The sequence below is a fragment of the Streptomyces sp. NPDC042100 genome (genome assembly GCF_055582325.1).
The window spans coordinates 1-112282 of sequence record NZ_JBVJDK010000007.1 but is presented as its reverse complement, the minus strand read 5'-3'; the positions used below and the strand labels follow the sequence as shown (position 1 = coordinate 112282).

Below are 112282 nucleotides of genomic sequence, written 5' to 3'. Positions count from 1 at the left end.
CCGCTGCGGCTGCTGCGGGCGGTGCGGGGCCTCGAACTGCGGGAGCTGCCGGGCGCGGAGGAGTGCTGCGGCTTCGGCGGGACCTTCGCGCTGAAGAACCCGGACGTGTCGGCCGCGATGGGCGCGGACAAGGTGCGTGCCGCCGAGTCCACCGGCGCCGAGGTGCTGTGCGCGGGCGACAACTCCTGCCTGACGCACCTGGGCGGCACGATGGCCCGGCTGCGGACGCGCCTTCGGCCGGTCCACCTCGCGGAGATCCTGGCGAGCACCGAAGCGGAGCCCCTGGCGTGACCGGCACCTTCGTCGGGATGCCGGCGTTCCCCGAGGCGGCCCGGGCGGCCGTGCGCGACGAGCGGCTGCGGGGCAATCTGCGGCACGCCACCCACACCATCCGGGCCAAGCGGGCCGCCGCCGTGGCGGAGGTGTCCGACTGGGCGGAGCTGCGCGAGGCGGGGCGGCGGGTCAAGGACCACACCCTGGGCCATCTCGACCGCTATCTGGAGAAGTTGGAGGCGGCGGTCACCGCGGCGGGCGGCACGGTCCACTGGGCGGCGGACGCGGCGGAGGCCAACCGGATCGTCACGGAGCTGGTGCTGGCGACCGGCGAGAAGGAGGTCGTCAAGGTCAAGTCGATGGCCACCCAGGAGATCGGCCTCAACGAGGCCCTGGAGGCGGCGGGCATCCGGGCCTACGAGACGGATCTGGCCGAGCTCATCGTGCAGTTGGGCCGGGACCGGCCCTCGCACATCCTGGTGCCCGCGATCCACCGCAACCGGACCGAGATCCGGGATACGTTCCGCTCCGAGATGAAGGAATGGGGCCGCCCGGCCCCGGCGGACCTCGGCGACTCCCCCGCCGAGCTGGCCGAGGCCGCCCGGCTGCACCTGCGGGAGAAGTTCCTGCGTGCCAAGGTCGGCGTGTCGGGCGCCAACTTCATGGTCGCGGAGACCGGCACGCTGGTCGTCGTCGAGTCCGAGGGCAACGGCCGGATGTGCCTGACCCTGCCGGAGACGCTGATCTCCGTCGTCGGCATCGAGAAGACGATCCCGACCTGGCGGGACCTGGAGGTCTTCCTCCAGACGCTGCCGCGCTCCTCGACCGCCGAGCGGATGAACCCGTACACCTCGATGTGGACCGGCACGGCCGGCGACGACGGCCCGAGGACCTTCCATCTGGTGCTGCTCGACAACGGGCGCACCGACACCCTCGCCGACGAGGTGGGCCGGCAGGCGCTGCGCTGCATCCGCTGCTCGGCCTGCCTCAACGTCTGCCCGGTGTACGAGCGGGCCGGCGGCCACGCGTACGGCTCGGTCTACCCGGGGCCGATCGGCGCGATCCTCAGCCCCCAGCTGCGCGGTACGGGCAGCGCCGTGGACGCCTCGCTGCCCTTCGCCTCCTCGCTGTGCGGGGCCTGTTACGAGGTCTGCCCGGTCGCCATCGACATCCCCGAGGTCCTGGTCCATCTGCGCGAGCGGGTGGTCCGGGGCGGTCCCGCGGTCCGCGAGGGGAACACGGTGGTGCTCCGCCCGGCGAAGGGGCGCGCCGCCGAGCGGGCGGCGATGCGCGCGGCCCGCTGGGCGTTCGGGCGGCCGGGCGTGCTGCGCACCGGGCAGCGGCTCGCGGCCCGCACCCGGCGGCTGCATCCGCGCACGCTGCCCGGCCCCGGCCGGGCCTGGACCGCGTCGCGGGAGCTGCCGGTCGTGCCGCCGGAACCGTTCCGGGACTGGTGGGAGCGGACCGGCGGCGGCCGGACCGGGACCGGCCCCGCGCGGGCCGGGGAGGAGTCGGAGTGAGCGGCAGGGAGCGGGTCCTGGGCCGGGTGCGGCGCGCCCTCGCGGGACTCCCAGAGGACTCCGTACCGTACGAGGAGGCCGTCGGGCGCGGCTATCTGCGGCGGCACGGCGAGCTGGACCCGGCGCGGACGGCGGACCTGCTCGCGGAGAACCTGGCCGACTACCGGGCGCTGGTGCACCGCTGCTCCGCCGACGCGCTGTCCGCGCTCATCGCGGGGCTGCTGGCGGCGCGGGGCGCGCGCACGGTGCTGGTGCCGGACGGCCTCGATCCGGGGTGGCTCGCCGGGAGCTCGGCCCGGCGGATCGCGGACCGGGCGGAGAGCACCCCGGCGGAGCTCGACCGGGTGGACAGCGTGGTCACCGGCTGCGCCCTGGCGATCGCGGAGACCGGGACGCTGGTGCTGGACGGCTCCGCGGGCCAGGGCCGGCGCCGCGTCACCCTCGTCCCCGACCACCACGTCTGCGTGGTGCGGGTCCCCGACCAGGTGGTGGCCTCGGTGCCGCTGGCGCTGGAGCGGCTGGATCCGGTCCGCCCGCTGACCTGGATCTCGGGCCCGTCGGCGACCAGCGACATCGAACTGGACCGGGTGGAGGGCGTGCACGGCCCTCGCACCCTGGAGGTCGTACTGGTCGAGGGCAAGGGCGAGGGCAGGGTCGAGGACGAGAGCAAGGTCAAGGTCGAGGTCGACGAGGACGAGGCGGACTCTTTCCCCTTCGGGTGACGGCTCACGCATCCGGTGGACGATTCCACTCATCCGGGTGTGCAGTGACGTTCCTTCACCGAATGCGCCCCGGGGGCGCCCGGAGAATGAGCCGACCGCCGGGGTGCGCCCGGCGCGCACTCCCCCCGACACCCGGAACAGAGGCGTATCCGCATGACCACCCCCCATGCCCTCGACCGCGTACGCGTCGTCTTCGAGCTCTTCGACGCCGACGGGAACGGGCACATCGAGCCCGAGGACTTCGCGCTGATGGGCAGCCGGACCGTCGCGGCGGTCCCGACGGCGGGCGACGCCGCCACCGCGCGGCTGCTCGACGCCTTCCAGCGCTACTGGAAGACGCTGGAGACCGAGCTGGACACCGACGGCGACGGACGGGTCAGCTTCGAGGAGTTCCAGGCCGTCGTGCTCTCCCCGGAGCGCTTCGACTCCACCGTCGACGAGTTCGCCGAGGCGCTCGCCGACATGGGCGACCCGGACGGCGACGGCTACGTCGACCGGCCCGAGTTCCTCGCCCTGATGACCGCCATCGGCTTCGACGAGGCCAACATCGAGGCCCTGTTCGACGCCTTCGAGCCCGTCGAGGGCGACCGCATCCCCGTCGCCACCTGGGCCGACGGCATCCGGGACTACTACCGGCCCGAGAAGGCCGGCATCCCCGGCGACCGCCTGACCGACGCCTCGGACCGCTGATGCCCGCCGCCCCGGCGACCGCCCCCACGGTCGGCCTCGCGGTCGGCCGGGGCACCGGCGCCGAACTCGCCGAGGTCTTCGAACGCGTCCTCGGCGCCCTCACCGCCGCGCTCCCGCACGGCGTCCGGATCGCACGCTCCCCGCGCGTCTACCACTCGTACGTCTCCCTCCGCGACGGCCACGACGTCGAGCGCATCCGCGAGCTGACGGCCGAGGACGCCGACCACTACGAGCGCTTCTGCCGCGCGCTGGCCGCGTCCGGCACCCCGGCCGTCTTCCGCACCGCGATCAACGCCCAGTCCCTCTACCTGGTCCGGCGCAGACTGCGGGCCGTCAAGGTGGACCTGCTCAGCGAGGGGACGAGCTCCCTGCTGCTCGTCCGCGACCAGGCCCAGGGCTTCTACACCGGCGAGAACCGGCACTCCCCGGGCGAGGTGGTCCGCACCCTCACCTTCAGCCGGGAGGTCACCGAGGCGGTCGTCCGGCACGCCCTGGAGCGGGCCCGCCGGGAGTGGCCGGACGGGGACGTCGGACGGATCGTCATGGCGTACAAGTTCCACCTCCTCGACGGCGCCTTCGACACCTGGGTCGCCGAGCTCGCGGACCGGCTCGGGGTGCGGATCGAGGTCTTCCAGCCCGACACCGTCAACCGCAACCTGCTGGCCCACGGGCTGCCCGGGCGCACCCTGCTCATCGCCGGGAACGAGTGGGCCGACATCATGCACGTGATGCTGCTCGACCGGTTCGGCTCCGCCCGGCAGGAGAACCGGTGCACGGAGAACGTCTGCCTCGACCCCGGGGCGGCCGGCCTCGTCGAGTACCAGACCGTGCACGGCTCCGCCGACGACCTCGCCGGGCGCGACCTGGTCAACCCGGTGGCGACGGTCCGGGCCGCGGCCCTCGTCGCCGAGCGCCACTGCGGCGTCCCCGGCGCCGTCGCGGCGGTCGAACGGGCCCTCGCCGCGCTGGACGAGCAGGGCGTCGGCACGCCCGACCTCGGCGGCCGGCACACCACCACCGGCGTCGTCGACGCGCTGCTCGACGCCGTCGGGACACACCGGCCCGCCGCCCTGGTCGGTGAGCCGTGACGGTCCCCCCGGCCCCCACGGGCACGGCCCTGGTCGTCGTGGACCTGCAGAACGACTTCTGCGCCACCCCGGTGGCCCGGGCCCGCTTCAGCGGCTCCCCCGCCGACCTGGACACAGCCGTCACCGGCACCGTACGGGCCGTGGCGGCGGCCCGGCGGCGGGGCGTGGAGGTCGTCTTCGTGCGCTTCCTCGGCGACCCCGCCTTCCAGGGCGAGAGCTGGCGCTCCCGCGACCGGCGGCTCGGCAAGGAGCCCAAGTGCCTGGAGGGCTCGTACGGCGCCGAGTTCACCGGCGTCGACCCGGCGCCCGGGGAACGCGTCTTCACCAAGCGCGCCTGCTTCGACGCCTTCCTCGCCGAGGGCTTCGGCGCGCACCTGGCCGCCCGGGGCGTCGGGCACCTCGTGCTCGCCGGGCTGTTCGCCGACGTGTGCGTGGACTCCACCGCCCGCACCGCCTTCCAGCGGGGCCTCCACCTCACCGTCCTGACCGAGTGCACCACCTCGCTCCACCTGCCGTACGACTCCGTCCTCCGCTTCATGCGGGCGGTCTACGGCGCCCGGACCACCACCGCCGACGACGCGGACGCCTGGACCGCGCCGCCGCCCCTGCCCGCGGCCGGGGGCGGGGGCGATGCCGGGACCGAGGCCGTGTCTCCGCCCGAGGCCGTGTCTCCGCCCGGGGCCGGGGCCGAACGGGCGGCGGCCGGATGACCGCCGCCGCCCGGACCGGCGCCCTCGTCGGCGGACCCGCCGCCGGCGTCAAGGGACCGGACTCCGGCGTCTCGGCGGGCGTGGGCCGCACCGCGCTCCTGGTGGCGGCGGCCCGCGCCATCGAGACCCACCGCCCCGACAGCCTCGCCCGGGACCCGCTCGCCGAACACTTCGTGCGCGCCGCGCCCGTCTCGGCCGACTGGCCGGTCCACCCCGACCAGGTGCCCGGCGGGACCGCCGACCCGCTCTGGGGCCGCCTCGGCCGCTACTTCGGTCTGCGCACCCGCGTCCTCGACGACCACCTGCTCGCCTCCGCGCGCGCCGGGGCACGCCAGGTGGTGCTGCTCGGCGCGGGTCTGGACTCCCGTGCGTACCGGCTTCCCTGGCCGCCCGGCGGCACCGTCCACGAGCTCGACACGGCCGGGGTGCTGGACTTCAAGCGGGAGGTGCTCGACCGCGTCGGCGCCGCCCCGACGGCGGAGCGCCGACCGCTCGCCGTCGACCTGCGGGAGGACTGGGAGCGGGTCCTGCTCGCCGACGGCTTCTCGCCCGGCCTGCGGACCGCCTGGCTCGCCGAGGGCCTGCTGCTCTATCTGCCCGCCGAGGCCGAACGGCGGCTCGTCGCCACCGTGGACCGGCTGAGCGCGCCCGGCAGCACCCTCGCGTACGAGATCAAGGAGATCGCCGAGCCGGCCGCCGTACGCCGCAACCCCGTGTACACGGCGGCCCGGGAGCGGCTCGGCATCGACCTGATCGCGCTCTTCGACACCCGCCCCCGGCCCGACTCGGCCGGGGAACTCGCCCGGCGGGGCTGGCGGGTGCGGGTGCGCGGCCCGTACGAGTTCACCGCCCTGCACGGGCGCGGGCCCCGCCCGGAGCCGGACGACGCCCTCGCGGTCAACCGCTGGGTCTTCGCGACGGCCACCGGCCACCGCCCCGCCCGCCCCGGCGGGAGCTGACCGCTCCCGCCCCCACGCCGCCGGTGCCCGCCCGCCCGCCGATCGGGCGGGCCCCGGTCCGACCCGGTCGGGGGAACCTGCCTCCCCTGCCGTGGCGCGGCCCCGCCGGGGTGGTACGTCGTCGGTCATGCAGCCAGCCGCACCGCCCACGGTCGCCCCGTTCCTCCGCACGGCCGCCGCCTACGCGTGGCGGCTGCTGGTCGTCGGCGCGCTCGTCTACGTCCTGTTCGCCCTGCTCGGGCGCTTCCACGAGGTCGCGGTGGCGGTCTTCCTCGGCCTGGTGGTCACCGCCCTGCTGCGCCCGGTCGCCGATCTCCTCGCGCGCCGGCTGCCCCGCGGGCTCGCCGTGGCGGTGACCCTGCTCGGCGGGATCGCGCTGGTCCTGGGCGTGCTGGCACTGGTCGGCGAGGCGGTCGCCGGCGAGAGCTCGACGCTGGTGCGGGAGTTCCGGGACGGCGTCGAGCGGATCGAGCAGTGGCTGCGCCGGCCGCCGCTCCGGCTGAACCCCCGGGCGCTCACGGACGTCCAGTCCAAGATCGGCGAGTTCCTGTCGAGCCACCGCTCCGCCCTGGTCAGCCAGGCGGTGAGCGGGGCGCACCAGGTGGTGGCGGTGCTGACCACGCTGGCGCTCGCGCTGTTCTGCTCGGTGTTCTTCATCCACTCGGGCGACCGGCACTGGAAGTGGTTCCGGGAGCAGTTGCCGCAGTCCGCGCGCGGCCGGGTGGGCATCGGCGGGCGGGCCGCCTGGCGCACGTTCACCGGCTACACCCACGGGATCGTGCTGGTGGCGGCGACCAACGCGGTCCTGGTCGGGATCGCCCTGTGGCTCCTCGGCGTACCGCTGGCGGTGCCGCTGGCCCTGCTGGAGTTCGGCGCCGCGTTCATCCCGCTGATCGGCTCGCCGGTGGCGCTCGCGGTCGCGGCGGTGGTGGCCCTGGCGACGAAGGGCCCGTGGATCGCGATGGTGGTGATCGCCCTGATCGTGGTCATCGGCCAGATCGAGGGCCACCTCCTGCACCCCCTGGTGATGAGCTGGGCCGTCCGTCTGCACCCCCTGGTCGTCGCCGTCTCGGTGGTGGCGGGCTCGATCGCGGCGGGCATCCTGGGCGCGGTGGTGGCGGTGCCGCTGGTGTCGGTGGTGTGGTCGGTCCACACGGCGCTCCGGGATGCGCGCGGGAGGTCCGAGGGAGCCGAGAGATCGGGGGGATCGGAGGGGCCTGAGCCATTCGAGGGGGCCGAGGGATCCGGGAGCGGCCCGGAGCCGGCCTAGGAACGCGGTCCCGCGCAGGGCAGTCCGGCGCCGAGCCGTCCGCCGCCTCGCGCGGCGGGGCGGGCCGAGCCCCCCGTCAGGCGGCGGCTCCGCGCCCCGAGGTGGCCAGGCTCAGGACGTTCGCGCCCACGACCGCGCCGATGGCCGCCCCGTCGATCCAGCCCAGGCCCTGGCCGAGGCCGATCCAGCCGACCAGCGCCGCGAGGACCGGGTTGACGCTCATGAAGAGCCCGAACGCGGCGGGCGGCACGTGCCGCAGGGTGAAGAGGTCCGCCAGGTAGGGCACGGCCGAGGCGAGGACCCCGGCGGCGACCGCGTAGCCGAGCGAGGCGGCCGTCGGCGGGTGGCGCAGCACCACGTACAGCCCGACCGGCAGGAACGTCACGGCCGACAGCAGCGCCGCCGCCGCGCTCCCCTGGGCGCCGGGGATGCGGCGGCCGACCGTGCGGTTGAGCAGGATGTACGAGGCCCAGCACACCGCCCCGAGCAGCCCGGCCGCCATCCCGACGTAGTCGGTGGAGGGCTGCGGGCGCATCAGGGCGACGACACCAGCCGCCGCCACGACGGCGCAGACCGCGTCGATCCGGCGGCGGGTGGCGGCCAGCGCGATGGCGAGCGGGCCGAGGAACTCCAGGGTCACGCCGAGGCCGAGGCCGACCCGGTCGATGGCGGTGTAGAGGGACAGGTTCATGGTGCCGAAGACGACCGCGAGCAGCACGACCGGCCGCCACTGGTGCCGGGTGAAGCCGCGCAGCGCGGGCCGTCCGACGGCCAGCAGCACGGCGGCGGCCACGTACTGGCGGACCGCGACGACGCCGACGGGCCCGAGGACGGGGAAGGCCAGGGAGCCGGTCGCGGCACCGATCTGGTTCGACAGACCGCTGCCGAGCATGGCGGCGACACCGGCGGCGGAGGTGCGGGCCCCGGGCCCGGTGGGGAACGCCGACGCGGCTTCGGCGGCAGGAGCGGAGGACATGAGGCGATGGTCCGCGTCCGGCCTCCTTGCGCAAAATGCATGATCGCGTCAGATCTATACGCTGGGCGCATGGATGCGGACGGCGGTGGCGGAGGCAAAGGTGGTGCGGACGGCACGCGTGGTGCGGACGGCACGCGTGGTGCGGACGGTGCGGGCCTGGAGCTGCGGCAGCTCCGCTGCCTCGTCGCGATCGTCGACGAGGGCACCTTCACCGACGCGGCGTTCACGCTCGGCGTCTCGCAGGCCGCCGTCTCCCGCACCCTGGCGTCGCTCGAACGGGTTCTCGGCGTGCGCCTGTTGCGCCGCACCTCGCGCTCGGTGACGCCGACGGCGCACGGGATACGGGTGCTGGCCCACGCCCGCCGGGTGCTCGCGGAGGCGGACGAGCTGGTCCGGGAGGCCGCGTCCGGGCAGCGGGTGCTGCGCGTCGGCTACGCCTGGTCGGCTCTCGGCCGGCACACCCCGGCGTTCCAGCGCCGGTGGGCGGCGGCGCACCCGGGGACCGAGCTGCACCTGGTGCGGGTGAACACGGCGACGGCGGGGCTCGCGGAGGGCACCGCCGACCTCGCGGTGCTGCGCCGGCCGCTGGAGGACCGGCGCTTCGACGCGGCGATCGTGGGCCTTGAGCGGCGGCTGTGCGTGATGGCGGCGGACGACCCGCTGGCCCGGCGGCGTTCGGTGCGGCTGGCCGACCTCAGCGGCCACACCCTGCTGATCGACCGGCGGACCGGCACCACGACGCCGGAGCTGTGGCCGCCGGACGCGCGGCCCGCGACGGAGGAGACGTACGACGTGGACGACTGGCTCACGGCGATCTCCACGGGCCGACGGATCGGGATGAGCGCGGAGGCGACCGCGGACCAGTACCGCCGCCCGGGGGTGGTCTACCGCCCGGTGCGGGACGCCGAGCCGGTCGCGGTGCGGCTGGCCTGGTGGCGGGACGATCCGCATCCCGCCGCCCCGGCCGTGGTCGAGTTGCTCACCGCCCTCTACCGGGCGGTGTGAGCGCGCGCCGCCACGCCCCCCACGACCAGCGCCGTGCCGCCGACGACGACCCGGGGGCCGGGGCCCGGGCCGTCGAGGACGGTGGCCGTGATCCGGGCGGGGCTGCCGAGCGCGTCGCCCATGTCGACGGCGATGTCCCTGAGGCCGCGCCCGGCCAGGTGGCCGGCGAGGCAGGCGGTTCCGTTGGCGTTGGCGATGTCCTCGGGGACGCCGATGGAGGGGGCGAACAGGCGGGCGGCGAGGGCGCCCGAGGGCTCCGGCGGGGAGTGGACGTAGGCGCCGAGGAGGCCGAACCGGTCGCAGAGTTCGCGCAGCCGGTCCTGGTCGGGCCTGAGCGCGGCGAGGGCGGCGCGCGAGACGACGGGCACCAGGATCCGCTCCCGGCCGGCACCCGCCACCCGCGGGCCCGGGCCGGCCTCGTCGGGCGCGAGGCCGAGGGCGGCCGGGATCAGGGCGCGTTCGGCGGCGGTGGGCGGGCGCAGGATGAGGGGCCCGGGGTCGAACAGGCCGGTGCCTCGGTCGCCTTCGGCGCGGGCCCGGCCGGTGAGGGTGCCGTGCGCGGTGCGCAGGGTGGCGCGGTAGAGCCGTCCCGGGGCGGTGCGCGAGGCGAGCAGGACGAGGGCGGCGACGGTGCCGTGGCCGCAGCCGGGGAGCTCGCCCGCAGCGGTGAAGTAGCGGACGTCCAGGGTGGGTTCGAGCCCGTCGCCGGGAGCCTGGCGGACGTACACGGCGTGCGAGACGCCGAGTCGGGCGGGCAGCAGGCGACGGTCCTCGTCGTCCATGCCGTCCATGCCGTCCATGCCGTGCGTGCCGTGCACCGGGCGGCCCGTCTCCAGGACGACGGCGGTGGGGCTGCCGCCGGTGCCGTCGCGGAGGCAGGCGCGGACGACGGTGACGTCGGGGCCGTCAGACGGCACGGGCGGTCCGCAGCCGGGCGATGGCGTCGGCCCCGTAGCCCAGCTCCGTCAGGATCGGCCCGGTGTGCTCGCCGACGCCCGGCACGGCTCCCATCCGGGCCTCGACGCCGTCGAGATCGGCCGGCGGGAGCAGCGCGGGCACCAGGGCGCCGCCGGGCAGCGGCACGTCGCGCCAGCGGTCCCGGGCGGTGAGCACGGGGTGGTCGAGGAAGGCGGCGATGTCGTTGACCCCGGCGTTGGCGACGCCCGCCCGGTCGAGGAGCTCGCCCGCGGTCGCCGCGTCGAGTTCGGCGAACCGGGCGGCGACGAGGGCGTCGAGGGGCTCGCGGTGGGCGACCCGCAGCGCGCCGGTGGCGAACCGGGGGTCGTCGACGAGCTCCGGGCGGCCCAGGAACCGCTCACACAGGGCGGCCCATTCGCGCTCGTTCTGCACGGAGAACAGCACGTCCTTGCCGTCGGCGGCGGTGAAGGCGCCGTACGGGGCGATGGTGGCGTGCCGGGTTCCGACGCGCGGCGGCTGGGCGCCGCCGTAGCGGGTGTAGTAGGCGGGCTGGCCCATCCATTCGGCCAGCGCCTCGAACAGAGAGACCTCGACGGCGCGCGCGACGCCGGTGGTGGCGCGGGTGAACAGGGCGGTGAGGATGCCGCTGTAGGCGTACATCCCGGCGGCGATGTCGGCGACGGACACCCCGGCGCGGGCGGCGCCGTGCTCGTTGCCGGTGAGCGAGACGAGGCCGGTCTGGCACTGCACGAGCAGGTCGTAGGCCTTGCGGTCGGCCCAGGGGCCGGTGGTGCCGTAGCCGGAGACGGTGCAGGCGATGAGGGAGGGGAAGCGCTCGGCGAGCGCCCGCGCGCCGAGGCCGAGGCGCTCGGCGGCACCGGGCGCGAGGTTCTGCACGAAGACGTCGGCGCCCGCCAGCAGGCGTTCCAGGACCTCGCGGCCCGCCTCGCTCTTCAGGTCGAGGGTGAGGGACTCCTTGGAGCGGTTGAGCCACACGAAGTAGCTCGACTCGCCGTGCACGGTGGTGTCGTAGCGGCGGGCGAAGTCCCCCTCGCCGGGCCGCTCGACCTTGATCACCCGGGCCCCGAGGTCGGCCAGCTGGCGGGTCGCGAAGGGCGCGGCCACGGCCTGTTCGAGGCTGACGACGGTGATGCCGGCGAGCGGGAGCGCGTCGGGGCGAGCGGTCATGGAACGGCCTCCTGGTGGTGCGGTCCTGGCGCAGCCATGACATTACGGGGTGGGTGCGGGCGCCTCCGCGGGGTAGGCGCTGCCCGTGGCGTCGCAGCGCAGGTCCCAGGTGCCGGCCGTGTCCGGTTCGTGGACCCGGACCAGGACCTTGGTCTGGTCGAGGTCTGCGGCCTTGGCGGCGGTGCAGGCGAGCTGGCTCACGGCGGCCTGCTCCAGGCGCTCGACGGCGACCGGGAGGTGCAGGTCCACGGTGCCGGGGGCGGCGCGGACCGCCGTGACCTCGCCCTTCATCGGCGGCACGAGGGTGACCAGGCCCCGCTCCCGCTCGGCCGCCGTGGGCCCTTCCAGGAGCAGGTCGACGGCCTCCTGGGGGCCGACCGGCGCGCTCGCGGTCCGGGCCGCGTAGCGCAGCCCGTAGGGGCCGACGAACAGCAGCCGCGCGTCGCGGCTCGCCGTGCCGGGCCGGTTGGCGCCGACGGCGGGCGCCCCGGCCGGCTCCGGCCCGGTGGTCGGGATGCCGCAGCCGGTGAGCAGCACGGCGAGCGGGCCGAGCAGCCCGAACAGGGCGCGGGGGGCGGGGAGTCGGCGGCGCGGCCCCGGGCCCGTGCGGGCGCGGCGGCGGCTCATGTCCGGGTCTCCGCGCCGCGCGGGGGCAGGGTCACGGTGAACACCGCGCCGCCCTCGGGGGCGTTGGCGGCCGTGAGGGTGCCGCCGTGGAGCCGGACGTTCTCGCGGGCGATGGCCAGCCCGAGCCCGCTGCCCTCGGAGCGGGTCCGGGCCGAGTCCGCCTTGTAGAAGCGGTCGAAGACGTGCGGCAGCACGTCCTCGGGGATGCCGGGCCCGTGGTCGGCGACCTCGATGACGAGCCGCCCGCCGTCGGGGGCGGTCCACGCCCGCACCGCGACGGGGACGCCGCCGTGCCGCAGGGCGTTGCCGACCAGGTTGGCGAGGACCACGTCCAGACGCCGGGGGTCGAGCACCGCCCGCAGCCCCTCGGGCACGTCGACGGTGACCTGGCCCGGTGTCCAGCCGCGCAGTCGCACGGTCTTGTGGACGGCCTCGGCGAGGTCCACCTCGTCGGGGTGGAGGGCGGCGGCGCCCGCGTCGAAGCGGGAGACCTCCATCAGGTCCTCCACCATCCGGGCCAGTTTGCGGGTCTCGTCGCTGATGAGCAGGACCGCCTCCGCGGTGTCGGGGTCGAGCCGCCCGGAGGCGGCGTCCTCGTCGAGGACCTCGGTCACCGCGCTCATCGCGGCGAGCGGGGTGCGCAGTTCGTGGGAGACGTCGGCGGCGAAGCGACGGGCGCCCGCCTCCAGCCGCCGCAGTTCGGCGTCGTCGCGCTGAAGCGCCTCGGCCATGGTGTTGAAGGTGCGGCCCAGATCGGCCAGTTCGTCGCCGCCGGTGGCGTCGAGGCGGGTGTCGAGGGCGCCTCGGGCGATCCGCTCGGCGGCCCCGCGCAGCTCGCGCACCGGGCGCAGCACCCGGCGGGCGGCGAGCAGCGCCGGGACGACGGCGAGCACCAGGGCGGGCACCGCGCCCGCCTGCGCGGCGGTGACCAGCGCGGCGATGTCGGCGCGCTGCTCGTCGAGCGCGAAGGAGGTGTAGACGGTGAGCCCGGACGGGTCGCCCGGGCGGCCGGCGGAGCCGGGGGCGAACAGGACGGGCATCCCGACCGCGAGCCAGGGCCGCCCGTAGCGCTCGTACCGCTGGTACACCGCCTCGCCGTCGGCCGCGACCGAGGCCCGCAGTCCCGCCGGGAGCTCCGGGGCGTCCGGCTCGCCCGCGACCGGCGGCCCGTCGCGGTACGCGGCCTGGGCGTGCCAGCCGCGCGAGGCACCCGCCCGGTCGAGCTGGAGCACGACGTTGCGCAGGTCCTGGGTGGTGGGCGGGAGGGGTACGTCGGGGGCGAGCGAGCCGGCCTGGGCGCGCAGGTCGCGCACGGCGGCCTCCTGGGCCCGGTCGAGGATGGCGGCGCGGGCCTGCCGGAAGGTGAGCAAGGCGGTGATCAGGGCGCTGAGGGCGGACACGGCGAGGAAGGCGATGACGAGCCGGGACCGCAGCCCGGGCCGGTGCCGGGGGCGGCGGCCGGGGCGGGCGGCGTCGCCGGTCCCGGGGCCGGCCGCGTCGCGGGGGGCCGCCGCGTCGCGGGGGGCGGCCGCGTCGCGGGGGACTGCCGTGCCAGGGGGGACCGCCGCGTCAGGCCGACCCGCCGCGTCAGGGGTGCTCACAGCGGGCCGAACCGGTAGCCGAAGCCGCGCACGGTCTGCACGTACACCGGGTGGCGCGGGTCGTCCTCGACCTTGGCGCGCAGCCGCATCACGCAGGCGTCGACGAGCCGGGCGTCGCCGTAGAAGCTGTGCTCCCAGACCTGTTCGAGGAGCTGCTGGCGGCTGAAGACCTGGCCGGGGGTGGCGCTGAGGAAGAGCAGGAGCTTCAGCTCGGAGGGGGCGAGGACGAGTTCGGTGCCGTTCTTGGCGACCAGCAGCGCGGCCCGGTCGACGGTCAGCGCGCCGTGCGTCTCCGGGCCGCCGGCCGGGCCGCCGCCGGTCCCGGCGGGCGTGCCGTCCGGCCCGGCCGGCGGATGCGGGACGACCCGGCGCAGCACGGCCCGCATCCGGGCCTCCAGGACCTCGCCGCTGGCCGGCTTGACCACGTAGTCGTCGGCCCCGGCCTCCAGACCGACGACCATGTCGATGTCGTCGCCGCGCGCGGAGAGGATGATGATCGGGACCTGCCGGGTCTCCCGGATCCGCCGGCACACCTCCAGGCCGCTCATGCCCGGCAGCATCAGGTCGAGCAGGACCAGCTCGGGCTGCGAGCGTTCCAGGGCGAGCAGTCCGGTCTCGCCGCTGGCGGCGGTCTCGATCTCGTGGCCGCGGCGGCGCAGCGCGAGGGTGACCCCCTTCCGTACGGCGGGATCGTCCTCGATCAGCAGGACTCGTGTCATGGCTCCGGTGGCTCCGCTTTCCTCTCCGCGATCTTTCCGGGCCCATCGTGCACCCGAAAGGGACCGGAATTCTTGAACAGTGTGCTCGACGCGGATGACGAACCCTTTCGCGTCGTGTGAGCAAACGATGACGGCCGCTTTCCCGGGCATTCCGGCGTGTTTGCGTCGAGGGCATGAACGAAGAAACCGAATGCCCGGAGAAGACGAAGCCGAAGACCATCACGGCGAGGTACGGCCGCGACCGCACCCGGCTCCTCGCCGCGGTGGCGCTCGCCGGGGCGGCGCTGGCGGCGGTCGCGCTGCTGCCGGGCCGGGACGGCGGCGCCGCGCAGGCGCCCGACGGCGGGGCCGCGCGGGCCGGCGGGGCGCACGCCCCGGCCGGTCCGGAGGCGCCCGGCGAGCTGGACGCCCTGCCCGAGCCGACGGTGGACATGGCGATCGTCCGCGACTCCGAGGACGAGGGGAAGACGGTCAACCTGACCCTGGACGACGGCCCCGACCCGCGCTGGACCCCCAAGGCGCTGGAGCTGCTGGCGAAGCACAAGGCCAAGGCCGTGTTCTGCATGACCGGCCCGAACGCCGCCGCCCACCCCGACCTGGTCAAGAAGGTCGTCGCCGCCGGACACCGGCTGTGCGACCACTCGATCAGCCACGACACCGCGATGGACAAGAAGCCGGTCGACTACCAGCGCAAGGAGATCCTGGACGCCAAGGCCATGATCGACACAGCCTCGGGCGGCGAACGGGTCTGGTACTACCGCGCCCCCGGCGGCGCCTTCACCCCGGAGAGCCGGCGGATCGCCGCCTCGGAGGGAATGCGCAATCTCGGCTGGAACGTCGATCCCAGCGATTACGAGCGGCCCGGCACCGAGCGGATCGTACGGGCCGTCAAGAGCCAGCTCGCCAAGGGACCGACGGTGCTGCTGCACGACGGCGGCGGAAATCGCGCGCAGACGATGGAGGCGCTGGAGCAGTTGCTGCCGTGGTTCGAGGAACAGGGCTATTCCTTCAGCTTCCCGAAGGCCGGCTGAGACCGGCCGGCCGGCCGCCCTCACCCCTCCTCCCCGCTCCCCGCTCCCTTCCGGTTCCCTCCCTTCCACGCTCCGAAGGAGTCCCGTGCGTTCCCTTCCTCCCCCGGCGCCCATACAGCCGGGCGCCCGTCTGCTCGGCGTCGACGTGCTGCGCGCGCTCGCCGTCCTCGGCATGGTCTGGGCCCACTTCGTCCTGACCGGCTGGCTCTCCCCCGCCGCCCCCGGCACACCGCCGGACGCCACGCTGCTGTGGATCAACGGGCTGCTCGGCACCCGCTCGCGGGAGGTCTTCTTCCTGCTCGCCGGTGTCTCGCTCGCCCTGATGACCGGCGGGCACCGCCCCCGCACCGGCCCCGACCGGCGCACCGACACCCGCAGGGTCCTGGTCCGGTCCGGGCTGCTCCTGCTGTGCGGCCTCGCGCTCGGCTCGTTCGGCTTCGGCGACGTGCAGATCCTGCACTTCTACGCGCTGTGGCTGCTGCTCCTGCTGCCGCTGGCCCGGCTGCGGGTGCCGGTCCTGCTCGGGCTCGCCGGGGTGCTCGCCGTGGCCGCGCCGGTCTTCAAGGTCGCCGCCGAACGGGCGGGCGGCTGGGGCTTCGTCCCCGACCCGATGGATCCCGCGTTCCTGGAACTGCACCACGGCTTCGCCCTCTTCGCGCACCCGGCCGACTGGTGGCCGACCGCCCAGAACGTCCTCTTCGGTCTCGGCGGCGGCTCCCAGGACACCGTGTCCGTCCTGCCGTTCCTCGTCCTGGGGCTGGCACTGGGCCGGCTGGACCTGCGCTCCGGGGCGATCCGCCTGCGGCTGCTCGCCGCCGGGAGCGCCACGGCCGTGGCCGCCGTGCTGGCCGGGCTCGTCGCCATGTACCCGCTGGGCGCCGCGGCGGCCGTACGGGCCTACCGGGAGCCGCCGCTGCCCGCGCTCCCCTCCGACGTGCCGCCCCCGCCACCGCTGGTGCCCTGGCAGCAGCTCGTGACGCTCGGCCACCCGGGCCCCGCCGAGAAGGTCCTCAGCGTCACCGAGGGCGTGATGATGCTCGGGCTCATCGCCGCGCTCCTCGGCGGGCTGCTGATCCTGCTGGACCGGCAGCCGTGGCGGGTGCCGCTCCGCCCGCTCGCCGCCTTCGGCGGCATGGCGCTGACCTGGTACGTGGGCCACTTCCTGGTCCTGAAGGCGCTGCCCGTGGCGACGGCCGGCCCCGGTCTGCCCGGCGGCCGGTCGCTGCTGGCCTTCCTGGTCTTCACGGTCCTCGCCCTCGCCGCCTCGGTGCTCTGGCGCCGCCGGCTGCGCCGCGGCCCCCTGGAGTGGCTGATGCACACCGTGACCACCCGGGCCGTGCCCCGGCGTACCCCGGCCCGGCACGCGCCGGCCGGCTCCGGGCGCGGGTCGGTCAGCGTATGACGGCCCCGGCGAGGGCGTGCAGCCGCAGGGCCAGCTGTATCTCCAGGGCGCGGGCCGGGCTCTGCCAGTCGGGGCCGAGCAGCCGGCCGATCCGCTCGATCCGCTGGGCCACCGTGTTCACGTGGACGTGGAGCTCGTCCTTCGTACGGGCCGGACTCATCCCGCACGCGAAGTACGCCTCCATGGTGCGCACCAGCTCGGTGCCCCGGCGCCGGTCGTAGCCGACGACCTGGCCGATGGTGCGCTCCACGAAGCCCTCGATGTCGCGGGCGTCGGCGAGCAGCAGGCCGAGGAAGCCGAGATCCTCGGCGGCGGCCCCCTCGCCCTGGCGGCGCAGCAGCCGCAGCGCGTCCACGCAGCGGCGGGCCTCCTCGTACGCCGGGGCGACCCGCTCGGGGTGGGCGAGGGGGGCGGTGAGCGGGGCGGAGGCGCCGACTGTGACCGGCTCGTGGAGGGCGCCGCCGAGCTGTCGCGCGGCCTGCCGGGCGAGCTCGGCGGCGGTCTCGCCGGGCCCGAGGGGCAGCAACAGGACCGTGCCGCCGTCCCGGGCGGAGGCCAGGCCGTGCCGGGTGGCGGCCAGGTGCGAGGCGGCCGAGCGCAGCCGCTGGCGGTCGGCGCTCTCCCGTCCGCCGGGGTCCGGTTCGGCCCCGGCGCCGGCCCGGTCGATGCGGGCGGCGAGCACCACGTGGGGCGCGTCGCTGTCGGTGCGCAGCCGGGCGGCCCGCTCGCGCAGCAGCCGCCGGTCGCGGTCGGGGGCGTCGAGGAGGTCGTCGAGGAGGTCGCCCCGGAGCCGCTGCTCGGCCTCGCCCGCGGAGCGCCGGGCGAGCAGCAGCAGCGAGGTGACCAGGGCGGCCCGCTCCAGGGTGCGCAGGTCGACGGGGTCGATGTGGGGGCTGTCGCGCAGGACGAGGGCGCCGAAGCTCTCGCCCCCGGCGGAGACGGCGGCGATCCAGTCGTCGCCCGCGCGGCTCGCGTGACCCTCGGCGACCCGGCCGGGTCCCGGCGGCTCCTCGGTGAACTCGACGGTGCCGCCGAGGACTTCGGAGACGGCGGCGGCCACGTCGTGCACCCCACCGCCGCGCAGGACGAGCTCGGTGAGCCGGTCGTGGACCTCGGAGGCCCGCTCGATGACGCCGCTGTGCTCGCGGATGATGTCGTTGGCCCGCTCCAGCTCCGCGAGGGCGGAGCGGGTCTCGGCGAGCAGGTGGGCGGTGTCGATGGCGACGGCGGCGTGGGCGGCGAAGGAGCCGAGCAGGGCGACCTGTCCGCGCTCGAAGACCCTGGCCCTGCGGTCGGCGGCGAAGAGGACGCCGATGACCTGGCTGCCGAGGGTGAGGGGCACGCCGAGGATCGCGACCAGGCCCTCGTCCCCGACGGCGCCGTCGATGGGCTCGGTGTGCTGGAACCGGGCGTCGTGGAAGTAGTCCTCGGTGACGTAGGGCCGGGCGGTCTGGGCGACGAGTCCGCCGAGCCCCTCCCCCATGCCGAGCCGGAGCTGCTGGAAGCGGGCCGAGACGGAGCCCTCGGTGACGCGCATGTAGGTGTCGCCTCGGGCCGGGTCGTTGAGGCTGAGGTAGGCGACCTCGGTGCCGAGGAGGGAACGGGCCCGCTGGACGATGGCGCGCAGCACGTCGTCGAGGTCGCGCAGGCCCGCGAGGTCGTTGGCGGTCTCGAAGAGCGCGGACAGCTCGGCCTCGCGGCGCCGCCGGCCCTCCAGCTCGGCCCGGACCCGCAGCGCGAGCTGCTTGGCCTGGTCGAGCCGGGCCAGCTCCTCGGGGCCCGCGCCGCTCGCCCGGGCGAGCAGGGCGGGCCGGTCGTACGCCTCGGTGGCGGCGCCGCGGGCGAGGAGCTCCAGGTAGACGGCCTGTTCGTGGGTCATGGTCACAGGGATACCTGCCGTACGGGGGCTCGCACCAGCCCTGTGGACAACTGCGCGGCGTCGCCTGTGGACAACCGGCGCCCGGCGCGGGCGGCGTTCAGTGGGCGGTCCAGCCCCCGTCCAGGACCAGCGAGGTGCCGGTGACGAACGAGGCCTGCGGGGCGCAGAGGTAGAGCACGGCCTCCGCGACCTCCTCGGGTTCGATGAGCCGCTTGAGGGCGGAGTCCTTCAGGAGCACGTCGGCGACGACCCGTTCGGCGGGGATGCCGTGGGCGGCGGCCTGGTCCGCGATCTGGCGCTCGACCAGCGGGGTGCGGACGTAGCCGGGGTTGACGCAGTTGGAGGTGACGCCGTGCGGGGCGCCTTCGAGGGCGGCGGTCTTGGACAGGCCCTCCAGCCCGTGCTTGGCGGCCACGTACGCCGACTTGTAGGGCGAGGCGCGCAGCCCGTGGACGGAGGAGACGTTCACGATCCGGCCCCAGCCGCGCGCGTACATGCCCGGCAGCGCGCCCCTGATCAGCCGGAACGGCGCCTCCAGCATCACGGTGAGGACGGTGTGGAAGACGTCCGGGGGGAACTCCTCGATGGGGCGGACGAGCTGGAGTCCGGCGTTGTTCACGAGGATGTCGGCGCCGTCCGCCGCGGCCTCGGCGGCGTCGAGGTCGGTGAGGTCGAGGAGTCGCGGTTCGAGCGCGCCGGGCAGGCCCCGGGCTGCTCCCGCCAGCGCGTCGAGTCCTTCGGCCGCCCGGTCGACGGCTCTGACCCGGGCCCCGGCGGCGGCGAGCCGCAGCGCGCAGGCCCGGCCGATGCCGCCGGCGGCGCCGGTGACGAGCGCGGTGCGCCCGGAGAGGTCGAGGGAGACGGCCCCGGGCACGGGCCCGGGCGCGGGGGCCTGGGCCGGTACGGGACCTGGTGTGGTGGGGGCGCTCATGCTCCGCACCCTATGAACGGCCCCACCGCCGACCGATGTGTCTTCCACCCATAGTTCAGCCCAGGGGGGTGGTGTCGAACCATGTGGGTTCGTCGGCGAGCGCCTGCTCGATCCGGAAGTAGGAGAAGCGCTTCATCTCGGGCAGCCGGTCGGTCTCGAACCAGCCGACCTCCAGCGACTCGTCGTCGTTGACCCGGGCCTCCCCGCCGACGGCGCGGCAGCGGAAGGACACGTCCATGAACTGGCAGCGGTCGCCGTTGGGGTAGACGACCGGCTTGCGCAGGGTCTGGACGAGCACGATCCGCTCGGTCACGCAGTGCACGCCGGTCTCCTCGTACACCTCGCGGACCGCGCAGGCGGCGGGCTGCTCGCCGGGCTCGACGATGCCGCCGATCACGGCCCACATCCCGGTGTCGGCCCGGCGGCCGAGCAGCACCCGTCCCCGGTCGTCGAAGACGACCGCGCTCACGCCCGGCAGGAACAGCAGCTGGTGGCCTGCGGAGGCCCGGATGTCACGGATGAAGTCAGGGGTGCCCATGGCCCGACCCTAGATCATCTTCCGGACCCGGGCCGGACTCCGGCCGAGCCCTGAACAGCCCCCGGCCGAGCCCTGGCCGGACCCCGGCCCGGTCAGGCCCCGGCGCCCTTCGCGGCCCGCCGGGCCCGCCAGGAGCGGGCCGCCGACCAGCCGAGACCGGCCGCGGCGAGGGCGGCGAGCAGCGCCTCGGGCAGGGTGCCCATCCGGGTCGCGGGGGTCAGCGAGGAGCGCAGCGGCACCTTCTCGACCAGCACGTCCGGCGTGAACATCCGGGTCTGCGCGACGATCTCGCCGTCGGGGCGGATGACCGCGCTGACCCCGCTGGTGACGGGCACCACGACGCTGCGGCTGTGCTCGACGGCCCGCACCCGGGACATCGCCAGTTGCTGGTAGGTCATCTCGCTGCGGCCGAAGGTGGCGTTGTTGCTGGGGACCGTGATCAGCTGCGCCCCGTGCGTCACGGTGTCGCGCACCGCCCAGTCGAACGCCGCCTCGTAGCAGGTGGCGAGGCCGACCTTGGTACCGGCGAGGTCGAACACGCCGACCTTGGTGCCGGGGCCGAAGTCGCGGCGGACCCGGTCGACGTTGCTGTTGAAGAGGCGGACGAAGGACCGCATCGGGATGTACTCGCCGAAGGGCTGCACATGCCGCTTGTCGTACTCGGCGGCCGGTCCGCGCCCCGGCGCCCACTCGATGAGGGTGTTGCGGAGCTTGCCGGTCTCCGGCGCGATGACGGCGCCGATGACGGTGGGCGCGCCGATCGCCCGTACCGCCTGGTCGATCACCTCGTACGCGTCGGGGTTGGCGTACGGGTCGATGTCGGAGGAGTTCTCCGGCCACAGCACGAAGTCGGGCTGCGGCTCGCGGCCCGCCTTCACCTCGGCGGCGAGCTCCTTGGTGCGGTTGGCGTGGTTGTCGAGCACCGCGCGGCGCTGGGAGTTGAAGTCCAGGCCGAGCCGGGGCACGTTGCCCTGGACGGCGGCGACGGTCGCGGTGCCGTCCTCGGCGGAGTCGTCCACGAGCGGCAGCGCGGCGAGCGCGCCGGTGACGGGGACGAGCACGGCGAGCGCGGCGGCGACGAGCGCGCCCCGCGCCCCGGGCACGGCCCGCCCGCCGGAGGGCCGCGCGGCACGCGCGTCGGAGGCCGGCCGGGTCCCGGCGGCCCCGTCCGTCTCCCCGGCCCCGTCCGTCCGGTCCGCGCCGGCGGCCCCGGCCGCCCCTTGCGTTCCGTCCGCCGGTTCCGTTGCCTCCGCCCCTTCCGCCCCGGCGCGGCGCCGCTCCAGCAGCAGCCGGAGCAGCTCGTACAGACCGAAGCCGCACAGGGCGACGGCGAAGCCGAGGACCGGGGTGCCGCCGACGGCGGCGAGGGGCAGGAAGACTCCGTCGGCCTGACCGAAGGCGATCTTGCCCCAGGGGAAGCCGCCGAACGGCGCCCGCGCGCGGGCGGCCTCGCCGAGGATCCAGACCCCGGCGGCGAAGACCGGCCAGGCGGGCAGCCGGGAGACGGCGGCGACGCCGAGGCCCACGGCGGCGACGAACAGCGCCTCGACACCGGCGAGCGCGAGCCACGGCCCGGGGCCGACCTCCTCGCCGGTCCACACCAGCAGCGGGAGCAGGAAGCCGAGCCCGGCCAGGTACCCGAGGCCGAAGCCCGCGCGCAGCCGCCGGCCGCGCAGGGTCCAGCCGAGGAGCGCGAAGGCGGGCAACGCGAGCCACCACAAGGGCCGCGGCGGGAAGCTCAGGAACAGCAGCAGTCCGGACAGGACGGCCGCGCCGGGCCGCCGCAGCCGTCGCAGCACCCGGCCGCGTCGCGCGACGGGAGCGGGTTCGGGCAGGTCGACGGGGGTCATGGTGGCGCTCACCTGCCGGAGTGTAACCCCGGCCCTTGTGCCTCCCGCCGGGGCGGGCTGGTCACACGGGGGTCGGCGGGGGCGTGCGCCGGAGCAGGGCGCGGATGGCGCGGACGGCGGCCTCCGCGTCGTCCACGGTGACGGTGAAGGTGCGCCCGTCGCCGAGGCGCAGCACCAGCCCCTCGCCGCGCCGGACGACGACGGCCGTGCCCTTCTCGGGGCGCCAGCGGTAGCCCCAGCCGCCCCACTGGCGCGGGGTGACGGAGGGCTCGAAGTCGGCGTCGACCACGTGGGAGAGCGGGATGCGGCGGCGCGGCAGGCCCATGTGGCCGCAGCGCACCTCCATGGCGTCGTCGTCGACGCGGACCGCGACGTGGACGAAGGCGAGAGTGCCGAAGAGCACCAGGACGCCCGCCGCGACGCAGCCGATCACGGCCATGAGCAGCGGGGCGATGCCGGAGGTCCAGGGGGACTCGACGGCGAGCGTGATGCCGAGCGCCATGCAGGCGGCCCCGGCCACGGCCGGCAGCCACTGGAGGCGGTTGGTGGCCCGGCCGGTCCAGACGGCGGGCGCGGGTCCGGTGGGACCCCGGTGCGAGGAGTGCTCCCTCATGGTGACAGCCTATGCGCGTTCCGTGGCGCGGGCCCCCGGGCCGGGGCGTCCGGGGGAAGGGCCCCGCCCGCGGTGACCCACGCGGCCGGGACGGGTTCAGCGCACGGCGGCCGCGGCGCCGAGGAGGCGCCCCTGCGGGTAGGCGAGCGCGGGTGCGGGCAGGGCGCCGGAGCGGCCGCTCAGGAGCACGGTCAGGGTGCCCGTCGCGGGGGCGTCGGGGTCGGCCTCGGCGCCGATCCGGCGGAAGGCCTGGGCGGCGACGGCGTCGGCGGAGCCGTGCAGCACGACGGGCGGCAGCGGCGAGCCCTCCGGGCGCGCCAGGGCGGCCAGGATCTGCTCGGCGACCAGCTCGTAGTGGGTGCAGCCGAGCACGACGGCGCGGACGTCCCGGGGGGTGAGCGCGGCCGCGGCGGCGACGGCACGCCGTACGCCCTCGGCGTCGTCGTGCTCGACGGCGTCGGCGAGGCCGGGGCAGGGCACCTCGGTGACGTCGGCGCCGTCGGCGAAGTCGTGGATGAGCCCGCGCTGGTAGGGGCTGCCGGTGGTGGCGGGGGTCGCCCAGATGGCGACCTCGCCGCCGCCGACGGCGGCGGGCTTGATGGCGGGCACGGTGCCGATGACGGGGATGCGGGGCTCCAGCGCGGCGCGGATCGCGGGCAGCGCGTGGACGGTCGCGGTGTTGCAGCCGATGATCAGCGCGTCGGGCCCGTGGGCGGCGGCGGCGCGGGCCACGGCGAGGGCGCGCCCGGTGAGGTCCTCGGTGCTGCGCGGGCCCCAGGGCATCCCGTCGGGGTCGCTGGAGATCACCAGGTCCGCGTCGGGCCGCAGCCGGCGCACCACGGCCGCCGCCGGGAGGAGGCCGATTCCGGAGTCCATGAGCGCGATCTTCACCCGGTCACCCTAGCCGACCACCCTTGCATCCCCGGCGATCTGGGGCAGACTGCGGCGAATGAGCCCGCTTGCCTGGATCGCGATCGCCTCCCTGGCCGTCTGGGCCTGGCTGCTCCTCGGCCAGGGATTCTTCTGGCGCACGGACCAGCGCCTTCCGGTGCCCGCGCGCCCGCCCGAGGTGTGGCCGCGGGTGGTGGCCGTGGTGCCGGCCCGGGACGAGGCGGAGGTGCTGCCGCTGAGCCTTCCCTCGCTGCTGGCCCAGGACTATCCGGGGCCGGCGGAGGTGATCCTGGTGGACGACGGGAGCTCCGACGGGACCGGGCGGCTGGCGAGGGAGCTGGCCGCGTGCCAGGAGGGGCTGCCGCTGACGGTGGTGTCGCCGGGCGAGCCGGAGCCGGGCTGGACGGGGAAGCTGTGGGCGCTGCGGCACGGGACGGCGCTGGCGCAGGCGCGCGGGCCGGAGTTCCTGCTGCTGACGGACGCGGACATCGCGCACGAGCCGGACAGCCTGCGGCTGCTGGTGACGGCGGCCACCGGGCACGATCTGGACCTGGTGTCGCAGATGGCGCGCCTGCGGGCGGTCAGCCCGTGGGAGCGGCTGATCGTCCCGGCCTTCGTCTACTTCTTCTGCCAGCTGTATCCGTTCCGCTGGATCAACCGGCGCCGCCCGCTGGCGACGGCGGCGGCGGGCGGCTGCGTGCTGCTGCGGACGGAGACGGCGAAGCGGGCGGGGGTGCCGGAGGCGATCCGTCAGGCGGTCATCGACGACGTGTCGCTGGCCCGCGCGGTGCGGGGCGTGGGCGGGCGGATCTGGCTGGGGCTCGCGGAGCGGGTGGACAGCGTCCGGCCGTATCCGGGGCTCGGCGAGCTGTGGCGGATGGTGGCGCGCAGCGCGTACTCCCAGCTGCGGCACAGTCCGCCGCTGCTCGCGGGGACGGTGGCGGGGCTCGCGCTGGTCTATCTGGTGCCGCCGGCGGCCCTGGTGGCGGGGCTGCTGTCGGAGGACGCCCCGGCGGCGTGGGCGGGCGCGGCGGCATGGGCGGTGATGGCCGGGACCTACGTGCCGATGCTGCGCTACTACGGGCAGCCGCCGTGGGCGGCGGCGCTGCTGCCGTTCACGGCGTTCCTCTACGCGCTGATGACGGTGGATTCCGCGGTGAGGCACTACCGGGGGCGGGGCGCGGCCTGGAAGGGGCGGACGTACGCCGGGGCGCGGAAATCCGCGCCGCAGCGCGCATTTCCCGACACGCGGAGTAATGACGGAACGCCGCCGCAACACGGGCGTCATTAATCGCGCGCGAAGAACGGCGTCCGCCATCCCGGAACCGCTTTGTCGCCGCCGGTTTTCTTTACGTCAACCTGACACCCGACCAGCCGGTAACCCCTCCCGAGCTCGGTGTTTACAAGATCCATACGGCAACGCGCGTCCGTTTTTGTCACGTTCGATCGCATTGGCGGTCGGCGGCCTCTCGGAACCCGTCAATCAACCCTCTTTCCGGGCTCCCCATAGGGCACATCGTGGGCTTACCTTATGAGCCATGACCTCCCCGCGCTCCCCCTACGGAGGCGGTTACCACACCGCGCCGTCGTTCCCCGACACCCCGATCTACGACTCCCTCGTCGCAGAGCGGGGCACGCCTCAGATCGCCCCGATCCGAGTGCCCTCCGCGTACGACACCGGCAGCGGCTTCTCCGGAAGCAGCGGCTACCTGCCGGCGCTGCCCGCCGCCCTCCCCGCCCTCCCGGCGGCCCCCTCCCCGCAGCAGACCCCGTCGTACGGCGGTCACGGCGGCGCGTACGGCTACGCCCAGCCCACGCCCCAGATGGCCCCCGTGCCACTGCAGCACGCCCCCGCCCCGTACGTCCCGCAGCAGCCCGTCACCCCGCGCGGCTACCCGGGTCCGCAGGCGCCGCAGCAGCCGCGCCCGGCGACCGGCGGGTACGAGGCGATGCGTCCGGCGGCCCCCCGCCCGATGCCCACGCCCGCCGTGTACGAGGACCCGTACAACCGCCCGTACCAGGGCCGCGGATACTGACCTCGGCAGCGGGCGGGGCGGCTGGCAGGATGGCCGCATGCCGATTCCTGTCTTGCGTTCCGTCCACGTCCACCCGGTCAAGGCACTGCGCGGGTTCTCGCCCGCGCGGGCGGAGGTCGAGCCCTGGGGACTGGCGGGCGACCGCCGCTGGACCGTGGTGGACACCGCGGGCAAGGTCGTGACCCAACGCCAGCACGCGCGGCTGGCGTTGGCGGCGGCCGGGCTGCTGCCCGACGGCGGCGTCACGCTGTCCGCGCCCGGCCTCGACCCGCTCACGGTCGAGGTCCCCGACGCCCGCCCGGGCACGCCCACGATCACGGTGGAGATCTTCGGCACCCTGGTGGAGGCGGTCGCGGCCGACCCGGCGGCCGACGCCTGGTTCAGCGCCTACCTGGACAGCGACGTGCGCCTCGTCCACATGGACGACCCGGCCCGGCGGCGGCCCGTCGACCCGGACTTCGCGCTGCCCGGCGAGACCGTCAGCTTCGCCGACGGCTTCCCGCTGCTCGCCGCCACCACCTCCTCGCTCGACGCCCTCAACTCGCTGATCGCCCAGGGCGACCACGCCGACGAGGGCCCGCTGCCGATGAACCGCTTCCGGCCGAACGTCGTCATCGACGGCACCGCCCCCTGGGCCGAGGACGGCTGGCGCCGCCTCGCGATCGGCGAGGTCACCTTCCGCGTCGCCAAGTCCTGCGGCCGCTGCGTGGTCACCACCACCGACCAGGAGACCGCCGAGCGCGGCAAGGAGCCGCTGCGCACCCTGGCCCGGCACCGCAGGGACGGCAGCCGGCTGATCTTCGGGCAGAACCTGGTCCCCGAGCACCGGGGCGTCATCAAGGCGGGCGACCCGGTCGAGATCCTGGACTGACCGCCCGGCACACCCCTCCCCGCAGCCGCCCCGCGCGCCCCTTTCCCGTTCACCCGTCCGTGCTCGACAGGCGCGGAACCATCCGCCGGGGCACACTCGTTGGAAGGACGGACAACGAGGGGGTGCGGAGCGTGCGTGCAGCCATCGGACTCTGGCGCTGGCGGCGCAATCCCCTGCGCCGGACCACGGACCTGGTCGAGGCCTGGCTCGCCTTCACGGCGGTCGTGCTGCTGTGCCTCGTGGTGCCCGGGGCGGGCGTCCTGTCGGGGCTCTCGGCGAACGCCTCGCTCCAGCGCGCGGTCCGCTCGCAGTACCAGGAGCGGGTGCCGACCGTCGCCCGGGTGGTCCGGATCGCCCCGCGGGACTCCCGGGAGCGCGACGCGGAGGCGGCGGGCGAGCAGCGGCTGAGACCCGCCGTGGTGGCCGACTGGACCGCCCCCGACGGCAGCTCGCGCACCGGCACCGTCAGCACGGTCCGGCAAGCGGCCCGCCCCGGCGACTCCTTCCCCCTGTGGACCGACCGGACCGGCCGGCCCGTGCCGCCGCCGATGCACCCGGAGACCGCCCGGGCGCACGCCCTCATCGCGGGCCTCACCGTGGCGCTCCTCGCGGGCCTCCTCGTGGAGACGGCCAGGCGGCTCGCCGTACACCGCCTGGTACGACGGCGGTACGCGCGTCTGGACCGCGCCTGGGCCCAGGCCGGTCCCGACTGGGGCCGGACGGGGACGGGCAGCTGACCCGGCCGCCCCGCGCCGCCGCGCGCGCTACGGTGGGGCATCGGAGCAGCGTCGGCGCACGAGGCGGGGGCAGAACACACCCATGGCACAGGGCACGGTCCAGGTGACGCACACCGGCACGTCGCGGTGGCGGCGCCGCACGGGCGAGTACGCCTCCCTCGCCGCCGCCCTGGAGGCCGCGGGCGACGGCGACGTCCTCACCGTCGCCCCCGGCACCTACCGGGAGAACCTCGTGGTCCAGCGGGCCGTCACCCTGCGGGGCGGCGACGGCGGCCCGGTCCGGATCGCGCCCGCCGACGGGGTGCCGCTCACCGTGCGCGCCTCGGCCACCCTGCGGGACCTGCACATCGAGGGGCAGGACGCGGCGGCGCCCGCGCTGCTCGTCGAGGACGGCACCCCGGAGCTGCTCGACCTGCGGATCAGCACCCGCTCCGCGGCCGGCGTCGAGGTGCGCGGCGCGGCCCGCCCCACCGTCCGCCGCTGCACCGTCGACAATCCGGCGGGCGTCGGCATCGCCGTGCTCGACGGGGCGGGCGGCGTCTTCGAGGAGTGCGAGGTCGTCGCCGCCGGCCAGTCCGGGATCTCCGTGCGCGGCGGCGCCCACCCCCGCTTCGAGCGCTGCCGGGTGCACCACGCCTCCGGCGCCGGCATCGCCGTCAACGGCGAGGGCAGCGGCCTGGAGGCGCTCGGCTGCGAGGTGTACGAGATCAAGGGCACCGGCCTGCAGATCGCCTCCCGCGCCACCGCGCACCTCAGTGACTCCCGGGTGCACCGCACCTCCGCCGACGGCATCACCCTCGACACGGACGCGGTGCTCACCCTCTCCGACTGCGACATCCACGACATCCCCGAGAACGCCGTGGACCTGCGCTCGCGCTCCGTCCTCACGCTGACCCGCTCGACCGTGCGCCGCTTCGGGCGCAACGGCCTGTCGGTGTGGGACCCCGGGACCCGGGTGGACGCCAACCAGTGCGAGATCCACGACAGCACGGGCGACTACCCGGCGGTCTGGGTCAGCGACGGGGCCACCGCCGTGCTCGACTCCTGCCGGGTGCACGACGTGCCCGACGCCCTGTTCGTCCTCGACCGGGGCTCGCGCGCCGACGTCGTCGACAGCGATCTGTCGCAGGTGCGCAACACCGCCGTGTCGGTCAGCGACGGGGCCACCGCCCAGCTCGACGACTGCCGGATCCGGGAGGCCTCCACCGGCGCCTGGTTCCGGGACCACGGCAGCGGCGGCACGCTGGCCGGCTGCACGATCGACGCCGTGCAGACCGGGGTCATCGTCACCAAGGGCGCCGACCCGACCATCGAGCGCTGCACGGTCACCTCCCCCGCCGAGGCCGGGTTCTATGTCTCGGCCGAGGGCCGCGGCTCCTTCGTGGCCTGCCGGGTCACCGGCAGCGAGGGCTACGGCTTCCACGTCATGGACGGCTGCCGGACCACCCTGCGCAAGTGCCGTACGGAGCGCTGCGCGCGCGGGGGCTACGAGTTCCCCGAGGAGGGGCCGGCCGTCGAGGAGTGCACCAGCGACGAGAGCCAGCTCCGCTCCACCGCGCCCGCCGACGCCGGCGGCCTGCTCACCGCGACCCGGACCGGCGGACTGCTCGGCACCGTCCCGCCGTCCCGCCTCTCCCCCGCGCCCGGCACGCCGAACACCCCCGTCGCCCCCGGCACTTCGGGCGCCCCGGCCGCCCCCGGCGCGGGCCCGCCCGACCCGGTCGAGGCCCGCGCCTCGCACGAGGTCCTCGGCGAACTGGACGCGCTGGTCGGCCTGGACAGCGTCAAGCACGAGGTCCGCACCCTCACCAACATGATCGAGGTGGGCCGCCGGCGTCAGGAGGCGGGCCTCAAGGTGGTGTCCGCCCGCCGCCACCTCGTCTTCACCGGCAACCCCGGCACCGGCAAGACCACCGTGGCCCGCCTGTACGGCGAGATCCTCGCCTCGCTCGGCGTCCTCGACCGCGGACACCTCGTCGAGGTGTCCCGGGTGGACCTGGTCGGCGAGCACATCGGCTCCACCGCCATCCGCACCCAGGAGGCCTTCGACCGGGCCCGGGGCGGCGTGCTCTTCGTCGACGAGGCGTACGCCCTCTCCCCCGAGGACTCGGGGCGGGACTTCGGCCGCGAGGCCATCGACACGCTGGTCAAGCTGATGGAGGACCACCGGGACGCGGTCGTGGTCATCGTCGCCGGGTACACGGCCGAGATGGAGCGTTTCCTCAGCGTCAACCCCGGTGTGGCCAGCCGCTTCTCACGGACCATCACCTTCTCCGACTACGTGCCGCCGGAGCTGCTGCGGATCGTCCAGCAGCAGGCCGAGGACCACGAGTACCGGCTGGCCCCGGGCAGCGCGGAGGCCCTGCTCGCCTACTTCACGGCGCTGCCGAAGGGCCCCACCTTCGGCAACGGCCGCACCGCCCGCCAGACCTTCGAGTCGATGGTCGAGCGGCACGCGGGCCGGGTCGCCGCGCTCGCCGAGCCGAGCACCGACGAGCTGACCCTGCTCTACCCGGAGGACCTGCCCGAACTCCCCTGAGGGGAGGCCGCGTCGGCCCGCTGGCGCGGCAGCGCGGGCGGCAGCCGGTCGAGCAGCGCGGCCCGCGCCTCGGCGAAGCCGGGATCGGCCTGGTAGTCGGAGTGGCCCAGGATCGGTTCGGGCAGCGGGTGCTCGCGGGTCCGCCCGTACGCCACGGGGTCGCGCAGCACCGGCCGGTCCACGGCCGGGCGGCCGTCCTCCTCGGGGACCCGCACCGGCCCGCCGATCGGGTCGGTCGCCCGGTACAGGTTGCTCCAGCAGTGCACCGTGCGGTGCAGTCCGCGCAGCGCCTCGGGCCCGAAGTAGGCGGGGAACCAGCGCCCGTAGAGGCGCTCCAGCGGCGAGCCGTAGGTCAGCAGGGCGACCCGGCCGCGCGTGGCGGGCGGGAGCTGCCAGACGGCCGCGGCGGCGAGCACGCTGCCCTGGGAGTGCCCGGAGATGACGAGCCGGCCGCCGGTGCGGCGGGTCCAGGAGCTCATCCGCCAGGTGAGGTCGGGCACGGCCCGCTCCGCGTAGCAGGGCGGGGCGAAGGGGTGGGCGGCGCGCGGCCAGAAGGTGCCGACGTCCCACAGGATGCCGATCGTGCGCCGCGCGGAGGGGTCCTTGTAGGCGCGGCGGCCCCAGGTGACGAACAGCAGGAAGCCGAAGCCGATCATCCAGGAGCCCAGCGCCTGCGCGGCGGTCGCGGCCGAGGCGACCGCCGGATGGGCGCCGTCGAAGGCCCGGCCCGGCACGTTCCCGCTGGCCCAGGCGCCGCCCACGGACACGGCGCCGAGCAGCAGGGTGGCGCCGGAGATCACGCCGAGGAGTCCCGGGGCGGAGTCGGTGAGGGCGGCGCGGGCGCGCCCGGCGGCGATCTGCCCGGTGCGCACGGGGTCGGGGTCCTCGGCGGCGTAGTCGGCCTCGACGGCCGTGCGCAGGGTCCGCGAGGCGAGCGCGGTGCGGGCGGCGAGGACGGCGCCGGGGACGAGCAGCAGCAGGAGCAGCACGGGGATCACGGACGCCTGCCAGCTGAGCAGGACGGGCGGTCCGGTGATCAGCCCGCCGCCGGCGCCGGGGGTGCCGGGGCCGTCGAGCCAGTCGGCGACGCGCTGGGCGATCCCGCCGGACATCACCCCGCCGAGCGCGCAGGCCAGCATGGCGACGGCGGGGCCGCCGAGCCCGTACAGGGCCGTTCGGGGGGCGCTGCGCGGGCGGCACAGCAACAGGGCGACGACGGCGAGGGCGACGACGAGCCCGCCCTGGACGAGGGTGACGGTGCCGAACACGACGTCGCCGGGCAGCGTGCCGCCGGAGGTCCAGCCGGGCCGGGACCAGCCGGTGTGCAGGGCGGTGGCGGCGAGCGCCAGCAGCGCGGTGGCGGGCAGCCAGGAGACCAGGGCCCGCTCGATCCGCAGGTCCAGCCGGTTCTCGCTGCGGCCCCGGCGGCAGACCACGACCAGGACGGTGCCGGCGAGGATCAGCAGGGCGGCGCGCACCACCAGGCCGAGCGCGCCGGCGGGGCCGTCGGGGGTGTCGTACCGGGCGGTGGCCTGGGCGAGGACGGCGGCCACGGTGAGGAAGCCGGCGGCGGTGTGCGCGGCGCGCAGCCGGGCGACGAGCCGGCGCCCGTACCAGAAGCCGGGGCGGCCGAGGGCGGGCCGCAGGGTGACGGGGGTGGCGCCGTCGGCGGCCTCGGTGTCGGAGGCGGGCGGCACGGCCGGGCCCGGGTCGGTCTCGTAGCCGGTGGGCGGGCGCTGGGCCTCGTACGCGCTCCAGGTGCGGTTGGACAGGTACCAGAGCAGCCCGACGAGAGCGGTGGGGACGACGGCGGCGAGGGCGAGCCGGCGGCCGGGCTGGGACCACCAGCCGCCGCGCTCGGCGGAGAGGAAGCCGAGCCAGGAGCGCTGCCCGGCGCAGGGGCCGGAGCCGGCGCACTGCCAGGCCGTCAGGTCCAGGGCGACCTCGCAGGCGGCGGCGGTCAGCAGCACGGTGAGGGTGAGCGCGACGAGCCGGACGAGGACCCCGTAGAGGCGGACCAGGCGGGCCCGGCCCGGGGCGGGCGGGCGCATCCAGTGGGCGAGGTTGGCGACCATGAACGGCAGGAGCAGCAGCCACAGCGCGCGGGCCCCGTTGCCGGAGGTGAGGTTGGACCAGCAGTAGGCCTCGGGGACGGGGCGGTCGGCGTAGCGCTCGGGGTGGTCCTCGGCGTCGAGGTCGTCCCTGCGGCGGTACATCGCGGCCGTCCGGTCGCCGGTGACGCGCGCGGTGCGCGGGTCGTCCAGCATGTCGGCCGCGGTGGCCCCGCCCACACCGTGGACGAGCAGTTCGAGCGCCGCACCCCCGTGCTTCGGGTCGGGTGTGGCAGGGGACACTTCGGTGACTCGCTCTCTGAGTGGGAGGATTCGACGGCAGCAGCAGGATCGCGGACGGCCGGGCCTCTCGGCGCGGCCCTCCCGGATTCCGTCACCCGTTCTCCTCATTCCCCTTTTCCGGACCCCTCTCTCCTTCTCCCCCGTCCTCGTCTTCGCCCTTCTCTTCCTTCTCTTTCTTCCTGTCCCTCTGTTTTCATCCCTCTCTCCCCGTTCCCTACGGAAAGGACCGGCCCCGGCGGTGACTGACAATCAGAACCTCCTCGCGGAGCAGCGGCGCGCCCTGATTCTCGACGAGGTGCGGCGGCGCGGCGGCGTCCGGGTCAACGAGCTGACCCGCCGCCTCAACGTCTCCGACATGACGGTCCGCCGGGACCTGGACGCGCTGGCCCGGCAGGGCGTGGTGGCGAAGGTGCACGGCGGGGCGGTGCCGGTGGCCGACGCGAGCAGCCATGAGCCGGGCTTCGAGGCGAAGTCGGCGCTGGAGCTCGGGGCGAAGGAGGAGATCGCACGGACGGCGGCGGCGATGGTCCGGCCCGGGACGGCGATCGCCCTGTCGGGGGGCACGACCACGTACGCGCTGGCCCGGCAGCTGCTGGACGTGCCGGACCTGACGGTGGTGACCAACTCGGTGCGGGTCGCGGACGTCTTCCACGAGGCGCAGCAGGCGGGTGCCGGCGGGGAGGCGCGGCCGGGGGCGGCGACGGTGGTGCTGACCGGTGGGGTGCGCACGCCCTCGGACGCGCTGGTGGGGCCGGTGGCCGACCAGGCCATCCGCTCGCTGCACTTCGACGCGCTGTTCCTGGGGGTGCACGGCATCTCGGTGGAGGCGGGGCTCTCGACGCCGAATCTGGCCGAGGCGGAGACCAACCGGCGGCTCATGCGGGCGGCGCGCCGGGTGGTGGTGGTCGCGGACCACACCAAGTGGGGGACGGTGGGGCTGAGTTCGTTCGCGACGCTGGACGAGGTGGACACCCTGGTGACGGACCGGGGGCTGTCGTCCGAAGAGCGCGAGGAGATGGCGGAGCGGCTGCCGGGGCTCGTGGTGGCGGGCGAGGAGCCGGAGTGAGCCGGTTCCGGGTCGAGCGGGCCACGGCGCTGGCGCCCGCCGAGGTGTGGCGGCGGCTGACGGACTGGCCGGCGCACGGGGCGCAGGTGCCGCTGACACGGACGACGGTGCTGACCCCCGGGCCGGGCGGGGTGGGCACCCGGTTCACGGCCAGGACCGGGCTGGGGCGCTTCGGCTTCGACGACCCGATGGAGGTCGTGGTCTTCGAGCCGCCCGCCCCGGGCCGTACCGGCGTGTGCCGGCTGGTGAAGCGGGGGCGGGTGGTGCGGGGCACGGCCTCGTTCGAGGTGCTGGAGACGGCGGCGGGCAGCCGGGTGGTGTGGACGGAGGAGCTGAGCGTACGCGGGGTCCCGCGCGCCTTCGATCCCGTGCTGGCCCAGGCGGGCCGGGTGCTGTTCGGGCGGGCGCTGGACGGACTGCTGCGGAACTGACACCTTGTCAGCTACGGTGGGGGCCGCACGGATCCGGTCGCCCGCCCCCTCCGGATCGCCCCCATTTGCCCGACGGGAGGTACGGCCCATGGCACGCCGACTCAGGCCGGTGGAGCTCGACTTCGCCGCGTCCGCCCCGCTGCGCCTGGTGTTCACCGCCACGGTCGCCGCCCCGCCGGCGGCGGTCTACCGCTCGCTGGCGGTGGAGGTGGCCAGCACCCCCGCGTGGTTCTCCGCCGTCGCCTCGGCCACGCCGACCGACGGCGGCGCCGGCCGGACGGTCCGGCTGCGGGGCGGGGTGGTCTTCCACGAGACGATCCTCGCGACCGACCCCGCCGCTCGCTACGCCTACCGGATCGACGAGACCAACGTCCCCGGCCCCTCCGCCCTCCTGGAGGAGTGGGTGCTCTCCCCCACGGCGGACGGCACGCACGTGCGCTGGACCATGGCCGTCGACGGCAACGGCGCCTGCCGGCTGGCGATGCGGCTGGCCCGGCCGGGCGTCGGGAAGTCCTTCAGGGACGCGATGCGCGGCCTGGAGCGGCGGCTCACTCCGGCCAGACACCCGTCGCCAGGAAGCGCTCGATAGTCGCCGCGTACGGGGCGATGTCGAGGCCCTGTTCGGCGAGCCAGGCGTCCGAGTAGTACTTGTCGAGGTAGCGCTCGCCCGGGTCGCAGATCAGGGTGACAACGCTGCCGGTGCGCTTCTCCGCGACCATCTCGGCGATGATCTTGAACGCGCTCCACAGGCCGGTGCCCGTGGAGCCGCCGGCCTTGCGCCCTATCGCCGCCTCCAGGGCGCGCACGGCGGCGACGCTCGCCGCGTCGGGCACCTTCATCATCCGGTCGATGGCGCCGGGCACGAAGCTGGGCTCCATCCGGGGCCGCCCGATGCCCTCGATCCGCGAGCCGCAGTCGGCGCTGGCGTCGGGGTCGTGGTGGGTCCAGCCGTCGAAGAAACAGGAGTTCTCCGGGTCGGCGACGCAGACCCGGGTGTCGTGCTGCATGTAGTGCACGTAGCGGGCGATGGTGGCCGAGGTGCCGCCGGTGCCGGCCGTGGCGACGATCCAGGCGGGCTCGGGGTACCGCTCCAGCCTGAGCTGCTGGTAGATCGATTCGGCGATGTTGTTGTTGCCGCGCCAGTCGGTGGCCCGCTCGGCGTAGGTGAACTGGTCCATGTAGTGCCCGCCGGTGCGCTCGGCGAGCGCGGCGGCCTCGTCGTACATCGTGCGCGAGTCGTCGACGAAGTGGCACTGCCCGCCGTGGAACTCGATCAGGCGGCACTTCTCGGGGCTGGTGGTGCGCGGCATGACGGCGATGAACGGGACGCCGATCAGCTTGGCGAAGTACGCCTCGGAGACGGCGGTCGAGCCGCTGGACGCCTCGATGACCGGGGCGCCCGGGCGGATCCAGCCGTTGCACAGGCCGTAGAGGAAGAGCGAGCGGGCCAGCCGGTGCTTGAGGCTCCCGGTGGGGTGGGTCGACTCGTCCTTCAGGTAGAGGTCGATGCCCCAGCTCTCGGGCAGCGGGAAGCGCAGCAGATGGGTGTCGGCCGAGCGGTTCGCGTCGGCGTGCACCTTGCGCACGGCCTCCTTGAGCCAGGAGCGGTAGCCGGGGTCGCTGCGGTCCACGTCGATGGTGGTGGCGGCGTTGCGCGCGATGTCGTCGGTGCTGGTCATGGGCGCCTCTCCTCGTGCGGGTGGGCAACGTGCCCCACTGACCGACAATACCGCTCTCACCTGGGCAAACGTTCGCTTTGAGGGTCCATAGGAGTGCCTTGCAGACGCCTGCGCGAGGAGGTGTCAGGCGGCCGTGCCGGGGGCCCGCTGGTGCCGGGGACGGCGGCCCGGCACACTGGGAGCGGAGTGCCTGCGCGAAGGGGGCGGAGCGAGATGGCGGAGCCCGAGTTCACGGCCACGGGAGTACGGATCGACCGCTGGCCCAGGTCGCTGACCCGCGCGGGCGAGGTCCGCGTCGAGGACGGCCGGCTGTCGCTGCTGACCAGCTACGGGAGCGAGATCGACAGCGCGCCGGTGGACACGGTCCGGGCGGGCCGGCCCTGGTTCGCGAAGTCCGACGAGGCGGTCGCGACGGTGAACGGCACGCGCTACCGGATCTCCGGGATGTCGGCCTCCGGGCGGCTCCTGGAAGTCCTCGGGAAGGCCGACCCCCGCCCGGGGCCGCGCGCCTGACCCGATCCCGATCCGGCCCGATCCGATCCCGATCCAGCCCGGACCGGCCCTCGCCCTCGCCCTCGCCACTGATCCGCCGCCGATCCGCCGCTGACCTGCGGCGAGTCGCCGCGAGTTGCGGCCCCGTCACCACTGGTTCAGGCTGGAACCACCTCACCGAGGGTTTACCGGCGGTGACGCTGCGAGCCGGCCCACCGTTCTGCCACACCGCATGACAGATCCGAATCTCCGTCTTCTTCCGGACCTCATTTCGGGGAGTCGCAGCCGTGATCAGCGAGCCCAGCAGGTACTGCACGGTGGAGCTCCAGGCCCTGCCGTCGCGGATCGGTCAAGTCCGCAGAATCGTTTCGGCGCAGTTGCGCCACTGGCAGCTCGACGCCTTGGTCGATCTCGCCGAGCTCGGTGTCACCGAGCTCCTGACCAATGTCCACCGGCACGCCCAGCCCGACAAGACGTGCACCGTCGAGGTCGAGCTGCTGCTCGACCGGCTCACCGTCTCGGTCCGGGACCATGATCCGAGGATCCCGGACGTGACCGAACCCCCGGACGTGGACGCCGAGTTCGCGACCTCGGGCCGCGGCCTCGCCATCATCGAGGCGATGAGCGAGAGCTGGGGCGTCCGCCCCCAGGGGGCCTCGGGCAAGGTCGTCTGGTTCACCCTCCAGGCCCCGCCGTCCCCGCTCGCGGCCACCCCGCGCTCCCACGTGGTCTACGGGGCGACGACGACGGGGCCCTTGCAGTCGCCGGCGCTGGTGCGCTGAGCCGGGCCCGTGGCGGCGGGCCCGGCTCGGCCGCCCCCGTCACTCCGTGGCGATCGCCCGCAGCACGTCCAGGCGGGCGGCCCGGCGGGCCGGGCGCCAGGCCGCCGTGACACCGGCGGCGAGCCCGACCGCGGCGACCGCCGCGAGCCGCGCCGGTGGCAGGGCGAGCACGAAGGAGCCGTCGTCCGCGCCGCCCGAGGCACGCACCAGCACCCAGCCGAGGAAGCCGCCGAGGAGCAGCCCGCCCGCCGTGCCAAACGCGGCGATCAGGACCGACTCCCAGCGGACCGTCGCCCGCAGCTGTGCGCGGGTCTGGCCGACGGCCCGCAGCAGGCCCAGCTCCCGGGTCCGCTCGTGGACGGCGAGCGTGAGCGTGTTCGCGATCCCGAGCAGGGCGATCAGCACCGCCAGCGCGAGCAGCGCGTAGACCAGCGTCAGCATCATGTCGACGCCGGCCGCCGAACTCTCCGCGTACGCCGCCCTGGTCCCCACCTCCGGGCCGCCGAAGCGCGCCGCGACCCGCTCCACCGCCGCCTTGCCCGCCTCCACCGTGACCCCGTCCCGGAACGTGACGGCCACCAGCCGGTCCGCGTCCTGGGCGCGGTGCGGTGCCCAGGCGGCGCGGCTGAGGACGTAGTCGCCGGCCAGGTCCGCGCGCTCGTACACGGCCCGTACCGTGAAGGCCGCCCGGGTGCCGTCCGCGAAGGCGAGTTCGGCCGTGCGGCCGGGCGCCAGCCCGTACCGCTCCGCCTCCGCCGACGCCACCGCGAGCCCGTCCGTACCGAGTCCGGCCAGGGAGCCCCGTACCGCCCCCAGGTCGAAGGCGCGGGCCAGCCCCGCCGGGTCGGCGACGGTCAGGGCCCGGCCCCGGCCGTCCACCTCCGCGACGCCCCGGCCCAGTCCCACCGCGCTCTCGACCTCGGGCAGCGCCGCGATCGCGGGCGCGAGCCGGGGGCTCAGACCGCTGCCGCCCGCGCCGAAGGACGGGGCGCCGACGGCGACGTCCCCGGCGAAGGAGCGGGAGACGGTCCGGTCCATGGTCGCCTTCAGCGAGGCCCCGAAGACGGTGAAGAGCGCGACCACGGCCACCCCGGTCATCAGCGCCGTCGCCGTGGCGGCCGTGCGCCGGGGGCTGCGCAGCGCGTTGCGCCGCGCGAGCCGGTGGTCGACGCCGCGCAGCGGGGCGCCCAGGAGCCGTATCGCGAGCGGGGCGGCCGGCGGGCCGAGGACCACGAAGGCGGCGAGGGCGAGCACCGCCCCGGCCCCCGCGAGCCACAGCGACGGCGTCCCCAGCACCCCGGCCACGGACAGGCCCACGGCCAGGGCCAGGAGCCCGGCGCCCGTCGCGGTCCGGGCGCGGGAGGCCCCGGAGGCGTCCACCGCGGTCTCGCGCAGCGCGGCGAGCGGCGCGGTGCGCCCGGCGCGCACGGCGGGCAGCAGCGCGGAACCGGCGCAGACGGCGATCCCGACGCCGAACGGGAGCGCGAGGGAGCCCGTCTCCACCACCAGCGCGCCGGCCGGGAAGGGGAAGCCGAGGGCCGGGAACAGCGCCTGGAGCCCGGCCGCGACGCCGATCCCGGCGAGCAGTCCGGTGCCGGAGGCGAGCACGGCGACGGCGAGCGCCTCGGCGAGCGTCATCGTGACGACCTGGCGGCGCCCGGCGCCCAGCGCGCGCAGCAGCGCGTTCTCGCGGGTCCGCTGGGTGACGACGATCGCGAAGGTGTTGTGGATGGTGAACACCGAGACGAGCAGCGCCACTCCGCTGAACACCAGCAGGAGGGTGGTGAACAGGTCCAGGAAGCGGCCGGAGACCGAGGCGTTGCTCTCCTCGGCCGCCTGCTGCCCCGTCACCGCCTCGGTGCCCGCCGGGAGTACGGCTTCCAGCGCGTCGACGAGCGCGCGCCGCGAGGTGCCGGGACCGGCCCGCACGAGGATGTCGGTGGCCTGGCCGGGCTTCGGGGTGAGGTACTTCTCGGCGTCCGCGCGGGTCAGACCGGTGTAGGTGACCTGCCCCATGCCGTCGGCGCCGCCGAAGGTGGCGAGGCCGACGACCGTCACCCGCAGCGGTTCGGGGGTGCGCAGCACGGTGGTGGAGCCGAGCCGCAGCCCGCCCGCCTCCGCCGCGCCTCGGTTGACGACGGCCTCCCCGGCGCGCTCCGGGGCGCGTCCGGCGACCAGGGCGTACGGGTTGAGCCCGGGGTCCGGGATCCAGTAGCCGGCGAGGGTGGGCGGCCCCTTCCCGCCGACCGGGCGGCCGTCGGCGCCGACGAGCTGTCCGGCCCCCTCGATGCGGGGGACGGCGGCGGCGACCCCGGGGACCCGGGCCAGCCGTTCGGCGAGCGCGGCGTCGAGGGGCCGCCGGGTGCCCTGTGCCTCCCCGGCGACGGTCACCACGCCCGTACCCCGCACGACGGCGTCGGTGCCCCGGTTGGCGTCGGCGAACAGGGTGCCGAAGCTCGCGCGCAGGGTGTCGCCCATGACCAGGGTGCCGGTGAGGAAGCCGACGCCGAGCAGCACGGCGGCGAAGGTGCCGAGGAAGCGGCGCCTGCGGGCGCGCAGCGAGGCGAGGCCCAGGCGCAGGGTGGTGGCGGCGCTCATCGCGGCGCTCCCGTCGGCGCGTGGGGGTCGAGGGACTTCATCCGGTCCAGGACCCGCGCGGGCGTGGGGGCGGGCATCCGGTCGACGAGCCGCCCGTCGGCGAGGAAGACGACCTCGTCGGCGTGGGCGGCGGCCACCGGGTCGTGGGTGACCATCACGACCGTGCGGCCGGTGCGCCGGACGGTGTCGCCGAGCAGCCGCAGCACCTCCTCGCCGGCGCGGGAGTCGAGGTTGCCGGTGGGTTCGTCGGCGAAGACGACGTCCGGGTCCCCGGCGAAGGCGCGGGCGACGGCGACCCGCTGCTGCTGCCCGCCGGAGAGCTCGCCGGGCCGGTGGCGCAGCCGGTCGCGGAGGCCGACCGCGTCGACGAGGGCGTCGAGCCGGGCCCGGTCGGGGGCGCGGCCCGCGAGGTCGAGGGGCAGGGTGATGTTCTCGGCGACGGTGAGGGTCGGCAGCAGGTTGAACGCCTGGAAGACGAAGCCGATCCGCTCCCGGCGCAGCAGCGTCAGCCGCCGGTCGTCGAGGGCGGACAGCTCGGTGTCGCCGATCAGGGCGGTGCCGGAGGTGAGCGTGTCGAGCCCGGCGGCGCAGTGCATCAGGGTGGACTTGCCGGAGCCGGAGGGCCCCATGATGGCGGTGAAGCGGCCGGCCGGGAAGTCGACGCTCACCCCGTCCAGGGCCCTGACCTCGGTGTCCCCGCGTCCGTAGACCTTGACGGCGTCGACGACGCGGGCGGCGGCGGGCGGGGTGGGGGCGGGCGCGGCGGCGGGCGTGGCGCTCATGAGCGGCGCCCCTTCTCCCCGGCGGAGCGCCCGAACTGCTCCTCCAGGACGGTCAGCCGACGCCAGTACTCGTCCTCGTCGATCTCACCGGCCGCGAAGCGGTGCCCCAGCAGCGCGATGGGCGAACGCTCGTCGACACGTGGGCCCCAGGGGCCTCGGCGGCGGCGCGGGCCGAAGCGGCGCAGGACGGTGACGACGGTGACGATCACCGCCGCCCAGACGAGCGGGAAGAAGAGGACCCAGGGGCCGGGTCCCGCGTGGGCGAGGGTGTTCATGGTGCTCAGCTCCTCGGGTGGTCGATGCTTCGAGACTCACCCGCGGGACCCCTCCGGGTCGTCGTGCGGCCGGCGGCTCCTCCGGTACGCCACGGGGAGTACCGGAGTCCGCGACGGCTGCTCCCGGACGAGAGGCCGGGAGCGGTACGGGCCAGGAGCGGTACGGGCCGGGAGCGGTACGGCCCAGGAGCGGTACGGGCCGGTCTCAGTCGACCGGCACCAGCGTCAGATACGCGATCCCGAGCAGCCCCCGGTAGCCGAGCCAGGCCGAACGCTGCCGGTCCACCCGGGCGCGGAGCGCGGCGGCCTCCGGGTGGCGCGGGTGGCGGGCGAGCCAGAGTTCGGCGTCGTGGCGGTAGCCGGACTCGAAGGCGTCCCACTCCTCCTCGCTCGCCGTCTCGGTCCACAGCGGCCGGAAGCCCGCGTCGATCGCGAGGGCGACGAGCCCGGCGAGGGACGGGTGGTCGTCGGCGCGGGCGCCGGGCCACATCGTGGCGAGCTCCGCGTCGGTGGGGGTGCGCTGCCAGTACCCCTCCCCCAGCACGACCCGCCCGCCCGGCCGCACCAGGCGCCGCAACTCCCGCAGCACGACGCCGAGATCGTACGTGCCCTCCTCGCACAGGGCCTGTCCCGAGCCGAGGCACAGCACCGCGTCGGCGGGCCCGTGCGCGGTGCCGCGCGCGGACTCCTCGACGTACCGGACCCGCTCGGACAGCCCGCGCAGGGCGGCGCGTTCGCGGCCGAGCGCCAGGTCGGCGCCGTCGATGTCGATGCCGGTCCCGGTGGCGCCGGGCGCGGCCTCCAGGACCCGCAGCATCAACTCGCCCTGGCCGCAGCCGATGTCGAGCACGCGGGCGGGGCCGCCCGCCGCGACCCGGGCGACGAGCCCTCGGGCCCGGTCCTCGGAGAGCGGTCCGTGGAAGGTGAGGCCGCTGCCGAGGCGCGGCGGAAGGTGTTCGGTCATGGGGCGCGACCCTATGCGCCCGGCCCGGCGACGACCAGCGCTTTTCCGGGGGCCCGGGCACGGGCGGCGGGCGGGACGTGAGAGGGGCCGGGGGTGACGGCGACGACGAGCGACCTGGACCGGGCCGTGGCCGACGCCTCGGCCCCCGCGTGGACGACCCGGGTGCGGGCCGGGCGCGATCTGGCCCCGTACGCCGGACTGCCCCGGGCGGCGCGGGCGCTGCTCGCCCTGCTGCTGGACCCCGAGGACACGGCCGTGACGCGCGCGACGGCGGAGGCCCTGACCCGGGCGGGCACGACCGACGCCCTGCGGCTCGTCGCCCGCGCGGCCGGCACGGCGGACGCCCAGCGGGCCGACTGGCTGGCGACGGGCGTGCACGACGCCCTCCCGGACACGGACACCGCGCTCACGCCCGCGCTCGCGCTCGCCGGACGGTGGGCGGAGCTGGCCCGCGACCCGGACGAGGGGGTCCGCCGGGGAGCCGGGCTCTTGGCGGCACGACCGGCCGGCTGACGCGTCGCGGATCAGCGGGACCATCGAGGAACCGGTGGGCCGGAAGCCCGCCTCGGCCCCGCCCGCGAGCCGGCTCGCCACCCCGTCCGGTACGCCCGTCCGGTACGCCCGTCCGGTACGCCCGTCCGGCGATCGTGGCAGACCCGCCGGACACCGCCCCACCGTCTCTCCGGGCCCGCGCGGCCCGCCGGGGCCCGGAGAAGGTGTGCCGGCGCTACTCCCCCGCCGCCCCGCCGAGCGCCGTCAACGGGTCGTCCAGGACCGGCTGCCAGGCGAGTTCGGCGGCGCCGACCAGGCTGTTGTGGTCCAGGGTCGCGGGGAGGATCGGGACGCCGCCGCTGCGGCCCCAGAGGCTGCGGTCGGCGACGACGGCGCGGAGGCGGCCGGGGTCGGCGTTGAGGAGTTCGCGGTGCAGGCCGCCGAGGATGATCCGGTCCGGGTTCAGGATGTTCACCAGGCCCGCGAGCCCGAGCCCGAGCCGGTCGATCAGCTCCTCCGTCGCGACCCGGACCCCGGGGTCGTCGCGCTGGTCGCGCAGCAGCTCACGGGCCTGCTGGAGCAGGGAGACCTCGGGCCCGGGGGCGCGGCCGGCGGCGGTGAGGAAGGCGAGCGGGTCGGTCTCGACGTCGAGGCAGCCGCGCGAGCCGCAGTGGCAGGGGCGGCCCTCCGGGTTGACGGTGAGGTGGCCGACCTCCAGCGCGAGGCCCGAACTCCCGGTGTGCAGACGTCCGTCGAGGACGAGGGCGCCGCCGACGCCCCGGTGGCCGGTCGCCACGCACAGCAGGTCCTTCGCGCCGCGCCCGGCGCCGTGGCGGTGCTCGGCGAGGGCGGCGAGGTTGACGTCGTTGCCGGTGAAGGCGGGGCCCTCGATCCCGGCGGCCCGCACCCGCTCGGCGAAGATCTCCCGGACCGGCGCCCCGGCGGGCCAGGCGAGGTGGAGCGGGTTGAGGGCGGTGCCCTCCGGCTCGGCGACGGCGGAGGGCGCGGCGAGCCCCGCGCCGACGCAGCGGCGGCCGGTCTCGCGGAGCAGCCCGGCGCCCGCCTCGACGACCGCGCCGAGGACCTGCGCGGGGTCGGCGGAGACGGTGACGCAGCCGGGGGCGGTGGCCACCAGGGTGCCGCCGAGGCCGACCAGGGCGGCGCGGAAGCCGTCGGCGTGGACCTGCGCGGCGAGGGCGACGGGGCCCTTCTCGTCGATGGACAGGCGGTGCGAGGGGCGCCCCTGCGAACCGGCGGCGGCGCCCGGGTTGGAGTCGACCCGGATCAGGCCCAGGGCCTCCAGCTCGGCGGCGACGGCTCCGGCGGTGGCGCGGGTCACGCCGAGCTCGGCGGTGAGCACCGCCCGGGTCGGCGCCCGGCCCGTGTGCACCAGCTCCAGCGCGGGGCCGAGCGCGCCTCGCCCCCTGTCCAGCCGTGTCCGCGTGGTCGTCGTCGCCTTGCCGTTCATGGGGGCGAGTCTCCCATGATCGGTCCGCCGATCGGTCCGCGCCGGGCTCCGGACGGCCTCCCCGTGGCCGGGTCTCGCCGCCCCCGGCGCGTCGCGGCACGCCGGGACGGCCCGCCGCGCGCCCGGGAACGGCCGGGCCGGCGCGGCCCGCGCGGGGCGCCGCCCACCCGTCTTGAAACCGGAGCCCGGTGCCCCCTATCCTGAGTTTGTGCCGCTACTAAACAAAGTACGGACGGCCGTATCGGGGGACTCCGGCGGAGACACCGCCCCCCTCCCCCTGTCCCGCCTCCGCTCCGCCCTCACCCTGTTCTTCGCCCTCGACGGCTTCCTCTTCGCCGGCTGGGTGGTCCGCATCCCGGCCATCAAGCAGCAGACCGGCGCCACCGCCGGAGACCTCGGCCTCGCGCTGCTCGGCGTGTCCGCGGGCGCCGTCGTCACCATGACGCTCACCGGGCGGCTCTGCCGCCGCTACGGCAGCCACACCGTGACCGTCGTCACCGCCGTCCTGCTCTCGCTCTCCCTGGCCCTGCCGCCGCTGACCCGCAGCCCGCTCGCCCTCGGCCTCGTGCTGCTGCTGTTCGGCGCCGCGTACGGCGGGATCAACGTGGCCATGAACAGCGCCGCCGTCGACCTCGTCGCCGCGCTCCGCAGGCCCGTCATGCCGAGCTTCCACGCCGCCTACAGCCTCGGCGGCATGGTCGGCGCCGGGCTCGGCGGGCTCGTCGCCGCCGGGCTCTCGCCCACCGCGCACCTGCTCGCCCTGACCGTCGCCGGACTGCTCCTGACGGCCGCCGCCGGCCCCGTACTCCTGCGGCACCCCTCCCCCGCGCCGCCCGAGCGCCTGCCCGCCCGGCCCGCCGCCGGCCCCACCGCCGAGCGCCCCTCCGCCGGGGCCCGCCGGGCCGTCCTGGTGTTCGGCGTGATCGCGCTCTGCACGGCGTACGGGGAAGGGGCGCTCGCCGACTGGGGCGCCCTGCACCTCTCGCAGGACCTGGGCGCGCACCCCGGCGTCGCCGCGGCCGGCTACTCGCTGTTCGCCCTCACCATGACGGCCGGGCGGCTGTCCGGCACCGCCCTGCTCGAACGGCTCGGCCAGACCCGCACCCTGGTCGCCGGCGGGCTCACCGCCGCCGCGGGCATGATGCTCGGCGCGCTCGCCCCGACGGTCTGGGCGGCGCTGCTCGGCTTCGCCGTCACCGGGCTCGGCCTCGCCAACATCTTCCCCGTCGCCGTCGCCCGCGCGGGCGCCCTCGCGGGCCCGAGCGGGGTCGCCACCGCCTCCACCCTCGGCTACGGCGGGATGCTGCTGGGCCCGCCGTCCATCGGCTTCCTCGCCGAGTGGTCCTCCCTGCCGGTGGCCCTCACCACCGTCGCCGTCCTCGCCGCGGGCGCCGCCGTCATGGGCTACGTCACCCGCGACCCGAGGGCCGACAAGGCGAGTTGAGCGAACGGCACGGGTGCGGGCGGGCCCGGCTCGGGACCGTCCGGCCGGGCCGCCAAATCCGGCCCGGCCCACCGCCCCGCCGGGCCATAATCCGCCCCATGGACACCCTGAGCACCGACACCCACATCGACTCGCTCGACGCGGCGGGCACGGCCCTCCTGGCCGCCGCCGCGACGGCCGGCACCGACGCCGAGGTCCCGAGCTGTCCGGACTGGCGGGTCCGCGACCTGCTGCGGCACACCAGCATGGTGCACCGCTGGGCCACCGACCTCGTGACCACCGGCGACCCCGCCTTCCGCCCCCAGATCACGGAGCCGACGCGGGAGCTGGACGGCGACGCGCTCCTCGCGTACGCCCGCGAGAGCCACACGAGGCTCGTCGGGGCGCTGCGCGCCGCCCCCGACGACCTGGACTGCTGGACCTTCCTGCCCGGCCTGTCGCCGCGCGCCTTCTGGGCCCGGCGGCAGAACCACGAGACCACCGTGCACCGCGCCGACGCCGAGTCCGCGCTGGCCGAGGGGCCGGGGCCGGTCGACCCGCTCGTCGCCGCCGACGGCATCGACGAGCTGCTGAGCGGCTTCCACGCCCGCGACCGCAGCCGGGTCCGCACCGACCGGCCGCGTACCCTGCGGGTCCGCACCACCGACGGCGACGCCGCGTGGACCGTGCACCTGTCCGAGGCACCCCCGCGCACCGAGCGGGGCGCCGAAGGCCCCGCCGACTGCGAACTGAGCGGACCCGCGCCGGTCCTGTACCTCGCGCTGTGGAACCGGCTCCCGCAGGACGCGGTCACCGTCACCGGCGACCCGGCCCTCGCGCGGCTGTGGCGGGAGAACTCCGGGATCTGAACGCGGCGGGCGCGGCGCCCCGGTCCGCGCCGGGGCCCGAGCGAGGGTCCGCATCGGGGTGCACGCCGGGTCCGCGCCCCGGCCCGCGCCCGGGCGGCGCCCGCCCCCGCCCGCCCCCGCCCCAGCCTCCGCCCCGCCCTCAGCCGAGCCAGCCCGGCCGGACCAGCCCCGACTCGTAGGCGAGGACGACGAGCTGGGCCCGGTCGCGGGCGCCGAGCTTCACCATCGTGCGGCTCACGTGCGTCTTGGCGGTGAGCGGGCTGACCACCAGCCGGCGGGCGATCTCGTCGTTGGACAGGCCGATGCCGACCAGGGCCATCACCTCCCGCTCGCGCTCGGTGAGCCCGTCCAGGCCCGCGACGCGCTCCGGCGCCTTGGACCGCGCGGCGAACTCCTCGATGAGCCGCCGCGTCACCCCGGGCGACAGCAGCGCGTCGCCGTCGACCACGGCGCGCACCGCCCGCAGCAGTTCCTCCGGTTCGGTGTCCTTGACGAGGAAGCCGGAGGCGCCGGAGCGGATGGCCTCGAAGACGTACTCGTCGAGCTCGAAGGTGGTCAGCATGACCACCCTGACGGCGCCGAGCTCCGTATCGCCGGTGATCAGGCGGGTGGCGGCGAGCCCGTCCCGGTGCGGCATCCGGATGTCCATCAGGACCACGTCCGGCCGCAGTTCGCGCACCCGGGCGACGGCCTCCTCGCCGTCGGCGGCCTCACCGGCCACCTCGATGTCGGGCTGCGCGTCCAGCAGGGCGCGGAAGCCCGCGCGGACGAGCGACTGGTCGTCGGCGAGCACGACGCGGATCACGAGGACTCCTCGGGACGTACGGGGAGGGTGGCGCGCACCCGGAAACCTCCGTCGGGCCGGGTGCCCGCCTCGATGGTGCCACCGAGCGCGGCGGCCCGCTCCCGCATCCCGGCCAGCCCGTTGCCGCTGCCGCCCGCGTCGCCGCCGGTGGCCGGGCCCGCGTCGTCGACCCGTACGGTCAGCGCGTCCGGCCCGTAGCCGAGGACGAGTTCGGCGGTGCGCGAGCCGGAGTGGCGCACCACGTTGGTCAGCGCCTCCTGGGCGATCCGGAAGGCGGCGAGCTCGGTGCCGGGCGGCAGGCGCCGGCGCCGCCCCTCCACCCGGCTGGTCACGGCGAGCCCGGCGGCGGCCGCCTGCTCGACGAGCTCGGGCAGCCGGTCGAGACCGGGGGCGGGGGCACGGGGCGCGTCGCCGGGGGCGCGCAGGGTGTCGAGCACCTGCCGCACCTCGCCGAGCGCCTCCTTGCTCGCCGCCTTGATGGCGGTGAGGGCGGTACGGGCCTGGGCGGGGTCCGCGTCGAGCAGGGCGAGTCCGACACCGGCCTGGACGTTGATGACGGACAGCGAGTGGGCGAGGACGTCGTGGAGTTCGCGGGCGATCCGCAGGCGTTCCTCGTCGGCCCGGCGGCGCTCGGCGGCGGCCCGTTCGGCACGCTCCTTCGCCCACTGCTCGCGCCGCACCCGGGCGAGTTCGGCGGCGGCGAGGATCGCGACGGCGAAGGCGGCGACGGGGAGTTCCTGCCCCCAGGGCGCGGGGCCGTCGCCCGGGGGCGGCAGCCACCGGTAGAGCCAGTGCGCGAGGAGCAGGTGCCCGGCCCAGAGCAGGCCGAGGGCCCACCAGGCGGCGTGGCGGTGCCCGTGCACGACGGCGGCGAAGCAGGCGACGGCCACGGCGGCGAAGACCGGGCCGTACGCGTAACCGGCGGCCAGGTAGCCGAGGGTGGCCGCCGCCACGCCGAACACGACCGGGACCGGGTGGCGGTGCCGTACCAGGAGCGGGGCGCAGGCGAGCAGGAGCAGCGCCCGGCCGAGCGGGTCGAGGGCGAGCCGGTCGGGCTGGTTGCGGGCCGCGAAGCCGGTGCCGACCAGCACGAAGACCGTGATCAGGAGCGTCGAGCGCCAGGCGGCGGCCCCGCCGTGTTCCCGGGCGGCCCACCGCCACGGGCGCGGCCACGGCGGGCCGCCGTGGCCGGGGGTGCTCGTCGGGTGCGCGTCCATGGCGCCACGCTAGACGCCCGGGGGGCGGCGGGACGTCCGCCGGGCGGGGTGGTCACCCGTACTCCCCGGGGAGTACAGGCGGACGGGCTTCCCCGCCTCGGGTCAGAGGGCGGGCAGCAGGCCGACCTCGCGGCCGAGGCGCTCGGCGGAGGCGGCGAAGAAGGCGTCCCGGTCCTCGACGACGTTGTGGAACTGGCCGAACAGCTCGAACGACACCAGCCCGAAGAGCTCGGCCCAGGCCGCGACGAGGGCGATGGCGAGGGCGGGCGGCAGGTCGGGGGCCAGGTCGGCGGCGAGCCGCTCGGCCTCGGGGCGCAGCGCGCCTGGCAGCGGGGGCAGGGCGACGCCCCGGCCCCGGTGGGCGCCCCGGGCGAGCCCGATGAGGACCAGGCCGACGCGGGCGGCGGGGCCGATGGTGTCCTGGGGCGCGGTGTAGCCGGGGACCGGGGAGCCGTAGATGAGCGCGTACTCGTGGGGGTGGGCGAGGGCCCAGGCCCGGACGGCGCGGCAGACGGCGGTCCAGCGGGCGAGGTGGTCGTCGGGCGCGATGGCCTCGGCGGCGGCGTCGGCCCCCTCGGCGGCGGCGCCGACGGCGTCGTACGCGTCGACGATCAGCGCGGTCAGGAGGTCGTCGCGGCTCGGGAAGTAGCGGTAGAGCGCCGAGGACACCATGCCGAGCTCGCGGGCGACGGCGCGCAGGGAGAGCTTGGCGGCGCCCTCGGCGGCGAGCTGGGTCCGGGCCTCGTCCTTGATGGCGGCGGTGATCTCGACGCGGGCGCGGGCGCGGGCTCCTTGAACGGTGGTCATGGAGAGCAGTCTGCCATGAATCAGAGCACCGCACCGAAACGAGAGCAGTGCTCTTGCATGAGAGCACCGATCAAGGCACACTGAAGTCAAGCGAGAGCAGTGCTCACAAAACAGAGCAGCGCTCCAACGCGATCGTCGTCCCTCACTCCCCAGGAGCCCCCGATGACCACGCCCCAGCCGTACTACTTCCAGGGCGGCCCGCTCGCCATCCGCCTCAACAGCGTCATCGGCTGGCTGGCCCGCCACGGCATCAGCCTCGCCGGCTCGGCCGAGCTCAGCGTCCGGGGCCGCAAGAGCGGCGAGATGCAGCGCATCCCCGTCAACCCGTACGAGCACGAGGACGGCCGCTACCTGGTCTCGGCGCGCGGCCACTCCCAGTGGGTCCGCAACATGCGGGCGGCCGGCGGCGGCGAGCTCCGGGTGGGCCGGAAGGTCCGCCCCTTCACCGCCGTCGAGGTGCCGGACACCGAGAAGCCCGAGGTGCTGCGCGGCTATCTGCGCCGCTGGGGCTGGCAGGTCAGCCAGTTCTTCCAGGGCGTGACCGCCGACTCGACCGACGAGGAGCTGGCCGCCGTCGCCGCCGACCACCCGGTCTTCCGCATCACCGTCACGGCGTGAGGCCGATACGCCACGAGGGCGGCACGGATCCGCTCCGTACCGCCCTCGTGTCACGCTCCGTCACGGCGGGGCCGGCCGGAGCCGCCCGGCCGTCCGTCAGGCCCCCTCGGGACCCCGCCCGCCGTCGGCGGCACGCCCCTCGGGCGCGCCCTCCGCCGTCTCGGTACGCTCCACGACGTCCGGCGCGACCACGACGGCGTCCGCCTCATCCGCCGCGCCCGGCGCGACCACCGCGTCCGCACCGTCCGGCGCGACCACACCGACCGCCGCGCCAGCCGCCTCCGTCACGTCCGACGCCGCCTCCGACGCCGCCGCGTCCTTGCGGGAGACGCCCCGGCCCGCCGGGCCGACGCCCGCGTCCGTGTCCATGCGCCGGTCCAGCAGGTCGATCGCGCGCCGCGCGAAGCCGTTGCCCCGGACCAGACCGCCCAGGGTGGCCGCGCCGCGCGTGATGTCGGCGAACGCGTTCCACGCGGGGCGGAAGCCGGTGATGGTCGCGTGCAGCAGCCCCGGGCGGCGCTCGAACAGCGCCAGCATCCGGCGGCCCACGGCCATCTCGACGCCCAGGCCCGCCTTGATGGCGAAGGCGTAGTTCAGCGCCTGCCGGCGCGCGTCCACCGCGTCGCCCGCCTCGGCGACCCGGACCGCCCACTCGCCGGCGAGCCGGCCGGAGCGCAGCGCGAAGGAGATGCCCTCGCGGGTCCACGGCTCCAGCAGACCGGCCGCGTCGCCGCAGACCAGCACCCGGCCCCGGGAGAGCGGCGAGTCGTCCGTGCGGCAGCGGGTCAGATGCCCGGAGGAGACGGCCGGTTCGAAGCCCGCCAGGCCCAGGCGGGCCACGAAGTCCTCCAGATAGCGCTTGGTGGCCGCGCCCTCGCCGCGCGCCGAGATGACGCCGACGGTCAGGGTGTCGCCCTTGGGGAAGACCCAGCCGTAACTCCCGGGCAGCGGACCCCAGTCGATGAGGACGCGCCCCTTCCAGTCCTCGGCCACCGAGGCCGGGACGGGGATCTCCGCCTCCAGGCCCAGGTCGACCTGGCCCAGCTTCACGCCGACGTGCGCCCCTATCCGGCTGGCGCTTCCGTCGGCGCCGACGACGGCGCGCGCGAGGACGGTCTCGCCGTCCGCGAGGACCACGGCGACCGTGCGCCGGTCGGGCACGGCCGGGCCGTGCTGCTCGACGCGGCTGACGGTGGCTCCGGTGCGCAGCTCGGCGCCCGCCTTCTGCGCGTGCTCGACCAGCTGGGCGTCGAACTCGGGCCGGTTGATGAGACCGAACAGCATCCGGCGCGAGCGGCGGGTGCGGGCGAAGCGCCCGTTGTGCGAGAACGTGACGGCCTTGACCCGGTCCTGGAGGGGCAGTTCGAAGCCGGGGGGCAGGGCGTCGCGCGAGGGGCCGATGATGCCCCCGCCGCAGGTCTTGTAGCGCGGGAGCTCGGCCTTCTCCAGGAGCAGCACCCGGCGCCCCGCGACGGCCGCCGCGTACGCCGCCGAGGCTCCGGCGGGGCCGGCACCCACGACGACCACGTCCCAGACCATGGCCGGACCCCCGTCCGGACCCGCCGATCCCGCCGATCCCGCCGAGGCCGTGCCCGACTCCGCCGCTCCGGCGTCTGCGTTCTCGCTGCTCACGATGTGCTTCTGCTCCCGATCCGACCGGTGGTTCCTGCTGTGCACGCATCCTACGGCGCGGTAGCCACGCGCCATCGCGCCGCCCCGCGCCGACCCGCGCCGTAGGATCGGCCATACGTTCGCCGTACAACCGATACGCGGCGACGCGTCCACACCGTCACAACGTCGCACCCACCAGGAGCGTGCCCATGACCGCGAATCCGATCGCCGAGACCGTCGCATCCCTGATGCCCCGCGCCAAGGCGGAGCTGACGGAGCTGGTGGCCTTCCAGTCGGTAGCGGACGAGGCCGTCGCCCCGCGCAGCGAGTGCGAGGGCGCCGCGAACTGGGTGGCGGACGCGCTGCGCGCCGAGGGCTTCCAGGACGTGGCGCTGCTCGACACCCCCGACGGCACCCAGTCGGTGTACGGCCTGCTGCCCGGCCCGGACGGCGCCCCGACCGTCCTCCTCTACGCGCACTACGACGTGCAGCCGATGCTGGTCGAGGCGGACTGGGTGACCCCGCCGTTCGAGCTCACCGAGCGCGCCGACGGGCGCTGGTACGGGCGCGGCGCGGCCGACTGCAAGGGCGGGTTCATCATGCACCTGCTCGCGCTGCGCGCCCTGAAGGCGAACGGCGGCGTCCCGGTCACGGTCAAGGTGATCGTGGAGGGCTCGGAGGAGCAGGGCACCGGCGGTCTGGAGCGGTACGCGGAGGCGCACCCGGAGCTGCTCACCTCGGACGCCATCGTCATCGGTGACGCGGGCAACTTCCGGGTCGGCCTGCCGACCGTGACGGCGACCCTGCGCGGCATGACGATGATCCGGGTGACCATCGACACCCTCCAGGGCAACCTGCACTCGGGCCAGTTCGGCGGTGCGGCGCCGGACGCGCTCGCCGCGCTCATCCGCGTACTGGACTCGCTGCGCGACGGGACGGGTGCGACGGTCATCGACGGGCTGCCGGCCGACGCGGTGTGGGAGGGCCTGCAGTACCCGGAGGCCGACTTCCGCAAGGACGCCAAGGTGCTGGACGGGGTGGACCTGCCGGGCGTCGGCACGGTCGCGGACCGGATCTGGGCGCGCCCGGCGGTGACCGTGATCGGCATCGACGCGCACCCCGTCGCCGGGGCCACGCCGTCGATCCCGTCGACCGCCCGCGCGCAGATCAGCCTGCGGGTGCCGCCGGGCCAGGACGCGGCGAAGGCGACGGAGCTGCTGTACGCGCACATCGAGAAGCACACGCCGTGGAACGCGCGCGTGAAGCTGGAGCAGGTCGGCCAGGGCCAGGCCTTCCAGGCGGACACGTCGAGCCCGGCGTACACCTCGATGGCCGAGGCGATGCGGCTCGCGTACCCGGGCGAGGAGATGCAGGCGGCCGGCATGGGCGGCTCGATCCCGCTGTGCAACACGCTGGCGGCGCTGTACCCGGAGTCGGAGATCCTGCTGATCGGCCTGAGCGAGCCGGAGGCGCAGATCCACGCGGTGAACGAGTCGGTGTCCCCGCGGGAGCTGGAGCGCCTGTCGGTGGCCGAGGCGCACTTCCTGCTGAACTACGCCGCGTCCAAGCGGGGTTGATCCCGGCCCCGTCGCGAGGGTGACGCTCTGGGCGTAACTCGCCCAGAGCGTACTCGCGCGCCCCGGACGGGCGGGGCCGCTTACGTTCGGCCCATGACTCTTCCCGATCACGCACCCCACTCCCCCGACCCCGTCGGCCCGTCCGGCCTCGTCGAACTCGTCGAGGTCACCTCCCGCCTGTCCATGCTGCGGCTTCCCGTCGGGCAGGCGTACGTGTGGCGGGACGACACCGGCCTGACCCTCGTCGACGCCGGCTGGGCGGGCGCGGCGGACGCGATCGAGACGGCTCTGCGCGGCGCGGGCCTGGATCCCGCGCGGATCCGCCGGATCGTGCTGACGCACTGCCACCGCGACCATGTGGGGGCGGCGCGGGAGCTCGCCGACCGGTACGGCTGCGAGATCCTGGCGCACACCTTGGACGCCCCGGTGATCCGGGGCGAACTCCCGGTCCCCGAGCCGGATCTGCTCGACTGGGAGCGGCCGCTGTACGCGCACGGGCTGACCGTCCCGGAGGCCCCGCCGACCAAGGTCGACCGGGAGCTCGTGGACGGCGAGGTGCTGGACTTCGGCGACGGGGCCGTGGTGCTGCACACTCCGGGCCACACCCCCGGTTCCCTCGCGGTCCATCTCCCGCGCCACGGGGTGCTGTTGACGGGCGACACGGTGGCGACCGTGCAGGGCGTGACCTTCGGCGTCTTTCACGTGGACCGGGCGCTGGCCATGGAGTCGATGCGGCGGCTGGCGGAGCTGGAGCCCTCGGTGCTGTGCTGCGGCCACGGCGAGCCGGTGACCGAGGACACGGCGGAGAGGCTGCGCGGGGCGCTGGCCTGACCGGTCCCTTCCCCGGGCGGGGCGGGCGTCAGCCGACCGGGTCGCCCGCCTCCAGGTTGAGGACGGTGCCGCGCTCGCGGGCGCGCAGCGCCCAGCGCAGGCGCCGGTAGCGGACCGGGGGCAGCAGGTCGGCCGCCTCCTCCTCGGTGACGAACCGCCAGGCGCGCAGCTCGGCGCCGGGCAGCAGCAGCCGTCCGGCCTCGGCGGCGGGCAGCCGGCCGCCGTCGAACAGCAGCCGCAGGCCCCCGTAGCCGGGCGGCTGGGGCCGTTCCCAGTCGACGAGCAGCAGCCGGGGTACGGCGTCGAGTTCGAGCCCGATCTCCTCGGCGACCTCGCGCATCCCCGCGCGGGCGGGCGGCTCGCCGGGCTCGACGACGCCGCCGGGGAACTCCCAGCCCGGCTTGTAGGTGGGGTCGACGAGGAGGAAACGGTCCTGCTCGTCGAAGAGCAGCACACCCGCCGCCAGGGTCTCGCCGGTGGGTTCCGGGGTCTGGACGATGCCGCAGGGCCCGGCGAGCCCGGCGGCGACGGCGTCGGCGACGGCCCGCGCCGTCTCGGCCGGGGTGCGCCCGCCGTTGTCGACGGCGTAGGCGTCCTCGCCGAGCCAGCCGCCGAGTGCGGTGCGGTACGGCTCGATGTGGGCGTGGCACCAGCGGCGGGCCCGCGTCCCGGGGTCGCCGGTCCCCTCGTCACGGGCGTCGATCCGCGCCCGCAGGATCGTTTCATCCACGGTGAGCACCACATGCCGGACCTCGATCCGGCGGGCGGCGAGCGCGCCGAAGATCTCGTCCCGGTACTCCTGCCTCAGCAGCGTCATCGGCACCACGAGCACCCCGCCCACCTCGGCGAGCAACGCGGCGGCGGTGTCCACGACCAGCCGGCGCCAGATCGCCAGGTCCTGGAAGTCGTCGACCTCCGCGAGGCGTTTCTGCGGCAGCAGCAGACCGAGCCCGCCGCCGACGACCTCGGGGTCGTACAGGGTGCTGTTCGGGATCAGCTCGACCAGTTCGCGCGCGGTGCTGGTCTTGCCCGCCCCGAACGCACCGTTGATCCAGACGATCACTCATACTCCAGGAGGGGATGGCCGCTGAACAGCGACGTTACCGGACGAGCGGGACTGCCTGGGAGAGGCATGGGAAAAGCAGGCATCCACGACCCGGCCCCCACCACCTCCTTCTCCCACACCCCCTGGAGATACCCAACTATCCGCTCCTCCATCATGAGGGTCACCTCACTGTAGGCACCCTCCGCCCTCGGGCTGACGGCCGAGCCGCGTCCGCCTCGCCGGAGGAGCCTCCTCAGGCTCCTCCGGCGAGGCGGAACGAGGTGTCACGGGGTGTCACGGGGTGCGGACGGCCTTCTTCCCGTACAGCTTCTCCGTGAACGCCGAGATGTACGAACTACGGTCCTCGCCGTTCAGGTTGTAGGTCAGGAAGGTGCCGTACCCCTCGTCCATCGTCTGCTGCGCCAGCTCCGCGGCGCGCTCCTGGCCGGTGTCCTTGAAGCTGACCGCCGCCGGCGAGAGGCGCGACTTCGGGAGGTCGATGCGCGGCACGTTCCACTGGCCGTAGTACGGATTCCAGGCGTAGTCGAACTTCGAGGTGATGTCGGTGCCGCCGTACGACAGGCTCTTGGCGGACGGGCCGATGTTGTACAGCGTGATGAGCTTGTCCGGCATGTTCTCGCGGAGGGCCGTGACCAGGTGGACGAACGAGCTGGCGTTCGGCTGACCGGTGCCGTTCACGCCGTACTCGGCGTACTCGTCGTCGAAGTCGATGCCGTCCAGCCCGTACTTCTCGACGGTGTCGGACAGCTCCTTGGCGAAGGCCGAAGCGGCCTTCTGGTCCGGGAAGTTGGCGAAGCCGGCACCCTGATGGTTGCCGAGGACGGACAGCGTGACCTTGATGCCCTTGTCCTGGAGCGGGCGAATCTGGGTCGCGGCGTTGTCGAGCACGCTCTTCACCCGGTCGTTGAACGACAGATAGGCGGCCTTCTTCTGGGTGTCGTAGTTGATGTTCGCGGCGAAGATGACCGCGATGTCGAAGACGTTGCCGCCGCCGTTCTCCAGCCGGTACTTCCCGACGTTCAGCATGCTGTCGTCGTTGACCTCGACGTACGCGACCGAAACCGGTCCCTCCTTCTTCCCGTCCCCGGCCTTCGGACTCGCCGCGACGGCGTTGGCGGCCGTCGTGCCGCTCGCGAACAACGCGGCGGCCAGGACTGCGAACAGGGCGGTGCGCGTACCGCCTCGCCCGGTCGTGAACCTCATTGGTGCGCCTTTCCTCACAGGGGAAATTCCACGGGTCTACTCAGGGCCATGCGCCGGACAACATCTCGCATGCCCGGTTTGTGACACTGCCACGTCTATGACCCGTCACGAAAGGGGCGTTGGGAACTAATCGCATTTAGCTGCGCTCGGGCACCGGCGCACGCGACCGCCTGGACGACCCTCCGCGCACCGGGGAGGACGGCCCGTCGTTCGCCACCTCATGACGGACCGTCAACGGTCTCGGGCTGTGCCGGTCAGGACCACGAGGCGGCCACAGGCCGGCGAGCCGCGCGGTGTGGGCGGCGCGGCCTCGCGGCGTCAGTCGGTGGACGGGAGGTCTTCGCCTGCCGTGACCAGGCCCGTCTCGTAGGCGATGACGACCAGTTGGGCCCGGTCGTGGGCGTGGAGCTTGGCCAGGAGGCGCCGTACGTGCGTCTTGACGGTCGCGACGCTCAGCCCCAGGTGCTCGGCGATCACCGGGTTGGGCAGGCCCCGTGCCACCAGGCGGAGAACCTCCCGTTCCCGTGGGGACACGCCCGCCAGCTCCCGGGCGAGTCGCGGCCGTGGCTCGTGGTGTCCGGCGAACTCGCGGATCAGCCGGCGGGTGACCGCGGGGGCGAGCAGGGCGTCACCGGACGCGACCACCCGCAGGGCTGTCAGCAGGTCGGCGGGGAGGATGTCCTTCAGGAGGAATCCGCTGGCACCGCCGCGGAGCGCCGCGTACACGTACTCGTCCAGGTCGAACGTGGTGAGGACCAGTACGCGGGTGCCGGCGGTCTCCGGGGCCGCGCAGATGCGCCGGGTGGCCTCCAGACCGTCCATGCCCGGCATCCGGATGTCCATCAGGACGACGTCGGGCCGTAGCCGCAGGGCGAGTTCGACGGCCTGCTCACCGCCGGCGGCCTCGCCCGCGACGGTGAGGTCCGGCACGCTGTCGATGAGCAGGCGGAAGCCCGTCCGCAACAGCGCCTGGTCATCGGCGATGAGAACGCGCACCGGCGCGTTCACCGTGCCGGCCCCGGCCCGCAGGTCAGCCGTGCGTGCACCCGGAAACCGCCCGTCGCCAAGGGGCCGGTCGAGAGGGTGCCGCCGCACATGGCCGCCCGCTCCCGCATCCCGATGAGTCCGTGCCCGCCGCCGGGGAGCCGGGACGGGAGCCGGGGCCGGAGCCGGGGCGGCGGGTCGTTGACGACCTCGACCTCGACCGCCTCGGGACCCGTCCGCGACAGGCTCACCCGGCAGTCCGCCGATCCCGCGTGCCTGACGACGTTGGTGAGGGCCTCCTGGACGATGCGGTAGACCGCCAGCTCCACACCCGGGGGGAGCGGTGGATCCGGGTCGACGAAGAGCGCCACGCGCGGGCCCGCGCCGTCCACGAGCGCGGGCAGGTCCGCCAGCCCGGGGGTGGACCCCGACTCGGCTTCGTCAGTGGGTGATCGCAGCACGCCGAGCATGCGGCGCATCTCGGCGAGCGCCGTCCGGCCCGCCGCCCCGACCAGCGCGAGGGTCTCCTCGGCTTCCCCCGGGTGGGTGGGGGCCACCGTGCGGGCCACCTCGGCGCGCACCGCGATGACGGTCAGGTGATGGGCCACCACGTCGTGGAGTTCCCGGGCTATCCGCAGGCGCTCGTCCGTCACGGCCTGCCGGGCGGCGAGTTCCGCGTACGACCGCTGCTCTCTCAGCGCGGTGCCCACCAGCCAGGGCAGGGTCATCATCACGGACGCGAAGACGATGCCCCACGCGACCTCGAAGGCCGCGACCGGCCTCGGCAGGAGGGCCATGGTCGCCGCTACGGCGCCCAGCGAGCAGCCGAGCGCCGTCGCGGACCGGCGTCGTGGTTCCCGCGCCGCCACCGTGTACAGGGCGGTCCCGACGGGGACCCAGGACTCCTCCCACCCGGTGAACGCCATGGCGAAGACCGCTCCGGCCAGGATCGTGTACAGAACCGCGACGGGCCGTCTGCGCCGGACCGCGACCGGGAGCCAGACCACCGCTGCCACGGCTCCCGCGACCCAGCCGCCGCCCCGCGTCTGGCTCGCGCCGAACGCCAGGGCGAGGAGCACGGCCGCGACCGTGTCCACGCCGTGCCACTGCCCGTCCCGCAGACGTCCGGCCACCAGCGGCCGTGACTCCCCTTCGCCCATGCCCACCACGCTAGGGGAGCGCGGGCCCTCGGCCGGTCAGCCGGGAGGACGTCATCTCGCGGGCGGAGTCGTCCGCCCGGCTGATGCCCGTCGTACCCTCCTGGGCTGACACCGGGTTCCTCCCCGGGGGCGAAGCCGCCGGGGGCCACGGACGGAACAGTGGAACGCATGAAACGGAGAACACTGCTGTCCTCGTGCGCCGGACTGGCCGCCGCCACGATCGCGGGTCCGCTCGCGCCGGTGGCCGGCGCGCGACCGCCGGAGCTGGAACCCGTGCGGTTCCGGCTGCCCGCCCCGACCGGACCGTACCCGCTGGGTACGGTCGCGCTGCATCTGGCCGACACCTCGCGGCCGGATCCCTGGGTGCCCTCCCGTCCCTGCCGCGAGCTCATGATCAGCGTCTGGTACCCCGCCCGCGACTGCGCGGCCCGTCCGGCCGCTCCCTGGATGCCGCGGGCCGCGGCCGACCGGTACCTGGGCCTGATCGGTCTGCCTCCCGGCCGGGTACGACTGGGGCACACCCACGGCCACGAGGGCGCTCCCGTCGGCGGCCCGCCGGGGCCCCTGCCCGTCGTGCTCTACTCCCCCGGCTCCGACGCGTCGCGGTCGTTCGGCACCGGCATCGTGGAAGACCTCGCCAGTCACGGCTTCGTGGTGGTCACCGTCGACCACACCTACGACGCGGCGGTGGTCGCCTTCCCCGGTGGACGCGTCGAGACGAACCCACTGGGCGGGGTCAGCGACTACGCCAAGGCCCTCGCGGTCCGTACGGCCGATATCCGCTTCGTCCTGGACCGGCTCGCCGTCCTGCGCTCGGGCGGTCACCCCGGCGTCTGCCGCACTCCGTTGCCCGCCGGCCTGCGCGGGGCGCTGGACCCGCGGCGCGTCGGGATGGTCGGCCACTCCCTGGGCGGTGCGACCACCGCCGCGACGATGCTCGCCGACCGGCGGATCACGGTGGGAGCGAGCCTGGACGGAGGTGCGGCGGGTCCGGTGGTGGACGCCGGGCTCGACCGTCCGTTCCTGGTCGTGGACACCCCGGGCAAGGGCGGCATGGAGAGCAACCCCGCCCTGCGCGCGTTCTGGTCGCATCTGCGCGGCTGGCGTCTGCGTCTGACCGTACGGGGAGCAGCCCACCAGTCGTTCGGCGACGACGTGCTGATCCTGCCTCTGATCGCGCCGCTCCTGGGCAGGTCACCCTCCGATCTGGAGGAAGATGTCGGGACGATTCCCGGGCACCGGGCCCAGGCGTTCCAACGCGCTTACCCACGTGCCTTCTTCGACCTCCACCTCCGCGACCGGGGACGACTGCTGGACGGCCCGTCCCCCGACTTCCCCGAGGTCGCCTACGCCCGGTGAACGCCCCGGTGAACGCCCTGGTGAACGCCCTGCCGTGGCCGCCGGCCGGAGCACTGCTACGATCGCCGGCATGAGTTCCGTCATCCTCAACTGGCAGGCCACGCGCACCCGGTCGACGTTCTGACCCGTGGTGTCGGCTGCGCCGGCACCGGGGTCCACGTCCACCATCGGCCTCTGGATGACGAGGATCTTCACCATGCGCGCACCTTCGCGCCCCACTTTCGTTCTCGTGCACGGCGGTTCCAGCAACTCGCGGGCCTGGGGCCCGCTGCGGAACGAACTGGCCCTGCTCGGACACCGTTCGTACGCCGTCGACCTGCCCGGCCACGGTGACCGCGCCGGCAGCCCCGCCGCCTACTATCGGCAGCCCCACGACGGGGTGGCGCTGGCCGCCGCTCCCAGCCCGATGCGTGGCGTCACCTTGCGGGACAACATCGAGCATGTCGCGGACGCCGTGCGCCGGCTCACCGCACACGGACCGGTCGTCCTGGTCGGCAACAGCCTCGGTGGCCTGACGGTCAGTGCCATCGCCAACACCGTGCCGGACCTGCTCGACCGTGTCGTCTACCTCTCCGCGCTGTGCCTCAGCGACCCGGCCATGCTCACCGGGCCGTGGGACGTGGTGGACGACAACCTGCTGGACGCGGCGGCGGCGCGGATCACCGTGCCGGGTGTGCGGGACCCCGCTGTGGTCCGGCTGAACTGGCGCGGCGCCCACGCCGATCCGGCCCTGTTCGCCCAGCTGAAGACCGCCGTCATGGCCGACGCCACCGACGACCAGTTCCGCGTGCTGCTGGACTCGATGGACTCGGACGAGACCTACTCGGTGATGGAGCCAGGGGCCCTGATCCGGGCCGCCGAGTGGGGTCGCGTCCCGCACACCTACGTCCGCCTGTCCGAGGACCGCAGCATCACCCCGGCCGTCCAGGACTACATGATCCGGAAGGCGGACGAGCTGACCCCGGACAACCCCTTCGATGTCCACACTCTGGCGACGTCACACGTGGGCTACTTCAGTCGGCCGCGGCTCTTCGCGGATCTCCTCGCCGGCCTGGTCTAGCTCCCTATGGTTCGGCGTCCCCGCCGCCGGTCGTCCCGGCGACGGGGGCGCCGTTCACGCTCCGGGCACCGGAGGGCCACCAGCGGTGAGGCCCGGCCGCTCCGGGGCCACGGTTCACCGGGTGCTTCTCCGGGCGGGGTCAGGAGGGCAGGAGGTCGGTCAGCAGGTGGCGGACGCGCCGCTCGATCTCGTCCCTGATCGGCCGGACGGCGTCGACGTCCTGTCCCGCGGGGTCGTCCAGCGCCCAGTCGAGGTAGGTCGTGCCGGGGAAGGCGGGGCAGGTGTCGCCGCAGCCCATGGTGATGACGACGTCGGATGCCCGTACGGCGTCGGCCGTGAGGACCTTGGGCGTCTCGGCGGACATGTCGATGCCGGCCTCCGCCATCGCGGTGACGGCGGCCGGGTTGACCGTGTCGGCCGGTGCGGACCCGGCGGAACGGACCTCGACGCGGCCTTCGGCGAGGTGGGTGAGGAAGGCGGCGGCCATCTGCGAGCGTCCGGCGTTGTGGACGCACACGAACAGGACGGACGGCTGGGATTCAGACACGGGCGGAGCCTTCCGGAACGGTGGTGCGACGGGCCGCCGGGCCGGGGTCGGCGGGGAAGAGACGGCGGGCGGCCAGGGCGACCCGCACGAGGCCGATGAGGACGGGTACTTCGATGAGGGGGCCGACGACACCGGCGAGGGCTTGGCCGGAGGCGGCCCCGAAGGTGGCGATGGCCACGGCGATGGCCAGTTCGAAGTTGTTGCCCGCGGCGGTGAACGCGAGCGTGGTCGCCCTCGCGTAGTCCAGGCCGACCGCGCGGCCCAGGGCCATGGATCCGGCCCACATGATCGCGAAGTACACCAGCAGGGGCAGCGCGATCCGGGCGACGTCGAAGGGCTGGGAGGTGATGGCGTCGCCCTGAAGGGCGAACAGCACCACGATGGTGAACAGGAGCCCGTAGAGGGCGAAGGGGCCGATCCTCGGAATCAGTCTCGCCTCGTACCAGGTGCGGCCCTTGGTCCTCTCGCCGATGCGGCGGGTGAGGTAGCCGGCGGCGAGGGGGATGCCGAGGAAGACCAGGACGGAGCGGGCGATCTCCCCCGCGGAGACGTCGAGGGCCGTCTGCTCCAGGCCGAGCCAGCCGGGCAGGACCTGGAGATAGAACCAGCCGAGCAGCCCGAAGGCGAGGACCTGGAAGACGGAGTTGAGGGCGACCAGGACGGCGGCGGCCTCCCGGTCGCCGCAGGCGAGGTCGTTCCAGACGATGACCATCGCGATGCAGCGGGCCAGGCCGACGATGATCAGGCCGGTCCGGTAGGCGGGCAGATCCGGCAGGAACAGCCACGCGAGCGCGAACATCAGGGCCGGTCCGAGGACCCAGTTCAGCAGGAGCGAGGGCACCAGGAGGCGGCGGTCGCGGGTGACGGTGTCGAGGCGGTCGTAGCGGACCTTCGCCAGCACCGGATACATCATCACCAGCAGGCCGAGCGCGATCGGCAGGGAGACGCCGGTGACGGTCACCTTCGCGAGGGCGTCCCCGAGCCCGGGTACCAGCCGTCCGAGGCCGAGGCCGACGGCCATCGCGACCAGGATCCACACCGCCAGCCACCGGTCGGTGAACGACAGCCGCCCCGCGACCGGGCCGGCCACGGGCTCCGGCGCGCTCACGTGGCCGCGCCGACGGAGGAGACGTCGGGGGCGTCGGGGCGGGTGAGGGCGGCGGCCAGGCGGTCGGTAGCCGCGGGCAGGAGCCGGTAGTACACCCAGGTCCCGCGCCGCTCGGAGTCGATCAGCCCGGCGTTCTTCAGCTGCTTGAGGTGATGGGAGATCGTCGGCTGCGACAGGTCGAAGGCGGGGGTCAGGTCGCAGACGCAGATCTCCCCACCGGCCCGCGAGGCGATCATCGACAGCAGCCGCAGCCGCACCGGGTCACCCAGCGCCTTGAACACCTTGGCCAGCTCGACGGCCCGCCCCTCGTCCATGGGGGCGGCCAGCAGGGTCGGGCAGCACCCGCCCGCATCGTCCTGACCGAGCACGACCAGCTCTTGATTCGACATCCTTCTATGTTGACGAATATCGATCCAAGGCGCAAGGTTGCATCGACAGTCATCGAATCAGCCTGTTGGGAGTCACCGCCATGACCGACCAGACCGACGACCTCCGCGAGACCGTCCGCGCCCGGTACGCCGCCTCCGCCCTGAAGGTCACCGAAGGCGGCACCGCTTGCTGCGGGCCCGCCCCGGTGGAGATCGACGAGAACTTCGGTTCCGCCCTCTACACCGGCGGCGAGACCGACACCCTGCCCGCCGGGGCCGTCGCCGCCTCGCTGGGCTGCGGCAACCCCACCGCGGTCGCCGACCTGCACGCGGGCGACCGCGTACTGGACCTCGGGTCCGGCGGTGGCATCGACGTCCTGCTCTCCGCCCGCCGCGTCGGCCCCACCGGGAAGGCGTACGGGCTCGACATGACCGAGGAGATGCTCGCCCTCGCCCTGACCAACGCGGCCAAGGCCGGCGCGACCAACGTGGAGTTCCTCAAGGGCACCATCGAAGCGATCCCCCTCCCGGCCGCGACGATCGACGTGGTGATCTCCAACTGCGTCATCAACCTGTCCACCGACAAGGCGGCCGTCTTCGCCGAAACGTTCCGCGTCCTGAGGCCCGGCGGCCGGATCGGTGTCTCCGACGTCGTCGCCGACGACTCCCTCACCCCCGCCGAGCGGGCCGAGCGCGGCGACCACGTCGGCTGCATCGCCGGAGCCCTCTCCTTCACCGAATACCGGGAAGGGCTGGAGGCCGCCGGGTTCACGGACGTCACGATCACCGCGACCCACGCGGTCGCGGACCGTATGCACTCGGCCGTCGTGAAGGCCGGCAAGCCCACCGTGGCAACCGTCCCGCCCGCACCGCTCCCGGTCACCGAACCGGCCACGGGCTGCTGCGGCTGAGACACGGGCCCCGCCCGGGAGCACTCTCACAATCGCCGCCCGCACCTCCTCACCTGCGGAAACCCGGGGCGGAAGAGACTCGCCCAGGGCAGCAGGCGGCAGGGCGACTCCCACTTGTCCGCATGCTCGCCGCATCGGTGCCGGGCGTCTGTTCAGCGCCTCCGGGCGAGGCTAACGTCACGAGAATGATGAAGTTCAGCGGGCAGCCCGCCGTTGCCGCCGCCGTCAGATCGTCACTCCAGTCCTTGATCGACCATCGGACATCGTTCAGCCCCCGGTTACGTGAGTTCCTCGACCTGGTCGACGGAAACCTCACCTGCCACCTCTTCATCGACGTGCTCGCTTCGGACGTCACCGTGCACGGGGCCACCCGTGTGTTCGTGAGTCCGCCCCGGTCCCCGCACGGCACCTTGATCGATGAGGCGCTCATGCTCACACCGCAGATGATCCTCGCGCCGCACGAGTCGTTCATCAAGGTGACCGTGACGACGGGCCCCGGCACGGACCCGGGCCAGGCGGCGGTCACCCTGCTGCACGAACTGGAGCTCCACGTGGCACCGGCCGGTGACCTGCTCAGGGCGATGAGCCAGGAAGTGTGGACCGACGACGCCCGACTCGGGCTGGTCCTCGCCTACCTGCGCCGCCCCGACGAGCACGTCGACCTCGACCGCCAGGAGCAGTACGTGCGCAGCTCGGCCCGGATCCGCCTGGCCACGGTGGGGAGTTCCGCGCAGGACTGGGGAGCCCGCCTGATGGCGGGTGCCTGCGCGGACGCCCGTGAGCAGTTCGCGGCCTACGAGACCACCCTGGCGAACCGGGTGACGAACTCGGCGGAGCGCGCGCAATGGCTGGTGGACCTGCTCGACGCCCTTCAGACCCGGGGGCCCGACGCCGTTCTCCCGAGCCGACCGCCGGCCCGGCCGGCGGTCCGCGCCCGCCCCGCCGTCGACGGTGACCTGTCCGCCCTGGTGGCCTTCAGGACGTTCCAGCTGGTCGGCTCGCTCGACGTCATCGACGAGGCGCGGACGACGCGCGGCGCGACGGTGCTCGCTGTGCTGGACCTCCTCCGGCACCGGATCGTTCCCGCCCTCCTGGCCCAGGCAGCCCCGCTCGGGCTGACCGACCCGGTCCAGCAGATGTTCTTCCTGACGTACCACGGCGTGCCGGGCCCGATCGCCTGGGAGGCCGTCAGCACCGATGCCGGTGCCGCCGACGGCACGCTGGACGACGTGCGGGCCGTCCCGGCATGGCCGCCGAAGGAGCCGGTCTTCTGGCTCACCCGCGAGGAACGCGCCTCATGGACCCGGGACACGGGCATCCCCCGGTCGGTGTCCGACACCCCGGGCATCAAGAACGGAAGCCACCTCTACGTCGACGGCGTGAAGTACCGCGCCGCGGTGGCCGACAGCGATCGGGCGAGTGAAACGAGGCTCTTCCCCTACGGCCACGGATACCTGGCGCTGCGCCCGGTCCGCTGACCGCGCCGCCCGGTCGCTCGCGGGCGACCGGGCGGCGCCACGGGGGATGCCGGGAAAGGGGCTACATGGGCGGGGTCAGAACGGTGTCGATGATGTTGACGGTGGCGTTCGAGGTCTGGACGCCCCCGCACACGACCTTGGCGGTCTTGTTCACGGTGAACGACGATCCGGACCCGCTCGTGGTGAGCGTGGCGCCCTCCAGGGTCTTGAAGGTGCCGTTCTCCATCTGCTTCGGGGTGATCGTCTCCCCCACCACGTGGTAGGTGAGGATCTTCGTCAGCTCGGCCTTGTCGGCGAGGATCTTGGCCAGGTCGGCCTTCGGGATCTTCGCGAACGCCTCGTTCGTCGGCGCGAACACGGTGATGTTCTGCGCGTTGTTCAGCGTGTCGACGAGCCCGGCCCGCTTCACGGCGGCGACCAGCGTGGACAGGTCCGGGTTGTGGGAGGCGGCGGTGGCGACAGGGTCCTTCGCCATGCCGTCGAAACTGCCGGACCCCTGCTTCGGCACCGACATACAGGCCGGACCGTACGGGGCGGGCGGGGGCGAGTCCGCGAACGCCGGACCCGCCACGCCGAGCGTCACGGGAAGGAGCATGGTGGCGGCCGCGAGGAGCGCGGACCGCCGGATGCGAGTGGTGGTCATGCCGGTTCCTCCTCCAGGAGGCGGACCCGTCCGTCGGACACCGGGCACGAAGGACGGGCCGGGATGATCGGACTACCGCGACGAGAGCCCTTGGCGGGACGCGCACCACCTCCCTGGGCGTTCCCCGAGACCTGAGCCGTCCGGAGAGGACGACCCCACGCGGCCGCTCCCTCATCGCTACCTGATCGGTCGCGGCCTCACCCGTGATTCGGAGACGCGCCGCCACCGGATTGCTCAGGACGGAGAACCCGCCCCGTCCTGGGTACGCCCTGTCTCGTCTGTCCCGCCCTGTCCCGCCCTGTCCCGCCTGGGCAGGGGGACGCCCACGACGACGGCCACGAAGTGGAGAGGGTCGTACGGCCCCTCCGCCGTCCGGTCAGTCGCCAGGGCTCTCGCCCTGCGCCGTCTCCACACCTCGGTGCAGCCACACCGCGCCCGCCACGGACGAGGCGCCGGCGGTCGCGCACAGCAGGACCATGACGATCAGGGCGGTGCTCAGGCGACGGGCCGGCGCCTGGGCGAGGAGCGCCTTGACGCGGGCGGGCACCGGGCCCGAGGTTCCGCCCGCCGCGACGACGGGCTTCGGCGGGCCGGCCGTGCGGGCCGTCGTGGCGAGCGCCGCACGGCCGACCGCTCGTGCCGCCAGCCTCCGGTCGCCGCACGCGCGCGCGGCCGCCTCGTCCGCGCACCGCTCGGCCGCGAAGGACACCTCGGGGACGACGGCGGCCAGGGCCGGGTGGCACCAGCCGGCCAGGCGGGCGAGGCCCAGGAACAGGTGGTGACGGGCGGCGAGGTGGGCCCGCTCGTGCGTCAGGAGCGCCTCGCGCTCGCGGGGGGCCAGGGCGCGGAACATGCCGGAGGTCACCACGATCCGGTCGCCGGCGCGCGAGCCGCCGGGCAGCGCGAAGGCGTCGGGCCGGTCGTCGTCCACCACGCACAGCCCGCCCGCCGGCGCCAGACCGGCGATCCGGCGCCGCGCGGACCGCAGCCGCACCGTCTCGGCGGCGATCCCGCGGACCGCGGCGGTCACGGTCACGACCAGCGCGCCGACCGCCAGGGCGGCGGCGCCGGCGACGACGAGCGGCGGGCCGGCGGGAAGCGGGGCGAGCAGGTGGACGAGGGAGGCGAGCGCGGGCAGCCGGAGGGCGAGCGGCAGGACGAGGGCGCCGAGGCAGCCGACCGTGCCCACGGCGAGGACGGCGGCGGCGCCGGTGACCGCGCACAGGGCGATGTCGGGGCGCACCCGCGCCACGGTCCGGCGCGCCAGCGGTGGCAGCGCCCAGGGGATCGCCAGGGGCAGGAACAGGAGGGCGATCACCCGCCGCCCTCCTCCAGCAGGCGGCGCAGTTCCGCCTCGTCGTCGGGGCTGAGGCCCTCGACGAACCGGGCCAGCACGATGCCTCGGTCGCCGTCGACCTGGTCGAGTTCGCGGTGCATGCGCCGGGCGGTGAGGCCGTGCGCGTCCTGCACGGGGAAGTAGACGAAGCCCCTGCCCGCGGGGCGCCGGGCCACGATGCCCTTCTCGTGCAGGCGGGCGAGCAGCGTCGCGACCGTGGTGCGTGCCAGGTCCTGGGGGAGCGCCGCTCGTACCTCGGCCGCCGAGAGGGGCGCGCCCGCCGCCCACAGCGCGGCCAGGACGCCGGCCTCCAGTTCGCCCGCGGGTCTGCGTTCGCCCTCGGTGTCCGCCATGGGGTCCCCTTCGGTCGCGGAGCGCCTGCGGCACGACAGACGGACTACTCCGATGTAGACAGAATAGGTTCACTCGCGGCGACGGCGCCGCCGCGCGAACCGGCCGGAGGACGTCGCGGGGTCTCCCACGTGTGCCGCGACCGGCGGGCGCGTGGACGCGGCCGGGGTCGTGCTCACGCGCCCGCGACGAGCGGGCGCAGGGCCGTGCCCCTCAGCCGCCCGGCCAGGGCCGCGCGGTGGCGGCGGACGGTCCACCCCGCGGCGAGGGCGACCATCGAGCCGACGAGGAAGCCGGCCAGGACGTCGTGCGGGTAGTGGGCGCCGACCCAGACCCGGGAGGCACCCATCAGGACCGCCGCGACCAGGGCGAGCGCGCCGAGGCGGCGGGAGACGAAGAGCAGCCCGACGGCGACGGCGGCCGCGACGGCCGTGTGGTTGCTGGGGAAGGACCAGTCCCCCGGGGCCGGGCACGCCTCCAGCGTGACCACGTGGAGGGTCCGGCACGGCCGGTCCTCGCGGAAGACGCTCTTCAGCAGCAGGTCCACGCCGAAGGCGAGGGCCGTGATCACCGGTACCGCCAGGGCCACGACGGCGGTGGCGGAGCCGGCACGCCGCGCCCGCCACCAGGCGGCGACCAGGAGCACGGCGAACAGCGCGATGCCGTAGGCAGACCACGCCGAGATCACGGCGTCCAGCCGGCCCGGGGCCCGCTCGGCGAGGCCGATGACGCCGGTGTAGAGGGCGCCGTCGACGCGCGAGCCGTCGTACGCGGGCGTCATCGGGCGGCTCCGTTCGCCCGCTTGGCGGCCCGCCGGGAGCGCAGCAGCTCGATCCCGAGCGGCAGCAGGGATACGAGGACGATGAGGGCGACGATCGGCAGCAGGTACCTGTCGACGTTCGGGATCGAGGATCCGAGGCCGTAGCCCGCCAGCACCAGGCCGACGGTCCAGACGAGCCCGCCCGCCACCTGCCAGAGCGTGAAGGTGCGCACCGGCACGGCGAGCGCCCCCGCCAAGGGGTTGAGCACCGTCCGCACCACCGGTACGAAGCGGGCCAGCACGATCGCCTTGGCGTGCCCGTACCGCTCCAGCAGCACCTCGGCGCGCTCGGCGCCCTCCCTCAGTCGCTTGCCACCGCTCCGCGCGAGGAGCGCCCCGCCGGCCCGGCGCCCGATCAGGTATCCCACCTGGGCGCCGGCCAGCGCCCCCGCGGCGGCGGCCACGAGCACCCAGGGCAGCGACAGGCCCGACGACGTGTCCGTACCGGCGCACAGCAGACCCGCCGTGAACAGCAGCGAGTCCCCCGGCAGGAAGAACCCGACCAGCAGCCCGGTCTCCGCGAACATCACGACCGCGATGCCCAGCACACCGAAGGCGGTCAGCAGCGAGTGGGCGTCCAGCACGTTCACCGCGAGATCACTCACGGCGGAAACGGAAACGGCCATAGGAGCGGGCCTCCCAGGAGAAGCGGTCGGAGCACGGCCGGGCACGGCCGAAAGCGACTACAAGCGAGTAGACGGTCTACCGCACTGTAGACGATTCCTGGGCCCGGCACCCCTCGGCACTCCCGGAAGCCCTCAACCCGGACCGCCGCACACGCGAGGAAGCCGCCTCGGTCCGCTGGGCGCCGGGGACGGGCGGAGGAGGGGATACCCGGGACGGGAAGGGTGAGTCTCGGCCATCCGGCGCGGCGATCGAGTCATGTGTCTATCGGGTAATTTCACAACTCCTCCTCGACTGGATTCCCGCGTGCCAGACTGCCGACGCCCTGTGGGGGGGCGCCCGTACGACCAGCTCGTGCGGAACCGAAGGGGGACCGATGGCATCTCGGAATTCGCTGCTCAAGGTGTACGGGGACCGTGCGTACCGGCACGTCACCATGGCCCGGCACCAGGGCACGACGATCGCCTTCGCGATGGACGCCGCGCGCCGGATCGTCTACTCGGTACTGGATCTCGCGGGCCCGCCGACCAAGGGGGAGGTGGACGCCGCCTACTGGAGCGACAACCCGGCCGAGCTGGCCTTCCCCCGGGAGCTCGCCGAGGTGGGGTTCGCGGTCGTCGGCGCGACCGCGATGCCGACGGTGAAGCGGGGCGGGGCCGAGGCCGCGCCGGGAGAACTGCCGGCCGAGGAGGAAGTGGACCCGCACCTGTCGACCACCGGACGGCTGACCTCGGACGCCCCGTTCCAGGTCGTCTCGGACGGGACGTACGTGGTGGTGCTGCGCCAGTCGGTCGGCGCGGGCGACCCGGGGGCGGTGTACAAGCTGGCCGGGGGCGGCTCCTCAGGAGACCCGTCCCGCACCGACTACGTGCTCGGCGGCGGCGCGAAGGTGCCGCTGGTCCGCGACACCCTGCTCTGCGACCGGTTCCTGCTGGTGGACGGCAAGCTGAAGCCGGTCCTGGAGGCGCGGTTCAAGCGGAGCAGGCACGCCACCCGGCCGGAGTCGGCCAAGGACAGCCTGGGCACCGAGGACATGGAGGGCCGGCCGTTCCACGAGCCGACCCAGGAGCTGTCCTTCGTGCGGAATCTGACACAGGGCCGGTTCGCGGCGGTGCTGGTGCCGACCGGTGTCGCCAACGTGCGGCGCTGGCAGTTGTTCGCGCACAACGACGCCACCGGGCGGGTGGACGGTTTCAGCGTGGAGCAGGGCAGCCAGGGCCTGTTCAACATCCAGGGCACCCGCTTCTACACCAGCCCCGACCCGGCGTACCAGGACGCGGTGTTCGAGCGCAGCCCGGGTACCTGCCCGTTCACCGGGCGTGAGCTGGTGCCGGTGGCGAGCGGCGGCGGGCACGCCGAGACGGCGCTTCGGCTGGACGGCGCGGGCGGGTACGTCGACCTCGGCGACCCGGCGGCGCTGCGCTTCGGCGGCCGGGCCTACTCGGTGGAGGCGTGGCTCAAGCCCGCCGCGCCGGAGGGCCCGCTGCTCGGGCGTGCCGGGGAGTTCCAGCTGGCCCTGGACGCGTCCGGCGCCCTGCGGCTCACGCACGAGGGCGCGCCGGCGCCGCTGGTCGCCACCGACGCCCTCGCCGTCGATGTCTACACCCACGTCGCCGCGACCTTCGACGGCACCACGGCGAAGCTGTACGTCAACGGCCGGGTGGCGGCGAACGGTCCGCTGCCCTTCACCCCGGGCCCCCGGGGTCCCGTCCTGCTGGGCCGGCAGGACGCGGGCGGCACGCTCCGCCATTTCAGCGGCGACGTGGACGAGCTGCGGATCTGGAACCGGGTCCGCTCGGCGGCCGAACTGACCGAGGAGCTGGGTCACCGGCTGATCGGCAACGAGCCCGGCCTGACCGCCTACTACCGCTTCGACGAGGGCGCGGACACCACCGCGTACGACCAGAGCGACGACGCCCTGCACGGCCGGATCGAGGGCGCCGCGCGGTGGACCGGTTCGGACGCCCCGATCGGCGACCACCCGGGTGTACGGCGGGACAGCTTCGTCCTCAAGGGCCGCAAGGTGGTCTCCAGCATGTCGGCGGCGCTCTACCACCAGCAGGAGAACGTGGTCTCCGGCTACCGCGCCGACCCCAAGCCGGCCAAGCGGCAGGCCCGGGTGCTGCTGACGTTCGCCGCCTCGTACGGGCAGGAGCCGTGTCTGGCCGCCCTGGACTTCGCGGTCGGCAGGGACGGGCGGCTGGCCCAGGCGCCGGACGTGCTGGAGCCGCAGGTGCTCAAGCGGCCGACCAGGGGCCAGGACTCCGAGCGGATCAGCGACCTGCAGCAGGTCGTCAAACGGCTTGAGCCGGAGATCGCCGCCCTGCCGGCGGAGATCGCCCGGCTGGGCGGCACGGCGGCGCTGCTGCCGGAGCGGCTGGCGATACAGAACGGGCTGCAGCCCACGTACGACGGCTACGAGGCCCAGTACAGGGCCGAGGCGGTGAAGCCGGGCGCCTGGCTCTACACCCTGGAGCTCAAGACCCCGCGGATGATCAACGGCAAGACGGTGCGGTGGGTCTACGGCGAACCCTACGGCGGGGTGAGCATCACCGGCGACGACAGCCCCCGGACGACCTGGGCGCTGGGCGGCGCCGACCCCCGGACCGTCGACAGCTCCGCGTTCCGTCTGGCCACCACCGACGCCTCGGGCCACGGCCTCCTCCTGGCCGCCTCCAGCTCCAATCTCAACTACGGTGCGCTCGGACTCCCCCGGGAGCCCTTCGTCACTCCGGATCCCCAGGCCGAGAAGTACTACCGGTTCACCATGATCCGCGAGGGCGACTACGTGCGGATCGTCAACCAGGCCACCGGGATGGCCATCGGTCTGCCCGCCGACAGCAAGACGAGCGAGCTGCGCCTGGCGGCCGAGTGCCGCACGGCCGACACGGGGCTGTTCCGGATGACCAAGGTGCGCCTGCAGTGGTCGATCGACGTCGTCTTCTTCGCCGTCAAGGAGAAGATGGACGCCGCGCGCGCCGCGGTCCAGGAGTCCCGCTCGGCGAGCACGCGGATCGGTGAGCGACAGCTCGAACTGGCCACCAAGAAGGCTGAACTGGCGGCTGCCCAGGATGAGTTGGCCCGACTGTCGAGCGCCCTGCAGGGTGACGACGACCTGACCCTGCCGATGCCGCCGCTCGCCGTGGACCCGACCGGCCTGAGCCTGAACGGCGCCCTGCTCGAGTTCGCCCGGGGCGGCGACCGGCCCGCGCTGCTGGACAGCGGCACCGGCAACCTCGTGCTCTACTTCCGGGGCGCCGACGACCAGCTCTCCGCCGTCTACTACGACACCGCCGTCATCCGCGGCCTGCAGACCCTGGACGGGGACGGCGGCACGCTCGGCTTCCTCGCGCTCGACCCGGCGCTCCCGCTGGACGGCTGCACCCTCACGGTCGCCGACGGCGACGCGCCCGGCCGCTGCGACCTGACGGTCACGGTCGGCGCCGACACCGAGACCTGGCGCTCGCTGCCGCGCCGGGCCGACCAGTTCGCGGCGGCGCTGGCCGGGGCCCCCGGCCGGCCGGTGACGGTCGGCCTGGTCGCCCGGGTGAGCGGCGCCACCGTGGAGCTCGCCGAGAGCTCCACCGTCGTCCTGCCCGCCAAGGCGCACCTGCAGATCGGCTCGGCCGGCTGCGCGGTGGCCGCCGACACCCCGGTCGGCGCGAAGGCGCTGACCCTCACGGCGGAGGCCACCGCCGTCAAGCCCGGCGACAAGGTGACCCTGGTCGGCTACGACTGGGGCCGGGCCGCCGCCACCCGCCCCGGGGTGCTGCTCTCCGCCGGTTCCCGGCTGGTCGGCCTCAACCCGGGCGAGGCCGAGTTCGTACCGAACGGCACGGCCAAGCCGGCCATCGCCGGGCGCGGCTGCCGCTGGCGGGCCGAGATGCCGGGCCGGGCCCTCCAGTTCTCCGGCAACGACCAGTACCTGACGCTGCCGTCGGGCAAGCAGCCGGCCGGTGCCCCGAACGGCGACCTGACCCTGGAGGCCTGGGTCAACCCGGAGACCGGGCAGGGCCGGGTCCTGCACGCCCGGACGGACGACTCGGGCTACGCACTCTCGCTGGTCCCGGCCGGGCTGCCGGTCAAGCAGTTCGCCGGCGCCGAGAAGCTGGTCCTGGCCGACTCGCTCGACCTGGCGAACCGCGACTTCACCGTCGAGCTGTGGGCCAAGCGCAACCAGTCCCGGGGCCGCACCGAGCCGCTGCTCGTCCACGGTGTGCCGAGCGGCGTGCGCGACCAGTCCCTGCACCTGGTGTTCAACCCCGCCGAGACCTTCCGCTTCGGGCTGTACGGCGACGACCTGGACACCGCCCAGTCCTACCCGGACCTGGAGTGGCACCACTGGGCCGCGGTGTACAAGAACGCCACCCGCGAGCAGATCCTCTACCGCGACGGCGTCGAGGTCGGCCGCCGCGTCGCCAACGCCCCGTACACCGGCAAGGGGCCGCTGGTGATCGGCGGCCTGGGATTCGGCGACGCGTACCTGGACGGCCGGATCGACGAGGTCCGGGTCTTCGACCGGGCACGCACCCAGCGGGAGATCGCCGCCGAGCGCGACCGGCGGCTGTCCGGCAACGAACCGGGCCTGCTCGGCCACTGGACCTTCGACGGGCCGGGCGGCCCGGCGTCCCCGATCAAGGGCTACCAGGCGGTGGCCCGGGTCGGCGACCGGGTGGTGAAGTCGGCGGAGCGGTTCCCGTGCAACGAGTGGGCGCACCTGGCCGCCACCTTCACCCAGTCCTGGGCACTGCGGATGGACCGCGCGGTCGGCCTGTCGGTCGAGTCGCAGGACGCGCTGGACCTGCTGGAGGACCTGACCATCGAGGCGTTCGTCCGGATCGACCGGCTCGGCAGCTCGATGGGCCTGGTCGCCAAGGGCCGGGTGGCCGACGGCGGGCAGGACGGTGTCCCGTACCAGTTCGGCGTGCTGGCCGACGGGCGGCTGGAGTTCGCGTTCGCCGAGGCCGACGGCAAGGCCGTCCGCTTCGTCTCCACCCAGGCCCTGACCCCCGGCGCCGTGCAGAAGGTGAGCGTGGTCCGCGAGCGCCGCCAGCCGGCACCCGCACCCGCGGTGTCCGGCGGCGCCCAGCCGTCCGAGCCGCCCGCGCCGGCCCAGCCGGAGCAGTACATCCGCTTCTACATCGGCGGCAGCCTGGCCGGCAACCACCTGTACAGCGGCCCCGGCGCCCAGGCCAACAGCAGCGAGCTGGAGATCGGCCGCGGTCTGACCGGCGTGCTGGGCGAGGTGCGGATCTGGAACGCCGCGCGGGCCTCGAACCAGGTCGGCATGCCCGTCACCCCGCGCGAGAAGGGACTGCTGGCCCGCTGGGCGTTCGACGAGAACGCCGGCAACACCGCCTTCGACCACAGCGGTTCCTTCCCGGCCAAGCTCCGCGGTGCCCGCTGGACCCGCGACCCCGACCCGGCGGCCAGCGGACTGCGGCTGTACCGCAACGGCGAGCCGCTGGCCGAGAGCCCGGCCGCTCAGGACCCCGCGCCCTGGGGCGAGGCTCAGCTCACCCTCGGCGCCCGGCTGGAGGGCGGAAAGCCGGCCGACGCCTTCACCGGGACGCTGGAGGAGGTACGGATCTGGCGCACCGTCCGGACCGCCGAGCAGATCTCCGACAACCTGTTCTCCCGGCTGCGCGGCGACAAGCAGGACCTCCTCGGCTACTGGCCGTTCGACCGCGACTCCACCGAGCCGGGCACCACGTCCGTGCGCGACGAGGGCCTGCGCGGCAACGACTTGGACTTCTCGCCCAAGCGGCCCCGGATCCTGCTCTCCACCGCCCCCATCTCCACCGACACCGCCCAGGTGCGCTCCGCCCTCGCCGACGTCCGCACCCCCTTCCACGAGAACGTCTCCGGCGCCCCCGGCGCGAGCGAGTACGCCGACCTCCAGTACGACGCCAAGGGCGAGGCGCTCGGCGTGCTCAAGCGCTGCTACGCCTTCGTCCGGGACGGCCGCTGGCATCTGGTCACCGGCTACAAGGTCGGTGACCTGACCACCGAATGGGTCGGCCAGGCCCAGTTCGACCCGCAGCTGATCGGCTACATCGAGGGCGCCCCGCCGGTGCCCTCGGAGAACCTGGTCGACGGGGCCGGCGACCACGACGGGGCCTCCTCGGTGGAGTTCACCGAGGCCGAGGAGGTGGTGCAGAGCCTGTCCACCAGCAAGGAGCGGAGCGTCGACGCCGCCTTCAACTTCTCGTTCGGCTTCACGACCGACATCGACACCATGACCGTCACCGCCCCGCTGGGCGTCGGCATCGCCAAACCGCTGTTCTCGGGACGGTTCCAGCTCGGCATCAGCGGCGGCCTCGAATTCTCCAACACCTGGAGCTCCGAGACCCAGGTCAGCCAGGGCACCAACACCACCCGCACGACCCGGCTGGCGCTGACCGGCCACCCCGAGGACCCGGCCAGACTGGTCAACCCCGCCGTCGGACGCCGCTACGTGCCCGCCAACACCGGCATGGCACTGGTGCAGTCCCAGACCGCCGACGTCTTCGCGCTCCGCCTGGCCCACACCGGCGCCCTGATCGCCTACCGGATGCTGCCCAACCCGGACATCCCGCTGGACTGGAACATCATCCACTTCCCGATCAACCCCCGCTACACCAAGCAGGGCACCCTGGACGGCTCGGTCGGCTTCGACGAACGCGGCAAGGTCACCGATCCCGACTACCCGACCGCCACCGCGTACGGCGAGTACAGCTACTTCAAGCCCAGGGACGCGTACGCCCTCAAGCGCCGGATCACCCGTGACCAGCAACGACTGGAGGCGTACTACCGGTCGATCTCCACCGAGACCGACCAGCGCGGCGCGAACGACCCGGCCGAGGCCCAGGCCCGCACGGTGCTGCGCTCGATGGGCATGGACGTCGCGCCCGCCGGCGACAGCCGCTCCGGCGGCCCGAACACGACGGCCGACGGCTTCTCGCACCGCGACCTGGTCAACACGTACGTGTGGACCGCCCAGGGCGGCTTCTTCGCCGAGACCACGGAGGCGACCGACGCCGTCAGCGAGACCACCGCCGGCTCGTACAGCTTCCACGGCTCCGTCGGCGGCTTCACGGACATGGCCTTCAGCGCCATCGACCTCGGCTTCGACCTGCACATGGACGCCTCGGTGGGCGGCGGCTTCAGCAACACCCGGGCCAAGGGCAAGGACGCCTCCCGCTCCTTCGGCCTCGACGTCCAGTGCGCGCCCTCCGGCGACCTGCAACGCCGCAACGCCGACGGCACACTGGCGTACGACCCGGCGGGCCGGCCGGTGCTGGTGCCGGGCAAGGTGGACGCCTACCGGTTCCTCACCTTCTACCTCGGCGAGACCAGCGCCAACTTCGACGACTTCTACCGCAAGGTCGTCGACCCGGTCTGGCTCCAGGGCAGCGGCGCCCCCGACGCCGCCGCGCTGCGCCAGGCCCGGCAGAGCTCCGCCAAACCCCCGTGCTGGCGGGTCCTGCACCGGGTCACCTACGTCAGCCGGGTCCTCCCGCCCATCCCGCCGCCCGGGGCGCCGCCGCTGGAGCGGGCGATGCGGGCCGAGGACATCGACAGCAACTACGAGCTGATCCGGCGCCTGGAACCGTACGTCCGCCCGGCCGCCACCAGCACCGGCGCCCTGTCCGCCGCCACCCGTCGGGTCCTCGCCACCCAACTGCCCGAACTCCTGCCGCACGCCGTCGAGATCATCGACTACCTCGCCCGGTACTTCGGTATCGACGACTGAGGCCCGTGAGGGCACCCGCCCCCTCTTCGTCCCGTCCCGGGCGCGTAACGCTTCGGGACGGGCCGTCGTTGGAGACGGCGAGCACGAGGGGGTGCGGAGATGAGTCGTACGGTGCTGGAGCGCTTTCCCGCGGGGGGTCCGTGGGGCAGCTGGCCCGCCGAGGAGTTCGCCAGCGCGCGGCGGGACGAGGGACTGCCCGCGCGGGTCGTGATGGACCTGGAGTCCGATGCCTTCCTGGTGATCGTGGAGCAGCGCGCCCCGGAGGACTGAGAGCTCCGGGGCGGGCCCGGGTCCCCGACCTCGCGCCCGTCCCCGCCCCCACCCCCGGGTCAGCCCTCCGGGAAGGCCGCCGCCGCCGCGCCGAGGAGCCCGGCGTCGGTGCCGGTGAGGGCGGGGACGACGGTGAGGCCCTGGACGAAGGAGAGGGTGGCGTAGGAGCGCAGACTGCGGCGCAGCGGCGCGAACAGCACCTCGCCCGCGCCCGCGACGCCGCCGCCGACGACGGCGATGTCCACCTCGACCAGGCTGGCGGTGGCGGCGATCCCGGCGGCCAGCGCCTGCGCCGCGCGCTCGAAGGAGGCGACGGCCACGGGGTTCCCCGCCGCCGCCGAGGCGGCCACCGCGGCGGCCGTGACGTCGCCGTCGGGGCCGGGCCGCCACCCCTCGGCGAGCGCGCGCCGGGCCAGGTGCGGTCCGCTGGCGATCCGCTCGACACAGCCGCGCCCGCCGCAGGCGCAGGGCTCGCCGTCGAGGTCGACGCTGATGTGGCCGATGTGCCCGGCGTTGCCGGTGGGCCCGGCGTGGACCCGGCCGCCCAGGACGAGCCCGCCGCCCACGCCGGTGGAGACCACGAGGCACAGGGCGTTGTCATGGCCCCGGGCGGCGCCCAGCCAGTGCTCGGCGGCGGTCATCGCGACGCCGTCGCCCACCAGGACGACGGGCAGTCCGCCCACGGCCCGCCGCACCCGCTCGACGACCGGAAAGCCCCGCCAGCCGGGTACGTTGACGGGGCTGACGGTGCCGGCGGAGGCGTCGACGGGCCCCGCGCTCCCGATCCCGACCGCGCGGACCGCGCTCCACGACGCCGACCGCGCCAGCTCCTCGACGACCCCGGAGACGGCGCCCATGACCGTCTCGCCGTCCTCCCGCGCGGGGGTGGCCCGCTGGGCGCGCACGAGGATCCGGCCGGCCCGGTCGACCAGCGCACCGGCGATCTTGGTACCACCGATGTCGAGGGCGACGACGAGGTCAGTGCTCATGGGCTTCGGATCTCCGTGGGACGGTGACGGTGACCTACAGTCTTCCCACCGCTGACAACGTTGTCCAGGCCCTATGCTCGACAGCAACGAGATCGAGACGTCGATCCCCCGCTCCGACGAAGGAACCGCGCACCGTGGCCGACACCGCCCGCCGCCCCGAGCACCGATACGGCAACCGGCCCACGATGAAGGACGTCGCCGCCCGCGCGGGCGTCGGCCTCAAGACCGTCTCCCGCGTGGTCAACGGCGAACCGGGCGTCACCCCCGACACCGAGCGGCGGGTCCAGGAGGCGATCGACTCCCTGGGCTTCCGCCGCAACGACAGCGCGCGCGTGCTGCGCAAGGGCCGCACGGCGTCGGTCGGCCTCGTCCTGGAGGACCTGGCCGACCCGTTCTACGGCCCGCTGAGCCGCGCGGTCGAGGAGGTCGCCCGCGCGCACGGCGCCCTGCTCATCAACGGCTCCAGCGCCGAGGACCCGGACCGCGAGCAGGAACTGGCCCTCGCCCTCTGCGCGCGGCGCGTGGACGGACTGATCATCATCCCGGCGGGCTCCGACCACCGTTATCTGGAGCCGGAGATCCAGGCGGGCGTCGCGACGGTCTTCGTGGACCGCCCGGCGGGCCGCATCGACGCGGACGTCGTCCTCTCGGACAGCTACGGCGGCGCGCGCGAGGGCGTGGCGCACCTGATCGCCCACGGCCACCGCCGCATCGGCTTCGTCGGCGACCGCCCCCGCATCCACACCGCCGCGGAACGCCTGCGCGGCTACCGGGCGGCGATGGAGGACGCGGGCCTGGAGGTCGCCGACGCCTGGGTCTCGCTCGGCCCGACCGATCCGGAGCGGGTCGCCGGGACCGTACGCGCGATGCTGTCGGGCCCCGCCCCGGTCACGGCCCTGTTCGCGGGCAACAACCGCGTCACCGTGACGGCGGTCCGCGTGCTGGCGGAGCACGCGCGGCCGGTCGCCCTGGTCGGCTTCGACGACATCGAGCTGGCGGACCTGCTCGGCATCACGGTGATCGCCCAGGACGCGGCGGCGCTGGGCCGCACGGCTGCCGAGCGCCTCTTCCGCCGCCTCGACGGCGCCGAGGAGCCCCCCACGACCACGGTCCTGGCGACCGCGCTCATCCCGCGGGGCTCAGGCGAGATCGCCCCCTGACCCGCCGGGGCGGCGGGACCGGGCAGCGGGCGTCGGCTAGCAGACGCGCAGCCCGTCGACGGGGCCGCCGCCCGCACCGCCCCTCAGGTGCAGGACGCTGACGTACACGTTGGTGTTGCCGCTGTCGTCGTCGGTCCGGGCCCACCAGCGGCTGCTCTGCCCGCCGTAGCTCTCGCTGTGGTCGAGGTCGACCTGGCAGGAGAAGGGGTGCGGGCCCGCGCCCAAGGAGCCCATCTCCCCGCCGTCGTACCTCTTGGTGACGGCGCTCCGCACGACCTGGCAGGTCGCCGAACTCCCCGAGGACGTGCACCCGGAGACGGCGGGAGGCGGTGCCGCGGTCGTGGTGGCGGCGGTGGCCCCGCCACTGGGCCGGGTACCGGAGGTGGCGGCACCGGCGCCGCCCTTGCGCGGGGTCGCGGAAGCGCCTCGTGAGGACGGCACGGCACCCGGCTCCGAGGGCCGTCCGGCGTCCGATGTGGTCCCGGCGCCGGGCGAGGCGCTCTCCCCGGGCCCCGGAGTACGGGCGGGAGCGGTGCCGGTGGTGGGCCCGTCCGACGGCTCGCCCCCGTCCAGCACGCGGCCGGGATCGCCGGTGCCGCCCCCGGCCGGCCGCTCGCCCGCGACGGCGGTCCCGCCCGCGTCCCGCTCCATCACGGCGTACGTCACGCCGCCCCCGACGAGCACCACCCCGGCGACGGCGGCGGCGACCAGCACACGCCCGCGCCGGCGCGGGGAAGGCGCCGGCGGCGGGGCGGGCACCGGCACCGGCGGCGGCACCGGGGAAGGCGGCACCGGCGGCCCGAAACCGGGACCGGCGACGGGGACGGGGGCGGGTACGGCCACAGGCGCGGGCGCGGCAACGGCCACTGGAGCAGGCGCGGGTACGGCCGCAGGCGCGGGCACCGGAACGGCCGCAGGCGCGGGTCCAGGCGCGGCGCCCGGGGTGCCGGTGGCGTCCTCCGCACGCCGGGGCTCCCCGTCCCCCCGCGCCACGGCCCCCAGCAGCAGCGCGGCCTCCCGCGCCCCCGGCCGTTCCGCCGGGTCCTTCGCGAGGAGCCGCAGCAGGGCGGGGGCGAGCGGGCCGGAGCGTACGGGTTCGGGGAGCGGGTCGGTGACGATGGCGGCGAGGGTGGACCAGGTGGAGGTGCGCCGGAACGGCACCGCGCCCTCGACCGCCGCGAACAGGGTGGCGCCGAGCGCCCACACGTCGGCGGCGGGCGCCGGGGCGGCGCCTCGGGCGCGCTCCGGGGAGAGGTAGTCGAGGGAGCCGACGATCTCGCCGCTGCGGGTGAGCCGGGAGGCGGCCCCGTCCGCGGGGTCCTCGATGGTGGCGATGCCGAAGTCGGTGAGGAGGACCCGCCCGGAGCGGTCGAGCAGGATGTTGCCGGGCTTCACGTCCCGGTGCAGCACGCCGGCCTCGTGCGCGGCGGCGAGCGCCTCCAGGACGCGGGCGCCGATCCGGGCGGCCTCGACGGGGTCCAGGGGCCCTTCGGCGGCGAGGACGTCGTCGAGGGAGGGCCCGTCGACGAGCTCCATGACGATGACGGGGCGCCCTTCGTGCTCGGTCACGTCGTGGACGGCGACGACTCCGGGGTGGCGGACCCGGGCGGCGGCGCGGGCCTCGCGCCGCATCCGCTGGCGCATGGCGTCGAGTTCGGGCGCCGCCATGTCGGTGTAGGTGCGCAGTTCCTTGACGGCGACCTCGCGGCCGAGGACCTCGTCGACGGCCTGCCAGACGACGCCCATGCCGCCTCGGCCGAGTCTGCGCACGATTCTGTAGCGGCCCGCGAGCCGCCCGTTCTCCCCCGATGACACCGCTGCCCCGTTCCCAGTCGAACTCACGCTCCCATGAGCGTGAACGCGTACAGAGTACGGGGCAGTTGGCGCGAAAACGATGTGTACCGGGAGGTCACTGCGCCTGAGCGGTCAGATCGCCGCGCCGGGGGGCGGCGAAGCGGTCGAGGTCCGTGCGGGTGAGCCCGGTGAGGGCGTCGACCTCGGCGGTGTCGAGGGCGCCGCAGTCGATGCCGCGGAGCAGGTAGGAGGAGAGCGCCTTGGCGGTGGCGGGCTCGTCCATGACGTCGCCGCCGGCGTGGTTGGCGTAGGCGGAGAGGCGCTTGGCGGCGGCCTGGAAGCCCTCGCGGTAGAAGGCGAAGACGGCGGCGTAGCGGGTGGGGATGTGCCCCGGGTGCATGTCCCAGCCCTGGTAGTAGGCGCGGGCGAGGGCGCGGCGGGTGAGCCCGTAGTGGAGCTTCCAGGCCTCGTGGACGTGGGCGGTGGAGCCGACGGGGAGCACGTTGGTGGAGCCGTCGGAGACCCGGACGCCGGTGCCGGCCGCGGCGACCTGCATGATCGCCTTGGCATGGTCGGCGGCGGGGTGGTCGCTGGCCTGGTAGGCGGCGGAGACGCCGAGGCAGGCGCTGTAGTCGAAGGTGCCGTAGTGGAGGCCGGTCGCGCGGCCCTCGGCGGCGTCGATCATGCGGGCGACGGCGGCGGTGCCGTCGGAGGCGAGGATGGCCTGGCTGGTCTCGATCTGGATCTCGAAGCCGAGCCGGCCGGCGTCGAGGCCGTGGGCCTTCTCGAAGGCTTCGAGGAGCCTGACGAAGGCGGTGACCTGCTCGGGGTAGGTGACCTTGGGGAGGGTGAGGACGAGCCCGTCGGGCAGGCCGCCGTTCTCCATGAGGCCGGTGAGGAAGACGTCGGTGGTGCGGATGCCCCGGTCGCGTACGGCGGACTCCATGCACTTCATCCGGATGCCCATGTACGGGGCGGCGCTGAGGTCCGCGTACGCCTCGGTGATGATCCGCGCGGCACGGGCGGCGTCGTGGTCCTCGTCCGTGCCCCCGTAGCCGTCCTCGAAGTCGACGCGGAGGTCCTCGATGGGCTCGCGCTCCAGCTTGGCGCGGACGCGGCCGTAGACGTCCTCGGCGAGCTCGTCGGAGAGGCCGAGGACGCCCGCGAAGGTGGCGGCGTCGGGGGCGTGCTCGTCGAGGGCGGCGAGGGCCTGGTCGCCCCAGGAGCGGATCGTTCCGGCGTCGAAGACGTTGCCGGGGACGTAGACGGTGTGGACGGGCTGACGGGTGCCGGGGTCTCCCGGGTAGCGCCGGTCCAGCTCGGCGTCGACCGTGGCGAGGGAGGCGCTGATCTCCTCGCTGACCGCGCCCGCGAGGCTCGTCGACACCTTCTCCTGCTGACCCATCCCAGATCCTCCTGTTTTCCGCTGCACGGAATCAACAATCCGTATAGCGAAGTTAATGTCCCGGCCGGACCCGCGTCAATGGCTGTCCGAAACGACCGGGGGCCGCGCGGTGAAGATCACCACGCGACCCCCGGACCGTAGAAGAACCGCAGGTCAGCCCTTAGCCCTTGCGGGCCTTGACCTCGTCGGTCAGCTGCGGCACGACGTCGAACAGGTCGCCGACGACGCCGTAGTCGACCAGGTCGAAGATCGGGGCCTCGGCGTCCTTGTTGATGGCCACGATGGTCTTCGAGGTCTGCATGCCCGCGCGGTGCTGGATCGCGCCGGAGATGCCGGAGGCGATGTACAGCTGCGGCGAGACCGACTTGCCGGTCTGGCCGACCTGGTTGGAGTGCGGGTACCAGCCGGCGTCGACGGCGGCGCGGGAGGCGCCGACGGCGGCACCGAGGGAGTCGGCGAGCGCCTCGATGACCCCGAAGTTCTCGGCGCCGTTGACGCCTCGGCCGCCGGAGACCACGATCGCGGCCTCGGTCAGCTCCGGGCGGCCGGTCGACTCGCGCGGGGTGCGGGCGACGACCTTGGTGCCGGTGGCCTGCGCCGAGAAGGAGACCGCGAGGGCCTCGACGGCGCCGGCGGCCGGGGCGGCCTCGACGGCGGCCGAGTTCGGCTTGACCGTGATGACCGGGGTGCCCTTGGAGACGCGGGACTTGGTGGTGAAGGAGGCGGCGAACGCGGACTGCGTCGCGACCGGGCCCTCGTCACCGGCCTCCAGGTCCACGGCGTCGGTGATGATGCCGGAGCCGATGCGGACGGCGAGGCGGGCCGCGATCTCCTTGCCCTCGGCGGAGGACGGGACGAGGACGGCGGCCGGGGACACGGCCTCGTAGGCGGCCTGGAGCGCGTCGACCTTCGGGACGACGAGGTACTCGCCGAACTCGGGGGCGTCGGCGGTGAGGACCTTCACGGCACCGTGCTCGGCGAGGGCCGCGGCGGTGTCGGCGGCGCCGTTGCCGAGCGCGACGGCGACGGGCTCGCCGATGCGGCGGGCCAGCGTGAGCAGCTCCAGGGTGGGCTTGCGGACGGCTCCGTCGACGTGGTCGACGTAGACGAGAATCTCAGCCATGGGACTTCAATCTCCTGCGGAAGAAACGGGGACGGCCTGAGGGGTCGGCGCGGGGCGCCCGGGCCCCTAGATGAACTTCTGGCTCGCGAGGAACTCCGCGAGCTGCTTGCCGCCCTCGCCCTCGTCCTTGACGATCGTGCCCGCGGTGCGCGCCGGGCGCTCGTCCGCCGAGTCGACCTTGGTCCAGGAGCCCTCCAGGCCGACCTCGTCCGCCTCGATGTCCAGGTCGGACAGGTCCAGGGACTCCACCGGCTTCTTCTTGGCGGCCATGATGCCCTTGAAGGAGGGGTAGCGCGCCTCGCCCGACTGGTCGGTCACGGAGACCACGGCGGGGAGGGAGGCCTCCAGCCGCTCGGAGGCGGTGTCGCCGTCGCGGCGGCCCTTCACGGTGCCGTCCTCGACGGAGACCTCGGAGAGCAGCGTGACCTGCGGGACGCCCAGGCGCTCGGCGAGGATGGCGGGCAGGACGCCCATGGTGCCGTCGGTGGAGGCCATGCCCGCGATGACGAGGTCGTAGCCGGTCTTCTCGATCGCCTTGGCGAGCACCAGCGAGGTGCCCATGACGTCGGTGCCGTGCAGGTCGTCGTCCTCGACGTGGACGGCCTTGTCGGCACCCATGGAGAGCGCCTTGCGCAGCGCGTCCTTGGCGTCCTCGGGGCCGACGGTCAGCACGGTGACCTCGGCGTCGTCGGCCTCTTCCGCGATCTGGAGCGCCTGCTCCACCGCGTACTCGTCCAGCTCGGACAGCAGGCCGTCGACGTCGTCGCGGTCGACGGTCAGGTCGTCCGCGAACTTCCGGTCGCCGGTGGCGTCCGGCACGTACTTCACACAGACAACGATCCTCAAGCTCACGCCGGCTCTCCTACTGCATCGTCATAACTGGGCTGCCTTGTTGCTCGCAGCATAGGCGCCTGAAGGGCGGGTTTCCGGTCGGGGATCCGGACACTGCCGAACGCCCCGACCGAAATATTACTCGCCAGTACACCCAGTTCGTTACCAGTAAGCAAGCGCTCAGCCGTGTGACCTTGCCAACGCGTCCGGACCGGCCCGCGCGGGAACTCTCAGTCGCGCAGCGCGTTGAAGCGGCCCTGGTGGTAGAGGAGCGGACGGCCCGCCCCGGCCGGGTCGCCGGCCACCGCCTCGGCTATCACGATCCGGTGGTCCCCGGCCGGGACCCGGGCCACCACCCGGCACACCAGCCAGGCCAGCACGCCGTCCAGCACCGGCACGCCCTCGGGGCCTCGGCTCCACCGGGTGGGAGACCCGAAGCGGTCGGCGCCACTGCGGGCGAAGGTCGCGGCGAGCTCCGCCTGGTGCTCGCCGAGTATGTGGACGCCGATGTGCTCGGCCTCGGCCACCACGGGCCAGCTGGAGGAGCCGGTGCCCACGCCGAAGGAGATCAGCGGCGGTTCGGCGGCGACGGAGTTGAGCGAGGTGGCCGTGAAGCCGACCGGGCGCTCGCCGTGCGCGGTGATCACCGCGACACCGGCGGCGTGCTGACGGAAGACGGAGCGGAGCAGGTCGGGAGAGGCGGGCCGGGGTGCGCCGAGAGCGGGGAACGTCGGAAGCGTGCGGAGCTCGGGCGAGACCGTCATGGAATTGTCCTTCTGCGAGGGCGGCGTGAGAGGAGTCGCGGGGTGGTCAGACACCCGGACAGCGCGCGCTCGCGTTGCGGGCCAGGTCCACATGGGCCCGCCCGTAGAGAAGGAGTTCCGTGGGCACTACGCCAGACTGACGATCGTTGCCGCGTGCAGTCAAGTGCGTACCGCGATGTGGGAGATGTGTCACCGCGTCAGGGACGGGGCCGCACACCCCGTCAGACCGCGCGTCCGAGCGCGGCGATGACGTCGGCCCGGCGGGGCTGCCCGGCGGCGCGCCGCACGATCCGCCCGGAGCGGTCGAGGACGAGTACCGTGGGCGTACGGACGATGCCGAGCGCGCGCACCAGGTCCAGGCGCTCCTCCGCGTCGATCTCGACGTGTCCGACGCCCTCCACCATCGCGGCCACCTCCGCGAGGGTCCGGCGGGTGGCCCGGCAGGGCTGGCAGAAGGCGGTGGAGAACTGCACCAGAGTGGCTCGCTCCCCCAGCTCGGCGCCCAGCTCCGCGGCGCCCACGACATCGGTCATGTCCTCTGCTCCTCCTGTGGTCCCGCCAGGTGCAGCGTCCCAGGTAATCGAACGATTCCCGCCACGAGCACCCGGAGTGACGAGAATCTCCCCGTACGAAGCCACCTGGACTGGTCACGGGGGCCCACATGGGGCACCATCTGCCCAAAGCCGGAAACCTACGGCCGCGTAACTTCGCCGGGAGAACCCTCCCCAGGCACTGACGAAGGGGTTCGTCCCAGATGGCAGAGCTCGTCTATCGGCCGGTCATCGGCGCCGCACTCACCATGTTCAAGGCGCTCGACCTGAAGATCGACACTCAGGGTTCGCAGCACATCCCCCGCGAGGGCGGGGCGGTGATCGTCAGCAACCACATCAGCTACCTGGACTTCATCTTCACCGGCCTGGCCGCGCTGCCGCAGAAGCGCCTGGTGCGCTTCATGGCCAAGGAGTCGGTCTTCCGGCACAAGGTCTCCGGCCCGCTGATGCGCGCGATGAAGCACATCCCGGTGGACCGCGCCCAGGGCGAGCACGCCTACGAGCACGCGCTGCGCTCGCTGCGCGCGGGCGAGCTCGTCGGCGTCTTCCCCGAGGCGACCATCTCCCCGTCCTTCACCCTGAAGAGCTTCAAGTCCGGCGCCGTGCGCCTGGCGCAGGAGGCCGGCGTCCCGCTGATCCCGGTGGCGCTCTGGGGCACCCAGCGGATCTGGACCAAGGGCCACCCGCGCAACTTCAAGCGCAGCCACATCCCGGTCACCATCCGCGTCGGCGAGCCCCTGGAGGCCCCGGCCGACCAGTACGCGGGCGCCCTCACCCGGCGGCTGCGCGAGCGCGTCCAGGAGCTGCTGGAGGCCGCCCAGCGGGCGTATCCGGTGCGCCCCAAGGACGCGGGCGACACCTGGTGGGTGCCCGCGCACCTCGGAGGCACGGCGCCGACCCCGGACGAGGTCAGGGCCGCCGAGAAGTAGTCCCGCGGCGGCCCCGGCCGCTCCGGCGAAACGTCACTCCGGGTCGCGGACCGTGATCCGTGCCCCGGGGCTGACCTTCTGCAGCGCCTCGGCGAGCTCCTCGCCGGCCGCGCGCAGCTCGTCGAGCGTCATCGGCACCAGCGACTCCAGCAGGAAGATCGCGTCGGTGGTGTCGTCCTCGATCCGGGTGCGCGGGCCCTGGCGCCAGTTCCAGCGACGGCAGGTGACACCCGCCTCGTCGCACCAGACGACCTCGCCCGGCTCCGGGTGCTCGACGCTCTCCTCGCCGCCCGCGACGGTGACGAACTCCTCCTCGCCGGTCGCCCGGACGAGCCGCATGGAGCCCTGGATCTTGTTCAGGTCCTCGCCGCCGACCGGGATCAGGTGGGCCACGCTGATCGCGTTGTACGCGTCCACCAGCCGGTTGATCCGGGGCAGCCCGCCGTCCGCGAGCGCGCGCTTGGCCAGCGCCTCGGCGGAGTTGCGGGTACGGGAGGGCTTGGCGCCGAACGCGGAGTAGGCGGCGCGCCAGGCGGCCACGTGCGGGTCCTTGTCCGGGGCCTGGCCGTCCAGCCGCTCGGCGAGCCGGCGGGCGGCCTCGTCGAGCAGGGCCGAACTGGTCTCGTCGCTGGGCCCGTTGACGAGTCCGCGCGCCTCGACGGCGAGGTGGGTGAAGCCGGGTACGAGGGTGCGTACCTCGTCGGAGACGGTGAGCGTCAGGGTCATGGTCCGCCGTTCGGTGTTCCGGGTCTCAGAGCGTGCGGTTCAGCATAGAGCACCGGATAATCCACTTCACTGGACTTCCGCCGGAAGTGCGGGGGGGGGATGACGGAACGGCCGGGCGGAAGTGTGTCACCTCCGCCCGGCCGTCGGCCCGGGAGCCCCTCGGGGCCCGCGCGGGACTACCGCGCCATCTCTTCCTTCAGCGCCTGGAGGAAGCCGTCGACGTCGTCCTCCGTGGTGTCGAAGGCGCACATCCAGCGCACGTCGCCGGCCGCCTCGTCCCAGAAGTAGAAGCGGAAGCGCTCCTGGAGCCGTCTGCTGACCTCGTGCGGCAGCCGCGCGAAGACCGCGTTGGCCTGGACCGGGTAGAGGATCTCCACCCCGTCCACGCCGCGCACGCCGGCCGCGAGGCGCTGGGCCATCGTGTTGGCGTGGCGGGCGTTGCGCAGCCACAGGTCCTTGGCGAGCAGCGCCTCCAGCTGGACGGAGACGAAGCGCATCTTGGAGGCGAGCTGCATGGACAGCTTGCGCAGGTGCCTCATGTGACTGACGGCGTCGGGGTTGAGCACGACGACGGCCTCGCCGAACATCATCCCGTTCTTGGTGCCGCCGTACGAGATGACGTCCACGCCCGCCGCGCTGGTGAACGCGCGCATGGGCACGTCGAGCGAGGCGGCGGCGTTGGCTATCCGGGCGCCGTCGAGGTGGACCTTCATGCCCTTGGCGTGGGCGTGCTCGACGATGGCCTTGATCTCGTCCACGGTGTAGACGGTGCCCAGCTCGGTGTTCTGGGTGATCGAGACGACCTGGGGCATCGCCCGGTGCTCGTCCTCCCAGCCCCAGGCCTGCCGGTCGATCAGCTCGGGGGTGAGCTTGCCGTCCGGGGTGGCCACGGTGAGCAGCTTGAGGCCGCCCATCCGCTCGGGGGCACCGCCCTCGTCCACGTTGATGTGCGCGGACTCGGCGCAGATCACCGCGCCCCAGCGGTCGGTGAGCGCCTGGAGCGCGGTCACGTTGGCCCCGGTCCCGTTGAAGACCGGGAACGCCTCGGCCGAGGGGCCGAAGTGGCTGTGCATGATCCGCTGGAGGTGGTCGGTGTACTGGTCCTCGCCGTAGGCGACCTGATGGCCGTCGTTGGCGAGGGTGATGGCCGCGAGGACCTCGGGGTGCACTCCGGCGTAGTTGTCGCTGGCGAAGCCCCGGACCGACGGGTCGTGATGACGACGGGCGTCGGTCTTCGGGCCCAGGGCCGCGGTCACGGCTTGGGGGTCAGCCACAGGCGCTGTCCATTCACTTCCTGTGCGGGCCGGTCCCACAGTCCGGCGATGGCCTCGGCCAGGTCCTTGACGTCGGTGAAGCCCGCGAACTTCGCATTGGGGCGTTCGGCGCGCATGGCGTCGTGCACCAGTGCCTTGATCACCAGGATGGCAGCCGCCGCCTGGGCGCCGTCGTCGCCCCCCGCCTTGCGGAAGGAGTCGGCCATGGCGAGGGTCCACGCCTCGGCCGCCGCCTTGCCGGCGTTGTACGCGGCGTTGTTGGCGACCGGCTTGTGCGCGCCGACCTGGCTGACCAGGGCGTAGCGGCCGCGGCCGCCGCTGCGCAGCAGGCCGTCGTGGAAGGCGAGCGAGGTGTGCTGGACCGTGCGGATCAGGAGCTTCTCCAGGAAGTCCCAGTCCTTGAGGTCGGTCTCGACGAAGGACTGGCTGCCGCGCCAGCCGCCGACCAGGTGCACCAGGCCGTCGATCCGGCCGAACTCCTTCTCGGTCTTCTCGGCCCACTCCCTGGTCGCGGCCAGGTCGAGGAGGTCGACCGTGTCGCCGACGACCCGCGCGCCGCCGTGGGCGTAGCGGGCGGCGTCGACGGCCTCCGCGAGGCGGGCCGGGTCGGCGTCAGAGGCGACGACCGTGGCGCCGGCCTCGGCGAGGCGCAGCAGGGTCGCCCGGCCCGCCGGGCCGGCCGCTCCGGCGACGGCGATGACGGCGCCGTCGAGGGGCCCACCGTTTCCGTTGGCGTTCATGGGCGCCGCCTCCTCGGTCTGCTCGGTCGGCTCGGTCACGCGGCGGCCCGCGCGGGGTCCGAAGCGCTGGTGGCGGTGATGCCCTTGGTCGCGGCGATCACGCCCTTGAGCTTCTTGGCGAGGGCCTCATAGAACATGCTGAGCGGAAACTCGTCCGGAAGCACGTCGTCGACGAGCTTGCGGGGCGGCAGGCTCAGGTCGAGGGCGTCAGGGCCCTTGGCCCAGGTGGAGCCGGGGTGCGGGGCGAGGTAGGTGGAGACGAGCTCGTACGCCTTGAACCAGTGGACCAGCTTCGGACGGTCGATGCCGTCGCGGTAGAGCTGCTCGATCTCGCCGCAGAGACGGTTGGTGACCTCGGGCGCCCGCTGCCAGTCGATCTTCAGCGTGTTGTCGGTCCAGCGCACCACGTCGTGCTTGTGGAGGTACGCGAAGAGGAGCTGGCCGCCGAGACCGTCGTAGTTGCGGTTGCGGTCGCCGGAGAGCGGGAAGCGGAACATGCGGTCGAAGAGGACCGCGTACTGCACGTCGCGGCCGTGCTCGTTGCCCTCGGCCTCCAGCTTCACGGCCTCCTTGAAGGCGGTGAGGTCGCAGCGGAGCTCCTCCAGGCCGTACATCCAGAACGGCTGGCGCTGCTTGATCATGAAGGGGTCGAAGGGCAGGTCGCCGTGGCTGTGGGTGCGGTCGTGCACCATGTCCCACAGGACGAAGGCCTTCTCGCAGCGGTCCTGGTCCTGGACCATGGCGGCGATGTCCTCGGGCAGCTCGATGCCCAGGGTGTCGACGGCGGCCTCGGTGACCTTGCGGAAGCGGGCGGCCTCGCGGTCGCAGAAGATGCCGCCCCAGCTGAAGCGCTCGGGGGCCTCGCGGACGGCGATGGTCTCGGGGAAGAGGACGGCCGAGTTGGTGTCGTACCCGGCGGTGAAGTCCTCGAAGGAGATGCCGCAGAACAGCGGGTTGTCGTAGCGGGTGGCCTCCAGCTCGGAGAGCCACTCGGGCCACACCATGCGCAGCACGACGGCCTCGAAGTTGCGGTCCGGGTTCCCGTTCTGCGTGTACATCGGGAAGAGCACGAGGTGCTGGAGCCCGTCCACGCGGTTGGCGGCCGGCTGGAAGGCGAGCAGCGCGTCGAGGAAGTCGGGGACCGCGAAGCCGCCCTCGGCCCACTTGCGCAGGTCGGCGACGAGCGCGCGGTGGTACTCCGCGTCGTGCGGGAGCAGCGGGGAGAGCGCTTCGACCGCGGCGACGACACGCGCGACGGTCCGCTCGGCGTGGGCGAGGGCGGGGGCGCCCTCGGCCCGGAAGTCGATGGAGCCGTCCGCGCTCTGCCAGGGGCGGAGCTCCTCCACGGCATTCTTGAGCTCGGGCCAGGCAGGGTGGTCGACCACGGGTGCGTCGGTGGATATCCCCCCACCGGTCGCGTCCTGCACAAGAATTTCCGTCATTCCTCTTCCTCCACAGGAGAACCTCACGTCAAGACACCGTAACCATCGGCGCTTCTCGGCCACAAGAGGGGTATGGGAAATTCTCCTGCCAAACCCCCTGATCGACCGCCCTTTTTCCTGTCTACTGGGGTTGACACTCAAGAAATGCGGCGTTCCGCCGGGTCACCGGGGAGAGACGGCCCAGCGATTAGGCTGCCTCGGGCACCAATCGACCGGGCAAAGGTCCGCGCCGGGCGCGGACTCCGCCGGACAAGGGAAGCGAGAAGGTCTTGGGTTTCCTCACCATCGGTCACCGCGGGGTCATGGGCGTCGAGCCCGAGAACACCCTGCGCTCCTTCGTCCGGGCCGAGCGGGAGGGCCTGGACCTCATCGAGCTCGACCTGCACCTCAGCAAGGACGGCGCGCTGGTCGTCATGCACGACGCCGAGGTGGACCGCACCACCGACGGCAGCGGCCCGATCCACGAGAAGACCCTGGCGGAGCTGCGCGAGCTCGACGCGGGCGCCGGCGAGCGGGTGCCGGTCTTCGAGGAGGTCCTGGACGCCGTCGGGACGCCGCTCCAGGCGGAGATCAAGGACGTGGCGGCGGCCCGGACGCTCGCCGGGGTGTTCCGCGCGCGCGGGCTGGCGGACCGGGTCGAGGTGATCTCGTTCCACGACGAGGCGCTGGCCGAGACGCGCGCCCTCGTCCCCGGGGTGCGCACGGCGCTGGTCGCCGGGCGGCGCCAGTCGGAGGCGGTGGAGCGGGCCCTGGCGGTGGGGGCCGGGGCGCTCGTCCTGGAGCTGCGCTTCGTCAGCCGGGACACCGTGGCGCGCGCCCACGCGGCGGGGCTGCGGGTCACCGCGTGGACGGTGAACACCGAGGACGAGCTGCGCCTCGCGTACGCGCTGGGGCTCGACGGGGTGACGACCGACGAGCCCGCGATCCGGGCCTCGGTCGCCCGCACCGCCTGAGGGTCAGCCGAGCTCCTTCACCAGCAGCTCGAAGCGCAGGTCGTCGCGCTGCGGCAGGCCGAAGCGCTCGTCGCCGTACGGGAAGGGGGTCATCCGGCCGGTGCGGCGGTAGCCGCGCCGCTCGTACCAGGCGATGAGCTCCTCGCGCACCGAGATGACCGTCATGTGCATCTCGGTCACGTCCCAGAGCTCGCGCACCCGGCGCTCCGCCTCGGCGATGATCTGCCGGCCGAGGCCCGCGCCCTGGAGCTCCGGGCGGACCGCGAACATGCCGAAGTAGGCCGCCTCGCCTCGGTGCTCCAGCTGGCAGCAGGCGACGAGCTCGCCGTCGCGCTCGACCACCATCAGCCGGCTGCCGGGCGTGGTGATGACCGCCTCGACGCCCTCGGCGTCCGTCCGCCGGCCCTGCAGGATGTCCGCCTCCGTGGTCCAGCCGGCCCGGCTGGAGTCGCCCCGGTAGGCCGACTCGACGAGCGGCACGAGCGCCGGGACGTCGCCCGTCACGGCGTCGCGGTAGGTGATCCGGCCGGTGTGCTGGGACGCGGCGGTGTCCATGTGTACGGGGCTCCCCTCGGGCGCTGACGATCGGCGGGCGCGATCCCCCCGAGCCTAGCGCGCGCCCCGCACTCCCCCTCGTACACCCGTGCGCGGCCGTGCGCCCGCGTGGGCGGGACGGGGGCCGGGCATCCCCCTCTGCGGACGGGGAGGGTTCGCGGTCGGCGAGGAGGGAGGTCCGCCATGCACGGACCGGCGCTGTCCGGCTGGCTGCTCGTGGTGCTCTGCGCGGCCGGCGGGGCGTACTGCCTGCTGCGGATGCGCCGCAGCTCCGGGGAGGAGCGGCGGGCCGCGGGCGGCGAGGCGGTGATGGGCTTCGGGATGGCCGCGATGGCGCTGCCCGCCACGGTGGCGGCCCCGCCGGAGTGGGTGCTGCTGGGGTATGCGGCGGTGTTCGGCGTCGCGGCCCTGCTCGGGCTGCTCGGCGCGCTGCGCGGCGGCGGCCACCACGTGCACCACCTGGTGGGCTCGCTCGCGATGGTCTACATGGCGGTGGCGATGGTCGCGGCGCCCGGCGCGGGCGCGCACGCGGGGCACGGGGGCGCGGCGGCGGACGCCGGAGGCGCGGTGGCGGACGCCGGGGGCGTACCCCTGCTGACCGGGGCGCTGCTCGCCTACTTCGGGGTGTACGTGCTGCGGTCGGGCACGCGCCTGGTCCCGGTCGCGGCTCCCCCGGGCACCGGCGGCGCGGCGCGGGCGGCCGCCGGTGCCGAGCTGACGCTGGTGTGCCGCCTGTCGATGGCCCTCGCGATGCTCGCGATGCTTCTTACGCTCTGAAGGGCGGGCGCGGCAAACGTGGCGTGCGTCACTTGATTGACGAGGGCATACCCCGGCGTGGTACCCGCTCCATAAGGTGGCGCCATGTTGGTCTCCCTCGCGCTGCTCGCGCTCGGCGTCCTGACCGCCGCCGTGGCCCCGCGGCTCCTGTCCCGGGCCGACTGGGCGGAGCGGGAACCCGTGGTGGCGCTGTGGGTGTGGCAGTGCGTCGTGGCGGCGGTGCTCGTCAGCTTCGCCCTGTCCATGACGTTCAGCGCCTCGGCCGCCTGGCAGGCGGTGCGCGGGCAGGTCTTCGCCCCCGCGCCGCACGCGGTGATCGAGGCGTACGAGCTGGGCACCGGCGGACCCTGGTCGGCGGTGCTGGCCGTGCTGCTCGCCGCCGCCGGGCTGTGGAGCGGGGCGATGCTGGGCCGCGAGATCGGCCTCGCCCGCGCCCGCCGCCGGCAGCGCCGCTGCGAACTCCTGGTGCGCGCGCCGCTGTTGCCCGGCGAGGAGGCCTCGGACGGCGGGCGCCTGGTGATCCTGGAGGGCGAGCGGGCGGACGCCTGGTGGCTGCCGGGCGGGGCGCCGCGCCTGGTGATCACGACGGGGGCGCTGCGGCGGCTCAAGGGGCGGCAGCTCGACGCGGTCCTCGCGCACGAGCAGGGCCACGCCCGGGCGCGGCACGACTGGCTGCTGCACTGCTCGGGCGCGCTGGCCGAGGGCTTCCCGGGGGTGCCGGTCTTCGCGGCCTTCCGGGGCGAGATGCACCGGCTGGTGGAGCTGGCGGCGGACGACGTCGCCTCGCGTCGCTTCGGGCGGCTGACGATCGCGCTGGCACTGGTCGAACTGAACGAGGACCGGGGGGCGTTCGGCCCCGCGCCGGGTCCCGGGACGGGGCTGCCGCAGCGCGTCGACCGGCTGCTGGCCGCGGCACCCCGGCTGACCGCCGCCCGTCGGCTGCGCCTGACCGCCGTGGCGGCGCTGGTGCCGGTCTTCCCGGTCCTGGTCGCCTTCGTGCCGGCGCTGCGCGCGCTGAACTAGCCGTCGCCTCCCGGCCCGGCGCGCGGCCCCGACCCGCCGGGGCGGGGCCGGGCGCGGGACCGGGTGGGGGCGTCGGGCAGGATCGGGGCCATGCGCATCTCCGCCGTCGTCTCCGGTGCCCTGGCCGTGCTGCTGCTCGTCCTGGTGGCCGTGGGGTGGCCACCGCTGCTCTCGTTCGACCGGGACGTCGCCGAGGCCCTGCACCGCAGCGCGGTCGCCGAGCCCGGGATCACCCATCTCAACCGGATCCTGACCGACTGGGTCTGGGACCCGTGGACCATGCGCGCGCTGGCGGCCGTCGCCGTCGGCTGGCTGTGGTGGCGGCGCGAGCGGCTGCTCGCGCTGTGGGTGGCGGGCACCAGCCTGTTCGCCGTGGGCCTCCAGCAGGCGCTGAAGGCGGCCGTGGACCGGCCCCGGCCCGTCTGGCCCGACCCGGTCGACTCGGCGCACTTCTCCGCGTTCCCGTCCGGGCACGTGATGACGGCGACGGTCACCTGCGGGCTGCTGCTGTGGGTGCTGGCGCTGCACTGGACCGAGACCCGGCGGGGCTGGGGCACGCTCGCCGGGGCCGCCCTGGTGTCGGTCGTCGGGGTCGGCTGGACCCGGGTGTACCTGGGGGTGCACTGGCCCTCGGACGTGCTGGGCGGCTGGCTCTTCGGCTGGGCCTGCGCGGCCGGGTCGATCGTCGCGTACCGGGCGGTCGAGCGGCGCCGGCGCCCCGGCCCGGAGGCGGACGCCGGGAGCATCATGGGAGAGAGGCGTTGAAGCCGCCTGTCCTGGACGATCCCCCGCGTCGCCCAGAACAGACGGCATGTCCCGCTTCGGGCCACGAGGGCACGACGGCAGGACGCGCTGAGTATATTGGCTGCCAGCCAGTCAACGCAGGAGTCCAGCATGTCCCCGCGTAGCGCACAGGTCAATGAAGAGCTTCGGCGGCGCTCCCGTGAGCGGATCCTCCAGGCGACGGTGGAGCTGGTCGACGAGCGCGGCTACGAGGCGACGACCCTCGCGGACATCGCCGCCCGGGCCGGCTCGGCGCGCGGCCTCATCTCGTACTACTTCCCCGGCAAGCGTCAGCTCCTGCAGTCGGCGGTGCACCGGCTGATGCACCTGACACTGGCGGAGGCGCTGGAGCGCGAGCCGCGCACGGCGGACGGCCGGGAGCGCATGGCGCGGGCGATCGACGCGATCCTCGGCCTCGCGGAGGACCGGCCGGTGCTGATGCGGACGCACATGGCGGGGATCCTGCAGGCCGAGGGCTTTGTGCGCTGCCCCGAGCAGCAGCGGCTCGCGGAGCTGCTGCGGGACACCGTGACCCGGTACGGCTCGGACGACGTGGACACCGACTATCCGCTGTTGCGAGCGCTCCTGATGGGGGCGGTGGTGGCGGTGCTGCTGCCGGGGGCCCCGATGCCGGGGGTACGGCTGCGCTCCGAGCTCTTCCAGCGCTACGGGCTGGACTGGGAGCAGGGGGCGCCGCCGGACGGACCGCGTCCGCCCGACGGCGCCCCGGGTGCGCGTACGACGTTACCGGGCCCGGCCGCCCGGGTGCCGCGCCAGGGGTCGGCGGACCGGCGGACCGGTCCGCGTACCCCGGGGTAGGCGGCTGCCGGGCCCGGGGCGTCCGCTAGTCGAAGTAGTCGGGCTGCGTCTGGACGTTGAGCTCGTGGAGACGGACCCGGGCCGCCTTGTCGGTGCGCTTGTCGCTGAGCTTCAGGACGTCGAAGCCCTTGGCGATGTCGTTGGAGTAGATGTAGCCGTTGTAGTAGTAGGCCGACCAGGAGCCGCCGGTGGCGAGGGTGGTCGCGGAGACCGGGCCGCGCTCGAAGTACGCGATCTCCTTCGGGCGCCGGGAGTCGGTGAAGTCCCAGACGGAGACGCCACCCTGGTACCAGGCCTGGACCATGATGTCCTTGCCCTTGACCGGGATCAGCGAGCCGTTGTGGGCGACGCAGTTCTCGGTGTCGGCCTGGTGGCGCGGGATCTTGAAGTAGCTGCGGAAGACGAGCTTGCGCCTGTCGCCCTTGCCGACGATGTCGTAGATGCCGTCCGCGCCGCGGTTCGGGCCGACGACCGCGTTGCAGGTGGCCGCTCCGCCGCCGCCGAGCTCGTCGGTGAAGACGACCTTGTTCGCCTTCTGGTTGAAGGTCGCGGAGTGCCAGAACGCGAAGTTGACGTTGTCCTGGACGCGGTCGATGACCCTCGGGTGCTCCGGGTCCTTGATGTCGAAGAGGATGCCGTCGCCCATGCACGCGCCGGCGGCCAGGTCCTCCTCGGGCAGCACGGTCAGGTCGTGGCAGCCGGTGGTCTTGGAGACACCGGGGTTGGTGGGCTCACCGGGGTTGCCGCCGCCGTCCGGGCCCTCACCGGGGAACAGGACGGGGAAGTTGACGACCTTGGCCTGCTGCGGGGCCTTGCGCGGCACCTTGATGACGGAGATGCCGTCGTGCGGGGGCTGGCAGTCGGGGAAGGCGGCGTTGGGCGAGTACGAGGAGACGTAGACGTACACGTCCTTGCGCTGGGGCACCAGCGTGTGGGTGTGCGAACCGCAGGCCGTCTCGACGGCGGCCACGTACTTCGGGTTCGCGATGTCGCTGATGTCGAAGATCTTCATGCCCTCCCAGGATTCCTTCACCGAGGCGGGCTGCGGAACGCTGGCACAGGAGTTGTCGCTGCGCGAGGAGTCGGTGGACAGGAAGAGCAGGTTCCCGGAGACCGAGACGTCGTTCTGGGAGCCGGGGCACAGCACCTGGGCCACCGTCTTGGGTGACTTGGGGTTGCTGATGTCGAAGATGCGGAAGCCGTCGTAGTTGCCGGCGAAGGCGTACTTGCCCTGGAAGGCGAGGTCCGAGTTGATGCCCTTCAGGGCGTCCTTCGGAACGTTCGCCAGGTGTTCGATGTTGGGGCTGTGGACGATCTCGTCCACACCGGGTATCTCGCCCGCCGCGATGGCGGCGCGCGCTTCCGCCGCCCGCTCCGCGGAGACGGCCGCGGGCGCGCCGGCGTCGCCCGGGTCGGGGGTGGCGGCTGCGGGGCCGGCGGCGAGCAGGCTGACCAGCAGCCCGGCCGCGGCGGTCACCACGGCCAGGCCTCTGATCCGTACGCGCGGGGTACTCGTGGTACGCAAGGAAGTCTCTCCGTCCTCATCTGGTGTCGCACAGTTGAACGAGGGTGGGACCTCGGCAGTATCTTCCTTGCTGTGCACATCTCAACAGATGGCAACAGAGACGTAATGAAGAAACACCTGTTCCAGCCCGCCCGAGTCGCCCGAGTGGTCCGAGTCGCCCAAGTGCCCGTGGAGGTCGTGTTGTCGAAGCACCGTGCCCGTGGAGCGGCGGCAGCCGCGCTCGCCGTCGCCGCCGTGTTCGCGCTCGCCGCGTGCGAGTCGGGGGCGGGGGCGGCCGCGCCCCCGGCGGCGAAGCCGAGCGGCCCCTCGGTGATCGCGCCGGGCAAGCCGGGCGAACCGGCGAGGAAGGTGTCCCCCGAGGAGGCGGCGCGGCTGATGCCCGACGAACGCCCCAACGGAGCCGACTACATGTACGTCCAGATGATGATCGAGCACCACCGGCAGGCGCTCACCATGACCTCGCTGGCGGCGGATCGCGGCGAGTCGCGGCAGGTACGGAAGGTCGCCGAGCGGATCGCGGCGGCGCAGGGCCCGGAGATAGGCGCCATGGAGGGCTGGCTGAAGAACAACGGCGGCCCTCGCCCGCAGTCCGGCCACGACCACCACACGATGCCGGGGATGGCGACCGAGGCGCAGCTGGCCGAGTTGCGCGCCGCCAAGGGGAAGGCGTTCGACGCGCTCTTCATCAAGTTGATGATCACGCATCACGAGGGGGCCGTGACGATGGCGGGCGAGGTGCTCAGCCAGGGCAACAACGTGCTGGTGGAGGAGATGGCGAACGACGTCATCGCCCAGCAGACGGCGGAGATCAACCGGATGCGCTCCCTGTAGTCCGGCCCCGGGGCCTCGGCGGTGCCATGCTGGAAGCCTCCGGCAGGAAGGGGCACCCCTCGTGCTGCGCGTCGCCGTCGTCGGCTCGGGACCGAGCGGGGTCTACACGGCCCAGGCCCTGGTGGGGCAGAGCGCGGTGCCGGGGGTGCGGGTGCACGTCCTGGACCGGCTGCCCTGCCCGTACGGACTGGTGCGGTACGGGGTGGCGCCCGACCACGAGAAGATCAAGTCCCTCCAGGGCAGCCTGCGGACGGTCCTGGAGGACGAACGGATCAGCTTCCTCGGCGACGTGGAGGTGGGCGCGCGCGGGCTCACCCCGGCCCGGCTCCTGGAGCTGTACCACGCGGTCGTGTACTGCGTGGGCGCCGCGCGCGACCGGCCGCTCGGGGTGCCGGGCGAGGAGCTGCGCGGCAGCTACTCGGCGACCGGCTTCGTCTCCTGGTACAGCGCCCATCCGGACTCCGCGCGGGCCGCGTTCGGCCTGGACGCGCCCCGCGCGGTGGTGATCGGGGCGGGGAACGTGGCGGTGGACGTGACCCGGCTGCTGGTGCGCCGGGCGGCCGAACTGGCCTCGACCGACGTGCCGCAGGGCGCTCTGGAGGCGCTGGCGGCGAGCGGGGTGCGCGAGGTGCGGATGGTGGCCCGGCGCGGGCCCGGGCAGGCCCGCTTCACCACCAAGGAGCTGCGCGAGCTCGGCACGCTGCCCGGGACCCGGGTGCTGGCCGACCCGGCGGAGCTCGCCCTGGACCCGGCGTACGCCGACCCGGCGGCGTACGACGCGCTGCCCGCGGCGAGCCGGCGCAATCTGGAGGTCCTGCGGGGGTGGGCGGCGGGCGGCGACGACGCCGCGCGCGCGATCCGGCTGCGCTTCTTCCTGCGTCCCGTGGAGATCCTCGGCTCCGGCGGGCGGGTCACCGGGGTCCGCTTCGAGCGGACCGCGCCGGACGGGGACGGCGGGGTGCGGGGCACGGGGCGGTACGAGGAGATCGCGGCGGGCCTGGTGCTGCGCGCGGTCGGCTACCGGGGCGTCCCGCTCGCCGGGCTGCCCTTCGACGCGGCGCGCGGCACGGTCCCGCACGCGGCGGGACGGGTGCTGCGGGACGGGGCGGTCTCGCCCGGGGAGTACGTGGCGGGCTGGATCAAGCGGGGCCCCACGGGGGTGATCGGCACCAACCGGCCCTGCGCCAAGGAGACCGCCGCGTCACTGCTGGCCGACGCCCGGGAGCTGGCCCGGCGCCCGGTCGCCGCGGACCCGGTGGCCGGGCTGCGGGCCCTGGGGCACGCACCGGTGCCGTGGACGGGCTGGCTGGCGATCGAGCGCGCCGAGGAGGCCCTGGGCGGCGCGCTGGGGCGCGCGCGGGTGAAGATCCCGGACTGGGCGGGGCTGCGGGCGGCCGCGCGCGGGGAGTGAGCGGCGGGGAGTGAGCGGCGGGAAGCGCCCTCAGACGGTGGCGCGCGCGGTGTCGCCGAGCCGTTCGGCCTGGGCGCCCGCGGCGGTCAGGACAGTGTCGAGGAGCCCCGGGAAGAGCGCCTCCAGGTCGTCGCGGCGCAGCTTGTTCAGCTTGGCGGTGCCCCGGTAGATCTGCTGGACGACGCCGCTCTCGCGCAGCACCCGGAAGTGGTGGGTGCTCGTGGACTTGGTGACCGGCAGCTCGAAGTAGGAGCAGCTCAGTTCGGCCCCGGCGTCGGCGAGGGCCATGCAGCGCACGATCCGCAGCCGGACGGCGTCCGACAGGGCGTGCAGGACGGCTTCGAGCCGGATGTCCTCACGCGCGGGGTGCTCCAGGACTCTGGGGTTGGTCGCGGTCGTCACGGCTGCGGCTCCACTTCTGTCCGGGGGGGTGCGTGCTGCCGGGCGGCTCTCGGGAAGGCGTGCCGCCATTGTACGAGCATCTTCGTAGTTTGACAGGCGGCGTACTACGACGAGTATCGTAGTAAGCCCCTCCAGGCCGTACCGCAGTCCCGGAAACGGAGTCCCCCATGAGCAGCGCCCTCTTCGAGCCCCTCACCCTGAGGTCCCTCACGATCCCCAACCGGGTGTGGATGGCGCCGATGTGCCAGTACTCGGCGGAGCCCACGGGCCCCCGCGCGGGTGTGGCCCGCGACTGGCACTTCGCCCACTACGCGGCCCGCGCCACGGGCGGCACCGGACTGATCCTCGTCGAGGCGACGGCCGTCGCCCCCGAGGGCCGGATCAGCCCCGCCGACCTCGGCCTCTGGGACGACGGCCAGATCGAGGGCCTGCGCCGGATCACCGCCTTCCTCAAGGAGCACGGCACCGTCCCCGGCCTCCAGATCGCCCACGCCGGGCGCAAGGCGTCCACCAACCGCCCCTGGGACGGCCGCGGCCCCGTGGACCCCGCCACCGGACTGGCCTGGCAGCCGGTCGGGCCGAGCCCGGTCGCCTTCGCCGACGACCACCCCGTGCCCACCGAGCTGACGGTCGAGCGGATCCACGAGATCACCGGGCAGTTCGCCGACGCGGCCCGGCGCGCGCTCGCCGCCGGCTTCGAGGTCGTGGAGGTGCACGGCGCCCACGGCTATCTGATCGGCGAGTTCCTCTCCCCGCACAGCAACCGGCGCACCGACGCGTACGGCGGCTCCTTCGAGAACCGCGTCCGCTTCGCCCTGGAGGTCGTCGACGCGGTCCGCGCGGTGTGGCCCGCCGACCTGCCGGTGTTCTTCCGGATCTCCGCCACCGACTGGCTCGACGAGCACGGCTGGACCGCGGACGAGACGGTCCGCTTCGCCGCACTGCTGCGCGCGCACGGCGTCGACCTGCTGGACGTCTCCACCGGCGGCAACGGCGGCGCCCCGCACATCCCCGTCGGCCCCGGCTACCAGGTGCCGTTCGCCGCGCGGGTGAAGGCGGAGACCGGGCTGCCGGTGGCCGCCGTCGGACTGATCACCGAGAGCCGGCAGGCCGAGGAGATCGTCGCCGGCGGGGACGCGGACGCCGTCCTCCTCGGCCGCGAGCTCCTCCGCGACGCCTCCTGGGCCCGGCGCGCCGCGCGCGAGCTGGACGGCGAGACCCACGCCCCGGCGCCGTACGCCTGGGCGATCTGAGGAGCGGGCCGGGCGCGACGGACGGCCCGGACCCCGGCCTCGGGAGCCGGACCCTCCGACCCCGGGCCGGCGGCTTCAACACGCCGCTGACCTGGGGCGCGGCCGCCTCCGGGGGCCGTTGTCGGTGCGGGGGTGCAGACTGGCCCGTATCCGCGACGACGGCGTCCTGGAGGTGTCGGCATGTCCGAGGTGCTACTGACCGTGGGCACCCGCAAGGGTCTGTTCATCGGCCGCGGCCGCGACGGCCGCTGGGAGTTCGGCCCACCGCACTTCAACGCGCAGGCGGTCTATTCGATCGGCATCGACACCAGACGCCCCGCGCCCCGGATCCTGGTCGGCGGGGACAGCGCCCACTGGGGCCCGTCCGTCTTCCACTCCGACGACCTCGGCGCCACCTGGACCGAACCGGCCGCGCCCGCCGTGAAGTTCCCCCAGGACACCGGGGCCTCGCTGGAGCGGGTGTGGCAGCTGCACCCCGCGCCCGCGCACTCCCCCGGCGTCGTGTACGCGGGGACCGAACCGGCCGCGCTCTTCCGGTCCGCCGACGGCGGCGAGTCCTTCGAGCTGGTCCGCCCGCTGTGGGAGCACCCGACCCGGGACCGCTGGGTGCCGGGCGGCGGCGGCGAGGCGGTGCACACCGTCGTCACCGACCCGCGCGACCCCGACGCCGTCACGGTCGCCGTGTCCACGGCCGGCGTCTTCCGCTCCCGGGACGGCGGGGCGAGCTGGGACCCGGCCAACGAGGGCGTCTCGGCGGTCTTCCTGCCCGACCCGCACCCGGAGTTCGGCCAGTGCGTGCACAAGATCGCGCAGGACGCCGGCGACCTCGACCGGCTCTATCTGCAGAACCACTGGGGCGTCTTCCGCAGCGACGACGCCGGCGGCCGGTGGACCGACATCGGGTCCGGGCTCCCCTCCGACTTCGGCTTCGCCGTCGCCGCCCACCCGCACCGCCCCGACACCGCCTACGTGTTCCCCATCAACGCCGACTCCGACCGGGTGCCCGCCGGGCACCGCTGCCGCGTCTACCGCACCACCGACGCGGGCGGGAGCTGGCAGCCGCTCAGCGAGGGGCTGCCGGAGGGCGACCACTACGGCACGGTGCTCCGCGACGCCCTGTGCACCGACGACGGCGACCCGGCGGGCGTCTACTTCGGCAACCGCAACGGGGAGGTGTACGCGAGCGCCGACGACGGCGACAGCTGGCGGCTCCTCGCCGAGCACCTGCCCGACGTGCTGTGCGTGCGCGCGGCGGTGCTGGGCTGAGCCGGCCCGAGCTGCGGGACCCGCTGTCGGAGTGCGCCAGTAGAGTGACGGACGTGGCAGCACGACCGTTGAACGAAATCGTCGAGGCCGGGTGGGCGCAGGCGCTCGCACCCGTGGCCGAACGCATCGCCTCCATGGGCGACTTCCTCCGGCAGGAGGTCGCCGCCGGGCGCACCTACCTGCCCTCGGGGGCCAACGTCCTCAGGGCCTTCCAGCAGCCCTTCGACGAGGTGCGGGTCCTCATCGTCGGCCAGGACCCCTATCCGACGCCCGGGCACGCCGTGGGGCTGAGCTTCTCCGTGGCGCCGGACGTGCGCCCGGTGCCGCCGAGCCTGGACAACATCTTCCTGGAGATGCACCGGGACCTGGGGCACCCGCGCCCGTCGAACGGCGACCTGACGCCGTGGACCCGGCAGGGCGTCCTCCTGCTCAACAGGGCGCTCACCACCGCCCCCCGGCGGCCCGGCGCGCACCGGGACAAGGGCTGGGAGGCCGTCACCGAGCAGGCCATCCGGGCGCTCGCCGCGCGCGGCAAGCCGCTGGTGTCGGTGCTGTGGGGCCGGGACGCGCGCAATCTGCGCCCGCTCCTCGGCGACCTGCCCGCGATCGAGTCCTCGCACCCCTCGCCGATGTCGGCGGACCGCGGCTTCTTCGGCTCGCGCCCCTTCAGCCGCACCAACGAGCTGCTGCTCCGTCAGGGCGCCGAGCCGGTGGACTGGCAGTTGCCGTGACGGACGGGGCGGAGCGCGGGCTGGTCCTCGGCGTCGACTCCGGCGGCTCGGGGCTGCGGATCGCGCTCGCCCGCGCCGCCGACGGCCGGGTTCTGGGGACGACCGCCTCCGCCGAACCCGTACGCACGGGGGCGGGCGGCATCGACGCGGGCCAGCTGCTGGCCCGGTTGCTGCCCGCCGTCGAGTCGCTGGCGGCACGGGCGGGCGGGGGCCCGGGCGGGGCCGGGCCGATCGTGGCCGTCGCCGTCGGGGCGGCCGGGATGGCCACCCTCGGCGACGGGCTGCGGGCCCAACTGCCCGGCGCCTTCGCGCGCGCCTGGGGCGTGCGGCGGCTCGCGCTGGCCGCCGACGCCGTCACCGCCTACGCGGGGGCGCTGGGCCAGCGGCCGGGCGCCGTCGTCGCGGGCGGCACGGGCCTGATCGCGATGGGCACCGACCTGACCGGCTGGCGCCGGGCCGACGGCTGGGGCCATCTCCTCGGCGACTGCGGCAGCGGGGCGTGGATCGGGCGCGCCGGGCTCGAAGCCGCGATGCGGGCGCACGACGGCAGACGCGGCGGCTCGGCGGCGCTCCTGGCGTGCGCCGAGGAGCTGTTCGGCCCGGTCGCCGGGTTGCCGGGCGCCCTCTACCCCCGAAGCGACCGGCCCGCCGTCCTCGCCTCCTTCGCGCCCCGGGTGAGCGCCTGCGCCGCCGCCGGGGACCCGGTGGCGGCGGACGTCCTGGCGCGGGCGGCCCGGCACATCGCGGAGGCGGCGGAGGCCGTCTGCGCGTCCTCGGCGGACGCCGAAGTGGCCCTGACGGGCGGCCTGTTCAAGATGGGCGAGCCCCTGCTGGGCCCGCTCCGCGCGGAGCTCGGCAGGCTGCTGCCGGGGGCCCGCGAGGTGCCCGCCGCAGGCGATCCGCTCGCCGGGGCGGTGACGATCGCCGCCGCGCTGGCCGACGGGACCCTGCGGCTGCCGGAGGATCCCCGGCTTCTCCAACTCACCACGTAATCGGCGGTTCCCGGCGACTCGGACATAAAGGGGCAGAAGTCGCTCAGCCGCACCTCACCGCAGTGCGGGACGGGCAAGCGCAGTAGCATACGGCGCCATGAGCTCCCCCACTGGGCCTACTCCCGGCCTGCCTGTACGAATGCCGCGCCCCCGCCAGTCCGGGCGGCACCGGCGCCCTGAACCCGTGGTGGCGCCCGAGGGCGCTCCCGCGCTCGTTCTCGCCGTTCCCGGCGTGCCGTCGGCCGCCATACGCTCGCTGGCCGAGGAGGTCGTGAGCATCGCCCGCTCGGAGCTGCCCGGCCTGGAGGCCGTGATCGGCTACCTGGACGGCGACGACGCCACCGAGTACCCGAGCCTCGGCGGCGTCCTGGCGCGCGCCGCCGCGCTGCGCACCGAGCGCTACGAGCTGGCCCTCGCGGCCGGCCGCGAGGTCACCGCGCCCGAGGGCCCGGCCGCGGTCGTCGTCCCGCTGCTCGCCGGCCCGGACAGCGCCCTGCTCCGGCAGGTCCGGCAGGCCGTGATGGACAGCGGCAACACGGCGGAGCTGACCGACGTGCTCGGCCCGCACCCGCTGCTCGCCGAGGCCCTGCACGTACGCCTCTCGGAGGCCGGTCTGGCGCGGGCCGACCGGGCGCGCCTGTTCACGGTCGCCACGGCGGCCGACGGCATCATCCTGGCCACGGTCGGCGGCGAGGAGGCGGTGCAGGCCGCCGGGATCACCGGAATGCTGCTGGCGGCGCGGCTGGCCGTGCCCGTGATGGCGGCGGCGCTCGACCAGGAGGGCTCGATCGCCTCGATCGCCGTGCAGCTGCGCGCCGCCGGTGCGGAGCAGCTCGCGCTGGCCCCGTACCTGATCGGCCCGGAGCTGGCCGACGGACTGCTCGACGCGGCGGCCAAGGAGGCCGACTGCGCGACGGCGGAGGCGCTCGGCGCGTATCCGGCCATCGGCAAGCTGGTGCTCTCGCAGTACGCCTCGGCGCTGGGGATCTCCCCGCAGCAGGGTGCGCCCGTCCACTGACGGACCGCGCCGCCGGGGGACGGCGAGAGGCAGTGACGGGAAGGGCCCGCACCGGACGGTTCCGGTGCGGGCCCTTCCCGTGTCCGCCCGCGCGGGCGGCGGTCAGCCGAAGACGACGCAGGAGGCGGCGGGCGCGGGGACCGAGCCCGCGCGGGAGGGCAGTCCGGTCTCCTGGTCCACCGTGAACCAGGTGACGTCGCCGGAGCGCTCGTTCGCCGCGTAGAGGTGCCGGCCGGAGGGGCCGAGGGCGAGGTCGCGGGGCCAGTGGCCGCCGCAGGGCACGGAGGCGGTCAGCTCGGCCTTCTCGCCGCTCTCGTCGAGGGCGAGCACGGCGAGGCTGTCGTGGCCGCGCACGGCCGCCCACAGGAAGCGCCCGTCGGGGGCGACGACGAGCTCGGAGGGGTAGCGGTCCCCGGTGGCGTCCTCGGGGACGACCGGGGTCTCGCCGAGCGCTTCGAGGACACCGGCGGCGGCGTCCCAGCGGCACACGGTGACGGTGGGCTCCAGCTCGTTGAGGACGTAGGCGTGGCCGCCGTCCGGATGGAAGGCCAGGTGCCGGGGCCCGGTGCCGGGGCGCAGCCGTGTCGTGCCGTGCGGGCGCAGGGTGCCGGTGGCCGGATCCAGGGCGGAGACGGTCACGGAGTCGGTGCCGAGGTCCACGGCGAGCACCCAGCGCCCGCTCGGGTCGGGCAGCACCTGGTGGGCGTGCGGCTTCTCCTGCCGGCCGGCGACCGGGCCGGAGCCCTGGTGGCGGGCCACGTCGGCGACGGGCCCCGGGGCGCCGTCGCCGACGAGGGGCAGCACGCTGACGCTGCCGGAGGTGTAGTTGGCCGTGAGGAGGTGCCCGGCGGCGAGCGCCAGGTGGGTGGGGGCGGCGCCGTCGACCGGGACGGGGGCGCCGAGGAGCCGGGGCGCGGGGTCCGCCGGGTCGCCGACCGCGAAGGCGGCGGCGGCGCCCTCGGTGGTCTCGGAGACGGCGTAGAGCAGCTCGCCGCCGGGGGCGAGGGCGAGGTACGAGGGGTCGGCGACGGCGTCGCTCCCCCCGACGACCTCCAGCGCGCCGCCGTCCGGCGCGAGCTCGGCGACGAGCACGCCCCGGCCGCCTGCCGAGGTGAACGATCCGATGTATGCCCGTGTCCGGCGTGCGTCGCCCACGAAGCCTCCCCTGTGCGGTGTCCCCTGGCCGGTCACGGCGGACCGGCCGTCCGTCGGGGCGACGTTAGCAGGTCTAGACCACGAGGTGGCAGGGCCGACGGTGGATCGGTGGGCCGTCAGGCCGCCGGGACGAGGGGGGCGCGGGGCGAGGTGCGGAGGGGGGCCGCCAGGTCGACCAGGGCGCGCTCCAGGCCGTGCAGGTGGTGCAGGGCCGCCTCGGCGCCGGGGTGGTGGGACGGGAGGGCGGGCGAGACCGCCTCGACGCGGCCGCCGGCCGCCTCGACCGGGGGGACGAGGGCGTGCACGGCGGCCTCGACGCGCCAGGCCGCGGCGACCAGGCGGGCGTCGTGCGAGGCGTCCGGGTCGGCGGCGACGGCGGCGAGCCCGCGGGTCTCCCGGGCGCAGTCGTCGAGCAGCGCGAGGACCCGGCGGGCGCGGGCCTTGCGGGCCCGCAGCGGGCTCAGCGGGTGGACGAGCGGGGCCAGCGAGAGGCGGGCGCGGCCGAGCAGCAGCTCCAGTTCGGCGGCGTGCGGCGCCGGGTCGGCGCCGGGGTCGCCGGCCAGCCGCCGGGCGGCGGCGGTGGTGCAGGCGTGCACGGAGCCGACGGCCCGCTGGATCCAGGCGTTGGTCGCGGCGTGCGTGGTGACCGGCAGCAGCGCCACGCCGATGGCGGCGCCGAGCGCGCCGACCGCGGTCTCCTGGAAGCGGAGCAGCAGCAGCCCGGGGTGCAGGACGCCGAGCAGTCCGTACAGCAGGCCCGCCATGACGGTGACGAAGAACATCATCCAGCTGTACGAGAGCGGGGCCGTGTAGAAGATGCCGAAGACGCACACGGCGACCAGGACCGCCGTCGGGGCGCCGGCGCCGCCCAGCGGCAGGGCGATCAGCAGCCCGGCCGCGATGCCGGTGACGGTGCCGACGACCCGGCGGAAGCCTCGGACCAGGGTCTCACCGCGCGAGGCGGTGTTGACGAAGATCCACCAGGCGGTGCCGACCGCCCAGTACCAGCGGTCCGGGGAGATGAGCTGTCCGGCGGCGAGGGCGACGGCACAGGCGACGGTGGCCTGGAAGGCCTGCCGCGTGGTGGCGCGGGCGAGCCCGGTACCGGGCAGCGGGGCGGGCGCGGCGGGCGGCGGGACGCGCCGCTCGACGCACCAGGCGACGAAGCGGACCGCGCTCGCGGCGCCGAGCGCCAGCAGGACGGCGGCGTACAGCTCGGGGAGCTGCGCGGGCACGGCGTGCAGGAACTGGGTCACGAAGAACTGCATGAAGGCGAAGATGCCGAGCGCGTGCCCGCGCGGCCCCCAGCGGCGCGCGTACACGCCGGCGAAGACGACGAGCAGCCAGGCGGCGTCGCGCAGGGCGGGCAGCCCGTGCAGCGCGGTCGCGAGGGCGAGGACGGGGAAGCCGGCCAGCGGCAGCAGGGCCGTGGTGACGGCCTGCCGCCGCACGGTCGGGTCGCCCACCGTGAACAGCGCCAGGAGCGCGGCGAGGCCCGCCGTGATCGAGGCGGTCAGGGACAGCCCCGCCAGTTCGGCGGCGGCGACGGCCAGGCCGACGCCGAGGACGGCCCGCGAGGCCACCCGCAGCCGCACCCTGCCCGGGTCGGGGGCCACGCACACGAGCCGGAACAGCCTTCCCCCGGCCGCCAGGCCCTTCTTCACGACGGTCGATCCGCCCCCGCTGCCGTACACACACCCTCTTCGTCGTCGCGCGATGCCCTCTGGACATGGCGATGGCGCCGCGGGTCCGGGGCCGGCGGCCTCGCCGGTCCGGCGCGTGCGCGGCGCCATCTGTCCAACTCTCCGAAGAGGAAAGCATCCTTCCGCCCACTGGCTCAACCGGCGGCCTGATGAGTGGGCCATTGGTACAGTCAAGGCGACGAATGAACGGCCACAGGGAGGCCAACGGACCATGACGGTGGACGAGCTCGACACCCGCATCCTGCGGCTCCTCATCGAGCAGCCGCGCACCAGCGTGCGCGAGTACGCCCGGGTCCTCGGGGTGGCCCGGGGCACGGTCCAGGCCCGGATCGACCGCCTGGAACGGGACGGCGTGATCACGGCGACGGGCCCCGTGCTCTCCCCCGCGGCGCTCGGGCACCCGGTGCTGGCCTTCGTGCACATCGAGGTCACCCAAGGGCACCTGGACGAGGTCGGCGACGCGCTGGCGACCGTTCCGGAGATCGTGGAGGCCTTCTCGATCACGGGCGGCGGCGACCTGTGGACCCGGGTGGTCGCGCGGGACGCGGGCCATCTGGAGGACGTCATCCAGCGGCTGATCCAGCTCCCCGGCGTGGTCCGCACCCGGACCGAGATCGCGCTGCGCGAGCGGGTCGCGCACCGGCTGCTGCCGCTGGTGGAGTCGGTGGGGCGGCGGGGCGGCTAGGACCTGACGGGGGCGCGGGCTCCGGGGGGGCGGACTCCGGGGCGCGGGCTCCGGGAGGGCGGACTCCGGCGGCGGGCCCTTCGGCCGGACGGCGGGACCAAGGGCCCTCCGTTTCCGTCGGGCCCTCTGAAAGGGTGGGCGTATGAGCACCCCGCGCGTATCGGTCGTCTTCGATCTCGACGGCACGCTGGTCGACAGCGAGCCCAACTATTTCGAGGCGACCCGCCGCGCCCTCGCCGCGCACGGCGTCACGACCTTCGACTGGGCGCGCCACACGGACTTCATCGGGATCGGCACCCTGGAGTCGCTGCGCGCGCTGACCGCCGAGTACGGGGTGACGGCCCCGGCGGAGGACCTCCTCGACGCGACGAACTGGCACTACCTGGAGCTCGCCCGCGCGGCGACGCCCGTCTTCCCGGAGATGCGCGCCTTCGTGGAGCGGCTGTCCGCGCGGGGGGTGCCGATGGCGGTGGCCTCGGGCTCCTCGCCGGCCGCGATCGAGGCCGTCCTGGCGGGGACGGGGCTGGACGCGTACCTGAAGACGGTCGTCTCGGCCGAGGAGGTCGACCGGGGCAAGCCCGCGCCGGACGTCTTCCTGGAGGCGGCCCGCCGCCTGGGCGCGGCGCCGGAGCGGTGCGTGGTCATGGAGGACTCGCCGCCGGGCGCCGCCGCCGCGCACGCCGCGGGGATGCGGTGCCTCGTCCTGCCGTACGTACCGGAGACGGCGGACGATCCCTTCTTCACCACGGCGGACCTGGTCTTCCGCGGCGGGCAGCGGGAGTTCACGGCGGAGGCCGCGCTGGCGTGGCTGGCCGAGTGGGAGGGGTGAGCCGGGCAGGGCGGGTAGGGCGGGTGGGAGGGGTGAGCCGGGTGCGGCGGGCGAGTCGGGTGCGGCGTTCCAGCGCGGCGGGCTAGCTCTGACATGATCCGCATTCGCTAGGCATTTCCGCTGATTCACCTTGCATATGCCACCTATGGCCGCTTAGGCTCGTGGGCATGCAGACCTACACCATCGGGCAGGCGGCACGGCTCCTCGGGGTCAGCCCGGACACCGCGCGGCGCTGGGCCGACGCCGGCCGGGTCACCACCCACCGCGACGAGAGCGGACGGCGCCTCATCGAGGGCCCCGACCTCGCCGCCTTCTCCGTCGAGCTCGCCCAGGCGGCGCCGGGCGACGAGGACGACTCGTACACCTCCGTGCGCAACGCCTTCCCCGGGATCGTCACGGCCGTGAAGCTCGGCGACGTCGCGGCCCAGGTGGAGATCCAGGCGGGCCCGCACCGGCTGGTCTCGCTGCTCACCCGGGAGGCCGTCGAGGAGCTCGGTCTGGAGGTCGGGATGCGGGCCACGGCCCGCGTGAAGTCGACCAGCGTGCACATCGACCGCGCCTGAAATCACGTGCCCCGGGCGGGTGCCCTGTGACAGGCTCCGGCACGCGCGCGCCTCCCGGGCGGCGCGCGGTCCGAGCGCGCACCACACCGACCCAGGAGCCCCCATGACGACCCCGCCCCGCCTCGTCCCCCTGATGGAACAGTTCGAGTTCGCGCGCGAGCGGCTGCTCAACCGGCTGACCGGACCGGTGGTGGACAGCGGCAACGGCACGGGGGTCCCGGTCGGCCCGCTCACCGACGCCGAGCTGCTGTGGGAGCCGGTGGCGGGCTGCTGGTCGGTCCGCCGCCACCGGGACGGGCCGGGGGCCCGGGCCACGCTGCTGGTCGGAGCCGGGGAGTGGGGCCGTGACACCAGCCCGCCGCCGCACCCCGACCCGGCGCCGTTCACCACGATCGCCTGGCGGCTGAACCACCTCACCGAGATGTTCACGCTGCGCACCGACCACACCGCCGGCGGCCGCGAGCTGACCCGCGACGACTTCCGCTGCCAGGGCGAGGCCGCCCCCGCGCTCGCCGACCTGGCGCGCTCCTCCGCCGCCTGGCACGCGATGCTGCGCACCCTCGACGACACCGCGCTCGACACGGTCGGCTACTGCACCTACCCGCACGGCGGGGACCCGGAAGAGGCCCTGGTCGACGTCATCTGGTGGATGAACCAGGAACTCCTCCACCACGGCGCGGAGATCGCCCTGCTCAGGGACCTCTACCGGGCCCGGGGCGAGGCCGGCTGATCCGGGTACGCGGTACGGGGTCCGGCACCGGGTCCGGCGCTGCCCGCTGAGCGGCCGTCAGCCCGTCGTCCGGGCCAGCAGCATCGCGACGTCGTCCTGGGCCCGGCCGTCCAGCAGCCGGGCCAGGACGTCGTCGCACAGCTCCCCCAGCGGGCGGTCCGTGTCGTGGAGGGCGGCGGCGAGCTGGGACATCCCCTGCTCCAGGTCGCGGTCGCGGGCCTCGATCAGACCGTCCGTGTAGAGGACGAGCAGGCCCCCGGCGGGCACCGCCACCTCCTGCGTCCCGAACTCGTGCGCCCCGGTGCCGAGCGGGGTGCCGGGCAGGCCGTCGAGGAACGTGACGGCCCCACCGGGGACGGCTACGGCCGGCGGCGGATGGCCCGCGCGGGCGATGGTCCAGCTCCGGGTGAGGGGGTCGTACACGGCGTACACGCAGGTCGCCATCTCGTCCTCGCCCAGGTCGGCCACGACCGCGTCGAGCGAACGGAGCATCCGCGCGGGCGCGATGTCGTGCCGGGCCAGGGTGCGCACGGCGGTGCGGAGCTGGCCCATCACGGCGGCGGCGTGGATGCCGTGGCCCATCACGTCGCCTATGACGAGCCCGGTGCGCCCGCCGGGGAGCGCGACCACGTCGAACCAGTCGCCGCCGACGTCGTGCTCGCTCGCCGGGAGGTAGCGCCCGGTGAGCTCCAGGCCGGTCACGTCCGGCAGCGCGTTGTTGGTGAGGCTCCGCTGGAGGGTGAGGGCGGCCTGCCGCTGGGTCGTGTAGAGGCGGGCGTTGTCGATGTTGAGGGCCGCGCGCGCGGCGACCTCGTCGATGAGGACGCGGTCCTCCCCGTCGAACGGCTCCCGGCCGCGCAGCCGGGTCACCGAGACCGTGCCGAGGACCGTGCCGCGCGCGACCAGCGGGACCAGCCGCGCGGAGCCGATGCGGGTGGCGAGGTAGCTGCGCAGGGCCTCCATCCGGGGGTCCCGGATGAGCGCGGGGATGTCGGCTGTCCGCAGGTCCATGGCCCGCGCGTCGGTGATGACCTCCTCGTACACGGAGCCCGGCGGGATCTGGAAGGTGCGTCCGACGCCGAGGAGGGCGGTGGGGGCGGCCGGGTCGGGGAAGGCGGCGGCGAGGCGGCGCAGCACGCCCCGGGTGGCGGCGGTGGACTCGTCGGGGTCCAGGACCGATTCGAGGAGCTGGACGTCGGCGGAGTCGGCCAGCCTCGGCACCAGGAAGGACACGACCTCCTCGGCGGTCTGCCGGAGGTCCAGGGTGGTGCCGATCCGGGCGCCCGCCTCGGCCAGCAGGGTGAAGCGGTGCCGGGCGCGCTCGACCTCGACGTGGGCCCGCTGGCTGTCGGTGACGTCGATCAGCGAGGCGATGACACCCAGGGGGTGCCCGCCGTGGTCGAGGAGCGGGGCGTACGAGCAGGACCAGATGTGGTCGTGGTCGGGGTCGGCGGGGGTGCGGCCGACCCGGCGGGCGTCGACGACGGCGGTGCCGCTGTCGAGCACCTGGCGCATCAGCGCCTCCAGCGCGCCCGCGTTCACCCCGGGCACGACCTCGGTCAGCCGGCGGCCAAGGTGGTCGGCGGGCGGCACGCCGTTCATGCGGGCGAGGGCGTCGTTGACACGCAGGAAGCGCAGGTCGGGACCGAGGGTCGCGAGGCCGATCGGCGACTGGGTGAAAAGGGACTCCAGCGCGGCCAGCGAGTCCCGCATCCGCAGGACCTCGGAGGTCTCGACGGCGATCAGCATCGCGCCGGGGCGGCCCTGGGGGTCGGCGGCGGGCACGATCCACATCTCCATGACGACCTGGTGGCCGTCGCGGTGCCGGACCGGGAGGGTGCCGACGACGGTCTCCCCCGCCTGCACCTGGCGGGTCAGCCGGTCGGCCAGCTCGCGGTTGGTGTCGGGGACGAGGAGCGGGGTGGCGAGGCGCCCGATCACGTCCTCGGGGCGGTGCCCGAGGAGGTCCTGGGCGGCGAGCGACCACTCGACGATCCGCCCCCTGGCGTCCTCGCGCCACAGCGCGATGGGCAGCAGGTCGTTGAGCACGCCCGCGTAGCCGACGGCCGCGCGGGGCGGCTGCGGCACCCTGCCCGGCGACTGGTGAGTGTGCAACGCATCTACCTACGCATCAGCCTGGCCCCGAGGGGCTCAATCCCTACCGCACTTCGCACTATCGCTTTATCCCTATCGCAACATCTACCGAATCACCCTATCCGAGACATCGCGGACAGGCGCTGCGCAGTTCCGCCAGGCGACGGCGACCGGGCCGGCGCGCCCTTCGGCCGCATACCCCCCGGGGGTCACGATTCCGTAGTTCTACGGATGTACGAACCCGTGTCGTTCTGAAAGAGTCTGCGGACAGCCGACGAGGGATACGTGCCGATACGCGTCCCCGGACCGACCGCGCGCGCCTGCGGACCCGACCGCGGTGCGCGGGTCCGCCGGACCGGCCCGTGCGCACGTCCGCGGACCCCGAGGAACCCGAGGAATCCGAGATCGCCCCCGACAAGCCCCACACGTTCCAGGTCGATCTGCGTGGCCTGGTGGACCTGCTCTCCCACCACCTGTACTCCAGCCCCCGGGTCTACCTGCGCGAACTCCTCCAGAACGCCGTGGACGCGCTCACCGCCCGCCACGCCCTGGACCCCGACGCCCCCGCCCGCGTCCACATCCACACCGGCACCGACACCGGCGGCACGGGCGGCACCGGCGGCACGGGCGGCGCCACCCTGCGCATCACCGACACCGGCATCGGCCTCACCGAACACGACGTCCACACCCTCCTCGCCACCATCGGCC

At 74.7% G+C, this 112282-nt stretch carries 103 protein-coding genes and 1 pseudogene (1 of these 104 cut by a window edge); 52 read left to right on the top strand and 52 right to left on the bottom strand.

The genetic code is table 11. The annotated features are described in order from the left end of the window. From ACZ6J5_RS17550 to ACZ6J5_RS17515, 8 genes are all read left to right on the top strand, one after another. Window positions 1–291, top strand: the 3' end of a protein-coding gene (locus ACZ6J5_RS17550) for a (Fe-S)-binding protein (RefSeq protein WP_469392363.1). It extends 465 nt beyond the left edge of the window; 291 of the gene's 756 nt are visible here — the last part of the coding sequence; its start codon lies off the left edge, out of view; its stop codon occupies window positions 289–291. Beyond that, entirely contained in the window at window positions 288–1793 is a 1506-nt protein-coding gene (locus ACZ6J5_RS17545; protein WP_469392361.1) for a lactate utilization protein B, read from the top strand. Before ACZ6J5_RS17550 ends, ACZ6J5_RS17545 begins: the two co-directional genes overlap by 4 nt. Further along, window positions 1790–2515 (top strand): LutC/YkgG family protein, encoded by a 726-nt coding sequence (locus ACZ6J5_RS17540; protein WP_469392359.1) that lies wholly within the window; start codon window positions 1790–1792, stop codon window positions 2513–2515. Before ACZ6J5_RS17545 ends, ACZ6J5_RS17540 begins: the two co-directional genes overlap by 4 nt. 153 nt (window positions 2516–2668) lie before the next feature. Further along, a complete protein-coding gene (locus tag ACZ6J5_RS17535) occupies window positions 2669–3205 on the top strand; it encodes an EF-hand domain-containing protein (RefSeq protein WP_469392357.1) in 537 nt (178 codons plus the stop codon). After that, the gene (locus ACZ6J5_RS17530) at window positions 3205–4293 is read left to right on the top strand and encodes an isocitrate/isopropylmalate family dehydrogenase (RefSeq protein ID WP_469392355.1); all 1089 of its coding nucleotides are present in this window, start codon (window positions 3205–3207) and stop codon (window positions 4291–4293) included. Before ACZ6J5_RS17535 ends, ACZ6J5_RS17530 begins: the two co-directional genes overlap by 1 nt. Then, window positions 4290–5003 (top strand): cysteine hydrolase family protein, encoded by a 714-nt coding sequence (locus ACZ6J5_RS17525; protein ID WP_469392353.1) that lies wholly within the window; start codon window positions 4290–4292, stop codon window positions 5001–5003. Before ACZ6J5_RS17530 ends, ACZ6J5_RS17525 begins: the two co-directional genes overlap by 4 nt. After that, window positions 5000–5962, top strand: a complete 963-nt coding sequence (locus ACZ6J5_RS17520) for an SAM-dependent methyltransferase (protein WP_469392351.1) — start codon at window positions 5000–5002, stop codon at window positions 5960–5962. Before ACZ6J5_RS17525 ends, ACZ6J5_RS17520 begins: the two co-directional genes overlap by 4 nt. 127 nt (window positions 5963–6089) lie before the next feature. Then, a complete protein-coding gene (locus ACZ6J5_RS17515) occupies window positions 6090–7232 on the top strand; it encodes an AI-2E family transporter (protein ID WP_469392349.1) in 1143 nt (380 codons plus the stop codon). A gap of 76 nt (window positions 7233–7308) precedes the next feature. On the opposite strand, the gene ACZ6J5_RS17510 is transcribed toward ACZ6J5_RS17515, so the two are convergent. Then, window positions 7309–8208, bottom strand: coding sequence for an EamA family transporter (locus ACZ6J5_RS17510; protein WP_469392348.1), 900 nt, complete (start codon window positions 8206–8208; stop codon window positions 7309–7311). Between the two features lie 69 nt (window positions 8209–8277). Between ACZ6J5_RS17510 and ACZ6J5_RS17505 the strand changes: the two genes are divergently transcribed. Beyond that, window positions 8278–9213 carry a LysR family transcriptional regulator gene (locus ACZ6J5_RS17505; protein WP_469392346.1) on the top strand — a complete coding sequence of 312 codons (936 nt, stop codon included), beginning with the start codon at window positions 8278–8280 and terminating at the stop codon, window positions 9211–9213. On the opposite strand, the gene ACZ6J5_RS17500 is transcribed toward ACZ6J5_RS17505, so the two are convergent. Genes ACZ6J5_RS17500 through ACZ6J5_RS17480 form a run of 5 tightly spaced genes read right to left on the bottom strand, consistent with a single transcriptional unit; the run spans window position 9198 to window position 14266 of the window. Continuing rightward, window positions 9198–10130, bottom strand: coding sequence for a PhzF family phenazine biosynthesis protein (locus ACZ6J5_RS17500; protein WP_469392344.1), 933 nt, complete (start codon window positions 10128–10130; stop codon window positions 9198–9200). The genes ACZ6J5_RS17505 and ACZ6J5_RS17500 overlap by 16 nt on opposite strands. Next, the gene (locus ACZ6J5_RS17495; protein ID WP_469392342.1) at window positions 10120–11319 is read right to left on the bottom strand and encodes a CaiB/BaiF CoA transferase family protein; all 1200 of its coding nucleotides are present in this window, start codon (window positions 11317–11319) and stop codon (window positions 10120–10122) included. The genes ACZ6J5_RS17500 and ACZ6J5_RS17495 overlap by 11 nt, the downstream gene beginning before the upstream one ends. A 42-nt stretch (window positions 11320–11361) precedes the next feature. Then, window positions 11362–11946 carry a hypothetical protein gene (locus tag ACZ6J5_RS17490; protein WP_469392340.1) on the bottom strand — a complete coding sequence of 195 codons (585 nt, stop codon included), beginning with the start codon at window positions 11944–11946 and terminating at the stop codon, window positions 11362–11364. Beyond that, on the bottom strand, window positions 11943–13547 hold the full coding sequence (locus ACZ6J5_RS17485; protein WP_469392339.1) for an ATP-binding protein: 1605 nt from the start codon (window positions 13545–13547) through the stop codon (window positions 11943–11945). Before ACZ6J5_RS17485 ends, ACZ6J5_RS17490 begins: the two co-directional genes overlap by 4 nt. Continuing rightward, window positions 13544–14266 (bottom strand): response regulator, encoded by a 723-nt coding sequence (locus tag ACZ6J5_RS17480; RefSeq protein WP_469392337.1) that lies wholly within the window; start codon window positions 14264–14266, stop codon window positions 13544–13546. Before ACZ6J5_RS17480 ends, ACZ6J5_RS17485 begins: the two co-directional genes overlap by 4 nt. A 173-nt stretch (window positions 14267–14439) precedes the next feature. Here ACZ6J5_RS17480 and ACZ6J5_RS17475 point away from each other — a divergent pair, with 173 nt between their 5' ends. After that, entirely contained in the window at window positions 14440–15297 is an 858-nt protein-coding gene (locus ACZ6J5_RS17475) for a polysaccharide deacetylase family protein (RefSeq protein WP_469392335.1), read from the top strand. A gap of 85 nt (window positions 15298–15382) precedes the next feature. Next, window positions 15383–16699, top strand: coding sequence for a DUF418 domain-containing protein (locus ACZ6J5_RS17470; RefSeq protein WP_469392333.1), 1317 nt, complete (start codon window positions 15383–15385; stop codon window positions 16697–16699). On the opposite strand, the gene ACZ6J5_RS17465 is transcribed toward ACZ6J5_RS17470, so the two are convergent. From ACZ6J5_RS17465 to ACZ6J5_RS17440, 6 genes are all read right to left on the bottom strand, one after another. Continuing rightward, window positions 16689–18578, bottom strand: a complete 1890-nt coding sequence (locus ACZ6J5_RS17465) for a helix-turn-helix domain-containing protein (RefSeq protein WP_469392331.1) — start codon at window positions 18576–18578, stop codon at window positions 16689–16691. The genes ACZ6J5_RS17470 and ACZ6J5_RS17465 overlap by 11 nt on opposite strands. 97 nt (window positions 18579–18675) lie before the next feature. Next, complete coding sequence (locus ACZ6J5_RS17460) at window positions 18676–19509, bottom strand: 3-hydroxybutyrate dehydrogenase (RefSeq protein ID WP_469392329.1); 834 nt, start codon at window positions 19507–19509, stop codon at window positions 18676–18678. Between the two features lie 55 nt (window positions 19510–19564). Beyond that, entirely contained in the window at window positions 19565–20047 is a 483-nt protein-coding gene (locus tag ACZ6J5_RS17455) for an NUDIX hydrolase (RefSeq protein WP_469392327.1), read from the bottom strand. A gap of 92 nt (window positions 20048–20139) precedes the next feature. After that, window positions 20140–21909: an apolipoprotein N-acyltransferase gene (gene lnt, locus ACZ6J5_RS17450; RefSeq protein WP_469392325.1), complete on the bottom strand. Its 1770-nt coding sequence runs from the start codon at window positions 21907–21909 to the stop codon at window positions 20140–20142. Window positions 21910–21958: 49 nt separating this feature from the next. Then, a complete protein-coding gene (locus ACZ6J5_RS17445; RefSeq protein ID WP_469392324.1) occupies window positions 21959–22510 on the bottom strand; it encodes a hypothetical protein in 552 nt (183 codons plus the stop codon). A 96-nt stretch (window positions 22511–22606) separates the two neighbouring features. Continuing rightward, the gene (locus ACZ6J5_RS17440; RefSeq protein WP_469392322.1) at window positions 22607–23401 is read right to left on the bottom strand and encodes a glutamate racemase; all 795 of its coding nucleotides are present in this window, start codon (window positions 23399–23401) and stop codon (window positions 22607–22609) included. Window positions 23402–23459: 58 nt separating this feature from the next. Between ACZ6J5_RS17440 and ACZ6J5_RS17435 the strand changes: the two genes are divergently transcribed. From ACZ6J5_RS17435 to ACZ6J5_RS17415, 5 genes are all read left to right on the top strand, one after another. Further along, a complete protein-coding gene (locus tag ACZ6J5_RS17435; RefSeq protein ID WP_469392320.1) occupies window positions 23460–24692 on the top strand; it encodes a glycosyltransferase in 1233 nt (410 codons plus the stop codon). A 247-nt stretch (window positions 24693–24939) separates the two neighbouring features. Then, complete coding sequence (locus ACZ6J5_RS17430; RefSeq protein ID WP_469392318.1) at window positions 24940–25437, top strand: DUF6643 family protein; 498 nt, start codon at window positions 24940–24942, stop codon at window positions 25435–25437. A gap of 37 nt (window positions 25438–25474) precedes the next feature. Further along, a complete protein-coding gene (locus ACZ6J5_RS17425; RefSeq protein WP_469392316.1) occupies window positions 25475–26308 on the top strand; it encodes an MOSC domain-containing protein in 834 nt (277 codons plus the stop codon). Window positions 26309–26439: 131 nt separating this feature from the next. Then, the gene (locus ACZ6J5_RS17420) at window positions 26440–27045 is read left to right on the top strand and encodes an Rv1733c family protein (protein WP_469392314.1); all 606 of its coding nucleotides are present in this window, start codon (window positions 26440–26442) and stop codon (window positions 27043–27045) included. An 82-nt stretch (window positions 27046–27127) separates the two neighbouring features. Next, window positions 27128–29584, top strand: coding sequence for a right-handed parallel beta-helix repeat-containing protein (locus ACZ6J5_RS17415; protein WP_469392312.1), 2457 nt, complete (start codon window positions 27128–27130; stop codon window positions 29582–29584). Here ACZ6J5_RS17415 and ACZ6J5_RS17410 read toward each other — a convergent pair. Further along, window positions 29554–31938 carry a hypothetical protein gene (locus tag ACZ6J5_RS17410; protein ID WP_469392310.1) on the bottom strand — a complete coding sequence of 795 codons (2385 nt, stop codon included), beginning with the start codon at window positions 31936–31938 and terminating at the stop codon, window positions 29554–29556. The two genes, ACZ6J5_RS17415 and ACZ6J5_RS17410, sit on opposite strands and share 31 nt — an antisense overlap. A gap of 238 nt (window positions 31939–32176) precedes the next feature. On the opposite strand from ACZ6J5_RS17410, the gene ACZ6J5_RS17405 reads away from it, so the two are divergent. From ACZ6J5_RS17405 to ACZ6J5_RS17395, 3 genes are all read left to right on the top strand, one after another. Continuing rightward, window positions 32177–33004 carry a DeoR/GlpR family DNA-binding transcription regulator gene (locus ACZ6J5_RS17405; RefSeq protein ID WP_469392308.1) on the top strand — a complete coding sequence of 276 codons (828 nt, stop codon included), beginning with the start codon at window positions 32177–32179 and terminating at the stop codon, window positions 33002–33004. Beyond that, complete coding sequence (locus tag ACZ6J5_RS17400) at window positions 33001–33435, top strand: SRPBCC family protein (protein WP_469392307.1); 435 nt, start codon at window positions 33001–33003, stop codon at window positions 33433–33435. Before ACZ6J5_RS17405 ends, ACZ6J5_RS17400 begins: the two co-directional genes overlap by 4 nt. A gap of 88 nt (window positions 33436–33523) precedes the next feature. Further along, window positions 33524–34024, top strand: coding sequence for an SRPBCC family protein (locus tag ACZ6J5_RS17395; RefSeq protein ID WP_469392305.1), 501 nt, complete (start codon window positions 33524–33526; stop codon window positions 34022–34024). On the opposite strand, the gene cds1 is transcribed toward ACZ6J5_RS17395, so the two are convergent. Continuing rightward, window positions 33984–35114, bottom strand: a complete 1131-nt coding sequence (gene cds1 / locus ACZ6J5_RS17390; protein WP_469392303.1) for an L-cysteine desulfhydrase Cds1 — start codon at window positions 35112–35114, stop codon at window positions 33984–33986. The two genes, ACZ6J5_RS17395 and cds1, sit on opposite strands and share 41 nt — an antisense overlap. 213 nt (window positions 35115–35327) lie before the next feature. On the opposite strand from cds1, the gene ACZ6J5_RS17385 reads away from it, so the two are divergent. Beyond that, entirely contained in the window at window positions 35328–35627 is a 300-nt protein-coding gene (locus ACZ6J5_RS17385) for a hypothetical protein (RefSeq protein WP_469392301.1), read from the top strand. Between the two features lie 266 nt (window positions 35628–35893). Continuing rightward, window positions 35894–36388, top strand: a complete 495-nt coding sequence (locus ACZ6J5_RS17380) for an ATP-binding protein (protein WP_469392299.1) — start codon at window positions 35894–35896, stop codon at window positions 36386–36388. Between the two features lie 39 nt (window positions 36389–36427). On the opposite strand, the gene ACZ6J5_RS17375 is transcribed toward ACZ6J5_RS17380, so the two are convergent. From ACZ6J5_RS17375 to ACZ6J5_RS17360, 4 genes are all read right to left on the bottom strand, one after another. Then, window positions 36428–38986, bottom strand: a complete 2559-nt coding sequence (locus ACZ6J5_RS17375; RefSeq protein WP_469392297.1) for an FtsX-like permease family protein — start codon at window positions 38984–38986, stop codon at window positions 36428–36430. After that, a complete protein-coding gene (locus ACZ6J5_RS17370; RefSeq protein WP_469392295.1) occupies window positions 38983–39768 on the bottom strand; it encodes an ABC transporter ATP-binding protein in 786 nt (261 codons plus the stop codon). Before ACZ6J5_RS17370 ends, ACZ6J5_RS17375 begins: the two co-directional genes overlap by 4 nt. Next, window positions 39765–40043: an SHOCT domain-containing protein gene (locus tag ACZ6J5_RS17365; protein WP_469392293.1), complete on the bottom strand. Its 279-nt coding sequence runs from the start codon at window positions 40041–40043 to the stop codon at window positions 39765–39767. The genes ACZ6J5_RS17370 and ACZ6J5_RS17365 overlap by 4 nt, the downstream gene beginning before the upstream one ends. Window positions 40044–40248: 205 nt before the next feature. After that, window positions 40249–41007 (bottom strand): SAM-dependent methyltransferase, encoded by a 759-nt coding sequence (locus ACZ6J5_RS17360; RefSeq protein WP_469392291.1) that lies wholly within the window; start codon window positions 41005–41007, stop codon window positions 40249–40251. 93 nt (window positions 41008–41100) lie between these two features. Here ACZ6J5_RS17360 and ACZ6J5_RS17355 point away from each other — a divergent pair, with 93 nt between their 5' ends. After that, entirely contained in the window at window positions 41101–41520 is a 420-nt protein-coding gene (locus ACZ6J5_RS17355; protein WP_469392289.1) for a HEAT repeat domain-containing protein, read from the top strand. Window positions 41521–41734: 214 nt separating this feature from the next. Here ACZ6J5_RS17355 and ACZ6J5_RS17350 read toward each other — a convergent pair whose 3' ends face one another. Next, window positions 41735–42967, bottom strand: a complete 1233-nt coding sequence (locus ACZ6J5_RS17350) for an ROK family protein (protein ID WP_469392287.1) — start codon at window positions 42965–42967, stop codon at window positions 41735–41737. Window positions 42968–43175: 208 nt separating this feature from the next. Between ACZ6J5_RS17350 and ACZ6J5_RS17345 the strand changes: the two genes are divergently transcribed. Then, window positions 43176–44411 carry an MFS transporter gene (locus ACZ6J5_RS17345; RefSeq protein ID WP_469392285.1) on the top strand — a complete coding sequence of 412 codons (1236 nt, stop codon included), beginning with the start codon at window positions 43176–43178 and terminating at the stop codon, window positions 44409–44411. Window positions 44412–44518: 107 nt separating this feature from the next. After that, entirely contained in the window at window positions 44519–45259 is a 741-nt protein-coding gene (locus ACZ6J5_RS17340) for a maleylpyruvate isomerase family mycothiol-dependent enzyme (RefSeq protein ID WP_469392851.1), read from the top strand. 139 nt (window positions 45260–45398) lie between these two features. Here the strand turns inward: ACZ6J5_RS17340 and ACZ6J5_RS17335 are convergent, their stop codons facing one another. From ACZ6J5_RS17335 to ACZ6J5_RS17325, 3 genes are all read right to left on the bottom strand, one after another. Further along, window positions 45399–46064, bottom strand: coding sequence for a response regulator transcription factor (locus ACZ6J5_RS17335; RefSeq protein ID WP_469392283.1), 666 nt, complete (start codon window positions 46062–46064; stop codon window positions 45399–45401). Continuing rightward, complete coding sequence (locus ACZ6J5_RS17330; protein ID WP_469392281.1) at window positions 46061–47281, bottom strand: sensor histidine kinase; 1221 nt, start codon at window positions 47279–47281, stop codon at window positions 46061–46063. Before ACZ6J5_RS17330 ends, ACZ6J5_RS17335 begins: the two co-directional genes overlap by 4 nt. Window positions 47282–47383: 102 nt before the next feature. Continuing rightward, window positions 47384–48088, bottom strand: a complete 705-nt coding sequence (locus ACZ6J5_RS17325) for a TetR/AcrR family transcriptional regulator (RefSeq protein ID WP_469392279.1) — start codon at window positions 48086–48088, stop codon at window positions 47384–47386. Between the two features lie 162 nt (window positions 48089–48250). On the opposite strand from ACZ6J5_RS17325, the gene ACZ6J5_RS17320 reads away from it, so the two are divergent. Further along, window positions 48251–48706 (top strand): nitroreductase family deazaflavin-dependent oxidoreductase, encoded by a 456-nt coding sequence (locus ACZ6J5_RS17320; protein WP_469392278.1) that lies wholly within the window; start codon window positions 48251–48253, stop codon window positions 48704–48706. 96 nt (window positions 48707–48802) lie between these two features. Here ACZ6J5_RS17320 and ACZ6J5_RS17315 read toward each other — a convergent pair whose 3' ends face one another. Further along, window positions 48803–50245, bottom strand: coding sequence for a geranylgeranyl reductase family protein (locus tag ACZ6J5_RS17315; RefSeq protein ID WP_469392849.1), 1443 nt, complete (start codon window positions 50243–50245; stop codon window positions 48803–48805). Between the two features lie 281 nt (window positions 50246–50526). Between ACZ6J5_RS17315 and ACZ6J5_RS17310 the strand changes: the two genes are divergently transcribed. Both ACZ6J5_RS17310 and ACZ6J5_RS17305 read left to right on the top strand, forming a co-directional pair. Continuing rightward, the gene (locus ACZ6J5_RS17310; RefSeq protein ID WP_469392276.1) at window positions 50527–51894 is read left to right on the top strand and encodes a M20/M25/M40 family metallo-hydrolase; all 1368 of its coding nucleotides are present in this window, start codon (window positions 50527–50529) and stop codon (window positions 51892–51894) included. Between the two features lie 93 nt (window positions 51895–51987). After that, window positions 51988–52725, top strand: a complete 738-nt coding sequence (locus ACZ6J5_RS17305) for an MBL fold metallo-hydrolase (protein WP_469392275.1) — start codon at window positions 51988–51990, stop codon at window positions 52723–52725. 28 nt (window positions 52726–52753) lie between these two features. Here ACZ6J5_RS17305 and ACZ6J5_RS17300 read toward each other — a convergent pair whose 3' ends face one another. From ACZ6J5_RS17300 to ACZ6J5_RS17285, 4 genes are all read right to left on the bottom strand, one after another. After that, complete coding sequence (locus tag ACZ6J5_RS17300) at window positions 52754–53788, bottom strand: NUDIX hydrolase (protein WP_469392273.1); 1035 nt, start codon at window positions 53786–53788, stop codon at window positions 52754–52756. 276 nt (window positions 53789–54064) lie between these two features. After that, entirely contained in the window at window positions 54065–54994 is a 930-nt protein-coding gene (locus ACZ6J5_RS17295) for an endo-beta-N-acetylglucosaminidase H (RefSeq protein WP_469392271.1), read from the bottom strand. Window positions 54995–55312: 318 nt separating this feature from the next. Beyond that, on the bottom strand, window positions 55313–55990 hold the full coding sequence (locus ACZ6J5_RS17290; protein WP_469392269.1) for a response regulator: 678 nt from the start codon (window positions 55988–55990) through the stop codon (window positions 55313–55315). 8 nt (window positions 55991–55998) lie between these two features. After that, complete coding sequence (locus tag ACZ6J5_RS17285; protein ID WP_469392268.1) at window positions 55999–57138, bottom strand: sensor histidine kinase; 1140 nt, start codon at window positions 57136–57138, stop codon at window positions 55999–56001. Between the two features lie 168 nt (window positions 57139–57306). On the opposite strand from ACZ6J5_RS17285, the gene ACZ6J5_RS17280 reads away from it, so the two are divergent. Next, window positions 57307–58497 (top strand): alpha/beta hydrolase family protein, encoded by a 1191-nt coding sequence (locus ACZ6J5_RS17280; protein ID WP_469392266.1) that lies wholly within the window; start codon window positions 57307–57309, stop codon window positions 58495–58497. A 196-nt stretch (window positions 58498–58693) separates the two neighbouring features. After that, window positions 58694–59557, top strand: a complete 864-nt coding sequence (locus tag ACZ6J5_RS17275) for an alpha/beta hydrolase (protein WP_469392264.1) — start codon at window positions 58694–58696, stop codon at window positions 59555–59557. 139 nt (window positions 59558–59696) lie between these two features. On the opposite strand, the gene ACZ6J5_RS17270 is transcribed toward ACZ6J5_RS17275, so the two are convergent. From ACZ6J5_RS17270 to ACZ6J5_RS17260, 3 genes are read right to left on the bottom strand one after another with little or no spacing between them, the layout of a single operon-like run. Continuing rightward, window positions 59697–60104, bottom strand: a complete 408-nt coding sequence (locus tag ACZ6J5_RS17270; protein ID WP_469392262.1) for an arsenate reductase ArsC — start codon at window positions 60102–60104, stop codon at window positions 59697–59699. After that, a complete protein-coding gene (gene arsB, locus ACZ6J5_RS17265; RefSeq protein WP_469392260.1) occupies window positions 60097–61212 on the bottom strand; it encodes an ACR3 family arsenite efflux transporter in 1116 nt (371 codons plus the stop codon). Before arsB ends, ACZ6J5_RS17270 begins: the two co-directional genes overlap by 8 nt. Then, window positions 61209–61601 (bottom strand): ArsR/SmtB family transcription factor, encoded by a 393-nt coding sequence (locus ACZ6J5_RS17260; protein WP_469392258.1) that lies wholly within the window; start codon window positions 61599–61601, stop codon window positions 61209–61211. The genes arsB and ACZ6J5_RS17260 overlap by 4 nt, the downstream gene beginning before the upstream one ends. Window positions 61602–61681: 80 nt before the next feature. On the opposite strand from ACZ6J5_RS17260, the gene arsM reads away from it, so the two are divergent. Together arsM and ACZ6J5_RS17250 are read left to right on the top strand one after the other, a co-directional pair. Then, window positions 61682–62491, top strand: a complete 810-nt coding sequence (arsM, locus tag ACZ6J5_RS17255) for an arsenite methyltransferase (protein ID WP_469392256.1) — start codon at window positions 61682–61684, stop codon at window positions 62489–62491. Window positions 62492–62736: 245 nt separating this feature from the next. Then, on the top strand, window positions 62737–63969 hold the full coding sequence (locus tag ACZ6J5_RS17250) for a hypothetical protein (protein WP_469392254.1): 1233 nt from the start codon (window positions 62737–62739) through the stop codon (window positions 63967–63969). A 61-nt stretch (window positions 63970–64030) separates the two neighbouring features. On the opposite strand, the gene ACZ6J5_RS17245 is transcribed toward ACZ6J5_RS17250, so the two are convergent. The 5 genes from ACZ6J5_RS17245 to ACZ6J5_RS17225 form a co-directional block, all read right to left on the bottom strand. Further along, window positions 64031–64612 (bottom strand): fasciclin domain-containing protein, encoded by a 582-nt coding sequence (locus ACZ6J5_RS17245; RefSeq protein ID WP_469392252.1) that lies wholly within the window; start codon window positions 64610–64612, stop codon window positions 64031–64033. Between the two features lie 376 nt (window positions 64613–64988). Further along, complete coding sequence (locus ACZ6J5_RS17240) at window positions 64989–65930, bottom strand: M56 family metallopeptidase (RefSeq protein ID WP_469392250.1); 942 nt, start codon at window positions 65928–65930, stop codon at window positions 64989–64991. After that, window positions 65927–66301, bottom strand: a complete 375-nt coding sequence (locus ACZ6J5_RS17235; protein WP_469392248.1) for a BlaI/MecI/CopY family transcriptional regulator — start codon at window positions 66299–66301, stop codon at window positions 65927–65929. The genes ACZ6J5_RS17240 and ACZ6J5_RS17235 overlap by 4 nt, the downstream gene beginning before the upstream one ends. A 173-nt stretch (window positions 66302–66474) precedes the next feature. After that, complete coding sequence (locus tag ACZ6J5_RS17230; protein WP_469392246.1) at window positions 66475–67080, bottom strand: phosphatase PAP2 family protein; 606 nt, start codon at window positions 67078–67080, stop codon at window positions 66475–66477. After that, on the bottom strand, window positions 67077–67745 hold the full coding sequence (locus ACZ6J5_RS17225; RefSeq protein ID WP_469392244.1) for a DedA family protein: 669 nt from the start codon (window positions 67743–67745) through the stop codon (window positions 67077–67079). Before ACZ6J5_RS17225 ends, ACZ6J5_RS17230 begins: the two co-directional genes overlap by 4 nt. Before the next feature lie 374 nt (window positions 67746–68119). Here ACZ6J5_RS17225 and ACZ6J5_RS17220 point away from each other — a divergent pair, with 374 nt between their 5' ends. Beyond that, window positions 68120–75478 carry a LamG domain-containing protein gene (locus ACZ6J5_RS17220; RefSeq protein ID WP_469392243.1) on the top strand — a complete coding sequence of 2453 codons (7359 nt, stop codon included), beginning with the start codon at window positions 68120–68122 and terminating at the stop codon, window positions 75476–75478. Window positions 75479–75577: 99 nt separating this feature from the next. After that, window positions 75578–75748, top strand: a complete 171-nt coding sequence (locus ACZ6J5_RS17215; protein WP_469392241.1) for a hypothetical protein — start codon at window positions 75578–75580, stop codon at window positions 75746–75748. Between the two features lie 59 nt (window positions 75749–75807). Here the strand turns inward: ACZ6J5_RS17215 and ACZ6J5_RS17210 are convergent, their stop codons facing one another. After that, complete coding sequence (locus ACZ6J5_RS17210) at window positions 75808–76737, bottom strand: ROK family protein (protein ID WP_469392239.1); 930 nt, start codon at window positions 76735–76737, stop codon at window positions 75808–75810. A gap of 134 nt (window positions 76738–76871) precedes the next feature. Here ACZ6J5_RS17210 and ACZ6J5_RS17205 point away from each other — a divergent pair, with 134 nt between their 5' ends. Beyond that, entirely contained in the window at window positions 76872–77897 is a 1026-nt protein-coding gene (locus ACZ6J5_RS17205) for a LacI family DNA-binding transcriptional regulator (protein ID WP_469392237.1), read from the top strand. A gap of 36 nt (window positions 77898–77933) precedes the next feature. On the opposite strand, the gene ACZ6J5_RS17200 is transcribed toward ACZ6J5_RS17205, so the two are convergent. The 6 genes from ACZ6J5_RS17200 to ACZ6J5_RS17175 form a co-directional block, all read right to left on the bottom strand. Next, the gene (locus ACZ6J5_RS17200; protein WP_469392235.1) at window positions 77934–79712 is read right to left on the bottom strand and encodes a protein kinase domain-containing protein; all 1779 of its coding nucleotides are present in this window, start codon (window positions 79710–79712) and stop codon (window positions 77934–77936) included. 94 nt (window positions 79713–79806) lie between these two features. Next, entirely contained in the window at window positions 79807–81096 is a 1290-nt protein-coding gene (locus ACZ6J5_RS17195; RefSeq protein WP_469392233.1) for a DUF6986 family protein, read from the bottom strand. 160 nt (window positions 81097–81256) lie between these two features. Beyond that, a complete protein-coding gene (locus ACZ6J5_RS17190) occupies window positions 81257–82219 on the bottom strand; it encodes an electron transfer flavoprotein subunit alpha/FixB family protein (RefSeq protein WP_469392231.1) in 963 nt (320 codons plus the stop codon). A gap of 66 nt (window positions 82220–82285) precedes the next feature. Further along, window positions 82286–83071: an electron transfer flavoprotein subunit beta/FixA family protein gene (locus ACZ6J5_RS17185; protein ID WP_469392230.1), complete on the bottom strand. Its 786-nt coding sequence runs from the start codon at window positions 83069–83071 to the stop codon at window positions 82286–82288. A 209-nt stretch (window positions 83072–83280) separates the two neighbouring features. Further along, window positions 83281–83814 (bottom strand): flavin reductase family protein, encoded by a 534-nt coding sequence (locus tag ACZ6J5_RS17180; protein ID WP_469392228.1) that lies wholly within the window; start codon window positions 83812–83814, stop codon window positions 83281–83283. Window positions 83815–84035: 221 nt separating this feature from the next. Next, window positions 84036–84347, bottom strand: coding sequence for a TlpA family protein disulfide reductase (locus ACZ6J5_RS17175; protein ID WP_469392226.1), 312 nt, complete (start codon window positions 84345–84347; stop codon window positions 84036–84038). Window positions 84348–84568: 221 nt separating this feature from the next. Here ACZ6J5_RS17175 and ACZ6J5_RS17170 point away from each other — a divergent pair, with 221 nt between their 5' ends. Further along, entirely contained in the window at window positions 84569–85294 is a 726-nt protein-coding gene (locus tag ACZ6J5_RS17170; protein WP_469392224.1) for a lysophospholipid acyltransferase family protein, read from the top strand. Window positions 85295–85327: 33 nt separating this feature from the next. Here ACZ6J5_RS17170 and ACZ6J5_RS17165 read toward each other — a convergent pair whose 3' ends face one another. The 4 genes from ACZ6J5_RS17165 to ACZ6J5_RS17150 all read right to left on the bottom strand — a co-directional run bounded on the left by ACZ6J5_RS17165 (window position 85328) and on the right by ACZ6J5_RS17150 (window position 89476). After that, entirely contained in the window at window positions 85328–86020 is a 693-nt protein-coding gene (locus ACZ6J5_RS17165; RefSeq protein ID WP_469392222.1) for a B3/B4 domain-containing protein, read from the bottom strand. 176 nt (window positions 86021–86196) lie between these two features. After that, entirely contained in the window at window positions 86197–87276 is a 1080-nt protein-coding gene (locus tag ACZ6J5_RS17160) for a threonine aldolase family protein (RefSeq protein ID WP_469392847.1), read from the bottom strand. Then, window positions 87273–88034, bottom strand: a complete 762-nt coding sequence (locus tag ACZ6J5_RS17155; RefSeq protein WP_469392845.1) for an SDR family NAD(P)-dependent oxidoreductase — start codon at window positions 88032–88034, stop codon at window positions 87273–87275. The genes ACZ6J5_RS17160 and ACZ6J5_RS17155 overlap by 4 nt, the downstream gene beginning before the upstream one ends. A gap of 35 nt (window positions 88035–88069) precedes the next feature. Beyond that, a complete protein-coding gene (locus ACZ6J5_RS17150) occupies window positions 88070–89476 on the bottom strand; it encodes a DUF6421 family protein (protein ID WP_469392221.1) in 1407 nt (468 codons plus the stop codon). 269 nt (window positions 89477–89745) lie between these two features. Here ACZ6J5_RS17150 and ACZ6J5_RS17145 point away from each other — a divergent pair, with 269 nt between their 5' ends. Continuing rightward, a complete protein-coding gene (locus ACZ6J5_RS17145) occupies window positions 89746–90429 on the top strand; it encodes a glycerophosphodiester phosphodiesterase (RefSeq protein WP_469392219.1) in 684 nt (227 codons plus the stop codon). 3 nt (window positions 90430–90432) lie between these two features. Here ACZ6J5_RS17145 and ACZ6J5_RS17140 read toward each other — a convergent pair whose 3' ends face one another. Continuing rightward, entirely contained in the window at window positions 90433–90984 is a 552-nt protein-coding gene (locus tag ACZ6J5_RS17140) for a GNAT family N-acetyltransferase (RefSeq protein WP_469392217.1), read from the bottom strand. A 183-nt stretch (window positions 90985–91167) separates the two neighbouring features. Between ACZ6J5_RS17140 and ACZ6J5_RS17135 the strand changes: the two genes are divergently transcribed. The 4 genes from ACZ6J5_RS17135 (at window position 91168) to ACZ6J5_RS17120 (ending at window position 94386) form a co-directional block, all read left to right on the top strand. Beyond that, window positions 91168–91761, top strand: a complete 594-nt coding sequence (locus ACZ6J5_RS17135; protein WP_469392215.1) for a DUF5134 domain-containing protein — start codon at window positions 91168–91170, stop codon at window positions 91759–91761. Window positions 91762–91845: 84 nt separating this feature from the next. After that, window positions 91846–92784, top strand: a complete 939-nt coding sequence (locus ACZ6J5_RS17130) for a M56 family metallopeptidase (protein ID WP_469392213.1) — start codon at window positions 91846–91848, stop codon at window positions 92782–92784. A 90-nt stretch (window positions 92785–92874) separates the two neighbouring features. Continuing rightward, window positions 92875–93549, top strand: coding sequence for a phosphatase PAP2 family protein (locus tag ACZ6J5_RS17125; protein WP_469392211.1), 675 nt, complete (start codon window positions 92875–92877; stop codon window positions 93547–93549). A 129-nt stretch (window positions 93550–93678) separates the two neighbouring features. Continuing rightward, the gene (locus ACZ6J5_RS17120) at window positions 93679–94386 is read left to right on the top strand and encodes a TetR/AcrR family transcriptional regulator (RefSeq protein ID WP_469392209.1); all 708 of its coding nucleotides are present in this window, start codon (window positions 93679–93681) and stop codon (window positions 94384–94386) included. A gap of 25 nt (window positions 94387–94411) precedes the next feature. Here ACZ6J5_RS17120 and ACZ6J5_RS17115 read toward each other — a convergent pair whose 3' ends face one another. After that, complete coding sequence (locus tag ACZ6J5_RS17115) at window positions 94412–95911, bottom strand: LVIVD repeat-containing protein (protein WP_469392207.1); 1500 nt, start codon at window positions 95909–95911, stop codon at window positions 94412–94414. Window positions 95912–96088: 177 nt separating this feature from the next. Here ACZ6J5_RS17115 and ACZ6J5_RS17110 point away from each other — a divergent pair, with 177 nt between their 5' ends. Both ACZ6J5_RS17110 and ACZ6J5_RS17105 read left to right on the top strand, forming a co-directional pair. After that, the gene (locus ACZ6J5_RS17110) at window positions 96089–96742 is read left to right on the top strand and encodes a DUF305 domain-containing protein (RefSeq protein WP_469392206.1); all 654 of its coding nucleotides are present in this window, start codon (window positions 96089–96091) and stop codon (window positions 96740–96742) included. A gap of 61 nt (window positions 96743–96803) precedes the next feature. Then, complete coding sequence (locus tag ACZ6J5_RS17105) at window positions 96804–98153, top strand: FAD-dependent oxidoreductase (protein WP_469392204.1); 1350 nt, start codon at window positions 96804–96806, stop codon at window positions 98151–98153. Window positions 98154–98183: 30 nt separating this feature from the next. On the opposite strand, the gene ACZ6J5_RS17100 is transcribed toward ACZ6J5_RS17105, so the two are convergent. Further along, window positions 98184–98555, bottom strand: a complete 372-nt coding sequence (locus ACZ6J5_RS17100; RefSeq protein ID WP_469392202.1) for an ArsR/SmtB family transcription factor — start codon at window positions 98553–98555, stop codon at window positions 98184–98186. 167 nt (window positions 98556–98722) lie between these two features. On the opposite strand from ACZ6J5_RS17100, the gene ACZ6J5_RS17095 reads away from it, so the two are divergent. The 5 genes from ACZ6J5_RS17095 (at window position 98723) to ACZ6J5_RS17075 (ending at window position 103815) form a co-directional block, all read left to right on the top strand. After that, window positions 98723–99808 carry an NADH:flavin oxidoreductase/NADH oxidase gene (locus ACZ6J5_RS17095; protein WP_469392200.1) on the top strand — a complete coding sequence of 362 codons (1086 nt, stop codon included), beginning with the start codon at window positions 98723–98725 and terminating at the stop codon, window positions 99806–99808. Window positions 99809–99988: 180 nt separating this feature from the next. Then, window positions 99989–101074, top strand: a complete 1086-nt coding sequence (locus tag ACZ6J5_RS17090) for a WD40/YVTN/BNR-like repeat-containing protein (protein ID WP_469392198.1) — start codon at window positions 99989–99991, stop codon at window positions 101072–101074. A gap of 53 nt (window positions 101075–101127) precedes the next feature. Further along, window positions 101128–101805, top strand: coding sequence for a uracil-DNA glycosylase (locus ACZ6J5_RS17085; protein ID WP_362476448.1), 678 nt, complete (start codon window positions 101128–101130; stop codon window positions 101803–101805). Continuing rightward, window positions 101802–102797: an N-acetylglucosamine kinase gene (locus tag ACZ6J5_RS17080; protein ID WP_469392196.1), complete on the top strand. Its 996-nt coding sequence runs from the start codon at window positions 101802–101804 to the stop codon at window positions 102795–102797. The genes ACZ6J5_RS17085 and ACZ6J5_RS17080 overlap by 4 nt, the downstream gene beginning before the upstream one ends. 97 nt (window positions 102798–102894) lie before the next feature. Next, entirely contained in the window at window positions 102895–103815 is a 921-nt protein-coding gene (locus ACZ6J5_RS17075; RefSeq protein ID WP_469392194.1) for a sirohydrochlorin chelatase, read from the top strand. 102 nt (window positions 103816–103917) lie between these two features. Here the strand turns inward: ACZ6J5_RS17075 and ACZ6J5_RS17070 are convergent, their stop codons facing one another. Both ACZ6J5_RS17070 and ACZ6J5_RS17065 read right to left on the bottom strand, forming a co-directional pair. After that, window positions 103918–104970, bottom strand: coding sequence for a lactonase family protein (locus ACZ6J5_RS17070; RefSeq protein WP_469392192.1), 1053 nt, complete (start codon window positions 104968–104970; stop codon window positions 103918–103920). Between the two features lie 116 nt (window positions 104971–105086). Continuing rightward, on the bottom strand, window positions 105087–106592 hold the full coding sequence (locus ACZ6J5_RS17065; RefSeq protein WP_469392843.1) for an FUSC family protein: 1506 nt from the start codon (window positions 106590–106592) through the stop codon (window positions 105087–105089). 292 nt (window positions 106593–106884) lie between these two features. Between ACZ6J5_RS17065 and ACZ6J5_RS17060 the strand changes: the two genes are divergently transcribed. The 4 genes from ACZ6J5_RS17060 (at window position 106885) to ACZ6J5_RS17045 (ending at window position 109480) form a co-directional block, all read left to right on the top strand. Further along, complete coding sequence (locus ACZ6J5_RS17060; RefSeq protein ID WP_469392190.1) at window positions 106885–107358, top strand: Lrp/AsnC family transcriptional regulator; 474 nt, start codon at window positions 106885–106887, stop codon at window positions 107356–107358. Between the two features lie 142 nt (window positions 107359–107500). Then, window positions 107501–108187 (top strand): HAD family hydrolase, encoded by a 687-nt coding sequence (locus ACZ6J5_RS17055; protein WP_469392188.1) that lies wholly within the window; start codon window positions 107501–107503, stop codon window positions 108185–108187. Between the two features lie 167 nt (window positions 108188–108354). After that, window positions 108355–108750: a TOBE domain-containing protein gene (locus ACZ6J5_RS17050; RefSeq protein ID WP_469392186.1), complete on the top strand. Its 396-nt coding sequence runs from the start codon at window positions 108355–108357 to the stop codon at window positions 108748–108750. 103 nt (window positions 108751–108853) lie between these two features. Then, window positions 108854–109480 carry a DinB family protein gene (locus ACZ6J5_RS17045; protein ID WP_469392185.1) on the top strand — a complete coding sequence of 209 codons (627 nt, stop codon included), beginning with the start codon at window positions 108854–108856 and terminating at the stop codon, window positions 109478–109480. 57 nt (window positions 109481–109537) lie between these two features. Here the strand turns inward: ACZ6J5_RS17045 and ACZ6J5_RS17040 are convergent, their stop codons facing one another. Then, a complete protein-coding gene (locus ACZ6J5_RS17040; RefSeq protein ID WP_469392183.1) occupies window positions 109538–111595 on the bottom strand; it encodes a SpoIIE family protein phosphatase in 2058 nt (685 codons plus the stop codon). A gap of 341 nt (window positions 111596–111936) precedes the next feature. Here ACZ6J5_RS17040 and ACZ6J5_RS17035 point away from each other — a divergent pair. Continuing rightward, window positions 111937–112282 (top strand): annotated as a pseudogene (locus ACZ6J5_RS17035) (hypothetical protein); the annotation flags it as partial.

Coding starts and splice junctions, on each gene's coding strand:
- ACZ6J5_RS17535 (WP_469392357.1), top strand. CDS start 2,669: ATGACCACCCCCCATGCCCTCGACCGCGTACGCGTCGTCTTCGAGCTC.
- ACZ6J5_RS17530 (WP_469392355.1), top strand. CDS start 3,205: ATGCCCGCCGCCCCGGCGACCGCCCCCACGGTCGGCCTCGCGGTCGGC.
- ACZ6J5_RS17520 (WP_469392351.1), top strand. CDS start 5,000: ATGACCGCCGCCGCCCGGACCGGCGCCCTCGTCGGCGGACCCGCCGCC.
- ACZ6J5_RS17515 (WP_469392349.1), top strand. CDS start 6,090: ATGCAGCCAGCCGCACCGCCCACGGTCGCCCCGTTCCTCCGCACGGCC.
- ACZ6J5_RS17510 (WP_469392348.1), bottom strand. CDS start 8,208: ATGTCCTCCGCTCCTGCCGCCGAAGCCGCGTCGGCGTTCCCCACCGGG.
- ACZ6J5_RS17505 (WP_469392346.1), top strand. CDS start 8,278: ATGGATGCGGACGGCGGTGGCGGAGGCAAAGGTGGTGCGGACGGCACG.
- ACZ6J5_RS17495 (WP_469392342.1), bottom strand. CDS start 11,319: ATGACCGCTCGCCCCGACGCGCTCCCGCTCGCCGGCATCACCGTCGTC.
- ACZ6J5_RS17490 (WP_469392340.1), bottom strand. CDS start 11,946: ATGAGCCGCCGCCGCGCCCGCACGGGCCCGGGGCCGCGCCGCCGACTC.
- ACZ6J5_RS17480 (WP_469392337.1), bottom strand. CDS start 14,266: ATGACACGAGTCCTGCTGATCGAGGACGATCCCGCCGTACGGAAGGGG.
- ACZ6J5_RS17475 (WP_469392335.1), top strand. CDS start 14,440: ATGAACGAAGAAACCGAATGCCCGGAGAAGACGAAGCCGAAGACCATC.
- ACZ6J5_RS17465 (WP_469392331.1), bottom strand. CDS start 18,578: ATGACCCACGAACAGGCCGTCTACCTGGAGCTCCTCGCCCGCGGCGCC.
- ACZ6J5_RS17460 (WP_469392329.1), bottom strand. CDS start 19,509: ATGAGCGCCCCCACCACACCAGGTCCCGTACCGGCCCAGGCCCCCGCG.
- ACZ6J5_RS17455 (WP_469392327.1), bottom strand. CDS start 20,047: ATGGGCACCCCTGACTTCATCCGTGACATCCGGGCCTCCGCAGGCCAC.
- ACZ6J5_RS17445 (WP_469392324.1), bottom strand. CDS start 22,510: ATGAGGGAGCACTCCTCGCACCGGGGTCCCACCGGACCCGCGCCCGCC.
- ACZ6J5_RS17435 (WP_469392320.1), top strand. CDS start 23,460: ATGAGCCCGCTTGCCTGGATCGCGATCGCCTCCCTGGCCGTCTGGGCC.
- ACZ6J5_RS17430 (WP_469392318.1), top strand. CDS start 24,940: ATGACCTCCCCGCGCTCCCCCTACGGAGGCGGTTACCACACCGCGCCG.
- ACZ6J5_RS17425 (WP_469392316.1), top strand. CDS start 25,475: ATGCCGATTCCTGTCTTGCGTTCCGTCCACGTCCACCCGGTCAAGGCA.
- ACZ6J5_RS17415 (WP_469392312.1), top strand. CDS start 27,128: ATGGCACAGGGCACGGTCCAGGTGACGCACACCGGCACGTCGCGGTGG.
- ACZ6J5_RS17395 (WP_469392305.1), top strand. CDS start 33,524: ATGGCACGCCGACTCAGGCCGGTGGAGCTCGACTTCGCCGCGTCCGCC.
- cds1 (WP_469392303.1), bottom strand. CDS start 35,114: ATGACCAGCACCGACGACATCGCGCGCAACGCCGCCACCACCATCGAC.
- ACZ6J5_RS17385 (WP_469392301.1), top strand. CDS start 35,328: ATGGCGGAGCCCGAGTTCACGGCCACGGGAGTACGGATCGACCGCTGG.
- ACZ6J5_RS17375 (WP_469392297.1), bottom strand. CDS start 38,986: ATGAGCGCCGCCACCACCCTGCGCCTGGGCCTCGCCTCGCTGCGCGCC.
- ACZ6J5_RS17370 (WP_469392295.1), bottom strand. CDS start 39,768: ATGAGCGCCACGCCCGCCGCCGCGCCCGCCCCCACCCCGCCCGCCGCC.
- ACZ6J5_RS17365 (WP_469392293.1), bottom strand. CDS start 40,043: ATGAACACCCTCGCCCACGCGGGACCCGGCCCCTGGGTCCTCTTCTTC.
- ACZ6J5_RS17360 (WP_469392291.1), bottom strand. CDS start 41,007: ATGACCGAACACCTTCCGCCGCGCCTCGGCAGCGGCCTCACCTTCCAC.
- ACZ6J5_RS17350 (WP_469392287.1), bottom strand. CDS start 42,967: ATGAACGGCAAGGCGACGACGACCACGCGGACACGGCTGGACAGGGGG.
- ACZ6J5_RS17330 (WP_469392281.1), bottom strand. CDS start 47,281: ATGGACGCGCACCCGACGAGCACCCCCGGCCACGGCGGCCCGCCGTGG.
- ACZ6J5_RS17325 (WP_469392279.1), bottom strand. CDS start 48,088: ATGACCACCGTTCAAGGAGCCCGCGCCCGCGCCCGCGTCGAGATCACC.
- ACZ6J5_RS17320 (WP_469392278.1), top strand. CDS start 48,251: ATGACCACGCCCCAGCCGTACTACTTCCAGGGCGGCCCGCTCGCCATC.
- ACZ6J5_RS17315 (WP_469392849.1), bottom strand. CDS start 50,245: ATGGTCTGGGACGTGGTCGTCGTGGGTGCCGGCCCCGCCGGAGCCTCG.
- ACZ6J5_RS17310 (WP_469392276.1), top strand. CDS start 50,527: ATGACCGCGAATCCGATCGCCGAGACCGTCGCATCCCTGATGCCCCGC.
- ACZ6J5_RS17305 (WP_469392275.1), top strand. CDS start 51,988: ATGACTCTTCCCGATCACGCACCCCACTCCCCCGACCCCGTCGGCCCG.
- ACZ6J5_RS17295 (WP_469392271.1), bottom strand. CDS start 54,994: ATGAGGTTCACGACCGGGCGAGGCGGTACGCGCACCGCCCTGTTCGCA.
- ACZ6J5_RS17285 (WP_469392268.1), bottom strand. CDS start 57,138: ATGGGCGAAGGGGAGTCACGGCCGCTGGTGGCCGGACGTCTGCGGGAC.
- ACZ6J5_RS17280 (WP_469392266.1), top strand. CDS start 57,307: ATGAAACGGAGAACACTGCTGTCCTCGTGCGCCGGACTGGCCGCCGCC.
- ACZ6J5_RS17275 (WP_469392264.1), top strand. CDS start 58,694: ATGCGCGCACCTTCGCGCCCCACTTTCGTTCTCGTGCACGGCGGTTCC.
- ACZ6J5_RS17260 (WP_469392258.1), bottom strand. CDS start 61,601: ATGTCGAATCAAGAGCTGGTCGTGCTCGGTCAGGACGATGCGGGCGGG.
- arsM (WP_469392256.1), top strand. CDS start 61,682: ATGACCGACCAGACCGACGACCTCCGCGAGACCGTCCGCGCCCGGTAC.
- ACZ6J5_RS17245 (WP_469392252.1), bottom strand. CDS start 64,612: ATGACCACCACTCGCATCCGGCGGTCCGCGCTCCTCGCGGCCGCCACC.
- ACZ6J5_RS17235 (WP_469392248.1), bottom strand. CDS start 66,301: ATGGCGGACACCGAGGGCGAACGCAGACCCGCGGGCGAACTGGAGGCC.
- ACZ6J5_RS17230 (WP_469392246.1), bottom strand. CDS start 67,080: ATGACGCCCGCGTACGACGGCTCGCGCGTCGACGGCGCCCTCTACACC.
- ACZ6J5_RS17225 (WP_469392244.1), bottom strand. CDS start 67,745: ATGGCCGTTTCCGTTTCCGCCGTGAGTGATCTCGCGGTGAACGTGCTG.
- ACZ6J5_RS17220 (WP_469392243.1), top strand. CDS start 68,120: ATGGCATCTCGGAATTCGCTGCTCAAGGTGTACGGGGACCGTGCGTAC.
- ACZ6J5_RS17215 (WP_469392241.1), top strand. CDS start 75,578: ATGAGTCGTACGGTGCTGGAGCGCTTTCCCGCGGGGGGTCCGTGGGGC.
- ACZ6J5_RS17210 (WP_469392239.1), bottom strand. CDS start 76,737: ATGAGCACTGACCTCGTCGTCGCCCTCGACATCGGTGGTACCAAGATC.
- ACZ6J5_RS17195 (WP_469392233.1), bottom strand. CDS start 81,096: ATGGGTCAGCAGGAGAAGGTGTCGACGAGCCTCGCGGGCGCGGTCAGC.
- ACZ6J5_RS17190 (WP_469392231.1), bottom strand. CDS start 82,219: ATGGCTGAGATTCTCGTCTACGTCGACCACGTCGACGGAGCCGTCCGC.
- ACZ6J5_RS17180 (WP_469392228.1), bottom strand. CDS start 83,814: ATGACGGTCTCGCCCGAGCTCCGCACGCTTCCGACGTTCCCCGCTCTC.
- ACZ6J5_RS17175 (WP_469392226.1), bottom strand. CDS start 84,347: ATGACCGATGTCGTGGGCGCCGCGGAGCTGGGCGCCGAGCTGGGGGAG.
- ACZ6J5_RS17170 (WP_469392224.1), top strand. CDS start 84,569: ATGGCAGAGCTCGTCTATCGGCCGGTCATCGGCGCCGCACTCACCATG.
- ACZ6J5_RS17165 (WP_469392222.1), bottom strand. CDS start 86,020: ATGACCCTGACGCTCACCGTCTCCGACGAGGTACGCACCCTCGTACCC.
- ACZ6J5_RS17155 (WP_469392845.1), bottom strand. CDS start 88,034: ATGAACGCCAACGGAAACGGTGGGCCCCTCGACGGCGCCGTCATCGCC.
- ACZ6J5_RS17150 (WP_469392221.1), bottom strand. CDS start 89,476: ATGACGGAAATTCTTGTGCAGGACGCGACCGGTGGGGGGATATCCACC.
- ACZ6J5_RS17140 (WP_469392217.1), bottom strand. CDS start 90,984: ATGGACACCGCCGCGTCCCAGCACACCGGCCGGATCACCTACCGCGAC.
- ACZ6J5_RS17135 (WP_469392215.1), top strand. CDS start 91,168: ATGCACGGACCGGCGCTGTCCGGCTGGCTGCTCGTGGTGCTCTGCGCG.
- ACZ6J5_RS17130 (WP_469392213.1), top strand. CDS start 91,846: ATGTTGGTCTCCCTCGCGCTGCTCGCGCTCGGCGTCCTGACCGCCGCC.
- ACZ6J5_RS17125 (WP_469392211.1), top strand. CDS start 92,875: ATGCGCATCTCCGCCGTCGTCTCCGGTGCCCTGGCCGTGCTGCTGCTC.
- ACZ6J5_RS17120 (WP_469392209.1), top strand. CDS start 93,679: ATGTCCCCGCGTAGCGCACAGGTCAATGAAGAGCTTCGGCGGCGCTCC.
- ACZ6J5_RS17095 (WP_469392200.1), top strand. CDS start 98,723: ATGAGCAGCGCCCTCTTCGAGCCCCTCACCCTGAGGTCCCTCACGATC.
- ACZ6J5_RS17090 (WP_469392198.1), top strand. CDS start 99,989: ATGTCCGAGGTGCTACTGACCGTGGGCACCCGCAAGGGTCTGTTCATC.
- ACZ6J5_RS17075 (WP_469392194.1), top strand. CDS start 102,895: ATGAGCTCCCCCACTGGGCCTACTCCCGGCCTGCCTGTACGAATGCCG.
- ACZ6J5_RS17060 (WP_469392190.1), top strand. CDS start 106,885: ATGACGGTGGACGAGCTCGACACCCGCATCCTGCGGCTCCTCATCGAG.
- ACZ6J5_RS17055 (WP_469392188.1), top strand. CDS start 107,501: ATGAGCACCCCGCGCGTATCGGTCGTCTTCGATCTCGACGGCACGCTG.
- ACZ6J5_RS17050 (WP_469392186.1), top strand. CDS start 108,355: ATGCAGACCTACACCATCGGGCAGGCGGCACGGCTCCTCGGGGTCAGC.
- ACZ6J5_RS17045 (WP_469392185.1), top strand. CDS start 108,854: ATGACGACCCCGCCCCGCCTCGTCCCCCTGATGGAACAGTTCGAGTTC.